This window comes from Mycoplana ramosa (assembly GCF_041930185.1).
GTDB classification, from domain to species: domain Bacteria; phylum Pseudomonadota; class Alphaproteobacteria; order Rhizobiales; family Rhizobiaceae; genus Mycoplana; species Mycoplana ramosa.
In genome coordinates, this window is record NZ_JBHEEW010000001.1 from 337698 (window position 1) to 447387 (window position 109690).

Here is a 109690-nt window from a genome sequence, read left to right on the forward strand (position 1 = left end):
AGCCGGAAGCGGGCAAGTCCGGCGAAAGCGAAATCGCCGTCGTCCCCGTTCCTTCGGAGCGCCCGATCGAGCAGGGGCTGCTGCCGAACAGCGGCGGGCCGAGCGACGTGCTGTTGCAGGGCGAGTGGCGTTCGCTGTTGTTCGGCTTCCGTTTCGACGTGTTGATCCGCTTGCGGGAGGAGGAGGAGACGGCGCTTGTCGATATGCGCGTTGCCTCGCGCTACGGTCCGCATGACCTTGGCCTGGGCGCCGCTTTCGTGGAGCGCTATCTGAAGGCGCTGGACGCCGAACTTCTGGGGATCGCCGGCGACTGAGGTCCATCGCCACAATCGGTTAGCGACGGCCCTCGCAGGCGTACCTTAGCCGCGTCGACGGCGTCTTTGCTTGACGCCTTTACAAGGCGCGCTATCCTGAGTTGATCTTCAACCGAGGGCCGTGCACATGGAAAACGCAGGCGTGGGCTGGATCGCCGCCATCATCATCGGCGGCATTGCTGGATGGTTGGCCGAGATGTTCATGAAGTCGCAAATGGGCGTCGTCATGAACATCGTGCTCGGCATCGTTGGCGCGTTTGTCGCCAACCTGATCTTGAGCCTGATCGGCGTGAACCTCGGGGGATGGGTCGGCTACCTGATCGCCGGCTTCATCGGCGCGTGCATTCTGATCGCGGTCGCGCGCGCGATCAGGCGCTAGCAACGGCTGCGGCCGCGGCCGCTTCGCCCGGCCGCTGCTGGTTCATCGGTTCGGGCTGGAGCTTGAGCTATGACGAGTCGGGGCGCTGAGGCGCCCGCCATCGCCCGATGTGATCGATCGCATTCGGCACCTTGATTATCGCCGGGCGGCAATCGATGGCCATCAAGGCGTCCGGGCCGCTTCGACCGGCGGCGGGGAGACCGACATGCGCACATATGCTTTTGAGACCGTCGACGTCTTTACGCAGACCCGCTTCGGCGGCAACCAGCTTGCGGTCTTCACCGATGCGCGGGGCCTCAGCGATGCGGAGATGCAGTCTCTCGCCGCCGAGATGAACTACAGCGAGACGACCTTCGTGCTGCCGCCAGACGACCCGGCCGATACGGCGCGCGTGCGTATCTTCACCCGCTCGCACGAGATGCCCTTCGCTGGCCACCCCAATGTCGGCACCGCCTTCGTGCTCGCCCGCCATGGCCGCGATCGCGACGGCCTGCTGCGTTTCGAGGAGATCGCCGGGCTGGTCGAGGTCAAGGTCGCCCGCGACGCCTCGGGCGAGGTTACGGGAGCGACCATCGCCGCGCCTCAGCCGCTTTCAACCGGGATCGAGCTGCCGGCCGAGGCGATCGCCGCTGCCGCCGGCCTCGCTCCTGCCGACGTCGTCGTGGCGAACCACAAGCCGGTACGGGCCTCGGTCGGCGTGCATTTCGTGCTGGCCGAGGTGACGGCCGAGGCGCTCGGCCGGGCCACGCCGGACCTCAGCCATTTCCGGGTGGTTAGGAACGCGCATCCCGGGCTGGAGGGCCGGTTCTCGCTGTTCGTCTATGCCCGTGACGGCGCCAATATCCGGGCGCGGATGTTTGCGCCGATCGGCGGCACCTGGGAGGATCCGGCGACCGGCAGCGCCAGCGCGACGGTCGCGGCGCTGCTGCTCTCGCTCGACGGTGGCGACCATGCCGCCTTCACGCTGACGCAGGGCGTCGAGATGGGCCGCCCGAGCCTGCTGCAGCTCACGGCGCAGCGCAGTGCCGACGGCATCCGCGCGACGGTCGGCGGCTCCTGCGTGCCGGTGTTCCAGGGCGAGGCGCTGCTTTAGTCGTCCAACCCCAGCTCTGCCCTCATTCGCTTCCTCAGGCCCGGCCGCCACCAGCCGGTGGCTCTCGCGCAGATAGTCCTGCAGGGCCTTGTCGGGCATCCCCTCGTCGGTCAAGCGCTGGATCCAGCTCATGCCGCGCGAGGCGAGATAGCAACCACATCAACCGGGCAGGTAGACGCCCTTCAGCGATGGCGGGCCATCGCTGAGGATCTCGCCGCGCTCGACGAGGTCCTCCAGGTGCGCCAGCACGGAAAGGGCTGCAGCGCCGTGCAGGCGCGGGTCGGTGTCCTTGTAGATCGCCCTCACCATGTCGGGGATCCGCCGGTCGCCCTTGCGGATCCGTTCCTTCACCGCCCGCTCGCGCATCTTGCGGTGTGTGCGCAGGCCGCGGAGGAACGCGGCGGGCTCCAGCACCGGCCCGCCATGCCCCGGCAGGTAGAGCCGGTCGTCGCGCTCGAGCAGCATCTCCAGCGAGGCCATGTAGTCGGCCATGGCGCCGTCCGGCGGCGCCACGATCGACGTGGCCCAGGCCATGACGTGATCGGCGCTAAAGAGGATGCCGGTGTCGTCGAGTGCGAATGCGGCATGATTGGCGGTGTGGCCGGGCGTCAGAAGCGCCGTCAGCGACCAGCCGTCGCCGATGACGCGCTCGCCATGGGAAAGCGCAAGGTCGGGTGAAAAGTCGCTGTCGGAGCTTTCGGCGAACGGGTTGGTCTCGCCGGCATGGAGCGGGCGCGCCGCCCGATGTGGTCCTTCGGCGACGATCATGGCACCCGTCTCCGCTTTCAGCCGGCGGGCAAGCGGCGAGTGGTCGCGATGGGTGTGGCTGACGGCGATATGGGTGACCTCGCGGCCTTTCAGCGCCGTCATCAGCGCCTGGAAATGCGCCTCGTTCTCCGGCCCCGGATCGATCACCGCGACCGAGCGGTCGCCGACGATATAGCTGTTCGTGCCGTGGAAGGTGAAGGGCGAGGGGTTGTTGACGGTGATGCGCTGCACATGCTCCGCCACCGGCACGGCCTCGCCGTGGGCCGGCTGGAACTCGAGATTGAAGGCGGGTGCGGTGGGCTTTCTCACTTGTACTCGATCTCGATGAAGCTCATCGGCGCGTCGCCGCCATTGACCACATTGTGGGCCACGCCCGCCTCGCGGCGGTAGACGAGGCCGGCCGGCCGATGCACGCGGTTGGTGCCGCTCTCGTCCTCGATCAAGAGGTGGCAATCGGTCATCGGCACGACCACGTAGCCGAGCCCATGCACGTGATGGCCGGTGTCGGCGCCGGGTTCGAAATCCCAGCGGGTGACACGCACGACCGCGTCGTCGAGCAGCAGGGTGGGCATGGCGGGCGGGCGGGCGCGGAACTGGCTCATGGTCTCTCCGTTGCAATTGGCGCCACGCCCACGAGGCGGCGCGCGCGGCGGCGACCTTAGCGCATAACCCCGACGACCGGAATCGATTTCCGAGGAAGAAGCGGGCGCAGATTCAAACCGTTATCGCCCTCATGGCGGTCCGGCCATCCCCCGCCGGATCGCGCTGCCGCAAGGTGATTGGCGAACGACGAAGCCGGTGCGGCGCATCCACAGCGGACACGGCCGGGCACCCGGACAAGAAGCAGGGCGCGCCGGAAAGAAACTTGGGCAGATGGCAACTTAAGGATTGTCCGCCGGGGTGAGCTTTGCTATCAGGCTCCCGCTTGGCGGGCACATGCCCGCGCGTTGGGGCGTAGCCAAGCGGTAAGGCAGCGGTTTTTGGTACCGCCATCCCCTGGTTCGAATCCAGGCGCCCCAGCCACTCTGCTTCTTCGGCAGCATCAGCCGATCGCCCACCCAGCCTGGACTTTCTGATGGCGTTGCTCCACGGGTGGCTTCGTTGCTGGTCTGGGTTACGCGCCTTCGTCCGCCACCGCGCAGCCACGCGAGAGGGGCGGCCGAAGCGGCTGTTCGCGCATGCGCTGCCCGAATGGCGTTCCGCGTTCAAACGCGGGCGCCGCCAGGGCATGCATCGCCCTGCCACCGATCCGGGCGCCCCTCCACTCAGAACCTGTGCCGGTCGAAAACCTCGGCCATCCGGTCGATGCCGGCGATCTGGTAGGCGGTGAAATCCGGGTTGGGCTGCTGGAAGTCGATGCGGACCGCCAGCGGGTCGGCCGCGACGATGTCGGAGCCGGAAAGCGTGGCGATCACCGCGTGGCCGCAGAAGGGCACATGCGCCTCCGAATAGCCGCCCTCGTGCACGAGCAGCAGCCGGCCGCCGCAGAGCTCATTGGCGGCCTCCATGGTCAGGCGGGTCATCTCGGCAAAGGTTTGCGAAGACGCCAGCATCCGCGACAGCGGGTCGACGCCGGAGGCGTCGAAGCCGCAGGCGACGACGATCGCATCCGGCCGGTAGCGCTCGAGCGCCGGCAGCACGATCCGCCGGAAGGCGTGCAGGTAGCCGAGGTGGCCGGTTCCCGGCAGCATCGGGATATTGATATTATAGCCTTCGCCCTTGCCCTGTCCGCGGTCGGCCACCCGGCCGGAATCGCGGGGATAGCAGTTCTCCTGGTGCAGCGAGATCGTCAGCACGTCGGGCCGGTCGTAGAAGATCGCCTCGGTGCCGTTGCCGTGATGGACGTCCCAGTCGATGACGGCGATCCGCTCGGCCCGCTTCTCGGCGAAGGCCGCCTCGACGGCGATGGCGATGTTGGCAAGCAGGCAGAAGCCCATCGGCCTGTCCGGCAGGCAATGGTGGCCCGGCGGGCGCGACAGCGCATAGGCATTGCGCTGCCGGCCCGACAGCACGCTGCGCAGCGCACCGGTGGCGAGCCCCGCCGAGAGGGCCGCGATCTCGTAGCCGCCCGGTCCAAACGGCGTCCGCTCGCCGAGCTCGCCGCCCTTGCCGTCCGACAGCCGCTTGAAGGCGTCGAGATAGGACGCGGGGTGCACGCGCCGCAGTTCCTCCTCGCTCGCCGCCGGTGCGGACGACACCGAAAGCGCGTCGATCAGCCCCGTGACGCTCATAAGGTTCTTCAGCCGGCGCTTGGTTTCGGGATTTTCAGGCAGTCCGCCGGCTGCGAGCGGCTGGACGAGGCCGCCGACGGGCGCCATGAAGGCATAACTGCCGCCCGCGTGCCAAAAGCATTTCTCATCCCACCAGAAACCGGTCTTGTTTGCTGAGTTCACCTGTCTGTCCCCCGCTTTGGTTGTGCGTCGCGCCCGTTTGCATAGCATGGTCCGCACAACCGGTCAGGCGGCTATTTTCGGCAATCCCGCCACGTCCGGCCGCTGGCAATTCCGGCCGTGCATCGCCGCCTCGGCTGGCGAGCATCTGCGGGGCGTACGCTTGAGAGCGTTTCCACGCCGCAGCATTCCGCGATCGATGCCGAAATGACGCCCCCGGCATTTGCCGGGAAACGTCTTCAATCATGCGCCCGAGCGCATTATTCCTCGATCGTGTATTCGCCGAGTTCGCAGAGGTTCTGGGTGTCGGTCGTGGTGTCGAGGTCGTCACCCTGGAACTCGAAGCGCATGTCGTATTCGCAGACGGTGCGGCCGTCGGCGATGGTGATCTCCATCGATTCGCCCGGACCCAGCGCCTGGCGACCGAAGATGTCGTCTTCCCAGTTGTCGACGCCGACCGGCGAGGCGTAGAAATTGTTGAGGACGGAGTTCGTGCCGTTCTTCAGGGTGAAGACCAGGTCCTCGGCCTGGGCTGCGCCAGCGGTCAGAGAAAGTGCCGCAGCGAACGCCGCAAATTTGAACTTATTCATATTATACAACCCTTTAAAGCCCCCAAATATTTGGGTGAAGGCGTTAAAGCAGGTTGTATCTGAATGGGAAATGAACCTCAGCTGGTCCGCGCACAATTCCTGCATCCACCGATTGATTTTCGACGTCTTCGACCAGTGCGGCATGGCGTCCGCGGAGGCAGGGCGATGGCACGCGGGCCGTCCTCGCCGACCGTCCTGCCCGGCGCTCAGTTGCGCGCCTTGTGCCAGCCCGCGGCCAGCGCCTCTTCCTCGCTGCAGAACCAGCGTTCGCCACCGGCGGGCTGGACGCGGATGGCCGCATACCGGTCCTGCCCCGGCAGATAATAGGCCCTGGTGCCATCGACCTGGTCGATATTGCCCTTGATCTGGCAGTTCTGGAGCGCGGCGCGGAAGGCGGTGACCAGTCCCGCGCCGCTCACATTGTCGAAAATGACGAACAACAGCCCGACACAGATCAGGCCGGGAATGGCTGACACAAGCGGCAGGTTGCGACGGCGCTCCTGCCTATGCTCGGCGAATTTCGGGTGCATCATACTCCCTCCAGCATCCCGAGATGATCGCCGCATGGTGTTGCCGGGCGCTTAAGAAACGCGCTTATCGGCGAATAAAAGAAAATGCTAAAATTTTAACAATTGGTTACGTCGGGATGCGCGTGCCAGAGGTAGAGGTGCCGCCGGTCGCGGATGTCAGGATACGGAAAACCGGCCGATCGGGATGATTTCCGCCGCGTCCTCGTGCCAGGCGCCGCCCTGCCAGTCGCCAGCCCAGCGCTCGACCGAAAGACCGCTCGCGGCAAGCATCGCCTCGATCCTCGGCTTCGGGGTGAACAGGATTTTCGATGCCGCCGTAAGGTGTGGACCGCCCTTTTCGACGAGATAGTGGGTTTCGTAGGTGACGATGCCCGTGGCAGGATCGTGCAGCATGTCGTTCCAGGCCTTCACCCGTCCGACTTGCGGATGCATGATCAGACGCTCGGAGTTCTCCGGCACCCATTCCAGCCATTCGCGGACGAGCGGGTTGCGCGTGTCGAAGACGAAGCGGCCGCCGGGCGCCAGATGGGCGGCGATGGTGGCAAGGACGGCGCGCTGGTCATGCTCGTTCAGAAACACCTGGAAGGCGTGCCCGGTCATCACCACGAGGTCGAAGGTCTCGCCCAGCCGGATCGCCCGTGCGTCGCCTTCGATGAACCGCACACGGTCGGCGCCGGGCTTGGCGCGGGCGATCTCGAGCATTGCCGTGGCCGGATCGACGCCGACGACGCGGCGCCCTTCGCCAAGCGCGATCGCAAGCTCGCCCGTGCCGCAGCCGAGGTCGAGCACCGAGCGGGCATCGGCTGCGAGCGCAACGCAATAGTCGAGGTCAGCACCCCAACCGTTTTCGAGGTCATAGAAGCCCGCGAACGCTGCATCATCGAAGAGGCGGTCGAAGGCGGGCATGCAGGGTCTCCTCGCAGTGGCGACAATGAGCAGAAGAACAACAAAGGCCGGAGCAGGGCTCCGGCCAAGGCTTCCGGTCAGGCGCTCGGGGCCGGCTTTGCCGCGTCCAGCACCTTTTCGCAGTGCGACGGGCCGCCCTTCGGATCCTTGCGGTCGACAACCGGGCGGATCTTGCGGATCTTGTAGTCGCCGCTGACGGTCAGTTCGACCTGGCAGGCCTTGCGGTTGATGAAGCCGCCGCGCCAGGTGTAGAGCGTCTGGCCGTCCGTGCCTTCGATGTCGCGGACCGGCGGGCCGTAGGCGGCGAAGAAGGCGCCGGCCGACTGGCCGATCCAGCGGGTTTCGAGCGCGGTGGTCGGAACGGTGGGGGCAACGGTGGTGCAACCGGCGACGGCAAGCAGCAGGCCTGCCAGTGTGGCAATGCGAAGGATCATGCGAACCAATTCCTTGGGCGTAGTGCGGGGCGGATTTCGGCTCATGGGAGCGTGCAGTTCGCTCTAGCGCAACCCGGCCAAAAGGAAAGCCGCTTCTGCGGCAACGGGTGATTGTCCAACGAATCGATTCGCGGAGTTTGACTGAATTGCAACACTTCGCGGCGCCATGCGGCGAGGGCGGCGACGATGCTGCGGAACCACGGGCTTGGCGATCGGCTTGCCGGAGGGCGCACTCCCCGGTATGCATTCGCCACCATGAGTCTCGAATCCGTCCGCAAGTTCTTTGAGGCGCACGCGCCCGACATCGAAATCCTCCAGACCGAGGAGAGCTCGGCCACCGTCGCGCTGGCAGCCGCCGCCCACGGCGTGGCCCCCGAGCAGATCGCCAAGACGATCTGCCTTCGCGTCGGCGAGGAGACGATGCTAATCGTCGCCAGCGGCACCGCCCGCCTCGACAATCGCAAGTTCAAGGACCGCTTCGGCGGCAAGGCCCGCATGCTCGATGCCGAGCAGGTCGTCGCCGTGACGAGCCATCCCGTCGGTGGCGTCTGCCCCTTCGGGCTGCCCTCCGAGATTCCGGTTTATTGCGACGTATCGCTCAGGGCCTTCGAAGAAATCGTTCCCGCAGCCGGTGCCACCAACGCTGCGGTGCGCATTCCGACGCAGCGGATGATCGAACTCGTCAGCGGCACCTGGGTCGACGTCTGCCAGTAGCTTCGGCTCGCGAACCTTTCCGCGCAGGATTCGCCACTCCGTTCCGATGCAACATCGACACCGGGTTGTGGTAGGCTGACGCCATGGACGTTTGTGCTGACGACGACTACTTCCGCGGGCTGGCGGCTTTCAGCGATTTCGAGGGCGTGGCCGAGGCCGGCAACTACCATCCGCTGCCGGACGGCTGGGCGCTGGTGCTCGCCGATATCGTCGACTCGACCGGCGCCATCGAGGCCGGCCGCTACAAGGCCGTCAACATGGCTGGCGCCAGCGTCATCTCCGGCGTGCTGAACGCGATTGGCCAGCACGATCTCCCCTATGTTTTCGGTGGCGACGGGGCGCTCGTTGCAGTTCCGGGCTCGCAGATTAGCACAGCGCGTGCCGCCCTTTCGGCGGTGCAGCGCTGGTCGATGGAAGAACTCGGGCTGGAGATGCGCGGTGCCGTCGTTCCCGTCTCCGCCATCCGCGCCGCGGGGCAGGAGGTGCTTGTGGCGCGTTATCAGGCGAGCGAGTTCGTCGCCTATGCGATGTTTGCCGGCGGCGGTGCGGCCTGGGCCGAGCAACGCATGAAGGAGGGCCTGGAAAGCAACCGGATCGCGCCGCCGGGCACGCGGCCGAATCTGGCAGGCCTGTCCTGCCGGTGGAACCCGATTTCGGCGCGCCACGGCGAGATCGTTTCCATTATCGCCGTGCCGGCGCCGGGCAGCAGCGAAGCGGAGTTCCGCGCGCTGATCGCCGATATCGTCGCGCTTGCCGGCCGCGAGGAGCAGGCCGGCCATCCGCTCGACGTGAAGGCGATGCGGCTGGGCCTCAACCGGTTCTCGTTGGACGCCGAGGCGCGGGCGGCGGTGCCGAAGGGAAGGCGGCTCAGGCACAAGGCCTTTATCGTCTTGCAATACATTCTGATGCAGGTGCTTTCGCGGTTCGGGCTCACCCTCGGCCGCTTCGACCCGGAACGCTACCGCCGCGACATCGTCGCCAATTCCGACTTCCGCAAGTTCGACGACGGGTTGAAGATGACGCTCGACATCGAGCCCGGCCGGCTGGCGGGGATCGAGGCGCGGCTGGAGGAGGCGAGGGCGGCCGGCGTCTGCCGCTACGGCCTGCACCGGCAGGATTCGGCGCTGATGACCTGCGTGGTGCCGACGCCGCTTGCCCGCGACCATGTGCATTTTATCGACGGCGCCGCCGGCGGGTATGCGATTGCTGCGGCCAAGCTGAAGGCGACGCTGAAAGGCGAGGCACAAGCGTCCGCGCCGTTCTGATTGCGGCGCTGGCTCGAAAGGTGCGAACCGTCGCCGCTCGTTGGCCGGAGCGACTCGTTGCCTTTCCGGGCCGTCACTCGCCGACAAGCGTGCGCGTCAGCGGGTGGTCCGGATCTGCCAGCCCGTCGATGATGTCGAAATGGTGCCGGTCGGGCTCCTCGACCGACGCCGTCGTGGCGCCAAGACCGGTCCAGATATTGGCGAGCAGCGCATTCTGGCGGCGGAACTCGGCGCGTTCCGCCCCGCCGACCCAGCAGGTGATGCGCGCATCCGCCATCGGCCGCAAGAGGGCCGGGCTCTCCGCCTGCGCCTCGGCCTCGTCGATCGCAAGCGTCGCGTTCATCGCGGTGCGCATCAGCGGGCGCAGATCATGCACGCCGGAGATCGAGACGACGTGGCGGATCCGGGCGCGAACGGCCGGAGCAAGCGGCGAGGTCTCGCACACCATGCGGCTGACGAGATGTCCGCCGGCCGAGTGCCCGGTCAGCAGGATCGGCCCGTCGATTTCGGCGGCAGCCGCGGCGATCGCCATGCCGATCTCGGCGGTGATATCGGCGATGCGATTTTCGGGGCAGAGCGTGTAGCTTGGAATTGCGACCGCGTAGCCTCGGCTGACCGAGCCGGCTGCGAACTGCGACCAGGTGTTCTTGTCGAAGGCCATCCAGTAGCCGCCGTGGACGAAGACGACGAGCCCCTTCGGCGTGCCCTCGGGCAAAAACAGGTCGAAGCGTTGGCGCTCGCCGTCGCCATAGGCGAGATCGATCTTCGCCCGCCCGGCTGCCGACAGGGCCAGCCGGAACGCGTGCGCCGGCTCCACCCAGGCCGCCGGCCAGCGGTCGCCGCCGGCGATGTGGGCCCCGTTGGTATAGGCGTCGCTCCAGTCCTCGATCCGGTATCCGAACATTTTTTGCCTCCCTCGCTCAGCCTGTCTATACGGCGGTGATCGGGGCGAGGGTAGCCGGGCGGCGGAAAATTTCGCCGGGAGGGTTCAGGTCGGCCCAAAACTGTGGTCAATGCAGAAGAGAGCGGGGCGCGTTTGCATTGCCCCTCATTCGGCCTGCCGGCCACCTTCTCCCCGCAAGCGGGGCGAAGGAGATACGCGGTGCGGTCGCGCTCCCTCTCCCCGCTTGCGGGGAGAGGGTCGGGGTGAGGGGCAATTTCCAGTTTGGCCGCGCCAGGGAGGAACATCATGACCGAGCCATACGATCCCGCCCCATACGATCCCGCCAAGGAAGGCGCGCAGATGTCGTTCAAGGACCGCATGTCCTACAGCGACTATCTCGATCTCGAAAAGGTGCTGAACGCGCAATCGCCGCTGTCCTCCGCCCATGACGAGATGCTGTTCATCATCCAGCATCAGACGTCCGAACTTTGGATGAAGCTGGCGTTGCACGAGATGCGCGCGGCGATCAGAGCGATCCGCGCCGACCGGCTTGATCTTTCCTTCAAGATGCTGTCGCGCGTCGCCCGGATTTTCGAGCAGCTGAACAGCGCCTGGGACGTGCTGCGGACGATGACGCCGAGCGAATATACCGAGTTTCGCGACGCGCTCGGCCAGTCCTCCGGTTTCCAGTCGTGGCAGTATCGGGCGATCGAGTTCCTCGCCGGCAACCGCAACCTCGCCATGCTCGGCCCGCACCGGCACCGCCCCGACCTGATGGAGAAACTCGAAGCGATCCTCGCCGAACCCTCGCTCTACGACGAGGCGATCCTGCTGCTGGCACGCAACGGTTTCGACATCGGCGCGGATGCCGCTCGCGCCGACTGGCGCGAGACGCGCAGCGAGAACGATGCGGTGGTCGCTGCCTGGCAGGCGGTCTATCGCGACCCGCAACGTTACTGGATGCTCTACGAGCTTGCGGAAAAACTGGTCGATTTCGAGGACTACTTCCGCCGCTGGCGCTTCAATCACGTCACCACCGTCGAGCGCGTCATCGGCATGAAGCGCGGCACCGGCGGCACCGGCGGCGCCTCCTACCTGAAGAAGATGCTGGAGGTCGTGCTGTTTCCGGAACTGTGGAAGGTCCGCACCCTCCTTTGAGCGCAGCTTGAAGTTCCGGAATCGGCCTCTAAGCTTGGCCGTCCAGAGGCTTGAAAAGAATCCGTTTTTCGGCCGCGCCGGCGGTCAGGTGGTGAGTTCGGCTGTCCGGTTTTCTGGTCCGTCTTCCGAATGGGCATAGACGTCCATCGTGTAGCCGATGTGCTCCTCCATCAGCTTCCGGGCGCGGTCCGTGTCCCGGTCGAGCGCCGCCTCCATCAAGGCGGTGTGATGGGAAAGCCCCATCGCCTCGCGCAGGGCGGCCATCGCAGCCTCGTGTCCGTCCGTCCGGCCGGCGGCGGCGCGCAGCGTCGGCGCCAGCCCGAGAAAGCGGTGATGCCGGCGGAGCTGGTCGGAGATCGTGCCCCGGAAGCGCAGCAGCCAGCTGGAGGTGGCCGCCCCGATGAGCGCGGAGTGAAAGGCCTCGTGCTTGTCGTCCCAGTCGTCGACGGCCGCTTCCGAGGGATCGTCGGCGACCGTCTTGCAGCGGGACAGCCGAAAGTGGGCTGTGACGAGGGCTTCTTCCCAGTTGCTGTCGCCGCACTCGATCGATTCGAGCAGGAGCGGCACTTCGACAACCATGCGCGCACGCACCAGGTCTTCCAGCTCCTGTCGTGACACCGGGGCAACGGCAAAGCCGCGATTGCTGACCGCCGTCACCAGCCGTTCCGCTTCCAGACGCGACAGCGCCTCGCGCAGTGGCGTCCAGCCGAGGGCATAGCTCTCGCGCAAGAGGCTGAGCTTGAGCGATGCTCCGGGGGGCAGGCGAGTGGAAAGGATATCGCGCCGAAGGCGCCGGTACGCCTCCTCCGTCTTTGTCCCGCCAGTCTCGTTCCGCATGGTTTCTCCCGTCGGAGCCGTCCAGTCCTGCACGCAATATATAGGGCAAGTTTCGGCAAAATATATATCATCTGGGAATATGCCGAAGATTATATATCGGCGTTTGACAGCGCCGGTTCCACCGCTATGATCGCCTCAGACTGCGGGCTTACCGTGGCTTTCATGTGGGAGGAAAAGATGTTGAAGTCGAAGTTTGGCTGGCTGTCCGGGATCGTTCTCGCCGGTGCCCTGATGGCGGCAGGTTCCGCTGCCGCGGATCCGATCCGCATCGGTATTGCCAATTTTGGCGAGCATCCGCAGCTGAACGCCTCGATTGCCGGCTTCAAGAAGGCGCTGGCCGACAACGGCTTCGTTGAAGGCACCGACGTCGTCTACACCGAGAGTCACACCAATTTCGACGCCTCGTTGGTGCCGCAGATGATCCAGAAGCTGCAGTCCGAGCAGCCGAAGCTGATCTACACCATCACGACCCCGGTCTCGCAGATCGCCAAGAAGGCGCTTGCCGGCTCCGGCATTCCGGTCGTCTTCGCCGCAGTGACCGATCCGGTCGCCGCCAAGCTCGTCCCCTCCTGGGAGGCCGGCGACGAGGGCATGACCGGTGCCACCGACCTGCAGGACGTCGGCGCGGTGATGGAGTTCGCCAAGAAGCTGTTGCCGAACGCCAAGCGCATCGGCGTGCCCTACAATCCGGGTGAGGCCAACGACGTGGCCCTCCTGGAAAAGATGAAGGAAGCCGCGCCGGCTGCCGGCTTCGAAGTCGTCGAAGTCGGCGTCGACAACGTCAACGACATCCAGCAGCGCATCGCCTCGCTGGCCGGCAAGGCCGACGTGATCTACACCCCGGCATCGAACCTGCTGCAGCCGGCGATCGCCGCCGTTGCCGCTGCCGCCCGCCAGGCCGGCATCCCGATCGTCAACTCCGACGACGCAGCCGTCCGCAACGGCGTCGTGCCGGCAAGCTTCGCCGTGAACTACGACCAGGTCGGTGTTGCCGCCGGCAAGATCGCCGCCGAGATCCTGAAGGGCAAGGACCCGAAGGAAATCCCGGCCTGGCGCCCGGCCTATGAGGACCACGCACCGCTGGTGAACCGCGACGTACTGAAGGAGTTCGGCGCCGAGGTTCCGGCCGCCTTCGATGGCTGCGAGTGCTTCACCAACTAATCGCCTAAAAGAAAGCAGACAGTTCGACGGCGCCCCTCGGGCGCCGTCGTCATACAGGGAGAGGCGGATGCTAGAAATCCGATCGGCGCGAAAGACCTTCTACAGGGGGCAGCCGGATGAAAAGGTCGCGCTCGACGGCCTGGACCTGAAGCTCGCCAATGGCGAGTTCGCCGTCGTCATCGGCTCGAACGGCGCCGGCAAGAGCAGTATGCTCAACGCCATTTCCGGGGCATTGGTCCTCGATTCCGGCCAGATCCTCATCAATGGCGACGATGTCACCGACATGCCCGTCTACAAGCGGGCGGCACGTCTGGCTCGCGTCTTCCAGGACCCGATGAAGGGCACCGCCGCCAGCATGACGGTGGCCGAGAACATGCTGCTGGCGGAGCTTCGCTCCTCCAGGCGCACGCTGAAGCAGGGCCTGAATGCCGCCCGGCTGGCCGCCTACAAGGAGCGGCTGTCCGTGCTCGGTCTCGGCCTCGAGAACCGGCTCGATACGCGCGTCGACCTGCTTTCCGGCGGCCAGCGCCAGTCCTTGTCGCTGATCATGGCCGTCGGCGGCAAGCCGGAGGTCCTGCTGCTGGACGAGCACACCGCCGCACTCGACCCGCGCACGGCCGACATCGTCATGCAGGCGACAGTGCGCGCCGTCGAGGCGTTGAAGCTGACGACGCTGATGGTGACGCACAACATGCAGCACGCCATCGATTTCGGCGATAGCGTCATCATGCTCGATGCCGGCAAGGTGCGCCTGGAGATCACCGGCGAAGAAAAGAAGAACGCCACGGTTGCCGATCTGGTGAGCCACTTCACCGTAAAAACCGACCGCATGATTTTGGCGAGCTGACGACCATGGATTTCCTTCAGACCACGCTCACCAGTTTCCTCGGGCTGATCCCGGTCACGCTGGCTCAGAGCCTCATCCTCGCCTTCGTGGTGCTCGGCATCATGATCCCGTTCCGCATGCTGAACTTCCCGGACCTGACGAGCGAGGGCGCGTTTCCGCTTGGCGGCTGCGTCTGCGGGGTGCTGCTGGCGGCCGGCGTCGCGCCGTTCCCGGCGGTGCTGGCGGCGCTGTTTGTGGGCTTCCTGGCCGGCTGCTGCACCGCCTTCATCCACCTGCGCTTCCGCATCCACACGCTGCTCGCCGGTATTCTCATGATGACGATGCTCTACAGCATCAACCTGCGCATCATGGGCAAATCCAACCTTTCGGTGTTCGGTTCGCCGACGCTGTTCGACAACGTGCCGTTCACGCAGGCCGGCTTCCCGGTAGCGAAGATCGTCGTTGCCGGCCTGTTCGGTCTCGTTGTCTTCCTGCTGCTCGACCGCTTCTTCAAGACGGAGAAGGGCACGGCGGTCCGCGCCGTCGGCGCCAATCCGGACATGGCCGAGGCGCAGGGCATCAATGTCTGGGCCGCGACGATCGGCGGCGTCGGCATGGCCAGCGCGTTTTCGGCCACCGGCGGTGCACTGATGGTGCAATCGCAGGGCTTTGCCGACGTCAACATGGGCATCGGCATCCTGATCAACGGCCTGGCGGCGCTGATGATCGGCGAGGCAATCGTCGGCAAGAAGACGGTGCTGCGCCAGCTGCTCGCGCCCTTTGTCGGCGCGGTCGTCTATTACCAGCTTGTCTCGCTCTGCCTTGCCGCCGGCATGCCGCCGCCAGATCTCAAGCTCGCCACCGGCCTCTTCGTGCTCGCCATGCTGGCGCTGCCGAGCCTCAAGCGCTCGCGCGGCTCGGCGCCTGCACGCGAGCACATGCGCGAATAGAAGGAAGACACGCGTCCGACGATCGCCGCCGGGCGTGCGCTCGAATTGTTGCCGCGCTGTGCCCGACCACGCGGCCGGGCACGGCGGCCAGACGAAACAGGATTGCTCGATCATGACCGGAACCCTTGATGTCGCTGCCGTCGATGCCATGGACGCCGCCGATCCGCTGCGTGCCTGCCGCAAGCATTTTGCCCTTGCCGACGGCGTGATCTATCTGGACGGAAACTCCCTTGGCGCGGCGTCTCTTGCGGCCTTTGCCGAACTGGAGACGGCGGCAAGGCAGGAGTGGGGCCGGGACCTGATCAAGAGCTGGAACACCGCCGGCTGGTTCCAGCTGCCGCTGCAGCTCGGCGACCGCGTCGGCCGCCTGATCGGCGCGGCACCCGGTCAGACCGTGGTCTGTGACACCACCTCGCTCAACATCTACAAGACGTTGCATGCGGCCATTGCGCTGCGCCCGGGCCGCAGGGTCATCGTCTCCGAAGCGGGCAGCTTCCCGACCGACCTCTACGTCGCCGAGGGGGTGATCTCGACGCTGCCGGGGATGGAACTGCGCCTGGAGGGCACCCACGCGCCGCAGATCGAGGATCTGATCGACGAAACCGTCGCCGTCGTTCTGGTCAACCACGTCAACTACAAGAGCGGCGAGTTGCGTGACATGGCCGCGCTGACGAAGAAGGCGCACGAGGCCGGGACGCTCGTCGTCTGGGACCTCTGCCATTCCGCCGGCGCGCTGCCGGTCGATCTCGATGGCGCAAACGTCGATTTTGCCGTCGGCTGTACCTACAAGTACCTGAACGGCGGCCCCGGCGCGCCGGCTTTCATCTACGCCGCCCGCCGCCACCACGAAAACGTGGTCCAGCCGCTCAGCGGCTGGTGGGGCCATGCGCGTCCCTTCGCCTTCGAGCATCGCTATGCCGCCGGTGACGGCATGGTGCGCTTTCTTTGCGGCACGCAGCCGATCCTGTCGCTGCGCGCGCTCAAGGGTGCGCTCGACGTATGGGATGCGGTGGACATGGCGGTGGTGCGGGAAAAAAGCATCGCGCTGACGGATATCTTCATCCGCCTCGTCGAGGAGAAATGCGGCCAGTACGGTGTGGCGCTGGAGACGCCGCGTGATGCCGCCAGGCGCGGCAGCCAGGTGTCGTTCGCCCATGAGGGCGCTTACGAGATCATGCAGGCGCTGATCGAACGCGGGGTGATCGGCGATTTCCGTGCGCCCTCCACGATGCGCTTTGGCTTCACCCCGCTCTATGTCGGCTATCGCGACGTATTCCAGGCCGTCAATGTGCTCGAGGAGATCCTGCGCACGGAAGTCTGGCGGGACGTCCGTTATGCGGTTCGCGGCGCCGTGACATAGAAGGCGCGTCTTTTTCTTGTCATTTTAGTATCCTCTAACTGATGGCGCGGGGCGGTGGAGGAGGCAAGAATGCGATACTGGTGCGTTGTACTGGGAATCCTCGCTTTGGCCGTCGTCTTTGCGCGGCCGGTCTCGGCCCACAGTTTCTACGATCTGGAGTGCTGCGCCGGCCGCGATTGCATGCCTGTCCCGGAAGGGGAGGTGACCGCGACCAAGGAAGGGTGGCTGGTCAAGACGACCGGCGAGGTCATCAAGTACAACAGCTGGCCGGTGAAGCACTCCCCCGACGGACGCTTCCACCGCTGCGCCGGTCTGGGCGACTTCAGTCCGAAAGGACGCACGCAGTGCCTCTACGTGCCCGATTTCGGCGAGTAGGGACGCAGCCGGTATGCCGTCAATCGCTGTCTGCGTCATCGACGATGACGATCCGGTTCATCAGAAGCAGCGACCGGTCGGGCTGGATGACGTAGGTCTCCTGGACCAGATTGCCGAACTGATCGGTGAAGCGATGGTTGAAGAAGCTGCCGACGGGGGCCTTGGCAAGTTTCGTGCGCGGCTGTCCGCCATAGGTGATGCTTCCCGGAATTGGCTCCGGATAGGTCACGCCCGCGGTTGGTGAGCAGCCCGAAAGGCACAAGGCGAGGAGGAACGGCTTGACGGCAGTTGCCGCCTTCAAGGCGCCTACGCGAGGTTTCGCGGCACGCCTGGGCCAACTTGCAAGCGCGACGATGTCCCTGACAGCACCAAGGCATGTCATGGTCCAACGATAGCATGGGCCTTCGGTGTCGGTCATCGCAGCCAGTCCGACATTGAAACGGTCCGCAATTGGTCCGTGGCATTTCTGAGGAGGAACACTCTCGGGAAGCGTACGGTATCGGCTGGTCGGAGTGGAGTGATTCGAACACTCGACCCCCTCGTCCCGAACGAGGTGCGCTACCAGGCTGCGCTACACTCCGTGACCAGCGGCGTCCGTATAGAACAGGGTTTTCGTTTCCACAAGCGGCAAACTCAAAAAAAATCGCATGGCTGGGCAAGTTCCACAATCCGGCGCCACCGCCGGCCCGGCGCGCTGGAACGCCTGCCGCCGCCGTGCGTTTCATCCACCATGGAATCGGTCGTCAACGATATGCTTCAGCCAACCGAACTGGCCTTCGCGGTCATCGCCGCAAGGCTTGCCGGCGCGGTCGTGCTCGGTGCCCTGATCGGGTTTGAACGCGAATACCGCAATCATCCCGCAGGCTTGCGAACCCACATCCTTGTCAGCCTCGCTGCGGCTGTCTTCTCCATCATCTCCATCGAGATGGTTCATATGGGGCACTTCGGCGATGCGCAGGTTCGCATTGATCCACTGCGTGTCGTCGAGGCGGTCACCTCCGGCGTTGCGTTCCTGGCGGCGGGCATGATCATCTTTTCGCGCGGCAAGGTGCGAAACCTGACCACCGGCGCCGGCATGTGGCTGTCGGGAGGGGTAGGCCTGTCGGTTGGGCTCGGCTACTGGAGCATCGCCGCGTTGGCGGCAATTGCCTGCGTCGTCGTGCTCAATCTGCTCGGCCGGCTCGCGGCGCAGGCGGGGGGAGGCGAGGTTTCGCCGGACACGAATACGGGCAAGGGGGCGGATGGGAATTTCGCCGGCAACGCCTCGGAGGTTCGACCGAATCTCGAACGTTGACAAAGGTTTAGTCCCGTAGGATTAATCCCTATGGTAGCAGCATTGAATTAGATGTCACTAAAATGTCCTGTTGCTGCCATTTTGTGCGATTGATTTGTGAATAAAACGGCACGCATATCGTCTTTACCTTGAGACGACTTCCTGCCTTGTCCGCCCGCTATTTTGTCGGGCCCGGCGCGGCGGGTTTTTGTGTTTTATTTCGATACCGATTTCTCGGTGGAAAGAGGGCAAAACGTGGCATTTTCTGCAGGTAAGCTCGGCGCGGACGAGTTGCGCGCCGCACTGAAGGATAGCGCGAATGCGTTTCTGGCAATGGGGCTGTTCAGCTTCTTCGTGAACCTTCTGGTGCTGACCGGACCGCTCTTCATGCTCCAGATCTACGATCGCGTGCTCGCGTCCCGGTCCGAGGCGACGCTGGTGGCGCTGACGGGTCTGATCGTCGGTCTGTTCGCCATCATGGGCGTGCTGGACCATATCCGCAGCCGGCTGGCGGCGCGCGTCGGTGCGCGCTTTCAGGCGCGCTTCGACAAGCGCGTGTTCAACGCGGTGCTCGACCGCACCGGCCTGAACGCGCGAGGCATCTCGACCTTGACGGGCATGCGTGATCTCGACGCCATCCAGAAGGCATTGTCCTCGCCGGCGGTGTTCACCGTCTTCGACATCCCCTGGACGCCGTTCTTCCTCTTTATCATTTTCATGTTCCATCCGGCGATGGGTGCACTCGGTGTCGCCGGCGGCCTCGTCCTCGTCACGCTCACCTGGTTGAACCAGAACGGCACCAAGGGTGATCAGGAACGGGCGATGATGGCCGGTCGCATGAGCGACGAGATGACCCAGACCCTGCAGCGCGAAAGCGATACCGTGCGCGCGCTCGGCATGCGCCGTTCCGTATCCGCGCGCTGGCAGCAGTTGCGCGACAAGGCGCTCGAGGCCAACATCCGTTACAGCGACAGCAACGGCTTCTATGCCATCTCGTCGAAGACCTTCCGCGTCTTCCTGCAGTCGGCCATTCTGGCGCTTGGCGCCTGGCTTGTGCTGCAGAACTCGATTTCGGCCGGCGCGATGATCGCAAGCTCGATCATCATCGGCCGTGCGCTCGCCCCGATCGAGGGCGCGATCGGCCAGTGGGCCCTGGTGCAGCGCGCGATTCAAGGCTGGTGGCAGCTGTCCGACCTGCTCGGCAAGGTCCCTGAAGAAGAAGCGCGCACCGCGCTGCCGAAGCCACGCGCGATCCTGGAGGTCAACCAGGTCACGGCGATCCCGCCCGGCGAGAAGGTCGCGACGCTGCGCATGCTGTCCTTCGAGTTCGGTCCGGGCCAGGCGCTCGGCGTGATCGGCCAGAGCGCCTCTGGCAAGTCGACCTTGGCGCGGATCCTGACCGGAATCTGGCCGCCGGCCGCCGGCAACGCCCGCCTCGATGGCGCCTCGCTGGAGCAGTACGGCTTCGACGGCCTTGCCGAACACGTCGGCTACCTGCCGCAGGACGTGGTGCTGTTCGAGGGAACGGTTGCGGAAAACATCGCCCGCATGCAGATCAACCCGGATGCGGCAAAGGTCGTCGCGGCTGCGAAGAAGGCCGGCGCGCACGACATGATCCTGCGGCTGCCCGATGGTTATGACACGCACCTGCCGGCAACCGGTGCCAAGCTCTCCGGTGGCCAGAAGCAGCGCATCGGCCTTGCCCGTGCCCTCTTTGGCGATCCGGTTCTGGTGGTTCTCGACGAGCCGAACTCGAACCTCGATGCCGAAGGCTCGATGGCGCTCAACCTCGCCATCCGCAATCTCAAGGCCGAGGGCAAATCTGTCGTGATCATGGCGCACCGGCCGGCCGCAATCGAGGAGTGTGATCTCATTCTCATTCTCGAAAACGGCCAGCGCCTCGCCTTCGGTCCGCGTGACGACGTGCTTCGCGCCCACCTGCGCAATCATGCCCAGGTTGTGGCAGGCACCGGCACCGGCAGCAACAAGTAAGACGCCTCGAGGCACAGACAGAGTAGGAATTCGATACGATGGACAAGAAATGGAGCGGTCGGAGCTACGCGCTCATTGGCTACTGCACGGTGTTCCTGCTGCTTGGCGGCATGGCGTCCTGGGCAGCCTTGACCCGGATCAACGGCGCGGTGGTCGCAGCCGGCATCATCGAAGTCGCCAGCAACCGTCAGGTCGTGCAGCATCTCACCGGCGGCGTCGTCGGCAAGATCCTGGTGCAGGAGGGCGACAAGGTCGCTGCCGGCGACGTCCTGATGCGTCTTGACGACACCTTTGACCGGTCGGAACTGGCGGTCATCGAGAACCAGCTTTTCAGCCTGATGGGCACGGCCTCGCGTCTGATGGCCGAACAGGACGAAAAGCAGGAAATTCGCTTCGATCCGGAAATGGTCGAGCGCGCCAAGTCCGATCCCGAGGTCCAGGAGATCATCGACGGGCAGACGCGGCTGCTGCAGGCGCGGCTGGAAACGCGCGACAAGCAGATCGGCCAGTTGACCGAGAAGAAGAAGCAGATCGCCAAGCAGAACGAGGGGCTTGAGAGCCGCATCGCAGCGCTGGAAACCCAGCTGAAGCTGATCAGCGAGGAACTGGACGCGCAGAACAAGCTGCTCAAGCAGTCGCTGACCAATGCCAGCCGCGTGCTCCAGCTCCAGCGCGAGGAGGCGGAAATTTCCGGCACGATCAGCCAGGCCAAGTCGAGCATCGCCGAGAACGCCGGCAAGGTCGCCGAGATCGAACTGGCGATCCTCAACATCGATTCCAGCATGCGCGAGGAGGCGACGACGTCGCTGCGCGACATCGAGGCCAAGATTGCCGAGCTGAAGGAAAACCGCACCGCCAAGCTGGAAACGCTGAGCCGCATGGATATCACTGCACCGGTGTCGGGGGTCGTGCTTGGCATGCAGGTGCACGCGCTGAAGTCGGTGATCAAGCCGGCCGATCCGCTGCTCTTCATCATCCCGCAGGAGAATGACCTCGTCATCAAGACCCAGATCTCGCCGACCCAGATCGACCAGGTCCATGTCGGGCAGGTCGCCCATATCCGCTTTGGTGCGTTCGATCACCGGACGACGCCGGAAATCTTCGGCCATGTGACGAAGGTCGCAGCCGACGTCCTGCAGGACCAGCGGACCGGTGCCACCTACTACCAGGCGGAAATCAAGCCGGATGCCGGCGAGATGAAGAAGCTCGGCGACAAGCAGGTGATCCCCGGCATGCCGGTCGAGACCTTCATCCAGACCTCCGAGCGTTCGCCGCTGGAGTACCTGACCAAGCCGCTGGCCGACTATTTCAACAAGGCCTTCCGCGAGCGGTAGGTCCCGGTCCGGCAAACATGCCGGATTACACAAACGTCCGCCCGCGATCATTTCGGGCGGACGGTCACGGAAAAGGGGCTCACGCCCCTTTTTTCACGCATGCATGCGGCGTCCCCGACCGCATGGCGGGCGGGCATTCGCGCCAGATTGTCGGGGCCACGCCTGAAGCCCCCGGCCCGATTCGCCACGATATCGACGACGGCCAATCGGCTGTGGCGCTTGCGGAGCCTCGAAACCGGCTGCCGCCTTCGGAAGGCGTGCTGCAGTACATTTTCCATACTGGACACCCCGGGAGTTGGATCGCATAGTTCGGCCTCGGAAATCGTCCGATGGCAAGCGACGGCTACAGGCATTGCCCGGAGGAATGCGAGCGCGGTGCTGGAGCTGCGTGGACACTGCTGTTCTCTACGAAAATCCGGTCGGATCGGCCCGTTTCAACGAGGTTGACCGCAGCGTCCCCGTGTCACCAACACGTGCAACACGGCCCGGGAAGGGCAGCCGCCGCACCAATCCGACCACGACGGAGGTCACGTTATGAGCGATGTCCAGTTCACGCGGCTGGAGGGCGGATCGATTGCGCTTTCCAACGATGCTTTGAGTGCATTTCAGGCCCTGCTTCGCGGGCGTCTCTGCCTGCCGAACGAAGCCGGTTACGACGAGGCGCGGACAATCTGGAACGCCATGATCGACCGGCGACCGGGGGCGGTCGTGCGCTGCCACGGCGCAAGCGACGTCATGCGGGCCGTGCACCTCGCCCGCGACAACGGTTTGCTGCTGTCGGTGCGCGGGGGCGGTCACAACATTGCCGGCAACGCGGTCTGCGAAGGTGGCCTGCTGATCGACCTGTCACCGATGCGTTCCGTCCATGTTGATCCGGCACGGCGGACCGCGCGGGTGGAACCCGGTGCGACGCTGGCCGATTTCGACAGGGAGGCGCAGGCGTTCGGCCTCGCGACGCCGCTTGGGATCAACTCGACCACCGGTGTGGCCGGCCTGACGCTCGGCGGCGGCTTCGGCTGGCTCAGCCGCAAATTCGGGTTCACGATCGACAATCTGATCGCGGCCGATGTGATCACGGCGGACGGCCGGCTCGTTCAGACGAGCGCGACGGAGAACCCGGACCTGTTCTGGGCGATCCGTGGTGGCGGTGGCAACTTCGGCGTCGTCACGTCGTTCGAGTTCAAGTTGCACCCCGTCGGTCCCGACGTGGTTTCCGGGCTGATCGTTCATCCGTTCGCCCAGGCCCGCGAACTCCTGTCCCGCTATCGCGAGGTGGCTGCCGCCGCGTCCGACGATCTGACCGTCTGGGTGGTGTTGCGCCGGGCGCCGCCCCTGCCGTTCCTGCCGGAGGAAATGCACGGCAAGGAGATCCTGGTCTTTGCGGTCTGCTATGTCGGTGAGCCCGGCCAAGCCGACGAAGCGCTGGCCCCGCTTCGCGCGATCGGCGAACCGATCGCCGACGTCATCGGCCTGCAACCCTTTGTCTCGTGGCAGACGGCATTCGATCCGCTGCTCACACCGGGCGCTTTCAACTATTGGAAATCACATAATTTCGAGTCCCTGAGCGACGGGCTGCTCGACATCGTGATCGGCCATGTCGACACGCTGCCAACCGCGGAATGTGAGATCTTCATCGGCCAGCTCGGCGGCGCCAGCGGTCGTATCGCCTCCGGTGAAACCGCGTTCCCGCATCGCGATGCAAAGTTTACGATGAATGTGCATACGCGGTGGCGCGACCGCGCCGACGAGCGGGCCTCGATCGAGTGGGCGCGTGGCCTCTTTGCTGCGGCCGCGCCGCACGCCACCGGCGGCGTCTACGTCAATTTCATGCCGGAAGACGAGACCGATCGGGTGGCGCAAGCCTATGGCGGCAACTTTGCAAGGCTGGCCATGCTCAAGGCGAAATACGATCCGGACAACATGTTCCGGCTGAACCAGAACGTCCGGCCGAACAGCGAGGCGGGGCAAGGAGGGCGCTGACGGCGGGATGGTCCTTGCAGAGGTAGCTCGGACATCGGGGCATGGCCGCCGGGCGGTTCATGCCCTTCCGAGCCTGTTCAGCCAGTGGCCGAGACGTTCGCCGCCGTCGATGGGTTCATCCAGGCGCACAGGCCAGCCTTTTCCGGCCTCTGCCAGCATCCGCACTTCACGCGGTGTTACGCCATAGTGGGTCTTGAAGGCGCGGGTGAAGGCCGGGATGTTGGAAAAGCCGGTGTCGAAGGCAATTTCCGCCAGCTTTCGGTTGCTGGTCTGCCCGCCTGCGAGCTGCCGGAAAACGCGGCGCAGGCGCCGATCGCGAATGTAGCTTGCGACGCCTCCAAGCGGCTCGAACAGCCGGTAGAGGGAGGAGCGCGAGAAGCCCAGTCGGCTGCAAATCATATCCGGCCCGAGTTCCGGATCCATGAGGGTGCAATCGATGAAGTGCTGCACGCGGGCAATTTCGGCGCGCGCGGCATGGGCCTGCCGAACGTCGTCGTCGATGCTGTTGGCCGTGAGGCTGGCGATCAGCCCGGCCGTGCTTTGGGCAAACATCGCCGCGTCCGGCAACGCGATCCGGTCGCGCTCTGTCCAAAGCATCCGGATATGCGCCATAAGTAGCTTCGCCTGCGTTGAGCTGGCTGGCAGATGGATGTCGTGCAGTGCGTCCAGTTCGAACTCTGGCAGTCCAAGCAGGCTTCGGGGAAAGACGAAGGTGAAGTTTTGGCAGTCCGTCGCCTTGGTCGAGATCGTTCTGGTGAGATCACAGATGAACACGTCGCCCGGACCCGAGGTGACGGCCTCGCCCTTGACCACCCGCACGTCGCTGCCGGCGAGAATCATCTGCACGAGCACGGCGTCTGCACCGACTTGCGCCACCTTCCTCATGCTGCGTTCGTAGCGATAGGCGCCATTGGACATGCTTGCCTGGCTCAACAGCATCGGACCGAGCTGGACGCAGTCCACATGCACCCGAAAGTCCGGCTGCTGCTGCCAGTCGTCGAGCGTCGCGTCGAAAATCATTGAGACCGCTTGCCTGTAGGTCTCGAAACTTTCGGGGTCTGAAAGGCCGCTGGCGCTCAAGGTCAGGTGCGGGAGTCTCTGCAGCACAGACGCCATGCGGTTCTCGAATGGGATGATTCAACGGTAAATATTCACGACGAGATTGATGCGGCGTCAACCCCCCGTCGCGGCGATTGCGTCGGCGTCGCCGCGCGCTTTGCAAATCATCCCAATGTTTTGACCAGATATCCCAAAGCGGCGTTCCGGCCGGACCGACCGGTTGATCTTGCCCTTTCCCTGTTGTCCAAGCTCGCAGGTTTCAAGCGATGAAGAGGCGGCAATGAGCTATAGGTATGTTGTGGAGATCGACACGGACCAGATCACCCGCATCAACGCTCCGGCCGACACCCTGATTGTGGTCAAGGCGGGGGTCACGGTCGATGTCACGGTGTCTCCCTCTTCGCCCTTTGCCGCGATTTCGGCCAACACGACCCAGTGGGACAGCAGCGGCTTCGATGTCGCAGGCACGGTCAAGACGGACTACGGCACCGCGATTTCCATGAAGGGAGACGAAGCGGAAAGCGCTTCGGTCATTGTCCGGCAGACCGGGCAAATTCTCGGTCTCAATGGCATCTACACATCCGTCTACGGAACCGAGATCCGGAACGAGGGAAACATCAATACCAACCAGTACGCCGTCTTCATCAGCGGCGAGGGCAGCTCGTTCACGAACAAAGGCGTGGCTCACGCCTCGCATTCTGCCCTGGTCGCCGACCAGGAGGATGTCGTCATCCGGAACGACGGGACGATTAGCGTCACAGGGGGCGTCGCCCTTAGAGTGACTGGAGCGCTGGCCGACATCGAAAACAGGGGGGATATCACCGCCTATACGGATGCGGTCGTCCTTGGCGGCTCCTACGCCTCGATGAAAAACTGGGGGACGATCACGGCCTTCAGGGCCGTCGTAATCGACGACCGGTTCGCCTCCTTCACCAATCACGGCGAGGGTGTGATTACCAACACCATGGCTCACGACGCTACCTTCCACCTGACGTCGCGCGCAGTCGATGCGGAGATCATCAACAATGGAATCATACGCGGCTTTGACAGCGGGATGGCCATCTGGTCGGGCGCGGACGGTCTCACGATCCGGAATGCCGGAACCATCGATGGCACCATCGTGCTCGATGGCACCATGCAGGTCGATAACGATTACCCCGACCTGTTCCTGACGAACACGGGAACGATCACTGGCGGGATCACGCTGAGGCACGATGCCGACAGGATCATCAATTCGGGTTCGCTCGCGAGCGTCGATCTCAGCGGCGGCGACGATTTCTTTGACAGCACCGGTGGCACTGTCAGCGGCATCGTCAAGGGCGGTTGGGGGGACGATGTCTTCATCGTCTCCTCGGGAATCGCCCTTTCGGAGGAATTCGATGAGGGAACCGATCTCGTCAAGTCGTCGATCTCCTGGGGGCTCGGCAGCAACTTCGAAAACCTGACATTGCTCGGCACGGGCAACATCAACGCGACCGGCAACGGCCTGAGCAACCTTCTCATCGGCAATACCGGCGACAATCAGATCAACGGCGGAGCCGGTGTCGACACGCTGATCGGCGGGCTCGGGGACGACGTCTACATTGTCGAGGCTGGCGACGAAGCCGACGTGATCCACGAGAATGCGGGAGAAGGCAACGACACCATCCGCTCGGCCATCAACTTCTCCCTTGCGACGCTGACCGCCATCGAGAACATCACGCTCACCGGCTCGACCGCCATTAACGCGACCGGCAACGCGCTTGACAATGTTCTGACCGGCAATACGGCGGCAAACAGGATTGCGGGCAGTGACGGCAACGACACACTGACGGGCGGCGAGGGCGTCGACCGGTTGATCGGCGGGCGGGGGAATGACATTTTTATCATCGAAGCGGTCGGCGACGAAGCGGACATAATCGAGGAGAATGCCTCGGAAGGCAACGACACGGTCCGCTCCGCAATCAGCTTCTCGCTCGCCGCGCTTGCGGCCGTCGAGAACGTCACGCTCACAGGCGCGTCCGCCGTCGGTGCCACCGGCAATGCACTCAACAACGTTCTCACCGGCAACGCGGCGGCCAATATCCTTTCGGGCGGCGATGGCCATGACACTCTCATCGGAGGCGAAGGCGGCGACACCTTGCTCGGCGGGCACGGCGACGACAGGTACTATGTGGACAGCAACTCCGACATCGTGATGGAATTGTCCAACGCCGGCAACGATACCGTTTACACGACCGTGTCGCTGACGCTTGCCGACAACGTCGAGAACCTCGTCCTGCAGGGCTCGGCGGTTAAGGGAACCGGGAACGCGCTGGCCAATACGCTGACGGGCAACGGGAACGCCAATACACTCGACGGCGGCGCGGGCGCCGACCTGATGCGGGGCGGCGCCGGCAACGACGTCTATCTCGTCGACAACGGTCGCGATGCGATCAGTGAACTGAAGGGCGAGGGGGTAGACCTCGTCCGGTCGACCGTGACCTCCACGCTGGTCGACAACATCGAGAACCTGACATTGGCGGGAACGAATGCCAATTCCGGGACCGGGAACGCACTCGCCAACAGCATCGCCGGGAATGCCGGCGCCAATGTCCTCAAGGGCGCGGGCGGAGCGGACCGGTTGAACGGCGGCAGCGGAGCAGACGTGCTTTATGGCGGCAGCGGCAACGACGTGCTGATCGGCGGCACCGGCGCTGATACGCTTTCAGGAAACTCCGGCGCCGACACTTTCGTCTTCAGCCCCGCCAGCGGCCACGACACGATTACCGATTTCAGCACCATCCACGATGTCATCGACCTGTCGGCGATTTCGGAGATCACCGGTTTCGGCGACCTGACGCGCCAGCATCTCACCGACAAGGGTAGCTACCTGCTTCTGAGCTGGAATCACGGTGGCAGCACCGTGAAGCTGATGGGAATCGACGCCGTCAGCGAGCTAAATGCAGACGACTTCATCTTTGCCTGACCGGAAAGCGCCCGGACGATCAATCTGACCGATGTTCTGTTGGTTCGAACCGGACCGTCCCCGCGCTGAGATCCGGCGTGGCGGCGCCACCGAGGGCGGCCGAACTGCAACGAAAAAGGGGGCCGCTCGCGCAGCCCCTTTTTCCCATGTCAGAACGGCAGGTTCTACCGATCCAGATCGGCCAGCAGTTCGCTGGCCTTGCCGGCGCTGGTGTGGCGCACGTCGGCGTCGTGGCGGCGGCTGGAGAAGATCTCCGTCGCCATCAGCTTTTCGGCGAGATCGGCCGGCAGCGATAGAATCACCCGCTCGTCGCCGGTGTGGATGCCGCCGAGCTCGGCGTGCCGGCCGGTGACCATGCCGCCGGCGACCGTGTTGTGCGTGTCCGGATCGATCAGGATGAAGGCGCCGGTGGTGCGGTTCTGCTCGTAGGTGTCGAAGATCGCCTGCTCGTCGAAGGTCAGCGCCACCTTGCCGATCGCATTCATCGAAAGCTTATCGGCGGCGTTCCACTTGCCGCTCTTCAGGTCGAGCTGGCTTGTCGGGGCGACGGTGACGCGCTGGCGGCGGCTGCCGCTCTTCAGCCAGTAGCGCTTGCCGGGCTCGATGCCATCGGGTTGCAGGGCGACGAGCTGGGCGTCGAACCGGCGGCCGGTCATCGGCTGGCTGTCGATCGAGACGATCATGTCGCCGCGGGCGACGTCGACCTGGCGGTCGAGCACCAGGGTGATCGCGTCGCCGGCGACGGCGGCGTTGCGCACGAGGTCGAAGGTGACGATCTGCTTGACGTTGGCGACGATGCCCGACGGCAGCACCACGACGCTGTCGCCCGGCTTCACTGCGCCGCCGGCAACCGTGCCCTGATAGCCGCGGAAGCTTTCGCCCGGCCGGGAGACGCGCTGCACGGGCAGGCGGAAGCCGACCGTCTGGTTGGAGCGGACGGTGGCCTTTTCCAGCGTCTCGACCAGCGTCGGACCCTCGTACCAGGGCATCGCGGCGCGGCCGTCATAGACGACGTTCTCGCCCTTCAGCGCCGAGACCGGGATCGCCGTGACCTGCTTGACGCCGAGCGACAAGGCGAGCTCCTTGAACTCGTGGCTGATCGCCTCGAAGCGGGCGCGATCATAGCCGGTCAGGTCGATCTTGTTGACGGCGAGCACGAACTGGCGGATGCCCATCAGCGTGGCGATGGTGGCGTGCCGGCGCGTCTGCTCGAGCAGGCCAACGCGGGCGTCGACCAGCAGCACCGCGAGGTCGGCGGTCGACGCACCGGTCGCCATGTTGCGGGTGTACTGTTCGTGGCCGGGCGTGTCGGCGACGATGAACGAGCGGCGGTCCGTCGAGAAGTAGCGGTAGGCCACGTCGATGGTGATGCCCTGCTCGCGCTCGGCCTGCAGGCCGTCGAGCAGGAGCGCGAAGTCGGGCAGGCCGAGGTCGTTCTGCTGGCCGGACGAATCGCGCTTCAGCGTCGCCGCCTGGTCTTCCTTGACCGCCTTGGTGTCCCAGAGCAGGCGGCCGATCAGCGTCGACTTGCCGTCGTCGACGCTGCCGCAGGTGATGAGCCGTAAGGGGCGCGAGTCGCGGGCGACGCGTTCTGTTTCGACGGCCGGAAGGGCGGCGATGGTTGCGGTTGCCGATGCGGTCATCTCAGAAATACCCTTCGCGCTTCTTCTTTTCCATCGAGCCGGACTGGTCGCGGTCGATCGCGCGGCCCTGCCGTTCGGAGACGGTTGCGGTTTCCAGCTCTGAAATGATGTCGTCGAGCGTGGTGGCGGTGGAGCGGATGGCGCCGGTCAGCGGGAAGCAGCCGAGCGTGCGAAAGCGGATGACGCCTTCCTGCTTCGTCTCGCCCGGCAACAGCTCCAGCCGTGGATCCTCGGCGAGGATCATCATGCCGTCGCGCTCGACGTACGGGCGCTTCCTGGCGAAGTATAGCGGCACGATCGGAATGTCCTCGGCCTGGATGTAGCGCCAGATGTCGACCTCGGTCCAGTTCGACAGCGGGAAGGCGCGCACGCTTTCGCCGCGGTTGATCATGCCGTTGTAGAGGTTCCACAGTTCGGGGCGCTGGTTGCGCGGGTCCCAGCGGTGGTCGGGGGTGCGGAACGAGTAGATGCGCTCCTTGGCGCGGCTGGCCTCCTCGTCGCGGCGCGCGCCACCGAAAGCAGCGTCGTACCTGCCGGCGTCGAGCGCCTGGCGTAGCGCTTCGGTCTTCATGATGTCGGTGTAGCGGGCCGAGCCGTGCGTGAACGGGGTGACGTTCTCGGCCGCACCCCGCGGGTTGACGTGCTCGATCAGGTCGAGGTCGTAGCGCTTCACGATCTCGTCGCGGAAGGCGATCATCTCGGAAAATTTCCAGCCGGTGTTGACGTGCAGCAGCGGGAAGGGAACGCGACCGGGATGAAAGGCCTTGCGGGCGAGGTGCAGCAGGACGGAGGAATCCTTGCCGATAGAATAGAGCATCACCGGCCGTTCGAATTCGGCGGCGACCTCGCGGAAGATGTGGATGGCCTCGTTCTCGAGCGCCTTGAGATGCGGATCGAGCGGCGGCTTGGCGGCCTGTGCGCCCTTTGCCTCCGCCATGTTACGGATATCGGACATTTCCTTGTCGTCTCCAGAAGTCTGATCGGCCGGTCGGCCTCAGAGGGAACTCGAATTCAGCGAGGGGATGGCGGCTTCGGGCACGTGCAGGCCACATTCGCGCTTCTCGTCGTTCTCCCACCACCAGCGGCCGGCCCGCTCCGGCTCGCCGGGCTTGATCGCCCGGGTGCACGGCTCGCAGCCGATCGAGGGATAGCCGCGCGCATGCAGCGGGTTCACCGGCACGGCGTTATCGGCCACATAGGCCCGGAGCGCTCTGATGTCCCAGTCGGCAAGCGGGTTGACCTTGATCAGATTGCGCTCGGCGTCGTACTCGGCAAATGGCGTTTCGGCGCGGCTGCCGGACTGGCCGCGGCGCAGGCCGGTGATCCAGAAGGACGCCCCTTCGAGCGCGCGCGCCAGCGGCTTCAGCTTGCGCACGCCGCAACAGGCATGCCGGGCTTCGACGCTCTCGTAGAAGCCGTTCAGCCCGTAGCGTGCGGCATATTCGTCGACCTCGTCCTTTAGCGGATGAAAGCGGACGATCTCGATGCCGAAGCGGTCTTCCGTCTCGCCGATCAGCTCGGCCGTCTCCTTGAACAGGCGACCGGTGTCGAGCGTTGCGACCTCGATCGGCAGCCGGTTCAGGCCGATTGCCGCCGTGATCACCTGGTCCTCGATGCCGAGGCTGGTGGTGAACACCGCCCGCCCGTCCGCCCCGGCAACCAGCGCGAGACGGCCGCCAAGGTCAAGGGTGCCGAGCTCCCGGCTCAGTGATATTGCGGTGGTTTCAAGATGCGATGCCATCGATACAAAATCCTGCTGTCGTCCGCGGAAATATCGCAGCCGACCCGGCGAATGGACAGGAATACGGATTTCTATTGTCGTTTCGCGAGAGCAAATATCGCCTCAAAAGCGGCCGATGGAAGAATATGGTCGGCGCAGTGCAACCTCATAACCACATGGAATGAGCGGAAAATCGACCTGGATCCGCGGGTCCATGTGTGAGGAACGCTCACAAGCGCGGTTTCCGTCAGCGAAAAAAAAGGTCGGGCGCTGAGCCCGCATTTTGCGTCTCAGTCGCGGTCCGGCTTTTTCGATGCTCGTTCTTGCCGTAGAGTTTCCAGCCAATGCCCCGCCGAACATTGCCGCAGCGCATGCTTCCCCGGGGGCATCGGCAGCCTCTGCAGGCGACCTTGAGGTGCCTGTCGCATTTCCTGCTGCCGGGTTTTCCCGGCAGATTCATCGCGCCGAAGCCGGAGTTTGGGGGAACCGTTTTGCCCCCGCGAGCGTAGCGGGGAACGAGTTTTGCGGAATTCGATTTCATTGTTGACTAACTCTACTAACTTAATAGACTTTGTGCATCAAATGAGAGGGAGTAGAAAATGTCTATTTATTCCAAGGGTTTGAGTGTTGCCCTGCTGGGCGTCGGCCTCGCGCTTGGCAGCTTTTCAGCCGCCTCGGCGCAGAGCACGCTGCTGAACGTCTCCTATGATCCGACCCGCGAGTTCTACAAGCAATACAACGCGGCCTTCGCGGCCCACTGGAAGGCGGAGACCGGCGAGGACGTGACGATCCAGCAGTCGCATGGCGGTTCCGGCAAGCAGGCCCGCGCCGTCATCGACGGTCTCGAGGCTGACGTCGTCACGCTGGCGCTCGAGGCCGATATCGATGCGATCGCCGAGAAGACGAAGAAGATCCCGCCAAACTGGCGCGAACTGCTGCCGAACAAGTCGACGCCCTATTCTTCCACGATCGTCTTCCTCGTGCGCAAGGGCAATCCCAAGGCGATCAAGAACTGGGACGACCTGATCAAGGACGACGTGCAGGTGATCACGCCGAACCCGAAGACCTCGGGCGGTGCACGCTGGAACTTCCTGGCCGCCTGGGCCTGGGCCGAGAAGGAATTTGGCGGCGACAGGGCAAAGGTGACCGACTACATCACCACGCTGTTCAAGCACGTTCCGGTGCTCGACACCGGTGCCCGCGGCTCCACCACCACCTTCGTCGAGCGCGGAATCGGCGACGTGCTGCTCGCCTGGGAGAACGAGGCCTGGCTGGCGCTCGAGGAACTCGGACCCGACCAGTTCGACGTGGTCGCGCCGTCGCTGTCGATCTATGCCGAGCCGCCCGTTGCGCTGGTCAAGGGCAACGCCGAAGCCAAGGGCACGGAAAAGCTTGCAAACGCCTACCTCGAGTATCTTTATAGCAAGGAAGGCCAGAATCTCGCGGCCAGGAACTTCTACCGTCCGTCGGATCCCTCCGGCGTCGATGCGAAGCTCCTGGAGAAGTTCCCGAAGCTGGAACTCGTGACGATCGAGGCCTTTGGCGGGTGGAAGAAGGCGCAGCCGGAGTTCTTCGGTGATGGCGGCATCTTCGACCAGGTCTACAAGCCGGGGAACTGACAAAATATGGCATCCGCCCGCAGCGCTGCGCGGTGGCATTGGAAAACCCCGAGCGTCATTCCGGGCTTCGGACTGACGCTCGGGTTTACTCTCGCCTACCTGACGCTCATCATCCTCATTCCGCTGGCTGGCCTGGCCTGGCGATCCGCTTCCCTTGGCTGGTCAGACTTCGTTCGCCTCATCATGGACGCGCGGACGCTCGGGGCACTGAAGGTCTCCTTCTCCACTGCCTTGATCGCCGCCGTCGTCAACGTGATCTTCGGTGTCATCACCGCCTGGGTGCTGGTGCGGTACCATTTTCCCGGCCGCCGCATCGTCGATGCGATCGTAGACCTGCCGTTCGCCATCCCGACTGCAGTTGCCGGCATCGCGCTCACCTCGATCTATGCGCCGAACGGGTTAATCGGCAGCCTGCTGACCCCGCTCGGGATCAAGGTTGCCTACACGCCGCTCGGCATCATCGTGGCGCTGATCGCGATCGGTCTGCCGTTCGTGGTGCGGACCGTGCAGCCGGTCATGCAGGAGATCAGCCAGGAGCTGGAGGAGGCGGCTGCCTCGCTCGGGGCCAACCGTTTCCAGACCATCTTCCGCGTCATCCTGCCCGGATTGACGCCGGCGATCCTCACCGGCTTCGCCCTGGCGCTGGCGCGCGGCATCGGGGAGTACGGTTCGGTGATCTTCATCGCCGGCAATATCCCGTTCGTCTCGGAAATCGCGCCGCTTCTGATCGTCATCCGGCTGGAAGAGTTCGACTACGGGGCGGCGACCGCGATTGCCACCGTCATGCTGATCATCTCGTTCCTGATGCTCTTCCTCATCAATTTCATCCAGGCCTGGAGCAGGCGGAGGTTCGGCCATGAGCAATGAACGCTTCCGGAACCCGATCAGCGAGACCGCGCCGGTCCGTTGGGGGTTGATCCTTGCGGTCCTCGCCTTCCTTGCGCTGTTTGTTCTTTTGCCTCTCGTGGTCGTGTTCATCCAGGCCTTCCGGGAAGGATGGAGCGCCTACCTCAGCGCACTCGGCGAGCCCGACGCGGTCTCCGCCATCAGGCTCACCTTGCTGGTGGCGGCGATCGCCGTTCCTGCCAACCTGATCTTCGGCCTCGCAGCTTCCTGGGCGATCGCCAAGTTCGACTTCAAGGGCAAGGCCTTCCTGATCACCCTGATCGATCTGCCGTTCTCGGTTTCGCCGGTCATTTCCGGCCTTGTCTACGTCTTGCTGTTCGGCGCAAATTCGGTGCTCGGGCCGGTCCTGAAATCCTACGGCCTGCAGGTCGTGTTCGCCGTGCCGGGCATCGTGCTCGCCACGATCTTCGTCACCTTCCCCTTCGTCGCCCGCGAACTGATCCCGCTGATGCAGGAACAGGGCACCGGCGACGAGGAAGCGGCGATCTCGCTCGGCGCCAGTGGCTGGCAGGCGTTCTGGTACGTGACGCTGCCGAACATCAAGTGGGGCCTGCTCTACGGCGTGCTGCTCTGCAACGCCCGCGCCATGGGCGAGTTCGGCGCCGTTTCGGTCGTCTCCGGCCACATCCGCGGCCTGACCAACACGATGCCGCTGCATGTCGAGATCCTCTACAACGACTACAACATCGTCGGCGCCTTTGCCGTCGCCTCGCTTCTGGCGCTGCTGGCGCTCCTGACGCTCGTGCTGCGCACGATCCTTGAAACCCGCTACGGCTCCGAGCTGTCGGCCAGCCAGAAACACTGAGAAGAGCAGACGCACATGGAAATTCGCGTTGAAAAAATCCGCAAGGAATTCGACCTCTACCCGGCGCTGCACGATGTATCGCTGAAGATCGAATCCGGCGAACTGATCGCTCTGCTCGGCCCCTCTGGATCCGGCAAGACGACGCTGCTGCGCCTGATCGCCGGCCTCGAGCAGCCCACCCTGGGACGCATCTTCTTCGGCGACGAGGACGCCTCCTATCGATCCGTGCAGGAGCGCAATGTCGGCTTCGTGTTCCAGCACTATGCGCTGTTCCGGCACATGACAGTGGCGGAGAACGTCGCCTTCGGCCTGACGGTGCGTCCGCGCCACGAGCGCCCGCCCAAGGCCGAGATCCGCCGCCGCGCGCTCGAACTGCTCGACATGGTGCAACTCAGCGGCCTGGAGAAGCGCTTCCCCAATCAGCTCTCCGGCGGCCAGCGCCAGCGCGTGGCGCTCGCCCGCGCGATGGCGATCGAGCCGAAGGTGCTGCTGCTCGACGAGCCGTTCGGCGCGCTCGACGCCAAGGTGCGCAAGGAGCTGCGCCGCTGGCTGCGCGAGTTCCACGACCGCACTGGTCATACGACCGTGTTCGTGACGCACGACCAGGAGGAGGCGCTCGAGCTTGCCGACCGCGTCGTGGTGATGAGCCAGGGCAAGATCGAGCAGGTCGGCTCCTCGGACGACGTCTACGATCGCCCGAACTCGCCCTTCGTCTTCTCCTTCATCGGCGAGAGCGCCAACCTGCCGGTGACGGTCATCGACGGAACCGTGCACTTCCACGGCCAGTCGATCGGGCTTGCCGCCCAGCGCGACGGCGAGGCGCGGCTGTTCTTCCGCCCGCAGGATGTTTCGCTGGTGGAGGAGGGGCCCGGACTGTCAGGTCCCGTCACCTCGAGCCGCCGCCTGGCGGGCACCCGCATCGCCGAGGTGGAACTGGGTTCGGCAAAGAGCCCGTGCCACGTCGAGATCGAGGTGCCGCTGGATGCGTCCGTCTCCAATGGCACCACGCTGGCCTTTCGCCCGACGCGCTGGAAGCTGTTCTACTGAGGCAACAAGCTGGCCGCGGCAGGCGCCGGTGGGGACCGCCGCTTCAGCGGTCGCTCGTCTCCCAGCGCGGATTGATCCACGGCTCCTGGTTGGAGCGGGGCAGCGGCTGCTTGCCGAGGATATGGTCGGCGGCCTTCTCGCCGGTCATGATCGAGGGACCGTTGAGGTTGCCGTAGGTGACGTGCGGGAAGATCGACGAATCCGCCACCCGCAACCCATCGACGCCGATGACGCGGGTTTCCGGATCGACGACGGCCATCGGATCGTTCTTGTCGCCCATCCTGCAGGTGCCGCAGGGGTGGTAGGCGCTTTCCAGATGCTCGCGCAGGAACGCGTCGATCTCCTCGTCCGTCTGCACCTTCGCACCCGGCTGGATTTCCGGCCCTCGATAGGGATCGAACGCCTTCTGGCCAAAAATCTCGCGGGTCAGCCGCACGCAATGGCGGAACTTTTCCCAATCTTCGGGATGGCTCATGTAGTTGAAGCGGATGACGGGGTCGGCCATCGCATCGGCGGACCGCAGCGTCACGCTGCCGCGCGACTTCGACAGATTGTAGCCGACATGGGCCTGGAAGCCGTGCGTGTTGGCCGCCGCCTTGCCGTCGTAGGAAATCGCCACGGGCAGGAAGTGATACTGGATGTCCGGCTGCTTGACGCCGGGCGCGGAGCGCAGGAAGGCGCAGGCCTCGAACTGGTTGGAGATGCCGAGCCCCTGCTTGAAGAACAGCCACTGCGCGCCCGCCACCCCCTGCCAGAACCAGGGAAGCCAGGAATAGAGCGACACCGGCTTGGTCGAGACCTGCTGGAAATAGAACTCCATGTGATCCTGCAGGTTGGCGCCGACGCCCGGCCGGTCGACCTTCACCTCGATCCCCATGTCCTTGAGGTGCTGCGCCGGCCCGATGCCGGACAGCATCAAGAGCTTCGGCGAGTTGAACGTGGAGGCCGAGACGATCACCTCGCGGTTGGCGCGCACCACCTCGATCCTGCCCTTGCGCTCGATCTCGACGCCGACGGCGCGGCCGTTCTCGATCACGATCCTGCGGGCAAAGCAGCGGACCAGCTCGACATTCGGCCGCTTCAGCGCCGGCTTGAGGTAGGCGTTGGCCGCCGACCAGCGCCGGCCCTGCCAGACGGTCTGCTCCATCAGGCCGAAGCCTTCCTGCTTGGAGCCGTTATAGTCCTCGGTCAGCTCGAAGCCGGCCTGCTTGCCAGCCTCGATGAAGGCGTGAAACAGCGGGTTCTTCACCGGCCCGCGCTTGACGTGCAGCGGCCCGTCCGTGCCGCGCCAGCCGTCCTCGCCGCCATGGCTGTGCTCCATCCGCTTGAAGTAGGGCAGCACGTCCGCATAGGCCCAGCCGCGCGCGCCGAGCTCCTCCCAACGATTGAAGTCCTCGGCATGGCCGCGCACGTAGACGAGCCCGTTGATCGACGACGACCCGCCGATCACCTTGCCGCGCGGGGCGGTGATCCGCCGGTTGTTGAGGTTCGGCTCCGGCTCGGAGAGATAGCCCCAGTTGTAGCGCTTCATGCTCATCGGCCAGGCAAGTGCGGCCGGCATCTGGATGAACGGCCCGATGTCCGAGCCGCCATATTCCAGCACCATCACGGTGTTCCTGCCGTCCTCGGAGAGACGATAGGCGAGGGCGGAGCCTGCCGAGCCCGATCCGACGATGATGTAGTCTGCGTTTTGCATGGCGGTCCCCAGCCAATCTTTCTTCTTCATGCGCCCATCGTCAGAATGGGGCTTAACCTCAATACGGCGCCTCGACCGTGCCCATCGACACGTACACCGTCTTCAGCTCCGAATAGTGCTCCAGCGCGGCCAGCGAATTCTCCCGCCCGAAGCCGGATTGCTTGGAGCCGCCGAAGGGGATTTCCACCGGGCAGAGATTGTAGGTGTTGATCCACAGCGTGCCGGCCTCGAGGCGATCGACGACGCGGTGCGCGCGGGCGATGTCGCGGGTGAAGACGCCGCCGGAGAGGCCGAATTCGGTGGCGTTGCCGCGCGCGATCACTTCCTCTTCGTTGTCGAAGTCGAGCACGCACATCACCGGCCCGAAAATCTCTTCGCGGGCGATCGTCATTTGGTCGGTGACGTCGGCAAAGACGGTCGGCTGGATGTAATAACCCTCGCCGGGAACGTGGTTCGGGATGCCGCCGCCGGTGAGAAGCGTCGCACCCTCCGCCTTGCCCTTGCCGATATAGTCGAGCACCTTGTCGCGCTGCGCCTTGGAGACCATCGGCCCGAGCTGCGTCGCCTCGTCCATCGGTTCGCCGATGACGATCTTTTCCGTCCGCTCCTTCAGCCGCGACAGGAATTTTTCCTTGATGCCCTTCTGCACGAAGACGCGGGTGCCGTTCGAGCAGACCTGGCCGGTCGAGTAGAAATTGCCGAGCATGGCGCCGCCGATGGCGCTTTCGAGATCGGCATCGTCGAAGACGATCAGCGGCGACTTGCCGCCGAGTTCCATCGTCACGTGCTTCAGCTCGGAGGCAGCGGCGCCCGCGACCTTCTTGCCGGTCGGCACCGAGCCGGTCAGCGACACCTTGGCGACGTCGGGATGGTTGACGAGCAGCGGACCGGTTGTCCGGTCGCCCTGGATGACGTTGTAGAGCCCCTTCGGCAGGCCGGCCTCCATCAGGATCTCGGCGATCTTCAGCGCGCCGAGCGGGGTGTTCTCCGATGGCTTGAACACCATGGCATTGCCGCAGACCAGCGCCGGCGCGCCCTTCCAGCAGGCGATCTGCTGGGGATAGTTCCAGGCGCCGATGCCGACGCAGACACCGAGCGGCACGCGTTTGGTGAAGGCGAAGTCCTGGCCGAGCGGGATGTAATCGCCATTCAGCCCGGCCGCGGCAATGCCGCCGAAGAACTCGAAACTGTCGGCGCCGGAGGTCGGGTCGGCGACGATCGTCTCCTGGATCGGCTTGCCGGTGTCGAGCGTCTCCAGTTCGGAAAGCTCGCGGTTGCGCTCGCGCATGATCTCGGCGGCCCGTTTCAGGATACGGCCACGTGCGGTGGGGCTCATCGCCGCCCATTCCGGCTGGGCGCGCTTGGCGGCGGCGATTGCCTTCTCGACGATCGCAGGCGTCGCCGCATGCAGGCGCGCGATCACCTCGCCGGTGGCGGGGTAGAGGCTCTCGAACGGCGTGCCGGCAGTGTCCTCGACATATTCGCCGTCGATGAAGTGCGAGGCTTTCGGTTGGGCTCTCATCTCATTCTCCCCGCGGGTAGCGTTTGGATTCCTCGAGATTGTCGAGGTTCATGTGGTTGCGCATGTAGCGCTCGGAGGCCTTCTGCAGCGGCTGGTGGTCCCATGGGTAATAGGCGCCGTTGCGCAGCGCCTCGTAGACCACCCAGCGCCGCGCCTGGCTCTCGCGCACGGCGGCATCGAAGGCTTCCATGTCCCAGCGCGCCTCGCGCATGGCGCGGAACGCCTCCAGCGTCGCCTTGACGACCGGGTCGGAGGAGGTCGCCAGGTTGGTCAGTTCCAGCGGATCGGCCTCGACGTCGTAGAGCTGTTCCGGATCGAGCTCGCAATGGATGTATTTCCACTTGCCCTCGCGGATGCCGACCAGCGGCGCGTAGGAGGCTTCCGCCGCGTACTCCATCAGCACCGGCGTGGTGCGCTCGGCACCGTCGATCACCGGCACAAGGCTCTCGCCATCCGTCCAGGGCATTACCTCTTCCATGGAGATGCCGGCAAGCTCGCAGAGCGTCGGCGTCACGTCGAGGTTGGAGACGGGCGCGGTGTGCAGGCCCGCCGTCACGCCCGGGCCGGCGACCATCAGCGGCACGCGCGCCGAGCCCTCGAAGAAGTTCATCTTGAACCACAGGCCGCGCTCGCCGAGCATGTCGCCGTGGTCGGAGCAGAACAGGATCAGCGTGTCGTCCAGCATCCGGGTCCGGGTGAGCGTGTCGACCAGTTCGCCGACCTTTTCATCCAGGTAGGAGATGTTGGCGAAATAGGCGCGGCGGGAACGGCGGACGTTCTCGTCGGTGATGTTGAAGCTGGCATAGTCGCAGGAGTGCAGGATGCGCGCGGAATGCGGATCCTGCTTCTCGAGCATGCCGACCTCCGGCTCGAGGTGCTCGCAGTCCTCGTAGAGGTCCCAGAACTTCCTGCGCGCCACATAGGGGTCGTGTGGATGGGTGAAGGAAACGGTGACGCACCAGGGGCGCCGGTCCTTGTCGTCGTTCTCGCGCGACAGCTGATAGAGCTTCTGGTTGGCGAGGAAGGCGACCTCGTCGTCATACTCCATCTGGTTGGTGATTTCGGCGACGCCGGCGCCGGTCACCGAGCCCATATTGTGATACCACCAGTCGATCCGTTCGCCGGGCTTGCGGTAGTCCGGCGTCCAGCCGAAGTCGGCCGGATAGATGTCGGTCGTCAGCCGCTCCTCGAAGCCGTGCAGTTGGTCCGGGCCGACGAAGTGCATCTTCCCGGATAGTGCCGTGTAATAGCCGGCGCGGCGCAGGTGATGGGCGAAGGTCGGGATCGAGGAGACGTATTCGGCGGCGTTGTCGTAGACCCGCGTGCGGCTCGGCAACTGCCCGGCCATGAACGAGGCGCGGGCGGGGGCGCAGAGCGGTGAGGATGTGTAATTGTTGCGGAACCGCGCCGAGCGCTTCGCCAGCGCCTTCATGTGCGGCGCATGCAGCCAGTCCGCCGGGCCGTCCGGAAACAGCTTTCCGTTCAGCTGGTCGACCATGATGATCAGGATGTTCGGTTTTCTGGCGGTCACGCTCGTGCTCCGGGCGCCATGAAGGGGCGCAGATGTGCAGTCAGGTAATCCTCCGTCAGCGCGATCGAGGAATCGATGCTGATCGGGGCGGACCTCAGACTCTGTCGGATATAGAGGCCGTCGATCATCGCGGCGGCGCCTTCGGCGATGCGAACTGCGTCATCGGCCGGGCAAAGCCGCTTCAGGTTGGCCACGAGGTTCGAGCGTAGCCGCCGGGCATAGAGAACCAGCAGCCGGCGTGTCTCCTCCGAACGCTGCGCATCGGCGTAGAAGGCGAGCCAGGCGGCGATCGTCTCCGGCCTGAACTGGTCCGAGTGGAAGCTGACGCGGATGATTGCCGAAAGTTTCTCACGCGGTGCCTGAACGGATTGTATCGCTTTGACCACGTCTGCGCGCAACTGTTGGAGAAGACTCCGGATTGTGGCGATGAGAAGCTGTTCCTTCGAGCCGAAATAGTGATGCGCCAACGCCGGCGAGACGCCCGCGTGCCGCGCGATCTCCGACATGGTGACGGCCAACGAGCCGTGATCGCCGACTGCCTTGAGCGTCGCATCCACCAGCGCCTTGCGGCGCACCGGCTCCATTCCAACCTTCGGCATCGTCCATCCTCCTCATGCGGCAGGTTAATTTTAATTGATCGGCCAATCAACAAAAAACTTGACCTGGCCCACGCCCGCAGCCGGCGACGATGACAACCGGCGATTTCGTGGTACCATCAATGCTTCTCGTTCGACTGTCTGGGGGTAAGTCATGGCTGTTAGTTCGGGAATACCTCGTCTCTCCGAAGTGCGCGGCAAATGGGGCTGGTTCGTCGCTCTCGGCGTTGCCCTCCTTGCCTTTGGCCTGCTCGCCGCCGGCAACCTTCTTTGGGCAACGGTGGCCACGGTCTATTACGTCGGTATCTTGATGATCATCGGCGGATGCGTGTATCTGGCGCACGCCTTTCAGGTGAAGGGCTGGAAAGATACGATCTACTGGGTGCTGAGCGCGTTGCTCTATCTGGCCGCCGGCGTGCTTGCCTTCACCAACCCGGTCCTCACCTCGAAAGTTCTGACGCTGTTCATGGCCTGTGCCCTGCTTGTCTCGGGGCTCTTTCGCATCTGGGTGGCAATGCGTTCGCGCGACGAAAGCGGCTGGGGCTGGCTGCTGGCGGGCGGCATCGTCACCGCGCTGGCCGGCATCGTGTTTCTGATCGGCTGGCCGGTCAACAGCCTGTGGCTGCTCGGCCTGTTCCTCGCCTTCGACCTGGCGATGCAGGGGTGGGCGCTCATCTTCTTCGGTCTGGCACTGCGCAAGGTTTAGTCTTTCGCGCGCGGCCTTGTGTCGGTTTGACAGCGTCGCGCCGTTCGCGTTACGAAGAGCGCGTGGGATGGGGATGGAGCTCCCCGACAACCGCCGCATCGGCTGATAGCTCCTGCCAGGGGTGGACCGGAAGGTCGCCCGGCAGGGACGTGCAAAAGGCAGCCGTTGCCGGGTGGTTTCCGTTGCCGCCACATTGTGGAAAGGTAGCGATATGAATTATCTCATTGTTTTTCTAGGCGCGGGGATCGGCGGTGCCGGTCGGCACGGCATCAACGTGCTGGCCGCTCGAATTTCCAGCAACGGCTTTCCGCTCGGTACGCTTGCCATAAACGTCACGGGCTGTCTGACGATGGGCCTGCTGGCCGGCTTCTTTGCGTTTCGCGGCCACCTGCCGCAGGAGTTGCGCCTGCTTCTCACGACCGGCGTGCTCGGCGGCTTTACCACCTTTTCCGCGTTCGCCCTCGATTCCGCGCTCTTGTGGGAGCGGGGGAACCTGGGGCTGGCGCTCGCCTACGTGCTTGCGAGCGTCATCCTGTCACTGTGCGCCATCGCAGCCGGACTGTTCCTCGCGCGGGTCGCCTGGGTCAGCCTGCCGTGAAGCCGGTGCTGGCATCCTGGCAGTTCTGGGCGCTCGGCTCGGCCGTTTTCGCCGCGCTGACCGCCATCTTCGCCAAGATCGGTATCGAGGGTGTCAATTCCGATTTCGCCACCTTCGTCCGCACTGTCGTCATCCTCGCCGCACTTGCGTTCATCCTTTCGATCAACGGAAGCTGGCAGGAGCCCGCATCGGTCTCGGGCAGGAGCTGGTTGTTCCTCGTCCTGTCCGGGCTTGCGACCGGGGCGTCGTGGGTCTGCTATTTCCACGCCCTGAAGCTTGGCAACGCCTCGCAGGTGGCACCGGTCGACAAGCTGAGCGTGGTGCTGGTCGTCGCATTCGCGGCCTTCTTCCTCGGGGAACGGCTGTCGCCAATACACTGGCTGGCGGTCCTGATGATCGCGACGGGTGCTGTCCTTCTGACCGTGCGCATTTGATGACAGTTTGATGTAAGTCTCTGCTATTATTGAAGTTTCATCAAAGTGTCATCTTGGCGAAACGGATTGTTGAGATTTCGCTGGAAAAGACTGGGGCACATTCAAGACCCCGGAGTCTCCCGATGTCCGCCGCTGAAATGCTTGCCCGTTACCGTTTTGGTGATGATCAGATCGTCACGTTCGCCAAGCTCGTCATCGAAACGGCGTTCCAGCCGATCGTCGAGGCGGCGTCAGGTGCGGTGTTCGGCTACGAAACGCTGATGCGCGGCCAAGACAAGCTCGGTTTCAAATCGCCGCTCGACCTTCTCGACCGCGCTCACGAAGCCGGCGAGCTCCTGGCGTTTGAGCACATGATCAACAGCCGTGCGCTCGCAGCCTTCGTGGCGCTGCCGGACTTCGCCAGCCGGACGCTGTTCATCAACCTCGATTCCCGCCTCGTTGCCGAGGCTGCCGGCGTGGTCGAGCGCCTGTCGAGCCACCTCCAGCGCGCCGGCATTCCCGCCTCCTCGATCTGCTTCGAGATCTCGGAACGCTTCGACAATGGCGACGTGCCGGAGTTCGGCGCCTTCCTCGGCCGGCTGCGGCAGGAGGGGTTCAAGCTGGCGATCGACGATTTCGGAACCGGCCACAGCGGCATGAAGGCGTTGTGCGACCACGCGGTCGACTACCTCAAGATCGACCGGCACTTCGTCTCCGGCATCGATACGGACGCGCGAAAGCGCCACCTTGTGAAGAACATGGTCAAAGCGGCCCATGTGCTCGGCATCCGGGTGATCGCCGAAGGCGTGGAGACGGAGGCTGAATTCATCGCCTGCCGGGATGCCGGCTGCGATCTGGCGCAGGGTTGGCACATTTGCCACCCGCAGACGGACATGACCGTCCTCAAGCCGGTCTATGCGGCGGCGGTCGGGGCCGGCACGGCCCGCCGCAGCGAGCGCTCGCTCGACAGCATCCTGATCCGCCGGCAGATCGAGCACCTGCCGGCCGTGCGGGAGAATGCCAGCCTGGAGTCGGTGTTCGACCTGTTCCGCAAGGACCCCAAGCGGACCTTCTTTCCCGTCCTCAACGCCAATGACGAGCCGCGCGGGATCCTCTATGAATATCATGTCAGGGAACTGAGCTATCATCCGTTCGGCCGGGACCTCCTGAAAAACAAGCTCTACCAGCGGAGCCTGGCGCACTTCACCACGATGGCGCCGGTGGCCGATCTCGATACGCCGGCCGAGCAACTGCTCGCCAAATTCGCCCACATGGGCGGCAGCGAATGCGTAATCCTGACCGAGAACATGCGCTATGCCGGCATCCTCAGCGCCTCTTCGCTTCTGCGGATCATCAGCGAGAAGCAACTCAAGACCGCCGAAGACCAGAACCCGCTGACCGGTCTTCCGGGCAACCGTTCCATTCACGATTACCTGCAGGAGCGGGTGCTAGACACCGACCAGGTCCGGACCTTCTGCTACTTCGATTTCGACAACTTCAAGCCGTTCAACGATCACTACGGCTTCCAGATGGGCGACCGCGCGATCCTGCTGTTCGCCTCGCTGATGCGCCGCCATTTCATCGGTGAAGATGTCTTCATCGGACATCTGGGCGGCGATGATTTCTTCGTGGGCATTTCGGGACGTGATGCCGCCGCCGTCGAAAGCCTGCTCGAGCAGCTGCTGCAGGACTTCAGCCGTGAAGCCCGCCACCTCTACTCTGCCGAGGATCTCCTGGCCGGCGGGATTCGCGGCAGGGATCGTGACGGCGCCCCGCGCGACTTTCCCCTGATGCGTTGCTCGGCCGTGGTCCTATCGGTCCCGAAGGGAGAACTGGTTGCCGACCCGCAGCAGATCAGCGCCCGCATTGCGTCGCTGAAGGGGCAGGCGAAGGGGAGCGAGCGGGGCATCGTGTTCTGCAGCGACTGCGTACCGCACGCCTGAAGCGCGTCGCGATCGTTCCGATTTACGGGCGACGCCTTGGGTCGTTGTTCTTCGCAAGCCTGCCGAGACCGGTTCCTCGCGGCGATCGGGCGCAGCCGATCCCGCGCAAGGGAAGGGCGGACCCGCCGGATCCGCCCTCTTTCGGCCTGACAGCTTCCCACACACACACACAACCGCATGCCCGGCCTATCCTGAGCGGTCCCTTGTCGTGTCGGGGCGAGACCGCTCAAGCCTCTGCAATTACTTCAGGATCTTCACGGTATGGGCCTCATGCTTTTTCCCGACCATGTCCCACGTCACGGAGACCTTCTCACCGGCCTTCAGGCCGGGGTCCTTGAAGCCCTTCGGCAGCATGTAGGTCGTGCCGTCGGAGAGCGTCAGGGTCATGTCATGGGCACTGAAAGACTTCACGGTTCCGGTCGCGGTCTGGGCTGCAAGAGCTGCGGCCGGCGTGGCCAGGAGTGCGACGATTGCAAGGTTGGAAAGAAGAGCACGCATGAGAGTTGTCCTGGTTAGGCCCTGCAAGGGCTCTTACCGAAGCCGTCCGGAAGGCGTCGCGTCGCGACCGACGGGCCCCGGCGATTCCCGGCTCCGCGTGAAAATTAGGATGATCTAATGGTAACTTCAAATTAAAGATAGGTAATCTGGCAAGTCGATGAAATTACGCAAATTCAACGGTTTGTGACGAATTGTGGCGGCTGCAGGATGACCGAAATTTAATGTTCGCAGGTCTCGCAGGCTGACTTTCGCCGACACTTTCCGCTATGTTTCCGATAGCACGAAGGTGCACTTGCGCCGACAGTCCGGAGAACATGCCATGCCCCTGCCCGAAACCATGAATTTTGTCGATGTCAGCGAGCCTGGCGGTATCGATAACCTGATGATGGCGCAGGGACCGCTTCCCGACATGCGAGCCGGCGAAATCCTTGTCCGCGTTGGTGCCGCGGGCATCAACCGGCCCGACATCATGCAACGCAAGGGCGAGTATCCGCCGCCGCCGGGCGCGAGCCCCATCCTTGGCCTGGAGATTGCCGGCGAGGTGGTTGCCTGCGCCCCGGGGGTGACAGAATTCGCGGTGGGGGACAAGGTCTGTGCGCTCGCCAACGGCGGTGGCTATGCCCAGTACTGCGCGGTGCCGGCCAGCCAGGCCTTGCGGTTTCCGAAGGGCTACGACGCCGTCAAGGCTGCGGCGTTGCCGGAAACTTTCTTCACCGTCTGGGCCAACCTCTTCATGATGGCCGCGCTGAAACCCGGCGAGACGGTGCTGGTTCACGGCGGCACCAGCGGCATCGGCACGACCGCAATCCAGCTTGCGATCGCCTTCGGCGCCAGGGTCTACGCCACGGCCGGCTCGGTGGAAAAATGCGAGGCCTGCGTCGGCCTTGGCGCCCATCGGGCGATCAACTACCGGACGGAGGACTTTGCCGCCGTCATCGCCGAGGAGACTAGCAAGCGCGGCGTCGACGTGATCCTCGACATGATCGGGGCCGCCTATTTCGACCGGAACCTGAAGTCGCTCGGGTTGGACGGGCGGCTTTCGATCATCGCCTTCCTGGGCGGGGCCGTCGCCGAGAAGGTCAGCCTTGGACCGATCCTCGCCAAGCGCCTGCGCGTCATGGGGTCAGCCATGCGGCCGCGGACGGTGGCGGAGAAGAAGGCGATCCGTGACGAGCTCCTGGAAAAGGTCTGGCCGCACCTGGATTCCGGCCGCGTGGCGCCGGTGATCCAGTCGGTCCTGCCCTTCACCGAGGTCGCAGCCGCCCACCGGACGCTGGAGCAGGGGGACCATATCGGCAAGGTGGTGATCACCTTCGACTGAGACGGCGCGCGTCAGCGCTGTCGCAGCAGCGAGACCGCCAGCGCGAAGGCGATGAGGCCGGGAAGGGCGAACAGGCCGTAGAGCCAGCTCGCCGCCGAAATGTTGCCGGCGACGCCGCCCGGATCGAGGAGCCCGGTGCTGTTTGCCACCACCCCCGCAAGGGCGGCGCCGAAGGCGCTGCCGAGCGACTGCATGGTGGTGATCGCCGCCGACGCCTTGTCCTTTTCGTCCTCGGGCGCGCGCTTGAGCACCAGCGTCACCAGATGCGCCCAGCCCATGCCGACGCCGAAGCCCATGCCGAAGATCGCAACCGTGGCCGGGACGAGCGTCGCAACACTCGAGCCCGGATTGTCGCGCGCCAGCAGCACGAGCAGCGCGCCGGTTGAGACTGCCTCGACCAGCGTACCTACCGCGATCGAGACGACGGCCCGCCTTCCGGAAAGGCCCGCCGTCAGGAAGGCCGCAGCGGTCCAGCCGAGCGCCAGCAATGCGACCAGGTAGCCGGACACCAGCGGCGTCACGCCGTGCAAGCCTTGCAGGAAGTACGGGATGTAGATGTCGGAGGCGAGCGCCACCAGCATCAGCAGCATGATCAGGTAGATGCGGGCAAGCATCGACGAAAGCCGCACTGCGCCGGCCGGCAGCAGGCGGGCCCGCGCGCGCCGCTCGATCGCCACCATGGCGAAGATGGCGACGGTCGCCAGAGCGACAAGGGCGGCGCGCAGCGGCACGGTCTCGACGGAGCCGGCGAAGGAAACGAGCAGGACGGAGGCGAGCAGCAGCGCGATCTGCGCGTAAGGCGCCGGGGCGACCTCGTGCCGGTCCTCGCCGCGCGGCAGCCGACGGGGGGCCAGAAGCGCCATTGCCAGCGCGATCGGGACGAGCATGGCAAAGGCCTCGCGCCAGGCGCTGCCATTGGCAAAGACGCCGCCGATGCTCGGCCCGAGGAAGGTCGCAACACCCCAGATCGCCGCATAGAGCGTCGAGGCCTTGCGCCAGAGCGCTTCGGGATAGACGAAGCGGATGAAGGAATAGCCGAGCGTGACCAACAGCCCGGCGCCAAGGCCCTGGACCGTCCGGCCGAGGAGCACGATTTCGATGATCGGCGCGACCGCGCAGATAAAGCTGCCGACACCGAACAGCGCCGCGCCGGCCACGTAGCAGCGGTTGAGCGAGACGCCGGCCGGCCGCACGGCAACGAAGATCGAACCGACGACGGAGGCGGCCACGTAGAGCGTCGTCGCCCAGGCAAAGAGCGACAGCCCGCCGATGTCGCGCACGATCGAGGGCATCAGGGTGGCGGTGATATAGGTCTCGATCGCGTGCATCGAGATCCCGCCGCCGAGCATGAGCGTCGGAAACAGGTTTGCCCCGGAAAAAAGGTCTAAGAGACGCGACGGCGCGGAGACTGGCGGTGCTTCTGTCATTGTTCATGCGAAGAAAGAGGGAATCGCTCGGAACCTACAGGTTTTGCGTTTCAAGGATAGAGCCAAATGTCACGACGGGTGGAAGGACGACAGCCGGTAATGGGGCTGGAAACCTCTTGGCCCGGGATGCCATGGCGCGGGATTTCGGCTAAGAGAGCAACCGTATCGCAATTCCTTGAGGGCAGGCAGCATGGAAAATCCGGTTCTGGTCGAGGTCACGCGCGGAAATCGCGTCGAAAGCCGTCATCGCGGCATGGTGGTGGCGGTCGATGGCGATGGCAAGGTGGTGTTTGCCCTCGGCGACATTGACGCGGCGGTCTTCCCGCGCTCGGCCTGCAAGGCGATGCAGGCGCTGCCGCTGGTCGAGAGCGGCGCGGCCGACGCCTACGGCTTCGGCGCGAAGGAACTGGCGCTTGCCTGCGCCTCGCACAACGGCGAGCCCGAGCATGTGGCGCTGGCCGCCCGGATGCTGGCGGCGGCGGGCCGGGACGTCTCGGCATTGGAATGCGGCGCCCATTGGTCTTCCGACCAGGCCGTGCTGATCGACCAGGCCCGCACGCTCGAGCGCCCGACCGCACTGCACAACAATTGCTCCGGAAAGCACGCGGGTTTCGTCTGCGCCGCCTGCCACACCGGCACCGACCCGAAGGGTTATGTCGGCTACGACCACCCGATCCAGGCGGAGATCCGCGGCGCCATGGAAAGCCTGACGGGGGCCGCACTGGCGCACGACAATTGCGGCACCGACGGCTGCTCGATCCCGACCTATGCCGTGCCGCTGAAGGCGCTGGCGCATGGCTTTGCCAGGATGGCGACGGGAACCGGCCTTGCGCCCGGGCGCGCCCGCGCCTCGAAGCGGCTGATCGACGCCTGCATGGCCGAGCCCTTCTTTGTCGCCGGCAGCCGCCGGTCCTGCACGAAGCTGATGCAGATTGCGCCGGGCCGCATCTTCGCCAAGATCGGCGCCGAGGGCGTGTTCTGTGCCGCTTTGCCGGACAAGGGGATTGCGATCGCGCTTAAATGCGCGGACGGCGCGTCGCGCGCGGCCGATGCGATGGTGGCGGCGACGCTTGCGCGCTTCTTCGATGATACCCCCGAGATCAAGGCCTCGCTGATGGCGCATGCCAACCACGCCATGCGCAACTGGAACGGCATCCATGTCGGCGATGTGCGGGTGACCGGGGCGCTGGCAGCCTGACGGGCCCGAAGCGCGCCACGCCGAAAGAGTCCCGACGGTTTCCAGAGCTTTGAGCGAACCGGGATGACAAAGGGGGAACACATGGCACTCGCTGTGGGCGAGCCGGCCTTTGGGCTCGTCCACTTGCGATGTTTGCGTGAAAATCGTTCACATGCCGCGTCGGAACCGGCGCAGCCGGTGCGTCCTTGAGACATTCGATGGTCGCGCCACGGGCGCGCCACCCGAGCAAACCGGAAAAGGGAGCAGCCGCATGCGCATGATCTTCGTCAACCTGCCCGTCAAGGACCTGCCGGCCACGCGCCGTTTCTTCGCCGCCCTTGGCTTTACGTTCAACGAACAGTTCAGCGACGAGCAGGCGGCCTGCATGGTCGTTGCCGACAACATCTTCGTCATGCTTTTGGTCGAAAGCCGGTTTCAGGATTTCGTCACCGGCGCCGTCGGCGACCCGGAGAAAGACACCCAGGTCCTGACCTGCCTGTCCGCGGCGACCCGTGACGAGGTCGACGCGTTCAAGGCGAAGGCTCTCGCTGCCGGCGCCCGCGAATGGAAGCCGAACATCGAGTTCGGCCCGATGTATGGCTGCAGCTTCCAGGATATCAACGGCCATGTCTGGGAAATGATGCACATGGCGCAGGGTTGAGCCGGCAGCGGGCGTGCGTCGGTGATGAGGGCGGCCCGACACTTTTCGCCTTCGCCGACGGTCGGCCACTGGCGGCAGCCGGCGGGCGCTGGCACAGTGGCTCCGGGATTCGCTGACACGGACCGGAGGACAACATGCTGACCCTGCACTACGCACCGCGCACCTGCGCACTCGCCTCACTCATCGCGCTCGAGGAAAGCGGGCTTGGGTTCGAGGTGAAGAAGGTGGACCTCGCCGGCGGTGCGCAACGCTCGCCCGAATATCTGGCGATCAATCCCAAGGGGCGGGTGCCTGTGCTCGTCGCCGATCGCGGCACCCTGACCGAGACGCCGGCGATCCTCGCCTATATCGCCCAGGTGACACCGCGCGGCAGGCTCGCGCCGCTCGACGACGCCTTCGCCTTCGCCCGCATGCAGGGCTTCAATTCTTATCTCTGCTCCACCGTTCACGTCGCGCATGCCCATGGCCGTCGCGGCAGCCGCTGGTCGGACGACGCGGCGGCGATCGAGACGATGAAGGCGAAGGTGCCGGAGAACATGGCCGAGTGCTTCCGCCTGATCGAGGAGACGATGTTCACCGGCCCATGGGTGATGGGCAGCGCCTATTCGGTCGCCGATGCCTATCTGTTCACGATCGGCGGCTGGCTGAAGGGTGACGGGGTCGATCCGGCCCGCTTTCCCAGAGTGGCGGAGCACCGCGCCCGCATGCTGCAGCGCCCGGCGGTCCAGCGCGCCCTCGCTCGGGAAGAGGCCTGAGGGCGGCCTTCAACCCGGGCGGCACGGCACGGCGTTGCCGTCATGACGACCACTGTCCGGAAAGCTCCGAAACGGCAGGTCGGCGCGCTGGCGCTCGTCCATCGCCTCGATCTGCGGATGCTTGAGCGGGTCGCGGATCCACTCGGCCGGATCGCCGTTGTCGGCGGAGAGCAGGGCGGCGACCCGCCGGCTGCGGCTAAAGAAATACTTGAGCATCGTTTCGCTCCTGCAGGTTCCCGGGCCATCGGTTGTGGCGGCAGATCAGGTCTTGGGAGGATTGATCCGGCGAAAGGATCGCTGTTCGCGCGGTCGATTTCAATTGAGGAGTTCAGGGCCATCATATAGAAAATCTATATGAAGAACTTGAACAGCACCCATCTGAACGGGCTGCGCGCGATCGAGGCGGTCGGGCGTCTCGGCTCGCTGCAGGCAGCGGCGGATGAACTCGGCGTCACCGTCGGCGCGGTGAGCCAGCAGGTGATCAAGGCCGAGGGCCAGCTTGGACGGACTGTCTTCGACCGCACAACGCGCGGCATGGTCCCGACCGCGTTCGGCGAATCCTTCCTGAAGAAGCTGAACGCGGGATTTCGCGAACTGTCGGAGGCGGTCGGCAGCGCCAGACACCGCGACGATGCTATCCTCGTCATTTCCGTGGCGCCGATCTTCGCCTCGCGCTGGCTGATCCACCGCATCCATCACTTCAGCGCCGCCCATCCCGAGATCAGCCTGCGCATCGAATCGACGACGGCACTGGTGGATCTGTCCGGCTCCGACGTGGACCTCGCCATTCGCATCGGACCGGGAAACTGGCCGGGGGTGAAGGCGGAGTTCGTCCTGCCGCAGGAGATGTTTCCGGTCTGCACGCCGGCATTGGCCGAGCGGCTGCGCACGCCCGAAGACCTGGTCGACATGCCGGCGGTGATCGACGCCAACGATCCGTTCACCTGGGACGTGTGGCTGAAGGCGGCCGGGCTGGAGCAGCCGGCGCCGAAGACGCGTCACGTGTTCAGCGACGCCTCGCTCTGCCTCGATGCGGCCCTGGCGGGGCAGGGGGTGCTGCTCGCCTGGCCGGTCCTGGCGTCCTGGGCGTTGAAGGAGGGCAGGCTGGTGGCGCCCTTCGACATCCGCGTCAGGACGGGGATGGGCTATTACTTCGTCACGGCCCCGGATATCCGGGAGCCGCGCAAGGTCACCCTGTTCAAGGCGTGGATGAGGCAGGCGATCTCCGAAAGCGTCGGTGAGAACGCGGACTGGGCGTCTATTCCGGTTCCTTGAGACGCGCCTCGAACATGGTCTTGAAGGCCGGGCGCGCCTGGCAGGCTGCAAGCCAGGCCTTCACGTTCGCGGCGACGTCGAACAGCTCCTTCTGGCTCATTGTATAGCGGAACACCTCGGCGAGGTTGAGGTCGGCGACGGTGAAGCGGTCGCCGACGACATGGCCGGTTGCGGCAAGTCGTTTGTCGAGCAGCGCAAACGCCTTCCTCAGCGCCTTGGTGGCGGCGCGAATCGTCAGCCGGCCCTGTTCGCTTTCGGCGGCGCTCTTGTCCAGCAGGATGATCTTGACGGCGTGCGGTTCCACTTCGGTCGCCGCCCACATCGTCCATTGCAGCATCTCCGCCTCTTCGGTGACGGTCCGGCCTGAGAGCGGGCCGCCGTGCTTGCGGGCGAGATAGAGGTTGATCGCCAAGGATTCCTTCATGACGAAGCCGCCGTCGTCGATGCAGGGGATCAAACCGGTCGGATTGACCGCCAGGAACTCCGGCGAGAGCGTGTTGAGCGGCGCATCGGCGGCGGTCGGATCATCGAGCCGGTACCCCTGAATCACCGGGACCGAGACGAAGGGAATCCCGAGTTCGCCGGCCATCCAGTAGTTGCGCGAGGCGCGCGAGCGATAGACGCCGTAGATCGTGAGCATGTGCGATTCTCCCTGGTTTGTGCGGCTCAGCTTAGGGGGTCGCATCGCAAGGTGACAGGTTGCGGGCGTGATCGTTCGATGAAATGTCGTGATGGCTCACGCCGGACGGCAACGCATAATGCCGCATTGACCGCCGCGCGGAAGAAGCGATATTGGGGGCAACCGCAATCGGGCGGGCGAGGCAAGCCATGAACCTGAAGGGCAGCAAAACGGCCGTTCTTGTGCGCATGCTCTGCATGCTCGCGCTGGTGTTTCTGTCCTTCGCCCACAAACCGGTTGTGGCGGCGTCGCTGTCGCCGTCCGAACTGGCGGCCATAACGCTGCCGGACGGCACCATTGCCGACCTGTGCATCAACGGCGGCGTCGAGCATGGCAAGCCCAAGCAGGGCCTGGGTCCGGGCTGTGAAGCCTGCCGCATCAGTGCCGCCATCCTCCTCCCGAGCCCGAGCGACATCGCCGGACGGATGATCGCCTTCCGCGTTGTCGGCGACCGCCCACTTGTCGAAGCGGTGTTCACCGGCCAGCGCTACGAGCCGGGCGCGCCGCCCACGGCTCCACCCCACCTGTCGATCTGATCGCGAACCATACGCATGCGCAATGCGCATGCGGTCCGCAGTTCACTTCGACGGAATTCCGCATGACCAAGTCATCCGACGCACCGGCAACGGCCGCTGCGGGTATCCCCGCCTTCTCCCGGCAGCGTCAGGCGCCGAATGGGCTCCTCGGGCTCGTCGGATGCGCGATCCATGTCGACCGGGTTCTCGCGAAAAGTGTGTCTGATGTTGCGCTTGCACAAGCTCCGTCGAGCGGAAAGATGCTCGACTATCGGCGAGCATCAGGGCTGCGAACAACGCCTGTTCAACAAGTTCGGCCCCGTGGCGAGACGCCCGCGCCGTCCAATATCACCCAACGAAAGGGAATTGACATGAAACTCCTTCCTAAGCTCGTCGCAGCCGCGATGCTGTTTGCCGTCCCCGCCTTCGGTGCGTTTGCGCATGACTACAAGGTGGGCAACCTCGAGATCCATCATCCGGCGTCGCGGGCGACGCTGGCCGGCCAGCCGGTCGGCGGCGGGTTCATGACGATCACCAATCACGGCCAGGAAGCCGACCGGCTTGTCTCCATCACTTCGCCGGTTTCCGACGATGTGCAGATCCATGAAATGGCGGTGGAGAACGACGTGATGAAGATGCGCCAGCTGAAGGACGGCATCGAGATTCCGGCCGGCGCCAAGGTCGAGCTGAAGCCCGGCGGGCTGCATGTGATGTTCATGGCGATCAAGCAGCCCTTCAAGGAGGGCGAGACGGTTGCCGCCACGCTCAATTTCGAGAAGGCCGGCCCGCTTGCGGTCGAATTCAAGGTCGGACCGTCCAAGGCCAAGGAAGAGCAGCAGCACGGCCACACGGAAGGCGAAGCTCACAAGATGTGAGGCAGGGCAGAGATGGGGAAGGCACGCAGAGGGCCTTCCCCATCCGCCCCATCGCCCCTCCGGCGTTCGGGCAACGGAGGGGCGAGCGTCGCGGCCGCCATGCATGCGGTGGCGGCCGTTTGCAAGTTGACCGCGGACGCGTCGCAGGTGCGCGTGCCGCGGGAGCGCCTGTCCGCCTTATCCCGTACGGTTGCGCTCGATCGTGATATGGGCGAACCGCTCCGGCTCGTCCGAAAGTTCTCCGGTGGTCCGCTCGTTCCAGCGGTAGCCGGCGATGGCGCCCTGCGGCGTCTCCTCGAAGATGTTGCCCGAAATCAGCGCCGAACCGGCGCCTTCGACGACGGTCACCGCACAGCCGACCGGGGTGCCGCGCACGAGGTTTCCGTTGACGACGAGCCCGCGCATAAACGGCCCCCAGCCGAGCATCAGGCCGTATTTCGGTGCGTTCTCGACCGTATTGCCGCTGACGACGGTGTCCGCCTCCACCGCGATGCCGAAGCCGAAGCCCGCGCCGTCGTGCACGTAGGGCCCTTCGAGGCGGAGATTGCGCACCACGTTGCCGGTCACCGCGGCAAGCCTGCCGCCTTCGTTGAAGTTGACGATCAGAATGCCGTTGGCCGCCCCGTCGATCAGGTTGCCGTTGACGATCGCGCCCTGGAAGCCGAACTCCGAATAGATCGCCGTCTCCCCGCAGTCGAGGCATGTGTTGCCGGCGATCTGCACGTTCGATCCGGCGTTTGCGCGGATGGCGGAGAAGGCGCAGTCGGAGAGGTGGTTGTTCGTCACCATCACGCCGTCGGCGCGGAAGATGTTGATGCAGTTGCCATACTCGCCGGTGCCGCCCTTCGCCGCCGCGATCCGTGCGATGCGGTTGCCCGAAACCATCGTACCGTCCGGTCCCTGGGTCCAGCGATGCACGAGGATACCGCCGTTGGCGCACTCGACGACGGTGTTGGCCGAAATCGAAAGGCCGCTGCTCTCGATCGCGTAGACGGCGAAGTCCGCGGCACCGGAAATGCGGTTCCGCTCGATGCGCCCGCCGCAGCGCTCGAGATACAGCGCGGACTTGGCCGAGCCCTTGATCTCGCAGTTGTCGATCCGCACCTCGCGCGCGCCGCCGAGGTGAACCAGGCCCTGCACCGTGTCGTCGAGCCAGCGGTTGCCGCCGTCGATGACGAGGTTTTCGAGAACGACGCTGTTGAGGTCCTGCCCGGCGAACAGATGGCCGCCGCCGCCATAGAGGATGCGGGTTGCGCCCGGAACACCGGTTAGCCGGGTGTTGGCGGGCAGCTCGATGTTGGAAACGTGGTAGTCACCGGGTGGCAGGAAGACCGGCAGGTTCTTCGCCGCCGCCTCGCGCAGCAGTTTTGCAAACGCCTTGCTCTTGCGGTCGTCGCCGCCCGGCCGCACGCCATGCGCGGACGCGTCGATCGCGCCGCGCAGGTCGACGTTCAGGACCGGCGTGCCGGCGCCCAGCGCCGGCCCGGCGGCCGCGCCCAGGCCGATGGATGCGAGAAATAACCGTCTGCTAACCATGTCTGCTCCTCGCAGACAGGGATGCAGGAAGCGTGCCACGGGAATTCGTGCCGAAACGGCACAGTTTGCGGCCTCCGGCGGCGCGGCGGCGCGTGCTGCCAAGGCCGTGTCGGCACATCGAACGGAATTGGGACAGGTGGTTTCCGCTACCCGCCTATGTCTCGGTATCGGGAGCTCTCGTCCGGTCGCCGCCTGGCGCTAGCAGCGCCAGCCAGTTCAGTCAGCAAGAGGAATTGCCGCCGAGCCGTCCTGACTGCTCAAGTCCGCCGCCAGTAGTGCATCTCCATCATCTTCTCCCAGCTGCCGTCGTTCTTGTGCACCAGGGCGGTCAGCGTGCGATGCCGGTCGTCGATGAAGGTGATGATATCCTGGTAGGGCACCCGCTTGCCTTCGGTCTTGAAGTCGGGTCCCTCGCTGTGGAGCGTCAGCAGGTTTCCGGTCGGCTCGAGCACGCCGTCATAGTGCCAGAGATAGTTCATCATCGAGCCGATCCAGGTGCCGATGTAGCGGTCACGCGCCGGATCGTAGCCGAGCGTCATCAGCGTTTCGCCCTCCTGGCCGTCCGGCATCAGGCCACGGCCTTCGCACAAGACCCAGTAACCGCCGAGCGGGCGCACGTGTTCGGTCCAGGTGCTGTTCTTGGGCGGCGCGGCGATCGCATCGGCAGAACAGTCCCAGTCGCCGAGGAGACGGTGCAACCAATGATGCTGTGTGGTTATATCTGTCTGCATGGGTCACCCTCCAATGAGTGCCTGTCCGTGCCCGCCGCCGGGTCGGTCGCAACTTCCTACGAAGTTAGGAAGGATTGGGCCGTTTCAAGTGGTCGCCTGCTGGCGATGCCCGGATGCGGCTGGCGCAGGGGCGGGGAGCGCCCTGCCGCCATGATGCAAGGACTTGAGGGGGCGATGCGGAGGCATTGCAGGCGGGCAATATTCCTCAAGCGGCTCCGATCGAATTTCGACACGCTCTGGCAGCCGGCGCAAATGTTCCTATCTTGTCAGGCATGAAGCCAGACCGTCTGCTCTATCCTGCGCCCGCCGGCCTCTATTGTCCGGCCGGCGATTTTTATGTCGATCCGGTGCGTCCGGTTCAGCGGGCGCTGATCACGCACGGCCATTCCGACCACGCCCGGGCCGGTCATGGGGCGGTGCTGGCGACGCGCGAAACGCTCGACATCATGGCCATTCGCCATGGTCCGGACTTCTGCGGCGCGGCGCAGCCGGCGGCCTATGGCGAAACAATCGATCTTGGCGGGGCTGGGGTTTCCTTTCACCCGGCCGGGCACGTGCTCGGCTCGGCGCAGATCGCGATCGCCGTCAACGGCACCCGCTTTTGCGTCTCCGGCGACTACAAGCGCGGCGCCGATCCGACCTGCGCTCCCTATGAGCCGGTCGCCTGCGACGTCTTCATCACCGAGGCGACGTTCGGCCTGCCGGTGTTCCATCATCCGGATCCGAAGGGCGAAATCGACAAGCTTTTCACCTCGCTGAAACAGTTCCCCGAGCGCACCCACCTCGTCGGCGCCTATTCGCTCGGAAAGGCGCAGCGGGTGATCCGGCTGCTACGCGACTGCGGCTACGACAAGCCGATCTACATCCACGGCTCGCTCGCAAGGCTCTGCGACTATTATGTCAGCCGTGGCGTCGATCTTGGTGATCTGCGCCCGGCGACGCTGGAGAAGGACGATCCGACCGATCTGTCCGGGGCGATCGTCGTCGGCCCGCCGTCCGCCTTTGCCGAGCGCTGGGCGCGCCGGTTCAACGAGCCGCTCGTCGCCTTTGCCTCCGGCTGGATGATGGTGCGCCAGCGCGCCAAACAGGGCGGTGTCGAGCTGCCGCTGGTCATTTCCGACCATTGCGACTGGCCGGAGCTGACGGAGACGATCCGGGAGCTTTCGCCCGCCGAGGTCTGGGTGACGCACGGCCGCGAGGAGGCGCTGGTGCGCTGGTGCGAGTTGAACGGCTTCCCGGCCCGGCCGTTGCACCTCGTCGGCTACGAGGACGAGGGGGATTGATGGATATCGGCCAGCCTTGCCCCTCATCCGCCTGCCGGCACCTTCTCCCCGCCTGCGGGGAGAAGGAAGAGCGCCGCAGCGCTTGCGCCTCAATGGTGACAATCAGGACAACGACCGCCGCGCTTTCCGTAGTTGGCGATGTGGCGCGAAGCACGTCCCCTCTCCCCGCCTGCGGGGAGAGGGTTAGGGTGAGGGGCTATGGCGATGGTGCCTTTGGAGGGAGCGTCCGCCGATGAAAGCCTTCGCCGACCTCCTCGACCGTCTCGTGCTGACGCCCTCGCGCAACGGCAAGCTGAAGCTGCTGGCCGACTATTTCCGCAACACGCCAGACCCCGACCGCGGCTACGGCCTGGCCGCGATCGCCGGCACGCTGGAGCTGAAGAGCGTCAAGCCGGCGATGCTGCGCGAGCTCGTGCTGGAGCGGATGGACGAGGTTCTGTTTCGCTACTCCTACGACTATGTCGGCGATCTCGCCGAGACGATCTCGCTCGTCTGGGATCAGGAGCGAAAGGAGCGGATCGACGACGAGCACCAGCCCCGGCTCGGCGCGGTCGTGGCGCGGATGAACGCGCTCGGCCGCACCGAGGCCCGCTCCGTCGTGCGCGACCTGCTCGACCGGCTCGACCCTTCCGCCCGCTTCGCCTTCATCAAGCTCGTCACCGGCGGCTTGCGCATCGGTGTCTCGGCCCGGCTCGCCAAGCAGGCACTGGCGGACTTTTCCGGCAAGGAGATAACCGAGATCGAGACGCTCTGGCACGGTCTGCAGCCGCCGTATGAGCCGCTGTTCTCCTGGCTGGAAGGACGCGCCGAGCGCCCGGTGCTGGCGACGCCTGCGATCTTCCATTCGGTGATGCTGGCCAACCCGGTCGGCGAAGGCGATCTCGACAGTCTCGATCCGGCCGATTTCGCCGCCGAGTGGAAATGGGACGGCATCCGCGTGCAGCTTTCGGCAACGGGAGCGACGCGCCGGCTCTATTCCCGCTCCGGCGACGACATTTCTGCAGCCTTCCCCGACATCGTCGAGGCGATGACGTTTGAGGGGGTGATCGACGGCGAACTGCTGGTCGGCGGGACGATGCGGTCGAACAGCCCGACACGGACCTTCTCCGACCTGCAGCAGCGGCTGAACCGCAAGACCGTGAATGCACGGATGCTGGAGGACTATCCCGCCTTCGTCCGCGCCTACGATGTTCTGTTCGCCGGCGAGACGGATGTCCGTCCTGAGAATTTCGCCACCCGCCGGGCGCGGCTGGAAGACCTGATCGGCACGGCGCCGCACGACCGCTTTGACCTGTCGCCGCTCGTGCCGTTCGCGGGCTGGGACGAACTCGACCGCCTTCGCACTGCACCGCCGGAGCCGGTGATCGAGGGCGTGATGCTCAAGCGGCTCGACAGTTCCTACCAGGCCGGCCGCCTGAAGGGGCCGTGGTTCAAGTGGAAGCGCGATCCCTACAACGTCGACGCCGTGCTGATGTATGCGCAGCGCGGCCACGGCAAGCGGTCGAGCTACTATTCCGACTTCACCTTCGGCGTCTGGGCGAGGGGGGCGGAGGACACCGACATGCTGGTGCCGGTCGGCAAGGCCTATTTCGGCTTCACCGATGCCGAACTTGAGGTGCTGGACCGGTTCGTGCGCAACAACACCGTCGATCGTTTCGGCCCGGTTCGCGCCGTGCGCGCCGAGCCGGATTTCGGCTTCGTGATCGAGGTCGCCTTCGAAGGGATCAATCGCTCGACCCGCCACAAGTCCGGGGTCGCCATGCGGTTTCCCCGGATCGCCCGCCTGCGCGACGACAAGCTGCCGCGCGACGCCGACCGGCTGGAGACGCTGATGGCGCTGGTGGAGGCGAGCGAAGGGATGGCGCCGTAATCACAGGTTGCTTCCCGTTCCTGCCCGAATTGTGAAAGAAAGTGATCGTGGCAAGCCACGCGCCAGCCGGCGATGCCACACTTGCGGCACGGTGACGACCTTATCTTGCAGGCAGAGGTAGGTGCGTGTCCGGTTGCTGCTTGCGTTTCTCGGTTTCACGGATTGCGTCGCTAGATCATGACCCCAGAATTTCTTCTCTCCCGCCGCCGGTTGTTGCGGTTTTCCGGTCTGGCGGCGGCCACGGCACTTGCGGGCTGCACGTCATCGATGAACACCGACCGCTTCCGTTGGCAGACCGAGCCGGTCTACCGCAACCCGGCGCTCGAGGGCGTGCCGGGCCCCTATCTCGAAGGCCGCGATCCCGACCAGGGGCCTTACGACGAGGCAATGCTGCCGACCGGCATACCGGATCTGGACCCGAGATATGCCGGGATCTATGCCGCGCGCATCGATGGCGGCTTCACCATTCCGCAGGTTCCCTATCAAAAGATCGATGCCCGTTATCTGCGCCACGAGGTGGAGGATCCCTTCGGCGAGGCACCCGGCACGATCATCGTCGACACGGCGAATCGCTATCTCTATCTGACCCAGCCGGGCGGTCGCGCCATCCGCTATGGCGTCGGCATCGGTCGCGAGGGTTTCGCCTGGTCCGGCCGCGGCGTCATCCAGTGGAAGCAGGCCTGGCCGCGCTGGACCCCGCCGGATACGATGGTGGCGCGCCAGCCCGAACTCCACCCCTATTCCGCCCGCAACGGCGGCATGTCGCCGGGCCTGTCGAACCCGCTCGGTGCGCGCGCCCTCTACATCTTCCAGAACGGCCAGGACACGCTCTACCGGCTGCACGGTACGCCGGAATGGAAGTCGATCGGCCGCGCCGCGTCCTCGGGCTGCGTCCGTCTGTTGAACCAGGACGTGATCGACCTCTATGATCGCGTTCCGAACCGGTCTCCGATCATCGTGATCTGAGCTTTCCAGCGGCGGATCGGCTTCCTCGCTGGATGCGTCAGTCCTCTTCACGAGGATGCTGCTGGCTTCCTGTTTCCTTTTTTGCGTCGGGGTGATCCGCGTCGCCGCTTGTGGCTGCGTTCGCGGTTGCGCGCGGTATGGTGCTTGCTTCCGGTCGCGTCTTGCCAGAGCGGCGGTAGCACCAGATACTGCCGGCACAATCGAATTGGGCGCTATTTGTTTTCATCCGAAGAAGGAGAACTGACATGCCGATTCTCTACACCACCCGGGCATCCGCCACCGGCGGCCGTGCCGGCCATGGCGCTTCCGAAGACGGCGTGCTCGATGTCACGCTGACCGTGCCGAAGGAACTCGGCGGCGATGGCGCCCGCGGCACCAATCCCGAGCAACTCTTCGCCACCGGCTATTCCGCCTGCTACCTCGGCGCGCTGAAGTTCGTCGCCGGCAAGGAGAAGGTCAAGATCCCGGACGAGGCGAAGGTGACGGCGACCGTTGGCATCGGCCCGCGCGAGGACGGCGGCGGGTTTGGCATCGAGGCGGCTCTCGAGGTCTCCGTTCCCGGCGTCGACAAGGCGATCGTCGAGGACCTCGCCAGAAAGGCCCATGTCGTCTGCCCCTACAGCCACGCCACCCGCGGCAACCTGAACGTCAAGACGACGGTCGTCTGATCGACTGATCCGGCCGCGAGCCGCCGCTTCGGCTCGCGGCGTCTTTGCCGAACGTCCTTTCCTTTGAAATCATCCATGCTATATTTTTCCAAGGAAAGGAGATTGCCATGTTCGCTCGCGAGGTCATGCAGGCTTCCGCTCCGGCTAGGGAAGCGGCGGTGATCACCAAGGCGGCGGTGCGCGCCGCCGAGCGGCTCGGGCTTTCCGCCCGCATGCTGGCTGGCGTGCTCGGTCTTTCCGAGGCCAGCGTGTCGCGCATGCGCAGGGGGGATTTTGCGTTGGAGCGCGGCAGCAAGCCGTTCGAGCTCGCGGTCCTTCTCGTCCGTCTGTTTCGGTCGCTCGATGCGATCACCGGCGGCGACGAGACGGTCGCGCAGACCTGGATGGCCACCGACAATCGCGCTCTCGGCGGTCGTCCCGTTGAGCGTATCACCTCCATTTCCGGCCTGACCGATGTCCTTGCCTATCTGGACGCCCGACGCGCTCTCGTCTGAGGCGCGCGCCTTCGCCAGGCCGGTCTGGCGGCTGGTGGAGGCGCAGCATCGCGTCTCGACGCTGAAGCTCGTCGATTCGCTGGAGGAACAAACGCTGCTCGAGGGGCTGCTCGAGGAAAGCAAGCCCGTGCTGCCGCCTGAGTGTGAAGGCCTCGACTACTTGCTGGCGACGCCCTTTCGCTACGGGGCGATCTATCCGCATGGCTCGCGGTTTCGCCGGGCCGGGCGCACGAAGGGCGTCTTCTATGCCGCCGAAGCGGTGACGACCGCTCTCGCCGAAATGGCGTTCTACCGGCTGTTGTTCTACGCAGAATCGCCTGAAACGCCATTTCCCGCGAATGCCGCCGACTATACCGCGTTTGCGGCGGCGGTCAGCACCAGGGCGGCCCTCGACCTGACGATCCCGCCGCTTGTGCGGGATCAACCGCACTGGAGCGATCCGACCGACTATGCCGCCTGCCAGGCGCTCGCCGAGGCCGCCCGGCTCGCACAGATCGACGCGATCCGATACCGCTCGGTGCGCGATCCCGACGGCGGCGCAAATGTCGCGCTCCTTTCGGCCCACGCCTTTGCCGAGCCGAAGCCGCTGGAGCGCCAGACCTGGCGCATCCGGCTTTCGCCCCACGGCGTGCAGGCGATCTGCGACTTTCCCAATGTGCGGATCGAATTCTCGCGCGCCCAGTTCGGCAACGATCCGCGTCTCGAACGCCCCGGTTGAAGGTGGATCGGTAGCCAAGCCCCGGTCGCTCCGCCCTTTTCCGCAGCGCGCATAGAACGTCCTTATCGCAGCAGGAAACGGACAGACCAGCGCCGGGGGATGAGAATCGAGGCGGCGGTGACGAGGGCGGCGACGGTGAAGGGCGCCCATAGGGCCGAGCTCGCGGCGTATTGCTGCAGCGTGGCGCCGGCAACCGCGCCGGCCAGCATACCGCACCACGGCACGAGCTGGACGAACCACTGGCTGCTGCGCCCGCCCAGAATCCAGCGCCCGAGACCGCGGCCGAAGCGCGACAGGCCGCCGGTGACATAGGTGAGGCCGATCGGCAGTCCTTCAATCTGCTCGACGGCCGCGTTGATCGTTCCCATGGCGAAAATCAAGAGCAGGAACCGGGCCTCGCGGAAATCAGGAACGGCGGCGGATCCCGCAAGCAGCAGGGTGACGCACAGAAGCACCCCTTGCGATCTGAAGCGGCTGGCGATGATCACCCCGACCCCGTTGCCAAGCACGAAGGCAGTGAGCCCTGCAAACAGCAGGAGCGCTCTGGCAGTGTCGCCTTGCCCGATCGCGACGGCGGCGCGGGTGGTGTTGCCGCTCATGAACGAGACGAACTCGCCGACGGCCATCAGCCCGATCGCGTCGGTCATGCCGGCGAGAAACGAGATGGCCGCGACGAGCGCGAGCCCGACAGAACTTCGTTGGCGCCGGATCAGGCGCCGTCGCCGCGCGACGGTCATGCGGGAATCGGTCCGGTTTTTTAGTTTACCCGAACTAACCAGAGCCAACGGGTCGTTGCAAGTCGTCGGCCGCTACTTGGTCGCCGGCGGCCTCTGCGTCGCAACGATGGGTTCCGGCAGCCTGCCGGCCTTGCGCGCAGTCGCCTGGCGCCTAGCCCATCTTGCCGCCCGTCTCTGTTGTCGGGCCGATAATGGCCGTTACCTCCGTCACCCTGTCGGCCGGAAAGCCGCCGAGCCTGGCGTGCTCGCGAATGACATCGGCACTCTCCGCCTCGTGCACGCAGTAGAATTTGTCACCGGCGACGTAGCTCGTAATCCACTTGTAGGGTTTGGAGAGATCCCGCACCGCCTTGTTCGAGGTGGCGGAGATGTTGCACAGCTGGTCTGAGGTCAGCTTGTCCGCACCGGGTATCTCTCGTTCGATGATGAAGGTAGGCATGCTACGACCTCCTCTCGGTTCGATGAAGAACAACAACGCTCCTCATCGCCCCGCGAGTCAACCGCCTCGCACCGGCCTCTTCGGCGGCGAGGAGAATGGAGGTCCAAGACCGGTCCCTGGCGGAAGACAGGCTCAGTCAAACGGGCAAGGCCAGTCCGACGGCGCGGTGAAGCCGGGAGGCAGCTTGGTCTGGGCGTCGCCGCAGGCGAGATCGACCTGTTCCTGTTCCAGGCCCGTCGAGGTCGACAGGTCCAGTCCCTCGATCCGTGTGAGGAACAGAAAGGCGTGCGAGAAATCGAGCCCGCCGTCGAACGAGGCCTTGCTCAGGTCGGCGCGGGAGAGGTTGGCATAGGGGAACCGCGCGCCGGTCAGGACCGCCCCGGTAAAGTCGGCACGTCCCAACTCGGCCTTCTCGAAATTCGCCCCGGTGAGAACCGCACCCTTGAAACTGGCGCGCTGCAACTCCGCCGAAGCAAAGGTCGCGCCTGGCGCCGAAACCCGGTCGAACCCCGTGCGAAACCCCTCGATGCGGTTGAAATTGGTCTTCTCCGCGGTGGCGCCGGTCAACCACGCCCGTGCCAGGGCCGCCTTCTCCAGATTGGCCGCGCTCATGTTCGTCCGGCTGAGGTCGGTGAGCATCAGATCGGCACCCGAAAGATTGGCGCCCTGAAAATCCGCCCCTTGCAGCATGATCGCCCTCTTGGTGCATTCGCTCCAATCAATGCCGGGGCGGGGCGTAGCGGAGCAGTCGGCGGCGCGTGCCCCGGCCGGCGTCAGGGTCGCAAGCGCCAGGGCGATGCCCAGGCGGTGGCCGAAAGCGCCCCGCAAGACCTTTCCTGTTGCGCTTCCATACGGTCCGTACATTACAGTCGCTCCGATTGCGCACCAAAGCGCGTCGCAGTCGTGGATATCCGATCGCCGCGGCTTCCGCTTTTCGCCTGTTTTGTCCTCCGGCTTCTGCTTCCGGGAGACGTGGCAATGCATTTCCGACGGCCCAGAACCACTGTAGCCATAGCGCGTTGCAAAATTAAAGCGGAGTCTTTCGCGAATCGGCAGCCGGCCGATCCAGCCATTTCCCTGCGCCCTTCCCGGCTTCTTCCCTCCACGAGGACGCATCCGAAACGTGAAATTTCTACGACCATTGCGGCGAGGGCTTTTCTTGTGCAACCGTCCTCGGGTATTGCTTCTCGCCGCCACGATGGTGGTCCAGGGAGTTCTCATGCAGTCCGAACAGGCCGTTAAGGCCCATGCCATGCCCGACTGGCCGGCGATCGTCGCCGTGGTCCTGGGCGTCACCGCCTTTTCCGTGGCACAGGGCGTCACCTATCCGCTGATCTCGCTGGTGCTGGAGGCGCGCGGCGTCTCGTCGACGATGATCGGCGTCAATGCCGTCGGCTTCGCCATGGGGCTGGGCGCGGCGACGCTGATGCTGGCCCGCCTGACGCAGCGCTTCCGCGCCAACCAACTGATCATCGCCGGTCTGATCGGCTGCTCGCTCTGCCTCGCCACCTTCGCCACCTTCTCCTCGATGTTCGTCTGGTTCCTCGCCCGCTTCCTGCTGGGCTTCTGCGCCAGCCTGATCTTCATGCTCAGCGAGGCGTGGCTGAACGTCGCCTGCCCCGACCGGATGCGGGGGCGCGTCTCGGGCATCTACGGGGCCTCGATCTGCGCCGGCTTTGCCGCCGGTCCGCTCGCCATTCCGCTGTTCGGCACGGATGGCGGCTTCGGGTTTGCGTTGACGGCGGTCTATCTTGCGCTCGTCGCCTTTGCCACGGCGATGCTGATGTATTCGACCCGAACGGTGCCCGAACCGTCCTCGACCCGCGATCTCTTCCGCTTCTTCCGCCATGCGCCGATGCTGATTGCGATGGTCTTTGCCTTTGGTTTCGCTGACATCGCCGCGATCTCGGCCATGCCGGTCTACTTCGTCCGCACCGGCCATTCCGAGGCGTTTGCGGCGATCAGCGTCACGGTGCTGGCACTGCCGACCGCGCTCGCGCAACCGCTCATCGGCTATGCGCTGGACCGGCTGCCACGCCATTCGGTCGCCGTCGGCACCGCCTTCGTCGCCGCCTCAAGCTATCTCGCCATCCCCTTCCTCGATACGCCCGCGCTGATCCTTTGCGCCTTTGCGATGATGGGAACGGCCAGCTTTTCGCTCTACACCTGCGCGCTCACCATGCTCGGCGAGAACTTCCGCGGCGGCATGCTCCTTGCCGGCAGCGCCGCCTATGCACTGATCTACGCGGTTGGCAGCGGTGCCGGTTCGAGCCTCACCGGCCTCATCATGGAAATCGGCGGGCCGGATGCCGCGCCGCTGTCTGTCGGTGCGGCGCTCGCCGTCTTCGCGTTTGCGTTCCTGCTGGGCAGGCGACGGTAGCTGCTGAACCGCGCCCGCCTCCAATCCCTCCATCCAGTACAGCAAATGCAGCAATCAGGAGTTGATCATGGTTCGAGCCGTCTTGTGGCAGCGCGTCGAGGGGGGCATCATCCTTGCGGTCAGCCTCGCATTCCTCTGGCAGATGAACGACACGGTGCCGTGGTGGGGCGCCGTTCTGATCTTCTTCGCGCCGGATCTGAGCTTCTTCGGCTATCTGCTCGGGCCGAGGGTAGGGGCGTTCTGCTATAACGCCGTCCACATCTATGCCTTTGGGGCAGCCTTGCTGGCGATCGGCTTGATGATGCCGGTGCCGCTTCTTGCCGTGCTCGGCACTCTCTGGCTGGCGCATTCCGGTTTCGACCGCATGCTCGGCTATGGCCTGAAATCGCCGGAAGGCTTTGTCTTCACGCACCTTGGCCGGATCGGGAAGCCCTCGTAGGGCTTGGTAGGGCGTGCCGCGATCTTTGGTTCCATCCACGTCACGCGCCCGAAGACCCGAGCGCGTGGATGCCTGGTGCCGCCTTGACGGATCGCAGGGAATTCGGTGGGACGGACCACAGGCCCGCCCCTGAACGCAGCGGGGAAGTTCTCAGACGAACTGGCTGAGACCCGGCACGGATCCGACGACCTCGTCGACCACATCGTTGCCCGCATACTCGCGCGCAATGGCGAGCGTTTCCTTGGCAAGGCCGGTGATCTCGCCCATGCCGAGGCCCTGGCTCATCAGCTGCTGGCCGAGCGCCATCACCCCGCCGCCCATGGCGTTCATCAGCCCGCCCAGCAGGCCGCCCGAGCCTTCGCCATTGTATTTTGCGACCAGCTCGGAGGCGCCGGGAATGGCCTCGATCATCTGCGCCACCGGGCCCTCGGCGGCTTCGCGCTGCAGGAAGCCCAGCATCATGCCGATGGCCTTTTCGGCGGTCGCGGGCTCGATGCCGACATTTTCGGCAACGCGGTTGACGAGATCGTTCATGGAAAATTCTCCGATTCATGTTTGACGTTAACGTCAACGGTAAAGATGAAACGCTCAACCAGCTTCAGCGGCGGGTATCGTCGTCTGGCCCCTGGCTCGCATGACAGGTGTTGAAGTTCCGCAACCACCTTATAAAGTTCCACAGACGATTCAAATGACGATTGGCAGGCGGCTTCTGTGCGGCTTGCCCGCGCCGTGCAGACAAGGAGAGACTTCAGTGAGCGAATCGATGCTTCAGGACGGCAAGCTCTACGTCGGCACCAGCCGCAAGCCGGACAACTCCATCAACAAGCCGGAATATCTCGAACTGAAGTTCGGCAACCGGCACGGCCTGGTGACCGGAGCCACCGGCACCGGCAAGACCATCACCCTGCAGATCCTCGCCGAAGGCTTTTCCAACGCTGGCGTGCCCGTCTTCTGCGCCGACGTGAAGGGCGACCTTTCCGGCATCGGCGCGATCGGCGAGCCCAAGGATTTTCTCCTCAAGCGCGCCGAGGAGATCGGGCTTCAGCCCTACGATTTCCAGGAGTTTCCGGTGATCTTCTGGGACCTCTATGGCGAGAAGGGGCATCGGGTCCGCACGACCATGACCGAGATGGGGCCGCTGCTCCTGTCGCGGCTGATGAATGCGTCCGACGCGCAGGAAGGGGTGCTCAACATCGCCTTCAAGATCGCCGACCAGGGCGGGCTGCCGCTGCTCGACCTGAAGGACCTGCAGGCGCTTTTGAAATATATGGGCGAGAACGCCACCGAGCTTTCCAACCAGTTCGGCTTCATCTCCAAGGCCTCCGTCGGCTCGATCCAGCGCGAACTGCTGATCCTGGAGCAACAGGGTGCGCAGCACTTCTTCGGCGAGCCGGCGCTGAAGATCTCCGACATCATGCGCACCACCAATGACGGTCGCGGCGCGATCTCTGTGCTGGCCGCCGACAAGCTGATGATGAACCCGCGGCTCTACGGCACCTTCCTGCTCTGGCTGCTCTCCGAGCTGTTCGAGGAACTGCCGGAAGTGGGCGATCCGGAGAAGCCGCGCCTCGTCTTCTTCTTCGACGAGGCGCACCTGCTCTTCACCGACGCGCCGAAGGTGCTGATCGAGCGCGTCGAACAGGTCGTGCGCCTGATCCGCTCGAAGGGCGTCGGCGTCTATTTCGTCACGCAGAACCCGCTCGACGTGCCCGAGACCGTGCTCGCCCAGCTCGGCAACCGCGTGCAGCACGCACTGCGCGCCTATTCGCCGCGCGAGCAGAAGGCGGTGAAGACCGCCGCCGACACCTTCCGCCCCAACCCGGATTTCGACTGCGCCACCGTCATCACCCAGCTCGGCACCGGCGAGGCGCTGGTGTCGACGCTGGAGGGCAAGGGTGCGCCGTCGATGGTGGAGCGCACGCTGATCCGCCCGCCTGCCTCCCGCGTCGGTCCGCTAACCGATGCCGAGCGCGCCAACGTGATGAAGGTCAGCCCGGTCACCGGCCTCTACGACGAGGACTTCGACCGGGAATCGGCCTACGAAATCCTGGCAGCGCGGGCGAAGAAGATCGAGGCGCAGCAACAGGCCGAACAGGACGCGCCGCAACCGCAACAGAACGGCGGCAGTCGATGGACGCTGCCGGGTTTTGGCGACGACGAGCCGACGACGCCTTCGGGCACGGCAAAGCCGCGGGGCCGGTCGGGCTATCAGCGGGAGACGGTGGTGGAAGCGGCGATGAAATCCGCCGCCCGCAGCGTCGCCAACTCGCTTGGCCGCGCCATCGTCCGCGGGATTTTGGGAAGCCTGAGGCGGTAGCGCCGCGAATGTCACGGTTCGTGCAGCCGATAACGGTTCGTGTTGGCTCGGGCAATGGCGGCCTTGGCGGGCTGCGCGTGATTACTCCAGGGCTTCCAGCGTCGGCAGGATCAGCGACGGGCCGAGGTCGGCATATTCGTCGGGCATGTCGGTGCGGTTGATCCAGACCGTGCGGAAGCCGAATTTCGTCGCACCGGCCACGTCCCAGCGGTTCGACGACTGGAACGACACGGCATTCGGATAAAGCCGGTAGCTCGTCGTCACGATGTCGTAGACGGCAGGCGCCGTCTTGTACGTCCTTAGCGCATCAACCGAGAAGACGTCGTCGATGACGGTGTCGAGCGCCGCATTGGCAACAGCCGATTTCAGCATCGCCGGCGAGCCGTTGGAGAGGATCGCGATGCGCGCCCCGCGGGCCTTCAGGCTGCGCAGCACGGCGGGCACTTCCGGATAGCAATCGAGCTTCCAGTAGGCCTCGAGCAGCTTCGGCCTCAGCGTCGGATCGACGCCCGGCAGGCGCCGGAAGGTGTAATCCAGGGCCTCTTCCGTCAGTTGCCAGAAATCCCGGTAGGCGCCCATCAGCGCGCGGGTCCAGGAATATTCGAGCTGCTTGGCCCGCCACATCTCGGAAAAACGCTGGTATTCCGGCCCAACGTCGCCCGCATGGCGACGCACCGCCGCATGCACGTCGAACAGCGTGCCATAGGCATCGAACACATAGGCTGCGTGAGACACGCCAACTCCTCCAAAAACGCTTTCATTCCAGATCATTAGCGCTCGATCATGTCAATATTGGGTGCAATGCACAATATGACGGGGTCGAGGGGCAAGTCCGGGGCGCAGGGAGGTCCCTGCCGGCTCTTTCAGGCAAGGCGACCCGGAAAAACACGCGCTCCATTGCCAAAATAGAAATTGAGCCCTATAGTTTCGTTATCGACCATTGCTTGTGACGTCGTTCCAGAGCGAATACGCTCCCGATGGATTTCCTCTCAAAAATCGATCCACCCCCGCAACGTAACGCGGGAATCCACAACGATTGCAACGAAAGGAAATCGTATGAACACGGGAACCGTAAAGTGGTTCAATGCAACCAAGGGTTTCGGCTTCATTCAGCCCGATGACGGCAGCACGGATGTGTTCGTTCATATCTCCGCCGTCGAGCGCGCAGGTATGCGTTCGCTCAATGATGGCCAGAAGGTCCGCTATGACATCGTGCAGGACCGGAAGTCGGGCAAAAGTTCCGCTGACAACCTTCAGGCGGCGTGAATTTGTCGTTCGCTCGCGCTGACCACGGATGTACTGGCAGCCGAGATGAATGACAGGAGAGAGGTCGGGTTCACGCCCGGCCTTTTTGACCCATGGCCATGGGAGTTCTCATGGCTGAAACTTCGACGCGTTGACGGTGCGGCTGCGTGGAAGCGTCCTGCCGCCCGGACGAGCCGAAAGACGAGCCGGAACCGCTACGGACGGATTGTGTCCTACCCGCTCGGAACGCCCAGAGACCGCGATACGCTACGCCGATAGAGAGCGTGATTTTACAACGCGAATTCGAACGAAGCATTCGCCGGGATGAAATCCGCTTCGGATAGCTGGATCAATCCGGAGGTGGTCGGGATCCGTCACCAGCCAGTTGCTGCTGCGAAAGGAGATATTTGTGCAGGTTATCGTCAGGGACAACAACATCGAACAGGCCATTCGCGTCTTGAAGAAGAGAATGCAGCGAGAAGGTCTGTTCCGGGAAATGCGTGCGCGCACCGCCTATGAAAAGCCGTCCGAGAAGCGTGCGCGTGAAAAGGCGGAGGGGATTCGGCGCTCCCGCAAGCTCGCGCGCAAGAAGGCGCAGCGCGAAGGTTTGTTGCCGGCCCCCAAACGGAAGGTAGCAGCGAGACCTCGCTGATATGGAGGAGAGCATGGCAGCAACCAAAGAGCAGTTCTTCAAGCCGGCCAAGCCGTCGGCACATGGCAAGGGCGCACAGACACACTCGGTCGCCCAGAGCATCGTTGCCGCCGAAGCCGCCGCGCGCGAAAAGAAGACCGAAAGGCTTCGCGCGCTTCGCCTCGCCCAACCGGCCAAGCCCGCGAGCCCGCCCGGCTCCAAGAAGCGGGTGTAGAGCGGGCAAGCGGTTCGGGACAACCGGCCCGATGATCGTGCTCGGCTAGAACCGCGTGATCACGCTGATGCCGAGGTCGGTCGCCGTGTCCATCGCCATCAGCGCCGGCACGGCCTCCTCGAGGCCGATCTCACGCCCGATCACCCTGTCCGGCTGCAGCCTGCCGGCCGCCATCATCGACAGCATCGCGTCGTAGCGCCAGGCCTGCATGCCGTGGCTGCCGTAGATCTCCAGTTCGTGGCCGATCACCTGCGCCATCGGGATCTGCGGCGTGGCCTGCTCGCCGAGCATCAGCCCGACCTGCACGTGACGGCCGCGGCGGCGCAGGTTTTTGATCGAGTTGAAGCAGGTGGCCGGCGAGCCGAGCGCGTCGATCGAGGCATGCGCGCCGCCACCGGTGATCTCGCGCACCGCTTCCGCCACGTCGGCCACCGCGCGCGCGTTGATCGCCGCGACCGCCCCCATCTTCCGGGCGAAGGCGAGCTTCTCTTCGGAAATGTCGATCGCGATCGGGTTGGCGCCGAGCGCTGCCGCGATCATGATCGCCGACAGTCCGACGCCGCCGCAGCCGTGCACCGCCACCCATTCGCCGCCCTTGACCTTCGCCTGGTCGCAGACGGCGCGGAACGAGGTGGCGAACCGGCAGCCGAGGCTTGCGGCGGTGGCGAAGCTGACGCTTTCGGGCAGGTGCACGAGATTCTGGTCGGCATGATCGAGGGCGACATATTCGGCAAACGAGCCCCAGTGGGTGAAGCCCGGCTGGAACTGTTCCTCGCACACCTGCTGGTTGCCCGAGCGGCATTCGTGGCAATGGCCGCAGCCGGACACGAAGGGCACCGTCACCCGGTCGCCGGCCTTGAAGCGCGTCACCGCCTTGCCCGCTGCCAGCACCGTGCCGGCCAGCTCGTGGCCGGGCACGTGCGGCAGCCGGATGTCGGGGTCGTGGCCCATCCAGCCGTGCCAGTCGCTGCGGCAAAGCCCGGTCGCCTCGACCTTGACCACCACGCCATTGGCGGTCGGGGTCGGTTCGGGCAGAGTGCGGATCTCCGGTGCGGCGCCGAAGGCTTCGTAGTACATCGCTCTCATGGATCACCCCTCTTGTTCGCGTTAAGCCATCTATGCCAGGCGGCCATCCCCCGTCCACCGGCGCGTCCATGACAATGGCTGATGCATCCATTCAAGATCGTGAGTGGACAGCGTCCGCCAATTGAGTCAGGCCATGTCCAGCTCGACCCGCATCGCGGGTCGGCCCTGATCGGCCAGAAGGAGACCTGAACATGGCAGTCGATACATCCCCGCGCACCCCGACCTGGACCTATGTCGACGGCGAATGGATTGCCGGCAATCCACCCCTGATCGGACCGACCTCGCATGCGATGTGGCTGGCCTCCACGGTGTTCGACGGCGCGCGCTGGTTCGACGGCATCGCCCCCGACCTCGACCTGCACTGCCAGCGCGTCAACCGCTCGGCCGAAAACCTCGGCATGAAGGCGACGATGCGCGCCGAGGAGATTGAAGGTCTTGCCTGGGAGGGCGTCAAGAAGTTCGACGGCAAGACGGCGATCTACATCAAGCCGATGTACTGGGCCGAACACGGCTCGTCGTTCAGCGTCGTGGCCGCCGATCCGGAATCGACCCGCTTTGCCCTCTGCCTGTTCGAGGCGCCACTGGGCAACGAGCACGGCGGCAACTCGCTGACCGTTTCGCCCTACCGCCGCCCGACCAACGAATGCATGCCGACGGATGCCAAGGCCGGCTGCCTCTATCCGAACAACGCCCGCATCCTCGCCGAGGCGAACAAGCGCGGTTTCCAGAATGCGCTTGTGCGCGACATGCTGGGCAACGTCGCCGAGACCGGCTCGTCCAACGTCTTCATGGTCAAGGACGGCGTCGTCTTCACGCCCGCCGCCAACCACACCTTCCTCGCCGGCATCACCCGCTTCCGCACCATGACGCTGTTGCGCCAGGCCGGCTTCGAGGTTCGGGAAGCGACGCTGTCGGTTGCCGACTTCCAGGCGGCCGACGAGATCTTCACGACCGGCAACTACTCCAAGGTCGTACCCGTCAACCGCCTCGACGACCGCAACCTGCAGCCGGGCCCGGTGACGGCGAAGGCACGCGAGCTCTATTTCGACTGGGCGCGCTCGACCCCGAGGGGCTGACCTTCCACCCGTCATCCCGGCCCGACTCCCCTTCATCCCGGCCTTGAGCCGGGATCCAGCGCGCGCAGGTCCGTGCGCGCGAAAGACTCTTTCGCTTGTAACGGATGTGATACTTACGCGCCGACGCGCGGTGGCTGGATGCCGGATCGGGTCCGGCATGACGGGATAAATTGGACGTGCGAGCGCTGCTCCGACTGGGCGCGTTCGACCCCGAGGTGCTGAGCTTGCACTCGTCATCCCGGCTCAAGGCCGCGATGACGGATGCGGCACGTCGCGACGCGCAAGGACGGATCACCACGCGCCATGCGCGCCCAGGTGGGCCTCCACCTCCACCCCCACACGAAATTGCTGGCAAAGCGCAAATTTTGACCTGCCACCGGTTGTCTGCGACAGGTCAGCCCCCTATGTTCCATTCCACGGATTTCATTGAAAAAAATTCCGTGATTTAGAGGAGATACGCCATGGCCTTCGAACTTCCGCCGCTGCCCTACGACTATGACGCGCTTGTCCCGTTCATGTCGCGCGAGACGCTGGAGTACCACCACGACAAGCACCACAAGGCCTATGTCGACAACGGCAACAAGCTCGCCGAGGAAGCCGGTCTTGCCAACCTGACGCTCGAAGAGATCGTCAAGAAGTCCTACGGCACCAACCAGGGCCTGTTCAACAATGCCGGCCAGCACTACAACCACATCCATTTCTGGAAGTGGATGAAGAAGGGCGGCGGCGGCAAGAGCCTGCCGGGCGTGCTGCAGAAGGCGATCGACAGCGATCTCGGCGGCTATGACAAGTTCCGCACCGACTTCATCGCCGCTGGCACGACCCAGTTCGGCTCCGGCTGGGCCTGGCTGTCGGTCAAGGACGGCAAGCTCGTCATCTCCAAGACCCCGAACGGCGAGAACCCGCTCGTCCACGGCGCCGCGCCGATCCTCGGCGTCGACGTCTGGGAGCACTCCTATTACATCGACTACCGCAACGCCCGCCCGAAGTACCTTGAGGCTTTCGTCGACAGCCTGATCAACTGGGATTACGTGCTGGAGATGTACGAGGCGGCGACCAAGTAAGATCGGTCGACTGTCCTGGTTTCGATGGAGCCCCGGGCGCAAGCCCGGGGCTTTGCCGTCTGACGATCTTCGCCACGTGATCAGGGGGGCCATGACCTTGAGCGGCACGTCAAGGCGATGACGCAGCGTGTGCGGTTCGCCTGGCGTCGTCACGCTGGGCGGCGATCGGGCCCGGGGTGAGGGAGGCTGTTCGCGGCCTCGGCGTCAGCAGGCGCTTGATCCCTGCATAAACGGCGAGCGCCACAACGATCGAGACGTAGCCGTCGATGGCATAATGCCACCCGAGACAGACCGAACTGATGACGATGATGGCGACATATACAAAGCCCGCATGCCCGGCCAGCCGGCTGTATTCCCGCAGGAACAACGCCTGCATCATGGCGAGGCCCACATGCATGCTTGGGAAGGCCGATATGCCGGTACCGAGGCTGGCCGTGCCGGCAAGATAGTTGTTCCAGAGATAGGCCTGGAATGCGGCGACCGTACTATCGCCCGTCGTGTCGCTGATTGCGGCGAGCAACGCCGCGAAACGGTCCCGGTCCCCCGTCACCTCCCCATAAAATGCCGGCCCGGCGGACAGGAAAAGGCAGGCAAGGACGTTGCCTATGACAACCCACGTCAAGGCCCAGGTTAGGAAGTAGCGCAGTCTCAGCTTGTCGGCGCGGACTGACGTGGCGATGAAGTAGATCGGCAGAAAACCGGCCATCGACCACAGGATCGAGTAATTCCATTCGATGGCCGCGCGCAATATCGGCCAATCCATGATCCGGATGAGGACCAGGCCTGGATCGCGGCCGAGATGCAGGAGCGCGTCCATCTCCGCATGCGTGCGGTCGTACGGAAATCCGCCCATCAGATCCGGCATCAGGGTCTTGAATGTCGTGAAGGAGCCCATGAATACGATGAGGGCGGCCAGCGTGATCATGGCGGAAAGAAAGCGTCCTACGACATCAGGGGCGAGACGTGTCGCGAGCGTGCTGCGCCGGGTCGTCCAATCGTTGGTCCTTACCAACACAACGATGGTTAGCCAGACGACCGTTATGAAGGGCAGTACAACAAGATAAAGCCGTCCAAAGTTGCTGAAATACTGCGGATGGGCAGTCGTTTTCAGCGGGTCGAGCGACCAGTTGAACGCCAGCACGATAACGGTGTAGATCGCGACGAAACCGTGAAAGGGCAGCATCCGGCTTATCGACTTGATCGTCTGATCAGCGCTTTGGCGCAGATATCCGGCTACAGTTGTCAACTCAAACGCCAATGGTTGTGACTGCTGCGATCGTCATACTGCAGGTGTGTCAAGAATCGGTGAACTCAGTCATGAAGATTGACGCGTACACTGACCATTCGCTGTGTCCATCAAAAAAACGTTACTTTTCTTCCGGCCGCGTCGTGCAATCTTGCGGCCGCAATTCGCAACATGCCATCGTCATGGCAAATCAGGAGTGATCGATGAAGCTTAAGACAATTGCGGTTGCGGCCGCTGTTCTCGCCGCCCTCGGCGCCAGCGCGGTGGTCGCGGCCGAGGAGCCGCAGGTTGCCCGCCAGCAGATGATGAAGAAGGTCGGCGGGGCGATGGGGGCGCTTGCCGGAATCGCCAAGGGCGAGAAGCCTTACGACGCGGAGATCGTCAAAGCCTCGCTGGCGACGATGAGCGACGTTTCCAAGACCTTTGCCGACCAGTTCCCCGCCGGTACCGAAACGGGCGCGGAGACGGAAGCGAGCCCGAAGATCTGGGAAAGCATGGACGATTTCAAGGCCAAGACGGCGCAGTTGGGCAAGGAAGCGGAAACAGTCCTTGCCTCGTTGCCCGGTGACCAGGCGGGTGTCGCCGCGGCGCTCGGACCGATCGGCAAGAACTGCGCGAGCTGTCATGAGACCTACCGGCTGAAAAAGTAGCCCAGACGGGCAGTACATCAGACTCTCCCGGGGATTGCCTCTTCGGGAGAGTTTGCGTTTCGGCGCCTCCGTGCGACGATGGCCGAGGTGCTGGCGGACGGCCTGGTCCGTGCCCATGGCACCGGAGGGCTCTGTCGAACAGGTTAGGGGTGGGCGTCATGCCCCGGGGACGATTGCCATGAGATTTCGCGCGTTGGCGGTGGCCGCTCTGGTTGTTGCGGTGGCTGGAGTGGGGTCGTATCTGTCGATTACCGCGCCGGCGCGGATCCCGCAGAGCACCTGGGCGGGGCTGGGCGAGCCGAACCTGGAAAACGGCGAACGGGTGTTTTGGGAAGGCGGCTGCTCCAGCTGTCACGCCGCGCCGGGAGCGACGGACGAGAACCGGCTGGTGCTTGCCGGCGGCGCACCGATCAAGAGCCCGTTCGGAACGTTCCATCCGCCGAACATTTCCCCCGATGAAACCGCCGGAATCGGCGGCTGGACGCTGGCGGAGTTCGGGGATGCGATGCTGCGCGGGGTCGGAAAGGCAGGCGAGCACCTCTACCCGTCCTTTCCCTACGCATCCTATGCGCGCATGACGCCGCGCGATATCAACGATCTCTTCGGCTACCTGAAAACCCTGCCGGCCAGCAGCGCGACCACGCCGGCGCACGATCTTCCGTTTCCCTTCAATCAGCGTGTCCTGCTCGGTGGCTGGAAGTTCCTGTATCTCGACGACAAGCCGCGGGTGACGCTGGCCAAGGCGGATGCCAAGGTCGAGCGCGGGCAGTACCTCGTGGAGGGGCCGGGGCATTGCGGCGAATGCCACACGCCGCGCGACAGTCTGGGCGGAATGAAGACCGATGCCTGGCTCGCCGGCGCCCCGAACCCGGAAGGCGGGCCGGGGCGGGTGCCGAACATCACGCCGGGTGAGAAGGGCCTGGGCGGGTGGAGCGAGAGCGACATCGTCTACTATCTGGAGACCGGCTTCACGCCGACTTTCGATTCGGTCGGCGGCTCGATGGTGTCGGTGCAAAAGAACATGGCCCGGCTGCCGGCGGAAGACCGCGAGGCGATCGCGGCCTATCTGAAGGCGATTCCTCCCCTTTGACGCGGCCTCTGGTCAGCCTCTTGCGGCCGGCCCGCGTGCCGCCGCGCTGGCTCGGTGCGCAGCCATCTTGCGCAAGCAATCGTCAACCGTGCTCGCGGCCGTAGAGCTTGACGTAATGCTCGAGGTCCGGACTGTGGAAGCCGAGCGCCCGGTAGATCTCGGCCGCAAAGGTCACGGGAGCGGTTCCAGGCGCCGTGACGATGTTGCCGTCTCGGACCGCCTGCGGTTGGTCACGATAGAGCGCCTGTCCGCGATAGTCCGGCGCCGTCCTCAGGAACGCGGCATCGTTGCTGGTGTGGCCGCTGTGGTCGAGCACACCGGCACGCGCCAGCGCCAGCGTCGCGCCGCAGATGGCGCCGACCACGCGCCCCGCCTCGTGGAATGCGCGGATCTGGCCGGCCGTATCGGGGGCGGCGTCCGTCTCCCAGATCGAGCCACCGCAGAGCACCAGCGCGTCGTGGTCGGTCGGGGCGACCGTCTCGAGCGCCGCCGCGGGGGTCACCGTCAGTCCGCCCATCGAGGTCACCGCGTTGCCGCCGGGCGAGGCGGTGACGACCTCGAAGCCGAAATAGCTGCGCGCTGATGCCATCAGCAGAGCACATTCCCAGTCTGCGAAGCCTTCGGTGAGACCGATCGCAATGCGTTTCGTCATGATCCTCTCCTTCGTCGTCGCTGCGGTTGTTTCCGGGCATCGGATAGGGGGCAGTCCAGCGCGAAACGCGAAACCGACGGCGGGCGATGAGGGTCGTGCGGGAGCCGCGCGCGGCCCGATCACGAGCCCTGGTCAGGCCAGTGCCTGGATGTAGCGCATGCCGGTGACGGGACCCGCCCTGAAGTTCAATTCCTCATAGAAGCGGTGCGCCTGAAAGTTTCCGGTGGCGGCGCTGACCGACAGGTAGCTGCATCCGGCCGCCCGGGCCTGTTCGCGGGCGCGGGCAACCAGGTGCCGCCCGATGCCGGTGCCGCGATGGTCCTTTCGGACGAAGATCTGGTGAAGCTCCATACCGCGCCGGCCCTCCACGGCACGGTACAGCGGCACGAGGATGGCGTAGCCGATCAGCCGCCCGCCGGCTTCCGCCACCAGCGCGCTGATCCATGGCGACGGCCCGAACAGGTCGCGGTCGAGATCGCTTGCGGTCAACCGTGCGCAATCGCCGTGGCACTCGGCGTGCAGGGCCACCATGTCGAGGATCTGCTGCAGGTCGCCGGGGCGGGCGGACCGGATGTTCAGCACCGGCGGACGTTCGAGCGGTGCGGTTTCAAGCTTCAGGACGGCAGTCATTTCGAGGCTCCTTCGGTTCTTTTGCCACCAGGTGCCTGAAAACAACAAAGCCGCCTGATGGCGGCTTGTTGAATATGATCGAACAGCCGCTCCTTATCGGAACAGCCAAAAATACGTCGCGGCGATGGGTGCGTGCGTGATCATGGCGGCGATATTCTCCGATTCCGCCTCGATGTCAACGTGAAAAGCGGCGCCTTGGACGAATTTGAGGGGCTGCTGCTGCTTCGGCGATCGGTTTCCGCTTCGCGCGGCTTAGCCGGTTCCGGCGCCGCGGCGGTTGTGGTCCTCAGCCCAAGATCGCGTCACATAAAGTGAGGCTTCGACAATCTGATCTTGGGTTAGTATGTGCTGAAATACATGGGCGCCACATCATGCTGTCGAAGCGTCGTCGAGACGACGTCTTCCGTGGGGGAGATCAACCATGCGCTACAGACTGCTCGGACATGTCGCATGTGCATTGGGACTGGCCAGCCTGGTTTCGTTGGCTGGCCCGGCAAGGGCCGCCGAAATCCAGACAACCGGCACGCCAGGCGCACCGGACGCCACGACGACGATCGATGGCAGGCAACTGCCAGCCCCCGATCCTCAATTCGGTGGCGAGATCAAGGACGACGCCCTGAGTTCAAAGCCGTGGTGGGCACCACGGATCGTCCCGCCGAAGAGCGCTCCCAATATCCTCCTCATCATCACTGACGATGCCGGATTCGGCGTGCCCAGCACCTTTGGCGGCGTTATCCCGACGCCAACCATGGATCGCATCGCCAATGACGGGCTTCGCTACAACAACATCCATTCCACGGCCCTGTGTTCGCCATCGCGGGCAGCACTCATTACCGGGCGGAATCATCACTCGGTCGGCTTCGGGGTGATTTCCGAGCAGTCGACAGGATTTCCCGGCTACAACAGCATCATCTCCAAGGACAAGGCGACCATCGGCCGGATCCTGCGCGACAATGGCTATGCGACCTCCTGGTTCGGCAAGGACCACAACACGCCGGCCTTTGCAGCGAGTTCGGTCGGGCCGTTCGACCCGTGGCCGATCGGCATGGGCTTCGAGTACTTCTACGGCTTCGTCGGCGGTGACGCCAACCAGTGGCAGCCGAACCTGTTCCGCAACACCACGCAGATCTATCCGTTCGAGGGCAAGCCGGGCTGGAACCTGGTCACCGGAATGGCCGATGACGCCATCGACTATCTGAACCGCCTGAACCAGACGCTGCCGGACAAGCCGTTCTTCGTGAAGTACGCGCCGGGAGCGACGCATGCGCCGCACCATCCGACCAAGGAATGGGTGGACAAGATCAGCGCGATGCACCTGTTCGACGACGGCTGGAACAAACTTCGTGAAAAAATCTTCGAGAACCAGAAGAGGCTCGGGGTCATTCCCGAAAGCACCCAGCTGGAGCCTTGGCCGACCGAGATCCTGCCCAATTGGGACGATGTGCCCGCTGAGGACAAGAAGCTCTTCATCCGGCAGGCCGACGTCTTCGCTGCCTACGCCGCCTACAACGACCACGAGATCGGCCGTGTCGTGCAGGCGATCGAGGATATGGGCAAGCTCGACAACACGCTGATCATCTATATCAATGGCGACAACGGGACGAGTGCCGAGGGCGGTCCGCTGGGCACTCCCAACGAGGTGGCGTTCTTCAACGGCATCAACAAGATGCCGACCGACGTGCAGATGAAGTGGTATGACGTTTGGGGAACCGAGCAGACCTACAACCACATGTCTGCCGGCTGGTCCTGGGCCTTCGATACGCCGTTTACCTGGTTCAAGCAGAACGCCTCGCGGCTCGGCGGCATCGGCCAGAACATGGTCGTCTCCTGGCCGGCCCGCATCACCGACAAGGGCGGGCTGCGCCAGCAGTTCACCCATTTCATCGATGTCGTGCCGACCATCCTCGAAGTGACGGGGATTCCGGCACCCGACATGGTGGACGGGATCAAGCAGTCGCCAATGGAGGGCACGAGTTTCGCCTATACCTTCGATGCCAACAACGCCAAGGCACCGTCGCAGCACAAGATCCAGTATTTCGAGATGATGGGCCAATGGGCCCTGTATGATGACGGATGGCTGCTCAGCACGAAGGTCAACCGCGCGCCGTGGGAGGCCTTTGGTGCGGCCAACCCCGACCCGCTGAACAACCAGGTGCTGGAGCTCTACGACCTCAACACCGATTTCAGCCAGTCGCAGAACGTCGCAGACAAGCACCCTGACAAGGTCAAGCAGTTGAAGGAGGCGTTCATTGCCGAAGCCAGGAAGTACCAGGCCTTCCCGATGGATGCGTCGGTGGCCGCGCGCATCGTGGCGCCGCGCCCGAACATAACGGCCGGGCGAACCGAGTTCACCTACACGATGCCGATGGTCGGCCTGCCGCAGGGAGATTCCCCCTTCATCCTCAACAGCTCGTACACGATCACGGCTGACATCGATGTTCCCGAAGGTGGCGCGGAGGGGATGATCCTCACCTCGGGCGGGCGCTTTGGCGGTTACGGCCTTTATCTGCTGAAAGGCAAGCCGGTATTTCTCTGGAACCTCGTCGATCTGAAACGCGTGAAATGGGAGGGGGCCGACGCGCTCACGCCCGGGCGGCACACTATCGAATTCGATTTCAAGTATGACGGGCTGGGTGTCGGGACCCTGGCGTTCAACAACATGAGCGGGCTGGGGAGGCCGGGCACCGGCACCCTGAAAGTGGACGGAAACACCGTGGCGACGGAAGAGATGCAGCGCACGCTGCCGATGATCCTGCAGTGGGACGAGAGCTTCGACATCGGCTCCGATACGCTGACGGGCGTCAATGACGCGGACTATCAGCCTCCGTTCGCTCTGACCGCCAAGCTCATCAAGTTGACCCTGAAGGTGAACCGGCCGACGCTTTCACAGCAGGACATCAAGAACCTCCAGAACACGGAAGCCATCGCTGTCGACGGCAATCCGATCCACCACATGCAGCCTGGGCCGCAATAGGCCAGCCTTGAACCAGGGCGAGGCGCTCTGAGCAGTGGAGGCCGTTCCCTTTGGAGCGGCCTCATGTTTGGCAACTCCGACTGGCGATCGCTTATGGCGGCGCAAGGCGGTTGCCGCGTGGCGTCCCGCGCGGATGAGGGGGCCGCACGTGGCGACCTCGGCTTCACGTCCCGCAGAAGGTCTGCAAAACCTCTTCGCCCGGCTTCGGCGGTTCGGCATAAGCGGCGAAGGCCGGCTGGTCCTGGTAGGGGCGGGCCAGCACGTCGCAGATGGCCTCGAACAGCGACAGGTCGCCATCCTCGCTCGCCGCCTTCAGCGCCTCCTCGACCTTGTGGTTGCGGGGAATGAAGGCCGGGTTGACGGCGCGCATGGCCGCGGCACGGGCCTCGGCCGGACGGCCGTTGCGCGAAAGCCGCTGCCGCCAGTGCGAAAGCCAGGGCGCGGCGGCCTGCGGGTCGGCGAGCAATGCGGCGAAGTCCGAGTCGGCGGCCCCGTCGGCTGCGGCAGCCGAAAGCCTGCGGAAGGAGAGCGTGAAGTCCGCCTTCTGTGCGTGCATCAGCGCCAGGAAGCCGCGGATCAGGTCGGTGTCCTCGTCCTCCTCGTCTTCGCCGAGCCCGAGCTTGGCGCGGATCACCGCCTTCCATTGCACCTGGAAGCGCTCCATGAAGCGCGTCACCGCGTCGTTTGCCAGGTCCACCGCCTCGCCGGGCGTCTCGTGGATCAGCGGCAGCAGCGTCTCGGCGAGGCGGGCGATGTTCCACTGGCCGATCATCGGCTGGTTGCCGTAGGCGTAGCGGCCCATCTGGTCGATCGAGGAGAAGACGGTGCGCGGGTCGTAGGTGCCCATGAAGGCGCAGGGACCGAAGTCGATCGTTTCGCCGGAGACCGCCATGTTGTCGGTGTTCATCACGCCGTGGATGAAGCCGACGCCGAGCCAGCGGGCGATCAGCCCGGCCTGCCGCTCCGCCACCGCATCGACCAGCTTCAGATAGCGGCCGTCCGTGCCGGCAAGCTCGGGATAGTGGCGGTCGATCACATGGTCGGCGAGCAGGCGGATGCTCTCGGTGTCGCCGCGCGCGGCAAAGTACTGGAAGGTGCCGACGCGGATGTGGCTCGCGGCGACGCGGGCAAAGATCGCCCCGGGCAGGATCGTCTCCCGATAGACCGGCTGGCCGGTGGTCACCGCGGCAAGCGCCCGGGTCGTCGGAATGCCGAGCGCATGCATCGCCTCGCTGACGATGTATTCGCGCAGCACCGGTCCGAGCGCGGCGCGCCCGTCGCCGCGCCGCGACCACGGGGTCTGGCCCGAGCCCTTGAGCTGGATGTCGCGGCGGGCGCCGTCCGGCCGCACCACCTCGCCGAGCAGGATCGCCCGCCCGTCGCCCAGTTGCGGCACGAACTGCCCGAACTGGTGGCCGGCATAGGCGATGGCGATGGGCTCGGAGCCGGCAAGCAGCCGGTTGCCGGAGAAGATCGCCGCGCCGTCGCGCTCCAGCGCATCGGCGTCAAGGCCCATTTCGAGCGCCAGCGGCCGGTTGAACTTGACGAGCCGGGGGGCGGCAACCGGCGTGGGGTCGGTGCGGGTGAAGAACTTCGCCGGCAGTCGCGCATAGCTGTTGTCGAAGGCGATGGGCGCCAGGTCCTGCTTAGTGAGATTGGGCGCGGCTTCGGTCATGGAGGGGCTCGCAGGCGTTGGTAGGTGCGGTTTTGTCACCCTATTAGATAGGAACGCGCGGCGCGAGCAAAAGTGCGGAGGCTGGGAAGGGCGGCCCGTCCATGCCGGGCCGCCCTGAGGTCATGAGCGGGCTAGTGGGCGCCGGTTGGGCGGCGGCGTGCCGGTCTGCGCGGCAGACTTGGCAGGTCGCCCTCGCAAACGAGGTGCTCCTTGAACACGTCGGTTTCCGGCAGGTCGATCGGGCCGCAGCCCCAATCGTAGTTCGCTCGCTCGAGCCATCCGCCGAACAGGCGTCCCAATAACCCGCGGGGTCGATGGTCTGTCGTCGTCATCAGTTTCTTCTCCTCACGCGCTCATCGCCGGCTGTGGCATGCACGCCGCGCAGATAGCGCCTATGTGTCGATGATCCGTTCCGCAGCAGCCGCCGAGGACACGCAACTGCGGCATGCGGCGGACGAGGTCCTGGTAGCGACAGCCGAAATCGATCGGGTCGCCTGCATCCAGCGTCTCGCTCTCGTCGAGCTCCTGGTGGCTTTTCGTCGAGGCATTGGCACGGATGCCGCCAAGGCGCTTGATCCAGGTGCTGTTCTCATCGAGGGCGTCCTCGAAATGGGTGGGATGCGCACAGTTGACCATATAGAACAGAGGATAGGCACCGGTCGCCGCATCCACCGCCTCGATCGCCTCCTGCAGTGTCCTGCCGGTGATGATCCTGCCGTCCGTCTCGACGGTGAATGCGATCGCGCAGGGGATTGCGGCCGTCCGGGCCGCCCGCGCAACGCCGATCGCTTCGTCGATGTTGGTCAGCGTCACCGCGCTGATCATGTCGGCGTCGGTGGCGGCGAAGGCTTCGACCTGCGGCCGATGGTAGGCCTCAGCTTCCTCGGCATCCATGGTGCCGGCCTTGTAGCCGTCGCCACGCGGGCCGATGGCGCCGTTGATGATGATCGGTGCGCCCGGGCGCTCATACGCGCCACGCAACTGGACCAGGAGCCCTACGGCTTCCTCGTTGACGGCCCGCAGCGCATCGGCGTCGTAGCCGAGCTTTGCCGCCCAGTCCGGGTTGGCACGCCAGGTCGCCGTGTCGAGCACGAAGCCGGTGCCGGCGCTGCGGGCGATGTCGAGGTAGCGGACGTAGTATTCCTTGAGCTTCCGCCGACCTTCCGGCGTCGCCAGCAGCACGAACGAGGCGAAATGCGGCAGGTCAAGTCCTTCATGAAAGATCAGCGTCGTCTCCATGCCGCCATCGGTGAGGAAACGTCCGCCTTTCGTCAGCGGCAGGCCATGTCTGTATCTTGCCATAACTGTCTCCACTCGTTCCATTCTCGCTTCGGAAAAATGCAGAGTCGCCCGTTCTTCCGAACGGCGCCAACGAGACCCATGTCATGATTTTTGTTCTGTCGCTTTCGGTGCTTCGTCCGGGCCCAAACCCACACATTCCGAAACGCGCGCGAATTTTTGCCTGTTTTCCGCCTGTAAAACTAGGCGACTTGTGGTCCAGCGCACCAGAGAAAATGCTATATTAGCAAGAGATCAATTGCTTATGGGTCGCATTCACGCCAATGTTTACGCTGCTGGGCCGGCGTGAAGAGGAAAAACCGTACCGCTGGTACTGGAGGCAACGATGCGCAAGGGTGAGGAGACGCGTGCGAGGATCCTCGACGTGGCGGAAGCGGCCGTGCTGTCCAAGGGGTTCGGCGCGACCTCGATCGAGGAACTGATCGCCGAGACCGGCATCACGAAAAGCGGTTTCTTCTATCATTTCCACGACAAGAACGAGCTGGCGAAGGCCCTTCTGGAGCGCTACGTCGAAAACGATACGAAGATCTATGACGAGATCTTCGGCCGCGCCCGCGAGCTGATGGATGATCCGCTGCAGGCCCTGCTGCTCGGCCTGAAACTGCTGTCGGAACTACTCGCCGACCTGCCCAACGGTCATCCCGGCTGCCTGGTCGCCAGCATGTGCGTCTACGAGCGCTCCTTCAACCGCGACATCCAGCATATCAACCGCGAGGCCGCGCTGATGTGGCGGCGGCGCTTTCGCCGCTATTTCGAGGAGATCGTCGAGCTCTACGAGCCGCGCGAGCCGGTCGATCTCGATCAGCTCGCCGACATGATCTCGACCGTCCTGGAAGGCGGTATCGTCATGTCGAAGGCGCTGAAGGAGCCGAAGAGCCTGCCGGCGCAACTGCTGCTGCTGCGAACCTTCGTGAAGCTGCTGTTCAGGGGCGGGCGTGAAAGGCGAATGGACGGCAGCGCTTCGCAGTTCGACATCTGATGTGCGCCTCCGGAGAGTGGCCGCCAGATGTGGCGCCGGCGGCGCGGGCGCCAAGGCGCCCGTGTCTAGGCCTGTCGACAGCGCCCCTCACATCTTCCCCGCCACCTTGATCGCGAACGCGTATTCGAAGGCGATCTCCTCCAGCCGCTGGAAGCGGCCGGAGGCGCCGCCGTGACCGGCGCCCATGTTCGTGCGCAGCAGGATCGGCGCGTCGACGGTCGCCTTCTCGCGCAGCTTCGCCACCCACTTCGTCGGCTCCCAGTAGGTGACGCGCGGATCGGTCAGGCCGGAAAGCGCCAGGATCGGCGGGTAGGCCTGCGCCTTGACGTTGTCATAGGGCGAGTAGGAGGCGAGCAGCCTGTAGAAGTCCGCGCTCTCGATCGGGTTGCCCCATTCGGCCCATTCCGGCGGCGTCAGCGGCAGCGTATCGTCGAGCATGGTGTTGAGCACGTCGACGAAGGGCACCGCGGCGATGATGCCGCCGAATTTCTCCGGCGCCATGTTGGCGACGGCGCCCATCAGCATGCCGCCGGCCGAGCCGCCCTCGGCGATGATCTTCGCGTAAGAGGTGAACTTCTCCTCATTCAGATAGTCCGCCGCCGCGAGGAAGTCCTTGAAGGTGTTGGGCTTCTTCTCCATCTTGCCGTCTTCGTACCAGGAAAAGCCCTTCTCCTTGCCGCCGCGGATATGGGCGATGGCATAGACGAAGCCGCGGTCGACCAGCGACAGGCAGTTGGTGTTGAAGCCGGCGGGAATCGAGATGCCGTAGGCGCCGTAGCCATAAAGCAGGCAGGGGGCTGTGCCGTCGAGCGGGGTATCCTTGCGATAGAGCAGGGTGACCGGCACGCGCTCGCCGTCATGGGCGGGGGCGAAGACGCGGCGGGTGACGTAGTCGTCGATGTTGTGGCCGGAGGGCACTTCCTGCGTCTTCAACAGCGTCCGCTCGCGCGTCACCATGTTGTAGTCGTAGAGTTGCGACGGCGTGGTCATCGACGAATAGGAGAAGCGGATCACGTCGGTATCGTATTCGGCCGCTCCCGAAAGCCCGAGCGAATAGGCTTCTTCGGCAAAGGCGATCTCGTGCTGTTCTCCGCTCTTGCGGTCGCGCACGATGATGCGCGGCAGACCCTCGTGGCGCTCGAGCCAGACGAGATGGCGGGCGAAGGCGAGATGATTGAGGATCAGCGTGCCGGGCCGGTGCGGCACGACTTCCGACCAGTCCTCGCGGCCCGGCGCGTTGACCGGCGCCTCCATGATCTTGAAGTCCTTGGCGCCGTCGGCATTGGTCAGGATGTAGAAGACGTCGCCGCCCTCGGTCATCGAATATTCAAGGCCGGTCTGGCGCGGTGCGACGATCGCCGGTTCCGCCAAAAGGTCGTTGGTCGAGAGCAGCCGGTATTCGCTGGTCTCGTGGTCGTGGATGTCGATGTAGATGAAGTCGTCGAGCAGCGAGCCGCCGACCGACATGAAGAAGCCGGGGTCCTTCTCCTCGTAGACGAGCCGGTCCTGCGACTGCGGCTGGCCGAGGATGTGGTGGTAGATCTTCGAGGGCCGGTGGTTCTCGTCCTGCAGCGTATAGAAGAAGCTCTTGCCGTCCGGCGCCCAGGCGCCGCCGCCGGCGGTGTTTTCGATGGTGTCGTGGCGGTCCTCGAGCGTCGTCAGATCGCGCACCTTCAGGGTGAAGTACTCCGAGCCCTTGTCGTCATAGCCCCAGATGCCGAGCGAATGGTCGGTGCAGTGGTCGAGGCCGGACAGCCGGAAGTAGCCCTTGCCCTCGGCCTCCTTGTCGCCGTCGAGCAGGAGCGTCTGCTCGCCGCCGTCGCGGGGCTGGCGGAAATAGCGCGGCTGCTCGCCGCCGGTGACGAAGGACGTGCCGTAGGCGTAGGGGCCGTCCTTGACCGGCACCGAAGCGTCGTCCTCCTTGATCCGGCCACGCATCTCGGCAAACAGCGTCTTCTGCAGGCCCTCGGTGTCGGCCATCGCTGCTTGCATGTAGGCGTTCTCGGCCTCGAGGTGGGCGCGGATCTCCGGGTCGAGGATGGAGGTGTCCTTGAACATCGCCTGCCAGTTGTCGGCGCGGAACCAGGCATAGTCGTCGGTGCGGGTGATGCCGTGGCGCGTGTCCTCGACCGGCTTCTTCGTGGCGATCGGGGCTGTGGGCAGGTTCTTGAATGCGGGCAAGGCGGGTACTCCGGCAAATCAGGCGGGAACGGAATGACAGAGATAGAGAGAGGTTCGCCCCGCATCAAGACACTTTACATCGAACCGCCGGAGGACGAGGCGGCTTCCTATAGCCGTCATGCCGGACCTGATCCGGCATCCGGTGCGCGCAAGTCCTTGCGCGCGGGAAAAGCACATTTCGCGCCGCGGACGCGGCGCGGCTGGGTGCCGGCTCGAGGCCGGCATGACGGGGGATAGGTGGATAGGTGCTGCGGTCCGACGATTCGCCCTGTCACCGCCGGTCGCCGCGGATGTCCATGTCGAACTTGACGACGTTGAGGTAGATCGGCGTGCCGACATCCATCTTGTAGCGAGACCGATAGACGTCGCCGGTCACGTTGAAGGCAATCGTCTTGCCCTTGAGGCCCTGCAGCCGCACGGCGAACTGTTCGCGATGGGTTATGCCGCGGGCGGTCAGCATGCCGTCGACGATGGCGGTGTTGTCGCCGGTCTGGCGCACCGCGGTCGAGCGAAAGGTCACGGTCGGATAGGTGTCGGCGTCGAAGACGGCGCTGGAGCGCAGAAAGTCTGCCATGCGCTGTTCGGGCGTGGCCACGCTCTGCGGATAGAGCGTGAAGGACACGGTGGAGGCGCCGACGCTGTTGCCGTCGATGCGCAGGCGCCCGGCGAACCTGGTGAACTTGCCGTTGATGCCGCCGCCGCCGACCTGGTCGACGGTGAAGCGGATCTGCGAGGCGCCGCTGATGTCATAGGTGCCGGCCGCCTGCGCCAGATCGGGCGCGGCTGCCTGGGGGGCGGAAGCGCAAAGAAGCGCGGGGAGAAGGACAAACGTCATGGCGGCAATTCTCATTGCTTTCTTCCTCTTGTTGGCCTCGGCTGCGCGGCAGGGGAAATCGAGCCCTCCCGCCCCAGCATGCGCGACAGCACCTCGTCGTGGCGGATGAAGTGGTGGTAGAGCGCGGCTGCGGCATGGAGTGCGGCGAGCGCCAGCAGCAGATAGGCCGTGCCCGCATGGATGAGCGACCAGAAATCTTCGCCCGCCTCGCTGCGCCCGAGCGGCAGCGGCGGGATCACCACCAGGTTGAAGAAGAAGGTCGGAATGTTCAGCGGCGTGGTCGAGGCGACCGCCCAGCCGGCAACGGGTACGACCAGGCAGAGCAGGGCGAGGACGACATGCGTCGCCAGCGACGCCCGCCGCTCGATCGGGCCCAGGCTCGCCACCGGTTCGGGATGGCGGGCGACGAACCAGATGAGACCGCGCAGGACCGCCAGCCCGAGCACGACGAGTCCGATCGACTTGTGCCACTGGTAGAGCGAGAACTGCAGGGCGGGGTCGATCGCCGTCCGGCGCATGACGAAGCCGAGGCCGATGAGGCCGAGGATCAGCAGCGCGATGAGCCAGTGCAGGCCGATCGCCCAGAACCCGTAGCCGTTCACCTGATGACGCCGCATGATTCCGGCCTCCATAGTCCCATACAGACACTTCAGGGCTGCCGATTATTCCCCGCGCTGTAGCGCCGGCCTTCTCCGTGACGCCCTTCGGGCGTAATGCCACAGTCTCGGCGCTTTCGCGTCCGATGGAAAGCATAAACCCCTACGACCGCCAAAGGCGTCGCGTCATGTATCGTTTCCTGGTTCCCCTCGCTTGTGCGTTGTCCATCGCTGCTTCGGCCACGGCTGCCCCCAGGCTGGTCGAGCCCAGGCTGCATATTGACAAGGAACATATCGGTCCCGCCCGCATAGCGCTGACCTTCGATGCCTGCATGGGCCGGGTCGACATGCGCATTCTCGACGTGCTGCTGCGCGAAAGAATTCCGGCGACGATCTTCGTCACGGCACGCTGGCTGCAGCACAATCGGCAGGCAGCCGCTACCCTGCTCGCCCATCCCGACCTGTTCGAGATTGAGAACCACGGCGCCATGCACGTGCCGGCGGTCGACTATCCCACCTCGATTTACGGCATCACCGCGGCGGGCTCGCCGCAAGCGGTCGCCAGGGAAGTCGAGGGCGGCGCTGCGGCAATCGTGGCGGCGGGCGCGCCGCAGCCGCGTTGGTTCCGTGGCGCCACGGCCAGGTATACCGCCTCCTCGATCACCGAGATATCAAGGCTCGGCTACAAGGTCGCCGGTTATTCCATCAATGGTGACGACGGTTCGCTGCTTGGCGCACGGGCCGCCGAACAGCGGGTGGCTGCGGCTCGCGACGGAGACGTGGTAATCGCGCACATCAACCAGCCGAGCCATGCGGCCGGCGCCGGCGTCGCCAAGGGTATCCTGGCATTGAAGAAAAGCGGCGTTCACTTCGTACGGCTGGCCGATACCGTCGCCCCGCATCCGACACCGGTGCTCTAAGGCCGAACCATCCGCGGGGCTTGATCGGGTCAGCCCGGCAGATCCGGCTGGATCTTGTTGGACGGGCGCAATTCGTCCGCGATGGTCATGCCGATGATCGACAGCGGCAGCGCCAGCATCGCACCGGCGGCGCCCCACATCCAGCTCCAGAAGATGATGGCGGTGAAGATGATGAAGGCGTTGACCTCCAGCCGGCGGCCCATGATCGAGGGCACCACGAAGTTCTCGATCACCAGATGGACGCAGACGAAGGCAAAGGCCGGCGTCAGCCCCGCAAGGGTCGTCTCGTGCGCCAAAAGCCCGCCGGTCACGAGCGCCAAAAGCATCACCGTCACCCCGAGGAAGGGCACGAAGGAGGTGACGAAGGCGAACAGCCCCCACATCCACGGCAGGCCGAGATTGCCGGCAAAGGCGATCAGCGTGGTGATGATGCCGAGCGCGCCATAGGCCAGGGCGGCGGTTGCGAAATAGTAGCCGAGCGAGCGGTCGATCGCGTTCATCACGCGGATGGCGGTCAGCCTCTGCTTCCGGAGCGGGAAGGACAGGATCAGCATCCGGCGCAGCTTCAGCCGGCCGGAGAGGAACAGGATGAGGGCGGCGAAGAAGATCAGCAACTGGATCAGTGCCGGCGTCACGCCGGCCGTGACGATGGTGAGCACGCTGCCGGTCTTTTCGAGCAGGCTGTCGATCGTCATGCCGCCGGCAAGGCTTTGGGTGCGCACGTGCAGCCATTCGAAATGGCTCAGCATCGGCGTGATCCTCTCCATCGTCGCATTGACGATGTTGGGTGCTTCCCCGACCAGCCGCAGCAGCGGTTCGGACAGGGTGACGACGGCGAAGAAGCCGCCGGTCGCCAGCGCGGCCGCCAGCAGCAGCGCCGTCGGCAAGGGCGGAATGCCGAGATCGTTGAGCTTTTCCGCCGCCACGGCGAGGGTCAGCCCCGTGACGACGGCGAGGGTCAACGGAATCAGGATCGGCGCCATCAGGTAGATGGCGCCAAGCGCCATGATGACGAAGATGCCGATCAGCGCCCAGCGCGACGCCAGCGTCAGCCCGTCGGGCATGGGGAATGCGTCATCGTCATTGTCCGCGGCTACGACCGGAAGCCCGGACGACTCCTCGTTCAGCAGGTTGTGCATGGCGCAATCCCCCTCTATGCGCAGGTAACGCGCGAGGGGGGATCCGGTTCCCAGCCGTCATCGGAAGCCTGCAGCGGCCACGCCGGCCGCCGATCTTCAGGCCGACAGCTTCAGGCCGATCCCCCAGGGGTCGATGAGCGAAACGACACCGGCCTCCCGCGCAGTCGCAATTTCCAGTTCGTCGAGCTTCTGCACGGCCTTCTGCAGGCCGGCGGCATCGCTGAAGCGGATCGTGTAGTCGGCAAGCCCGGTCATGTGGGGCTCGCGCTTGGCCGCGCCGCGCGAGTTCCAGACGTTGGCGCCAATATGGTGGTGGTACTTGCCGGAGGCGAAGAAGCTGGCGCCCGGATAGCGCGCCATCAGGTCGAGGCCGAGCACGTCGCGGAAGAAGGCGTCGGCCTGCGGAATGTCGGACACCTGCAGGTGGATGTGGCCCATGGCCGAATCCTCGGAAAGCCCCGTCCAGGCATCCTTCGGCGCTTCGTCATAGAGCTTCTGCAGGTCCAGCGGGAGCGTCGCCATCTCGACCATCCCGTCGTCCAGGTAGTGCCATTCATCACGCCCGCGGTCGCGATAGATCTCGATGCCGTTTCCTTCCGGGTCGTCCAGGTAGATCGCCTCGCTGACGAGGTGGTCCGACGCACCGGTCAGCCGCACGCCGCTATGGGCGGCGTGGGCCACCCAGCGCGACAATTCCTTGCGGCTCGGCACCAGGAACGCGTTGTGAAACAGGCCCGGCGTACGCCTTGAGGCGCGCGCGGCGTTGCCCTCCGTCGTCAGCGTCAGCAGCGGCCGCCCACCAACCCCGAGCGTCTGCCCCGAGGCGCTTTTGTCGAGGACGGACAGCCCCATCACCTTCTGATACCAGTCCGATGTCAGAGGCAGGTCGGTGACGACAAGATGCGAATGATCGACATGGGCCGGCATGTTGACGGCGTGATCGGGCGAGGAAAGCGCCGTGGCTGCGGTCATTTGAATTCTCCAGTTCGAAGCAGGGGTGCGCCCCTTGGATCGGCGGCAACGAACGGTTTCAACGAAACCGTTCGTTGCCTTGCAATATGGCCGCCTGTGATCGTTCGGAGAAGATGACGAATTGGTGAAATATCGTCAATGCGGCGTTGACGGCCCTTGCATTTGGTTCCTGCCACCTCACGCTTGTCCGATGGATGCAACCATTTGTTTTGCGCTTCCGCTGCCACCACACAGATTTGTCTTGATCCTTGTCAATGCAGCGCGCAGGCTTCACGAACAAACCTACTGCATCGAATGCAACTGGATAGGGAGCCAGGCATGTACCAGAAGATAATCGTTCCCGTGGCCATGGACCAGCTGGAACGCGGTGAGCAGATCCTGCGCCGGGCAGCAGATTTGCTGGCTGACGGCGGTGAAATCGTTCTCGTCCATGTCATCGAAGCGGCGACCGGCTATCTTTCGATCGAGTTCCCGGCCGCCATGGTCGAGATGGAGATCAAGCAGGCAGAGGAGCGTCTGGGGCGCATGCGCCAGAACCTCGGCATTTCCGCCCTCATCGACATCCGCTATGGCGGCAGCGCGCGCCAGATCATTGCAGCAGCGCAGGAACACAAAGCCGATCTGATCATTATCGCATCGCACCGGCCCGGGTTGACCAACTATCTCTTGGGCGCAACGGCGGATCGGGTTGTACGTCACGCGCCGATGTCCGTTCTCGTCGATCGCTAGGGGTCCCCATGTGAGGATCGCGTTTGACCGTCTCACGGCGAGCGTGCGCAGGCTCAAGGCAGCGGCTCCAGTGCAGGGGGATCCCGTGGACGCACCGCCGGACAGGTATACTTAGAAAGGAAAGCCCATGTTGGATACCGCACTATTCAAGGACAGGCTTCTAGGCCGCAAGCACGAACTCTACCGCCGCCTGCACAAGATCGAGGGCGATCTGGAGGCTACCCCGAATCCCGACGCCGAAGAGCGGGCGACAGAACGCGAAAACGACGAGGTTCTCGAGGAACTCGGCAACACGGGGCTGGATGAACTGGTGGCAATCGATGCCGCCCTCGATCGCATCGAGGCCGGGACGTTCGGCATCTGCCCCAAGTGCGGAAATCCGATCTCGCCCAAGCGGCTCGAGGCCGTTCCCCAGGCGGCGCTCTGCGAGGAATGCATCAAGAGGTAGGCGAGCCGTCATCGCTCGATCGTCGCAGGGGACCGCCCCAAGGTCGTGGAGCGGCGACGGCGGCGCACCGGACCGTTACAGCCGTTACCAAAAGTGAAGCGAGTTCCGGCACTTGGCCTGCGATCGGCCTTGATGATGACACGCGTAATCGTCACCATGACATTTTTCATCCGGTCCCTGATCCCGAGCGGGAGGGAGGGCATGCATGGCGGCTTTGGTCCTGACTGCGGACCCGCCGTGGTGACGTTTGAACAGGCGGCATGTAAGCGCGTGGAACGGTTCGCATGGAACCCGAAGGTTTCAGATGGCAGTATGATCGCCATGAACTGATCGCCGATGGCATCGTTCACGGCGTCGGCGTTGCGCTTGCCCTGGTCGGGGTCACGGCGCTTCTCTTCTATGCGACGGTGTGGGCCACGAGCGGCCAGCTTGCTGCGGCCTGGATCTATGGCGTCGGCCTGGTCCTCTCGCTGGGAATTTCCTTTGCCTACAACCTGTGGCCGGCATCGAACGTCAAATGGTACCTGCGGCGGTGCGACCACGCGGCGATTTTCGTTCTGATCGCCGCGACCTACACGCCCTTCCTGCAGCGCGGCTGGGACGATCCGATGCTGGCGGGCATGCTGGTTGCCGTCTGGCTCGTTGCGGCGGCCGGGACCGCGCTGAAGTTCTTGCGCCCGGGGCGCTATGACCGGATGGCGATCGTCCTCTATCTCGCTACGGGCTGGAGCGGCATCATTGCCGCCGATTCCCTCCTGGAGACCCTACCGGAGACGACGCTCGTGCTGATCCTGATCGGCGGGCTGCTCTATTCGGTGGGGGTGATCTTCTTTGTCTGGCAGAGCCTGCGGTTCCAGAACGCGATCTGGCACGGCTTTGTCGTTACCGCGGCGGCCGTCCACTATTCTGCCGTTGTCACGTGCGTCAGTACCTGAGGGCATCGCGGTTCTCAGCGGTGCACACCGATCCGGTCAACCGACCGACCCAACCGAAGCCGTGAGGTCAAGTGTAATGGAGCAAGCGACGCTGATCCGTGACGCGCGCGAAGAGGACATGGCCGCGGTGATGGCGATCTACAACGACGCCGTCGCCAACACGACCGCGATCTGGAACGACGCGCTCGTCGATCTCGACAACCGCCTGGAGTGGTTTCGCAGCCGGCGTGAACGCGGCTTCCCCGTCATCGTGGCGGAACTGGACGGCAAGGTGGTCGGCTATGCGACCTATGGCGACTGGCGCGCCTTCGACGGCTACCGCCATACCGCGGAGCATTCGATCTATGTGCACAAGGACGCGCGCGGGCAGGGGATCGGCCGGCAACTGCTCGCACACCTGATCGACCGTGCCCGGTCCACCGGCATCCATGTTTTGATTGCCGGCATCGAGGCGGAAAACGAAGCCTCGATCCGCCTGCACGAGGGTTTTGGCTTTCATGTCGTCGGCCGCTTCAAGGAGGTGGGGACGAAGTTCGGCCGGTGGCTGGACCTGACCTGCATGGAACTGTGCCTGCAACCGCCAAACGCTCCGTCCGGTGGCTAAGCCCGGCATGGCTCGCCCGGTGCACGGGACGTCAGGCGGCGGAATCAGTTTTCGAACCCCATTGCGCAAGCCGCGGATAGGAGACGCATTTATCGGCCGTCATTCTTCCGTGAAGGTCAGCGCCACGCCGTTCATGCAGTAGCGCAAACCTGTCGGCGGCGGGCCGTCCGGGAAGACGTGGCCGAGATGGGCATCGCAATCGGCACAACGGATTTCGGTCCGGTCCATTCCATAGGACAGGTCGCGGTGGCTCGTGACCGCGCCCGGTTCGATCGGCTGGGTGAAGCTCGGCCAGCCGGTTCCGGAGTTGAACTTCGCCTGCGAACTGTAAAGCGGACGCTCGCAGCAGACACAATGGTAGGTGCCCTTTTTCGAGCTGTCGAAGTCGGGGCTGGAAAAGGCCCGTTCGGTGCCGTGCTGGCGGGTGATCCGGTATTGCTCCGGTGTCAGCAACTGGCGCCATTCCTCGTCCGTCTTGACGACTTTCGGCGTGGGGTTGTCAGTCATCGGAGCCTCCTTTGCGCAGGGCGCATGTAGGGACCGGGCAGGGCAAATGCAACCGGGCGGCATCGGAGATTGCCATCCTCGCGCGGAAAAAACCGCGGCCTTGCTTTTCAAGGGTGGCGATTTCGGCCATACCGACATAGAAGCAGCACATTGTTCGCACAGGGGATTCGGCGCCGGGAGAAGGCATGCAACCAGACATCATGGCTTGGACGTTTGTCGCCTTCTGTCTGCCGCTTCTCGGCGCGCTCGTCGCGCCCTTGCTCACCCGCGTGCTGGGGCATCGCGCCGCCTGGCCGCTCGCCCTCTTTCCGGCGACGATTTTCTGGCACTTCGCCCGCTTCCTGCCCGAGGTCTCGCGCGGGGAGATCGTCACCGGCGGCTATGACTGGGTGCCGTCCTACAATGTCAGCTTCTCCTGGCTGATCGACGGCCTGTCGCTCACCTTCCTGCTGCTCATCTCGGGTATTGGCACGCTGATCGTCCTCTATTCCGGCGGCTATCTGAGGGGGCATCCGCATCAGGGGCGCTTCTTCTCCTTCATCCTGATGTTCATGGGTGCGATGCTCGGGCTGGTGGCCTCCGACAGCTTCCTGATGCTGTTCGTGTTCTGGGAACTGACCTCGATCACGTCCTTCCTGCTGATCGGCTTCGACCATGCGCGCGAGGCCTCGCGCCGCGCCGCGCTGCAGGCGCTGGTGGTGACGGGCGGCGGCGGCCTGTTGCTGCTCGCCGGCCTGCTCGTCATCTGGAACGTCACCGGCGTCACGCAGCTTTCGCTGCTGTTGGCCTTTGGCGAGGAAGTGCGCGCCAGCCCGTTCTACCTGGCGATTCTTCTGCTTATGCTCGGCGGCGCCTTTACCAAGTCCGCGCAGTTCCCCTTCCATTTCTGGCTGCCCAACGCGATGGAAGCGCCGACGCCGGTGTCGGCCTACCTGCACTCGGCGACGATGGTGAAGGCCGGCGTCTACCTGCTGATGCGCCTCAATCCCGTCCTCGGCGGCACCGCGCCCTGGGAGACGATTCTGCCGGCCTTCGGCGGCCTGACGCTGCTCGTCGGCGCGGTGCTTTCGATCCGGCAGACCGACCTGAAGCTGATGCTCGCCTATACGACCGTCGCCTCGCTCGGCCTGCTCGTGCTGCTGACCGGGTTCGGCTCCGAGCACGCGGCGGCGGCGGCCGCCCTCTACCTGGTGGCGCACTCGCTCTTCAAGGGTGCGCTCTTCATGGTCGCCGGCCTCCTCGACCACGAGACCGGCACGCGGCACATCACCCGCCTCGGCGGGCTGGCCCGCGCCATGCCGGTCACCTTTGCCGCGGCGGTGCTCGCGGCCCTGTCGATGGGCGGCCTGCCGCCGTTCTTCGGCTTCCTCGGCAAGGAGGAGGTCTATACCGCCCTTGGCGGCGGCAGCCTTCGCGCGATCACCTTCACGCTCGCCGCCGTGATCGGCAATGCGCTGATGGTCGCCGTCGCCGTCGCCATCGCGCTGAAGCCGTTCCTTGGCGCAAGGATCGCAACACCGAAGACGCCGCATGAGGGGCCGGTGCTGCTCTGGCTTGGCCCGGTCGTCCTCTCCGCCTGCGGGCTTGCCGCCGGCATCTTCAGCCCCTTCGTCCATTCGTTGTTCTCCTCGCCGCTCGCCTCTGCGATCGCCGGCCGCCCCGAGACGGTGACGATCTCGGCCGCGCCGCATGCCAGCCTTGCCCTTCTGCTGTCGGCGGTGACGGTTGCGGCCGGCATTGCCGTGTTTGCCGGCCTCGACCGGGCGCGCGCGGCCGCCGACAGGCTGGTCAACGACATCGGCTGGGGACCCGATCGTGGCTTCGACCAGGCCATGACCGGGCTCGTTCGCTTTGCCCACCGCCTGTCACGGCTGCTGCAGCCGGGCCTGATGGAAGCCTACCTGACCACCACATTCGTCGTGGTGGCATTGGCGCTGCTGGTGCCGCTCGCCTGGTACGGTGAGTGGCCGCGCCTGCCGATCTGGCCGGCGGACGCGCAGTTCCACGAGCTTGCCGTGATGGCGCTGGCCCTGCTCGGCGTCGGCGGCGTGCTGACGGCGCAGAACCGTCTGAACGCGATCCTCGCGCTGGGGATCCAGGGGTTTTCGGTGGCGCTGCTGTTCCTGCTCTTCGGCGCCCCCGACCTGTCCTTCACCCAGTTCATGGTCGAGACGCTGTCGGTCGTGATCCTGACGCTCGTCATGACCCGCCTGCACCTGCAGCCGCGCGATGCCCGGCCGCTGTCGCAAAAGATCCCCGACGCCGCCATTGCCATCGCCTGCGGGTTTGGGTTCTGCCTCTATCTGCTGCGGGTGACGCAGGGGCGGTTCGATCCGGTGCTGAGTGAATTCTTCAATCTCTACTCCAAGGCGATCGCCCATGGCGCCAACGTCGTCAACGTGATCATCGTCGATTTCCGCGGCACGGACACGCTCGGCGAAATCGCCGTCGTCATGACGACCGGGCTTGCGATCCTGTCGCTGATCCGCATCCGCAAGCCGGCGCCAGACCCCGGCAAGGAGACGCGCCGTTGAACACCGTCATCTTCCGCACCCTGGCCCCGTTTCTGACCGCGCTGATGCTATTGTTTTCGGTATTCGTGCTGTTGCGCGGCCACAACGAGCCGGGCGGCGGCTTCATCGGCGGATTGATCGCCGCTTCGGGGCTTGCGATCTACGGCATCGGCCGCGGCATCCAGCCGGTGCGCCAGGCGCTGTGGTTCCATCCGATGACGATCGCCGCCATCGGCCTCTTCCTCGCCTGCATCGCCGGCCTGATCTCGATGTTTGCCGCCGTGCCGTTCATGACCGGCCTGTGGATCACGCCGTCGCTGTTCGGCGTCGAGATCCCGCTGTCGACCGTCATGCTGTTCGATTTCGGTGTCTATCTCGTCGTCGTCGGCGCGATCACCTCGATCGCGCTCGCGCTCGAAAGGGAAGACATCTGATGGAAGCGTTGTTTTCGATCCTGATCGGCATCTTCTTCGCCGCGGCGGTCTATCTGATGCTGTCGAAGTTCCTCGTGCGCATCCTTCTCGGCGTCGCGATCCTCGGCAATGCAGTCAACCTGCTGCTGTTCACCACCGGGCGCATCATCCGCGAGGTGCCGCCGATCATTCCGGCCGGTCTCGACCGGCAGGTGGCGGTGACCGCCAACCCTCTGCCGCAGGCACTGATCCTGACGGCGATCGTCATCTCGTTTTCGTTCTTCGCCTTCCTGCTGGTGCTCTCCTATCGCGCCTTCCAGGATCTTTCGACGGACAATGCCAATGAAATGCGCGTGGCCGAGCCAAAGGCCGACAGCGCGCCCCCGACCGGATATTAGGACTGCCGATGGCCGCCTCCTCAGGTTCTGCGCTCGATCTTTCCCAGGCGCTCGTCATGGCGCCCGCGGCCCCGCGTGAATGGCTCGTCGTGCTTCCCGTCGTCTGGTGCCTGGCGAGCGGTGCTGTTCTGCTCATGCTGCGCAAGCAAGTGCGCCTCCAGCCCTTGATTGCCATCCCCGCGCTGCTCGTTCTCCTCGCCCTTGACGGACTGCTGCTCTGGCAGGTGGCGGCGGGCGGCCCGATCACCATGGTCATGGGACGCTGGCTGCCGCCGTTCGGAATCGCCTTCACCGTGGATCTGCTGGGCGCGCTCTTTGCCTTCGTATCCGCCCTTGTCGCCCTTGCCGGCGGCGTCTATGCCGCAGGCGGCATCGATGCCTCCGGTCGCCGCTATGGCTTCTACCCGTTCCTGATGCTGCTGATGGCCGGCGTGTCGGGCGCGTTCCTGACCGGCGACATCTTCAATCTCTACGTCTGGTTCGAGGTTCTGCTGATCTCCTCCTTCGGCCTGCTCGTGCTCGGCTCCGAGCCCCGGCAGATCGATGGCGCGGTGAAGTACGCCTTCCTCAATCTCGTTGCCACGACGCTGTTCCTCATCGCCGTCGGCTATCTCTACGGCCTGTTCGGCACACTCAACATGGCCGATATCGCGGTCAAGGCGGCTGCCCGGCGCGGCGATCTGCCCTTGATGACGCTCGCCAGCCTCTTCGTGCTCGCCTTCGGCATGAAGGCTGCGGCCTTTCCGGTCAATTTCTGGTTGCCCGCCTCCTATCACACGCCGCGCGTCGTCGTCTCGGCGCTGTTTGCCGGCTTGCTCACCAAGGTGGGAGTCTATGCGCTGATCCGCGTCATCGTGATGCTGTTCCCGGTGGAGGGCGAGGAACTGAGCTTCGTCGTCGCCACGGCGGCCGCAGCGACGATGATCCTCGGTGCGCTCGGCGCCATTGGCCAGAGCGACATCCGTCGCCTGCTCGGCTACCTGGTGATCTCGGGCATCGGCGTGATGCTCGCCGGTGTCGCCGTCGGCGGCCCCGGCGGGGTCGGCGGCGCGCTGTTCTATGCGCTGCATTCCATGGTGGTGATGACGGCGCTTTACATGACGGCGGGCATCGCCGGCCGCCTCGCGGGCGGCTTCGACCTGCATGCGAGTGGCGGCCTCTATGGCCGCGCTGCCTTCTTCTCAGCCGTGTCGCTCGTGCTGTTCCTGTCCGTCTCCGGCATGCCGCCGTTCTCCGGTTTCTGGCCGAAGGTGATGGTGGCGAAGGCCGCGCTCGACATCGGCGCCTGGTGGCTGGCAGGGGCGGTGCTGTTGAGCGGCTTCCTCACGATGATCGCCGTCGGCCGCGTCTGGACGCTGGCCTACTGGCGGCCGGCCGTCACGGGAACGCCCGGCGCCGATCCGGCGCCGCGAAACGACGCCCTCGTGCCGCTGTCGATGCTCGCGCTGGTGTCGGTGCTGGTCGGACTCTTTCCGGATCTGCTTCTGTCGCAGATCCAGTCGGCCGCAGCGTTGCTTGCAGAGCCCTCGGCCTACGTCGATTCCGTCTTTCCGCAAGGAGCGCGCTGATGAAGCTGTTTCTGATCGCGGTGGTCTTTGCCATGGTCTGGGCGGCGGTGACCGGCAGCCTGTCATTGCCGAACCTCGTCCTCGGCTTTCTGCTCGGCCTTCTCGTGCTCTGGATCGTCCGGCGTGATTTCGCCGGCGGCCTTACCGTGCTGCGACCGCTGAAGCTCCTGTCGCTGGCCGTCCTCTTCATCAAGGAACTGGCGCTGTCGGCCTGGCGTGTCGCGGTGCTCGTCGCAAGTCCGAAAATGGAGCTCAAGCCCGGGATCTTTGCTTTCCCGCTGACGGTGGACCGTGACATCGAGATCACGCTGTTGGCGAACCTCATCACGCTGACGCCAGGCACGCTGTCGGTGGATGTGTCCGAGGACCGGCGCGTCCTTTACGTCCACGCGCTCGACTGCTCCGACCCGGTGGCCGTCAAGCGCGACATCGCCAACGGCTTCGAGCGCAAGATACTGGAGGCGCTTCGCTGATGGCCGCGCAATCGATTGTCTCTGCCGCCGCGAGCGTCGCGCTGTTTCTGATGTGCGTCGCGTTCTTTCTCACCGCCTATCGGGTGATCCGCGGGCCGACGCTGCCGGACCGGATCGTCGCGCTCGACATGCTGGTTGCGATCGCGATCGGATTCCTCGCCGTCGTGGCGATCAAGACCGGCTTCAACCTCTATGTCGACATCGCCATCGCGCTCGGCCTCGTCGGTTTCCTCGCCACCGTCGCGCTTGCGCGTTTCGTGCTGACGCAGGGCATGCCCGTCGACGAAGCGGACCCGATGGCAGGCCGGGCCGGCGGGGCGCCCCGGGCGGCCCATGCAGGATCGAAGACGACGAAGCGGAAAAAGAAGGGGCGGGGACGGTGATGGAGGTTTTCCTGGCGCTCGTCGTGTCCGTCATGCTGGTCTCCGGCGGCATCTTCACCTTTCTTGCCGCGATCGGCGTCGTGCGGCTGCCGGACGTCTATACCCGCATGCATGCGGCCTCCAAGGCCGGCACGGTCGGTTCCGGCCTCATGCTGATCGCCGCCGGCCTGCAGGCCGGCGATTTTGCCACCTTTGCCCGCGCCTTTGCCGGCTTTGTCTTCTTCATCCTCACGGCCCCGGTCGCGGCGCACCTCGTCGCCAAGGCCGCCCACCAGGCCGGATACCGTCTGTCGCGCCGGGCGGTTTGCGACGACATGCGCGACCGGGCCAAGAAGTGAGGCGCGGATCGGTTCGTAACCAAACCGGCCGATGCGCCGCTTTTTGTCCGCAACTCCCCCAAATGGGGGATGTACAAGACACACATTCTGATCTCCAAAATATTATTGGACTTTCTTGAAAACGATGTTATTCCACTTCAAGTAAAGCGTGTGTGTTGATTTTGCTTGCGCGATGAACTCCAGTCTAAGTTGCGGCCATTCTGAAGTGCTCCTTTCCTAACGCGGATCTGGCCAAGTTTTGGAGAGGTGAGGGGCGCCCCGATGTCGGAAGTAATATTAGCGCAGTGTGAATCTGTTGCCGCGGCGGCATGCTTTCCGGGATGCGGGCAGATTTACCCGGAAAACACAAGGTATGCTTTGCACATTACGCAGTTTGATTCCGCTGTTGCCCAGGCGTGACAGCCGGATCGTCCGACAGGAGATGAAAATGACTGAGACTTCCGACGGCAACGGCTCAAATCTGCTGGTCGAACTGACAGCGGATATCGTTGCCGCCTATGTCAGCAACCACGTCGTGCCGGTGTCCGAATTGTCGACTCTGATTGCCGACGTGCACGCCGCGCTCAACAACACGTCGCGCCCCAGCGTGGTCGTCGAGGAGCCGGTGCAGGCTGAAAAGCCGAAGCCGCCGGTGCCGATCCGCAAGTCGGTGCAGAACGACTATATCATCTGCCTGGAAGACGGGCAGAAGTTCAAGTCGCTCAAGCGGCATCTGATGACCCACTACGGCATGACGCCGGAGCAGTACCGCGAGAAGTGGGACCTGCCGGCGGACTATCCGATGGTCGCGCCGTCCTATGCCGAAGCACGTTCGCGGCTGGCGAAGGAAATGGGCCTCGGCCAGCGGCGCAAGACGACAAAGCGCTGACAGCGCGGAGAAAAGCCGATCGAACACGCCGGGTCGCGTTTGTGGCCCGGCATTTTTGTGTTGGGATAAAGGAAAAAATACCTATTGTGGGATAGATTCTGGTAATTATCCTGTGATTTCAACTGAAATGTGCATTGACACGCTCCGTTCATCCCCGCTTCCTGTATGGGTGATATGAATAAATTCCTATCAACGGAGTGCGTGCAATGCCCGATACCCTGCCTTCGCCCGACATCCCCGACACTCCCGCCTGTTCTCAAGCGGCGCGCCGCGATGGAAAGCGCCGCCTCCGGCTCAGGCGTGCCCGGCTGCTGGCCCTTGCCTTCGGCGGCGCAGGTGTCTTCCAGCGGTGCGAACCCACCGTGCGTTCGGTCTGTCGTATCGTTCGCCAGCTCGTCGCCGAACTGCTGTCGCTGTCGAACGAAAGGGTTCTGCGTCGGCGCCACAGTCGCCGTGCCGCGGCCCATACCCGCCAGATCGCCATGTATGTCTGCCACGTCGCGCTGCAGATTTCACTCGCCGACATCGGTGCGGCGTTCGGGCGCGACCGGACGACCGTCGGCCACGCGTGCAATGTGGTGGAGGACCGCCGCGACGACCGTGCGTTCGACGACTTCGTCGCAACGGTCGAGCGGATCACCCTGACGGTCTTCGGCACGATGGGGGCGATCGATCATGAGTGAAAGCAAGAGCGAACCCACCACAGCCGGGCGGCCGCTTGTGGCCTTGCTGCGCTTCCTCGTCGACGCCGGCGGCGGCGTGACGATGTCGGACACCGAGCCGGTTCGGCTGCAAAAGCCCTGCGGCCGGGAGCTGACGGTGACACGCGCCGTGCTCGAACACGCGATGCGGGTGGGGCTGGCGGTACGGCGCGGCGCGGCCGTGGCGGCCTCGCCTGAAACCCGCGGTTACATCAAGCGCTTGCGTTGCGGTGGCGACGGCTTTCAGAACCAGCATCGTGACCTTGAGCAGCGAACGGTTCAGGTATCGGCCACCCGCCAGCCGGTCAGCGTCAACCTGCTCGAGTCGCCGCTCTCGGCGCTGGCGCGCTTGAAGGACAAGGCGGGAACGCCGTTTCTGTCCGAGGAGGCGATCGCGGCGGCCGAGCAGTTGGCCCGTGACTTCCATCGTGCCGGCCTTCAACCGCGAATGACGATGGCCTGGCAGCCGCGCTTGTCCGTGCGCACCGCCGGCGAGATGGGGCAGGCGCGCGAGATCTCCGACACGGCGCTCGCCGCCCGCCAGCGTCTGCAACGGGCGATCGATGCGATGGGGCCTGAACTTTGCGGCGTCGCCCTCGACGTCTGCTGCTTCCTGAAGGGGTTGGAAACGGTGGAGCGCGAGCGACAGTGGCCGGTCCGGTCGGCCAAGCTGATGCTGCGAACCGCGCTCATGGCGCTGTCACGCCACTACGCGCCGCAGTTGTCTCTGCCGCGGCCGCATCGTTGGGGGGCGGAAGGTTATCGGCCGGATATCGCCTCCCGCCTCGGCGGCGGCGGCGGCGCCGGATCGGCATGAAGGGAGGATCGCGCAGGCGGGGACGCCCGTCTCCCGCCGGCCGGCGAGCCGGTTTTCCCGTCAAGGGCATGTGGGTACCCGGGACCCACAGCGCCGCGCGCGGATGCGAGCAATCGCGGCGCGCCTGCGTTCACGCGGCGACGCGTATGGAGGCTTCGTCGCGGATGCGCCGCACCATAGAGCGCAGTCCGTTGGCGCGCTGGGAGGAGAGGTGTTCGACCAGGCCGATCCTGTTGAACACGTCGAGCGCGTCGGTGCTGGCGATTTCGGAGGCGCGCTTGCCGGAATAGATGGCGAGCACGATCGCCACCAACCCGCGCACGATATGCGCGTCAGAATCGCCTTCGAACGTCAGCACCGGGTCGCCGCCACCGTCCGCATGCGTCACGAGCCAGACCTGGCTGGCGCAGCCCTGCACCTTGTTTTGCGCGGTCCGCTTGTCTTCGCTCAACTCCGGCAACGCCTTGCCGAGTTCGATGACATAGCGGTAGCGGTCCTCCCACTCGTCGAGAAAGGCAAAGTCATCGATGATCTGGGCAAGGTCTGTCATGTCGGGTCCAATTCCATGTCTGGCAGACATATAATGCAGAATGCCGCCGATTTGAACCGGACGGCTGCAACGCTGTTCATCATAACAAGAAACGCCGCGAGGCAGGGACGATCCTCGCGGCGGCTGCAGGAGCAAACAGGCAGGCGGAGAGATGCGACCGGCTCTTACCGGACCGCGTCCGGCCGGCGCGAAGGAACGGCAATCGTGCCGGTAACGACGGTGTCGGCCTCGGCTGCCTCCGGTTCGGCTGCGGCGAGCGGCGGCATCGGCTGTGCCAGCGCGGCGCTGGCATCTGCAGGATTGTCGGCCGGATCGGCAAACTGCGCATCGAGCAGCTTGTAGGCGACGCGCGCGCCCTCCCGTGCCCGGTGGCCGAGCGCCACGAAGGTTTCCGCACCCTTCTCGCAGACGTCGGGCTTTTGCAGGCACAGGGCGGAAAGATAGGAGAGCGCTTCACTGGCGGCGCTGACGGTGTCGCCGATTTCGACGGAGGGACCGTGCTGCAGCTTCGTCGCCGCCTCGTTGTCGAACAGCGGCAGCAGCACCAGCACCAATGAGAACCAGAACGCTCCCTTGATCAGAAACCACATCGCCTTGCCCATCCTTTTCCGGCGCGGCTCTTGCCGACCGCTGCCTCGTCGCCGTCCCGGTCTACCCGTTCCAAGCTATTGATGGGAGCATAGCGATGGCAGGAAAATGGCCCTTTGCCGGAATCGTTCGGGTTTTCCTCAAATTTGCATAAAACTTGAACGATCGGCATTTGACCGGCATTTCTCTCAAATTTTAGGGGCCGGCGTTAAGCATGATGGCAGGGCGGGTCGGCCGGAGCGCCTTGAAGTCCGGCGTTCCGGCCTGGGAGGGGGCGCCAAAGAAGTTAACGCAGACGAAAAAATGCCGCATTTTGAAACGCTTACGCCCTATTAACCACACGACGCGAATGCCGGCTGTATTGCTTTGAAACAGGCTTTTTCGGCGCTTTCGGCCCCTTTCCGGCGGGGTGTGTTTAATCTTTTCTAAGCCGCCGGTGCGATTCTGGTCGCAGATAAAAGAACGACTGACGGCAGGGTATTGCGTGCGTTTCCTGAGTGACATCGCTGACAGAATGGCGGCCACCGCGGCATCTGTTACGGGTGACGTGCGCACCTCTGGCGCAGCTGGCGAGGCGAGTGTTGGCCTGCGGGCGATCTTCCTGACGGCGCTGGTCGCCGTTCCGGTGCTGCCGCTGGCGCTCTCCACGGTGATGCCGCTTTCCTCCGCTCTTCCGGCGGGCGCAGCGCTTGCCGCTGCCGGCGGGCTGCTTGCGACGGCCATGTCGTCGGCCCTCGGTCGGCATCAAGCCGGCGGCCGCGCAGGCGCGATGGCCAAGTCGGGCCCCGTCGCCTCCGAGAGCGCGTGCTACGATCTTTTTGCCGGCCTCGTCACGCTGCACGACCCGCGCGGCTACGTCACGGCCGTGCATGGTCGCGAGCGCAAGGCGATGCTGGCTGCGATGCGCGATCCGTTCGCGCGCGGTTTCATCGATCAGATCCATGTTTCCGACCGGCTCGGCTTCCTGCAGGCGATCGATCGCCTTCGCCAGGGCGAAGATCATGTGAGCGTCGATATCCGGCTCGAGCAGCGCCGCAACACCATGGACGGCGAGCAGTTCCTGTACGTGCGCACCGATATGACGGCGGTCCGCGACGCGGCCGGCCTGCTCGCCTCGATCGTTGCCCAGTCGCGCGACATTTCCGCCGAGGCCGAACTGCGCAGCGACAGCGCGCGCAAGGCGGCGCAAGCGGAATCGGCCAACGATGCCAAGACGCGGTTCCTCGCGGCGGTCAGCCACGAGTTGCGCACCCCGCTCAATGCGATCCTCGGCTTCTCCGACATTCTTGCCGGCGAGTATTTCGGCAAGCTGGAAAACGATCGCCAGCGCGAATACGTCGCGCTGATCCATCAGTCGGGCGGTCACCTGCTCTCCGTCGTCAACACGATGCTCGATGTCAGCAAGATCGAAGCCGGCCGCTACGAGCTGGTGCTCGAGCCGTTCGCCGTCGCCGAAAGCGTGCGCACCTGCGAGCAGATGCTGGCCCTGCAGGCCCGCCAGAAGGGCGTGCAACTCACCAGTCGCGTGGCGCATGACGTCGGCGAGGCGGTCGCCGACCAGCGCGCCCTGCAGCAGATCCTGATCAATCTGGTCGGCAACGCCGTGAAGTTCACCGACAGGGGCGGCCTCGTCACCATCGATGCGACCCGCGCAGGGGCCGATCTCGTGCTTTGCGTCAGTGATACGGGCATCGGCATTCCGGTGGAGCAGCTCGAAGTGATCGGCCAGCCGTTCGTGCAGGTCCAGAACGAGTATACCCGCAAGTACGAGGGAACCGGCCTCGGACTGTCCCTGGTCAAGGGGCTGGTGACGCTGCACGGCGGCAGCGTTGCCATTCGCAGCAGGGCAGGCGAGGGAACGCAGGTCACCGTGACGATACCGGCGGACGGGTCGCGCGCGGTTGGCATCGCCGTGGGCCAGGGTGCTGAAGACAATGCTGAGGAATTTCCGCCGCGCCTGTATTCCCGCGAGCGCAACCATGCGATACCGATGCGCATGACCGAGGGAGGCATCCCGGACGGCGACAAGGACAGGGGCCATGACGGCACGCGCGCGAAAACAGCCTGAACGGGGTGGTCGCAGCCGCAAGGCGGCCAAGCGGAAGGCCGCGGGCCCCGGCCTTCTCCAACGCGCCGTGCTCGCGCTCGGCGCCTTCGCGGCCCGTCATCCGTCCGTGATCGGCGGAGGCGCGTCCTTTGCCGTCGTCTTTTCCTTCGTCGCCGCCAACGCGCTCTGGTATCAGCCGGGTGGTCATCCGTCGCCGATCCTGAAGACGCGATCGGCGCAAAATGCGCTCGGGTTCTCGGCGTTGCGCAAGCCGCCCACAGACGTCACCACCTTCCTGATCGAGCGCGAGGGCGAGCAGGCCGCCGAGGCGACCGCCGCATCCGGGGCGCAACCGTCGAAACTCGTTCTGGAGATCCAGACCGAACTGGCGCGGCAGGGATTCCATGCGGGCGATCCGGATGGGCGCATGGACGAAGGGACGATGGCGGCGATCCGGCGCTTCCAGCAGGCGCGCGGGCTTGCGGTGACGGGCGCGCCGAACGAGGACCTGCTGGCAGCGCTGCATGGCGACCTGCCGGCGCAGGTGGCCGTCCTGCCGGCACAGCGGCCGCTGCCGGATGGCAGCGCCTCCGATATGGAAGCCGGCATCGACCCGATCGCTGCCGCCATCCGCGCCGCCGAGGCCGAACCGGCCATGGCACCGACGCCGAAACCGGCGGAATCGAGCGCGCTTGTGATGAAGATCCAGAAGGGACTGAGCAACATCGCCTATGCCGACATTGCCGTCGACGGCGTGGCCGGTTCAAAGACCCGCGAGGCCATCCGTGCCTTCGAGAAGCATTATCGGCTGCCGACCACAGGTGAGCCGAACGAGCTCGTGCTCAACAAGCTGAAGGAAATCGGCGCGCTCTGACGCGAAGCGGAGCCGCCTTTGGGGGCAGGCGGCGAGGATGCACCCCGTTGCGCGCCGTCATCGCGAGGCTTGCGGGCGGCCGGCGCAACACCGGCGGATCGCCTGGCAATCCGCACCAGAGCGGGTAAGGGCGTCGCAGGTCGCGCGCGGGCCGGTTGCGTCGCGGCCAGCCTGCCGCTATTGAACCTGATGCGCCTGAAATCCGAGATCTTCGCCGCCGCCCTGGTCCGCAACGCCTTCGCCCGCGGCGATTTCGCCGCAATCGAGCGCAAGGGCGCGGCGGAAGGCGGTGCCGTTTTTGTCCGCCAGTCCTTCCGAGACGGCACGGAATCGCTCTACGCGCCCGCGCCGCAGAGCTTTTTCGACGACGAGACCACCGGCAGGCGCCTGTTCGAGCTTCGGCTCGACCGCCAGCCGCGCGAGGCGGTTTCCGAGGCGCTCGATCGCGAAATCCGCTTCGATCCGGACCTGTGGATCGTGGCGTTGGAGACCGACGAAATCGGCGCTCTTGTCGAACAGGCAGCGGCCGAACGGGACGATCTCCTGTTCCGGCGGTAACAGCGCCGGCGGCGTGGCCGTGGCACAACGGTTCCGGAATTGCTGAACCGGAGTCCCGCGATGTTGATCGCCCTTCCTGCCCTCGTACTGCTTGTCGCCGGCATGTTCGTCGCCACCATGCTTGCGGCGGTTCGGGCCGACCTGCGCGAGCAGGCGACCGGCCGCTGAGGCCGGGTTGTTACACCGCAGGCAGAGTGCGATCACGAATTCCGGAAATGAGCGTGGCGTCGCGCGCCGCTGGCGTTCAGCTTGCCGCCCGCCGCCACGTCTCGACGGAAAAATCGGCGGCCTCGCCAGGGGTCTCGGTCCCATTGGCAGCCGGTTGCGGCCGGTCGCGATAGGTGTAGGCGTCCGCCCGGCGCCAGCTTTCGACCCGCGCGACGCAGGCCGTCCGTTCGAGCCCGGCCAGCACCATGTCGGCGTGGCTTCCCGCCCGCCCGGACTTCGCAAGGTGCGGATAGAGACGGGTGAGGACAAAGGTGCAATCGGCCCTCGGTGCGGAAAGGGCAACCAGCACCGTTGCGAGCTGCTGGCCGGAAATGTCGAGCAGGACGCGCTCGGTGAGCCACTGGCTGGAGCCGAGCGCATCGGCAAGGGTCACCGACAGCATGCCCGTCTCGCCGGAGCGCGCAAAACGGACGAGCAGGGCCAGATGCATCTCGGCGATTGCGGCCAGCGGTGCCAGGTCCGCCTCTGCCGATACCTGCGCGCGCGCCAGCGCCTTGATCTCGTCGCGCAACTCTTCTTCCCGCGCCAGGCGACGCGCCTCGGCCAGGGCGGCCGCGTGGTCGGCGGCGGCACGGCTGCGGTGTTCCTGATGCAGCCCCACCAGCCTCTCGATCAGTCGCGGTGAGAGACTGTGGCGTCGCTCGATCGCGCGGGCGTGCGCGGGTGAGGCGCCGGACAGGATCGCAAGCAGGGTGGCCTCGCTGATGGCGCTGGAGCCGGTGAGGAAGATAGCGGCGATCGCAATCGGCTGGCGGGCGATGAACAGCGCCGTCTCCTGCGGCACGACGGGGCATTGCGACAGCGCGGCGACCGCCTGCCGGCGGGCCTCGTCGCTGGAGGCGAGGTAGGTGGCGACAAACAGTTCGTGGAATTGTCGGAGGTCAGAGCGCGTCGGCCGGGAGAGGCTTTCGAAGCCGGAGACCGTCGCCATCAGGACGATATCCTTCGGCCGTCCCGACTGCGGTCGTTCCAGTTCGCGAAATCTGTCCCCCACGACGTACCACTCTGACGCGATTGCAGCGATTGACCGACGCGGTCCGACCGATCCTACGGCTTTCGGATACGGCAGGAGTGCGACAGGTCAGCGGTTCGCATGGAACCACAGCCGCTTGAAACCCATGATTGCCAACAATTAGACGAAAAGAATTAGCAAGATGTTAACCGTAACCGCACTACGATTCGATGGTGGGAAGGGGCATGGGCAAACGAAAACCACGTGCTATGCTTCCCGACATGCGCAGGCTGCTTCGCGCGGATGCCGAGCAGCGGCGAGTACCGGGTGCCTTGGACGAAGGCGGCAGGCAATTTCTTTCCCGCGTCGGGAAACCATCGGTGCCTTTCATCCGTTCAAGGTTGGCTGTGGTGGAATTGTTCGACGTTCGAACGCCACCGTCGGCAGCGGATACGGTAGCACCGGCCCGTACCGGGTGAGTTATGTGCGGTCCTTCATCCGTCTCAATTCTTGTTAAGGAGGCGAGAATGGCAGACGTGGTACGATTGCAGGAACGACTATCGCGCACGCCCAGACGCGATAAGGTCTGGCACGAGGCGCCGGCAGCCGTGCTGCTGTTTACCGGTGTGCGTTACGAGCGACTGACCCCGGCCATGATCGCTGCGAAGCGCGCCAGAAAAGCGAGCGAAACCGGCAACGACGCTCGCCGCTAGTCCATCTCGCGCTCGCTGAGGTCTGTCTGCGGCGCGCCGACCGCGCACATCCACAAATGCCTCCTTGAGGCAGCGCACGTCTACAGGTCCCTGTCCGCTTTCAAGCGCAAGCACCCAACCAACACCAAGCCAAGGCGATACTGTACGCTGCGAAATCGTCGGCTTGCGCGTCTTGCGGCCTCATTCCGTCTGGTCTTCGATCGCCTCGCATCCGGCGTTGCCAAGAAAGAAATGGGCAGCCTCGTCCATCGTCGCGGTCGGCACGAAGGTGCGCAGCACCGCATAG

At 64.8% G+C, this 109690-nt stretch carries 114 protein-coding genes, 2 tRNA genes, 1 pseudogene and 1 riboswitch (2 of these 118 only partly in view); of the genes and pseudogenes, 69 read left to right on the plus strand and 48 right to left on the minus strand.

The genetic code is table 11. The annotated features are described in order from the left end of the window. The 3 genes from JNC62_RS01515 to JNC62_RS01525 form a co-directional block, all read left to right on the plus strand. On the plus strand, positions 1-314 hold the 3' end of the coding sequence (locus tag JNC62_RS01515; protein ID WP_374835655.1) for a DUF1499 domain-containing protein. It extends 589 nt beyond the left edge of the window; the window shows 314 of its 903 coding nt (coding positions 590-903); the start codon falls outside the window, past its left edge; its stop codon occupies positions 312-314. A gap of 127 nt (positions 315-441) precedes the next feature. Continuing rightward, positions 442-693, plus strand: a complete 252-nt coding sequence (locus tag JNC62_RS01520; RefSeq protein ID WP_374835270.1) for a GlsB/YeaQ/YmgE family stress response membrane protein — start codon at positions 442-444, stop codon at positions 691-693. Between the two features lie 205 nt (positions 694-898). Beyond that, positions 899-1786 carry a PhzF family protein gene (locus JNC62_RS01525; RefSeq protein WP_374835272.1) on the plus strand — a complete coding sequence of 296 codons (888 nt, stop codon included), beginning with the start codon at positions 899-901 and terminating at the stop codon, positions 1784-1786. On the opposite strand, the pseudogene JNC62_RS01530 reads toward JNC62_RS01525, so the two are convergent. From JNC62_RS01530 to JNC62_RS01540, 3 genes and pseudogenes are all read right to left on the minus strand, one after another. Further along, a pseudogene (locus JNC62_RS01530) lies at positions 1783-1936 on the minus strand (MmcQ/YjbR family DNA-binding protein); the annotation flags it as partial. The gene JNC62_RS01525 and the pseudogene JNC62_RS01530 sit on opposite strands and share 4 nt — an antisense overlap. 9 nt (positions 1937-1945) lie before the next feature. Further along, on the minus strand, positions 1946-2863 hold the full coding sequence (locus JNC62_RS01535) for an MBL fold metallo-hydrolase (RefSeq protein WP_374835274.1): 918 nt from the start codon (positions 2861-2863) through the stop codon (positions 1946-1948). Next, entirely contained in the window at positions 2860-3156 is a 297-nt protein-coding gene (locus JNC62_RS01540) for a cupin domain-containing protein (protein WP_374835276.1), read from the minus strand. The genes JNC62_RS01535 and JNC62_RS01540 overlap by 4 nt, the downstream gene beginning before the upstream one ends. A gap of 346 nt (positions 3157-3502) precedes the next feature. Here JNC62_RS01540 and JNC62_RS01545 point away from each other — a divergent pair. Then, positions 3503-3577: transfer RNA gene (locus tag JNC62_RS01545), tRNA-Gln, on the plus strand. 242 nt (positions 3578-3819) lie between these two features. On the opposite strand, the gene JNC62_RS01550 is transcribed toward JNC62_RS01545, so the two are convergent. From JNC62_RS01550 to JNC62_RS01570, 5 genes are all read right to left on the minus strand, one after another. Further along, the gene (locus JNC62_RS01550; protein ID WP_374835278.1) at positions 3820-4947 is read right to left on the minus strand and encodes a histone deacetylase-like amidohydrolase; all 1128 of its coding nucleotides are present in this window, start codon (positions 4945-4947) and stop codon (positions 3820-3822) included. Positions 4948-5204: 257 nt separating this feature from the next. Continuing rightward, the gene (locus JNC62_RS01555; RefSeq protein WP_374835280.1) at positions 5205-5534 is read right to left on the minus strand and encodes a hypothetical protein; all 330 of its coding nucleotides are present in this window, start codon (positions 5532-5534) and stop codon (positions 5205-5207) included. A gap of 206 nt (positions 5535-5740) precedes the next feature. Then, positions 5741-6064: a sunset domain-containing protein gene (locus tag JNC62_RS01560; RefSeq protein ID WP_374835282.1), complete on the minus strand. Its 324-nt coding sequence runs from the start codon at positions 6062-6064 to the stop codon at positions 5741-5743. A 156-nt stretch (positions 6065-6220) separates the two neighbouring features. Beyond that, positions 6221-6970, minus strand: a complete 750-nt coding sequence (locus tag JNC62_RS01565) for a class I SAM-dependent DNA methyltransferase (RefSeq protein ID WP_374835284.1) — start codon at positions 6968-6970, stop codon at positions 6221-6223. Between the two features lie 77 nt (positions 6971-7047). After that, positions 7048-7404 (minus strand): hypothetical protein, encoded by a 357-nt coding sequence (locus tag JNC62_RS01570; RefSeq protein ID WP_374835286.1) that lies wholly within the window; start codon positions 7402-7404, stop codon positions 7048-7050. Between the two features lie 255 nt (positions 7405-7659). Between JNC62_RS01570 and JNC62_RS01575 the strand changes: the two genes are divergently transcribed. Both JNC62_RS01575 and JNC62_RS01580 read left to right on the plus strand, forming a co-directional pair. Next, the gene (locus JNC62_RS01575; RefSeq protein WP_374835288.1) at positions 7660-8118 is read left to right on the plus strand and encodes a YbaK/EbsC family protein; all 459 of its coding nucleotides are present in this window, start codon (positions 7660-7662) and stop codon (positions 8116-8118) included. Between the two features lie 83 nt (positions 8119-8201). Continuing rightward, positions 8202-9383, plus strand: a complete 1182-nt coding sequence (locus JNC62_RS01580) for a DUF3095 domain-containing protein (RefSeq protein ID WP_374835290.1) — start codon at positions 8202-8204, stop codon at positions 9381-9383. Between the two features lie 73 nt (positions 9384-9456). On the opposite strand, the gene JNC62_RS01585 is transcribed toward JNC62_RS01580, so the two are convergent. Beyond that, positions 9457-10287: a hormone-sensitive lipase gene (locus JNC62_RS01585; protein ID WP_374835292.1), complete on the minus strand. Its 831-nt coding sequence runs from the start codon at positions 10285-10287 to the stop codon at positions 9457-9459. Between the two features lie 285 nt (positions 10288-10572). On the opposite strand from JNC62_RS01585, the gene kynA reads away from it, so the two are divergent. Next, a complete protein-coding gene (gene kynA / locus JNC62_RS01590) occupies positions 10573-11424 on the plus strand; it encodes a tryptophan 2,3-dioxygenase (RefSeq protein WP_374835294.1) in 852 nt (283 codons plus the stop codon). Positions 11425-11508: 84 nt separating this feature from the next. On the opposite strand, the gene JNC62_RS01595 is transcribed toward kynA, so the two are convergent. Beyond that, positions 11509-12261 carry a GntR family transcriptional regulator gene (locus tag JNC62_RS01595; protein ID WP_374835296.1) on the minus strand — a complete coding sequence of 251 codons (753 nt, stop codon included), beginning with the start codon at positions 12259-12261 and terminating at the stop codon, positions 11509-11511. A 177-nt stretch (positions 12262-12438) separates the two neighbouring features. On the opposite strand from JNC62_RS01595, the gene JNC62_RS01600 reads away from it, so the two are divergent. The 5 genes from JNC62_RS01600 to JNC62_RS01620 all read left to right on the plus strand — a co-directional run bounded on the left by JNC62_RS01600 (position 12439) and on the right by JNC62_RS01620 (position 16933). After that, a complete protein-coding gene (locus JNC62_RS01600; protein ID WP_374835298.1) occupies positions 12439-13422 on the plus strand; it encodes an ABC transporter substrate-binding protein in 984 nt (327 codons plus the stop codon). A gap of 67 nt (positions 13423-13489) precedes the next feature. Next, positions 13490-14269 (plus strand): ABC transporter ATP-binding protein, encoded by a 780-nt coding sequence (locus JNC62_RS01605; protein WP_374835300.1) that lies wholly within the window; start codon positions 13490-13492, stop codon positions 14267-14269. A gap of 5 nt (positions 14270-14274) precedes the next feature. Continuing rightward, the gene (locus JNC62_RS01610) at positions 14275-15198 is read left to right on the plus strand and encodes an ABC transporter permease (protein ID WP_374835302.1); all 924 of its coding nucleotides are present in this window, start codon (positions 14275-14277) and stop codon (positions 15196-15198) included. Positions 15199-15310: 112 nt separating this feature from the next. Continuing rightward, complete coding sequence (gene kynU / locus JNC62_RS01615; protein ID WP_374835304.1) at positions 15311-16558, plus strand: kynureninase; 1248 nt, start codon at positions 15311-15313, stop codon at positions 16556-16558. Between the two features lie 69 nt (positions 16559-16627). Then, on the plus strand, positions 16628-16933 hold the full coding sequence (locus tag JNC62_RS01620) for a hypothetical protein (RefSeq protein ID WP_374835306.1): 306 nt from the start codon (positions 16628-16630) through the stop codon (positions 16931-16933). Positions 16934-16952: 19 nt separating this feature from the next. On the opposite strand, the gene JNC62_RS01625 is transcribed toward JNC62_RS01620, so the two are convergent. Together JNC62_RS01625 and JNC62_RS01630 are read right to left on the minus strand one after the other, a co-directional pair. Next, positions 16953-17234 (minus strand): hypothetical protein, encoded by a 282-nt coding sequence (locus JNC62_RS01625; protein WP_374835308.1) that lies wholly within the window; start codon positions 17232-17234, stop codon positions 16953-16955. A gap of 203 nt (positions 17235-17437) precedes the next feature. Further along, a tRNA-Pro gene (locus JNC62_RS01630) sits at positions 17438-17514 on the minus strand. A gap of 149 nt (positions 17515-17663) precedes the next feature. Here JNC62_RS01630 and JNC62_RS01635 point away from each other — a divergent pair. The 4 genes from JNC62_RS01635 to JNC62_RS01650 all read left to right on the plus strand — a co-directional run bounded on the left by JNC62_RS01635 (position 17664) and on the right by JNC62_RS01650 (position 23512). Next, complete coding sequence (locus JNC62_RS01635) at positions 17664-18227, plus strand: MgtC/SapB family protein (RefSeq protein ID WP_374835310.1); 564 nt, start codon at positions 17664-17666, stop codon at positions 18225-18227. 234 nt (positions 18228-18461) lie between these two features. Further along, on the plus strand, positions 18462-20198 hold the full coding sequence (locus JNC62_RS01640) for a type I secretion system permease/ATPase (protein ID WP_374835312.1): 1737 nt from the start codon (positions 18462-18464) through the stop codon (positions 20196-20198). Between the two features lie 38 nt (positions 20199-20236). Continuing rightward, on the plus strand, positions 20237-21532 hold the full coding sequence (locus JNC62_RS01645) for an HlyD family type I secretion periplasmic adaptor subunit (protein WP_374835314.1): 1296 nt from the start codon (positions 20237-20239) through the stop codon (positions 21530-21532). A gap of 534 nt (positions 21533-22066) precedes the next feature. Then, positions 22067-23512 (plus strand): FAD-binding oxidoreductase, encoded by a 1446-nt coding sequence (locus tag JNC62_RS01650; protein WP_374835316.1) that lies wholly within the window; start codon positions 22067-22069, stop codon positions 23510-23512. 57 nt (positions 23513-23569) lie between these two features. Here the strand turns inward: JNC62_RS01650 and JNC62_RS01655 are convergent, their stop codons facing one another. Then, on the minus strand, positions 23570-24628 hold the full coding sequence (locus tag JNC62_RS01655; RefSeq protein WP_374835318.1) for a helix-turn-helix domain-containing protein: 1059 nt from the start codon (positions 24626-24628) through the stop codon (positions 23570-23572). Between the two features lie 223 nt (positions 24629-24851). On the opposite strand from JNC62_RS01655, the gene JNC62_RS01660 reads away from it, so the two are divergent. Further along, the gene (locus JNC62_RS01660; protein WP_374835320.1) at positions 24852-27518 is read left to right on the plus strand and encodes a hypothetical protein; all 2667 of its coding nucleotides are present in this window, start codon (positions 24852-24854) and stop codon (positions 27516-27518) included. 164 nt (positions 27519-27682) lie between these two features. Here the strand turns inward: JNC62_RS01660 and cysN are convergent, their stop codons facing one another. The 3 genes from cysN to JNC62_RS01675 are packed head-to-tail and all read right to left on the minus strand — an operon-like array spanning position 27683 to position 30902. Further along, on the minus strand, positions 27683-29161 hold the full coding sequence (gene cysN / locus JNC62_RS01665; protein WP_374835322.1) for a sulfate adenylyltransferase subunit CysN: 1479 nt from the start codon (positions 29159-29161) through the stop codon (positions 27683-27685). A 1-nt stretch (position 29162) separates the two neighbouring features. Then, positions 29163-30116: a sulfate adenylyltransferase subunit CysD gene (gene cysD / locus JNC62_RS01670; protein ID WP_374835324.1), complete on the minus strand. Its 954-nt coding sequence runs from the start codon at positions 30114-30116 to the stop codon at positions 29163-29165. A gap of 39 nt (positions 30117-30155) precedes the next feature. Continuing rightward, positions 30156-30902, minus strand: coding sequence for a phosphoadenylyl-sulfate reductase (locus JNC62_RS01675; protein ID WP_374835326.1), 747 nt, complete (start codon positions 30900-30902; stop codon positions 30156-30158). A gap of 578 nt (positions 30903-31480) precedes the next feature. Here JNC62_RS01675 and JNC62_RS01680 point away from each other — a divergent pair. The 4 genes from JNC62_RS01680 to JNC62_RS01695 are packed head-to-tail and all read left to right on the plus strand — an operon-like array spanning position 31481 to position 35258. Further along, positions 31481-32500 (plus strand): sulfate ABC transporter substrate-binding protein, encoded by a 1020-nt coding sequence (locus JNC62_RS01680; protein WP_374835328.1) that lies wholly within the window; start codon positions 31481-31483, stop codon positions 32498-32500. 6 nt (positions 32501-32506) lie between these two features. Beyond that, positions 32507-33367: a sulfate ABC transporter permease subunit CysT gene (cysT, locus tag JNC62_RS01685; RefSeq protein WP_374835330.1), complete on the plus strand. Its 861-nt coding sequence runs from the start codon at positions 32507-32509 to the stop codon at positions 33365-33367. Beyond that, entirely contained in the window at positions 33357-34211 is an 855-nt protein-coding gene (cysW, locus tag JNC62_RS01690; protein WP_374835332.1) for a sulfate ABC transporter permease subunit CysW, read from the plus strand. Before cysT ends, cysW begins: the two co-directional genes overlap by 11 nt. 15 nt (positions 34212-34226) lie before the next feature. Continuing rightward, entirely contained in the window at positions 34227-35258 is a 1032-nt protein-coding gene (locus tag JNC62_RS01695) for a sulfate/molybdate ABC transporter ATP-binding protein (protein ID WP_374835334.1), read from the plus strand. A 43-nt stretch (positions 35259-35301) separates the two neighbouring features. Here the strand turns inward: JNC62_RS01695 and betA are convergent, their stop codons facing one another. From betA to betI, 4 genes are read right to left on the minus strand one after another with little or no spacing between them, the layout of a single operon-like run. Continuing rightward, a complete protein-coding gene (gene betA / locus JNC62_RS01700; protein WP_374835657.1) occupies positions 35302-36954 on the minus strand; it encodes a choline dehydrogenase in 1653 nt (550 codons plus the stop codon). Positions 36955-37012: 58 nt separating this feature from the next. Further along, positions 37013-38476, minus strand: coding sequence for a betaine-aldehyde dehydrogenase (gene betB, locus JNC62_RS01705; RefSeq protein WP_374835336.1), 1464 nt, complete (start codon positions 38474-38476; stop codon positions 37013-37015). A gap of 1 nt (position 38477) precedes the next feature. Next, positions 38478-40007, minus strand: coding sequence for a choline-sulfatase (betC, locus tag JNC62_RS01710; protein ID WP_374835338.1), 1530 nt, complete (start codon positions 40005-40007; stop codon positions 38478-38480). After that, positions 40004-40606 carry a transcriptional regulator BetI gene (gene betI, locus JNC62_RS01715; RefSeq protein WP_374835340.1) on the minus strand — a complete coding sequence of 201 codons (603 nt, stop codon included), beginning with the start codon at positions 40604-40606 and terminating at the stop codon, positions 40004-40006. Before betI ends, betC begins: the two co-directional genes overlap by 4 nt. A 151-nt stretch (positions 40607-40757) precedes the next feature. Here betI and JNC62_RS01720 point away from each other — a divergent pair, with 151 nt between their 5' ends. The 4 genes from JNC62_RS01720 to JNC62_RS01735 all read left to right on the plus strand — a co-directional run bounded on the left by JNC62_RS01720 (position 40758) and on the right by JNC62_RS01735 (position 44263). Continuing rightward, positions 40758-41309 (plus strand): HdeD family acid-resistance protein, encoded by a 552-nt coding sequence (locus tag JNC62_RS01720; protein WP_374835342.1) that lies wholly within the window; start codon positions 40758-40760, stop codon positions 41307-41309. Between the two features lie 60 nt (positions 41310-41369). After that, a riboswitch (Fluoride riboswitch) is annotated at positions 41370-41431 on the plus strand. 89 nt (positions 41432-41520) lie between these two features. Continuing rightward, complete coding sequence (gene crcB / locus JNC62_RS01725; protein ID WP_374835344.1) at positions 41521-41907, plus strand: fluoride efflux transporter CrcB; 387 nt, start codon at positions 41521-41523, stop codon at positions 41905-41907. Between the two features lie 5 nt (positions 41908-41912). Beyond that, positions 41913-42341, plus strand: a complete 429-nt coding sequence (locus JNC62_RS01730; RefSeq protein WP_374835659.1) for an EamA family transporter — start codon at positions 41913-41915, stop codon at positions 42339-42341. A gap of 122 nt (positions 42342-42463) precedes the next feature. Continuing rightward, positions 42464-44263 carry an EAL domain-containing protein gene (locus JNC62_RS01735; protein ID WP_374835346.1) on the plus strand — a complete coding sequence of 600 codons (1800 nt, stop codon included), beginning with the start codon at positions 42464-42466 and terminating at the stop codon, positions 44261-44263. 240 nt (positions 44264-44503) lie between these two features. Here JNC62_RS01735 and JNC62_RS01740 read toward each other — a convergent pair whose 3' ends face one another. Further along, on the minus strand, positions 44504-44761 hold the full coding sequence (locus JNC62_RS01740) for a DUF1344 domain-containing protein (RefSeq protein ID WP_374835348.1): 258 nt from the start codon (positions 44759-44761) through the stop codon (positions 44504-44506). A 319-nt stretch (positions 44762-45080) separates the two neighbouring features. Here JNC62_RS01740 and JNC62_RS01745 point away from each other — a divergent pair, with 319 nt between their 5' ends. After that, positions 45081-46082: an NAD(P)H-quinone oxidoreductase gene (locus tag JNC62_RS01745; RefSeq protein ID WP_374835350.1), complete on the plus strand. Its 1002-nt coding sequence runs from the start codon at positions 45081-45083 to the stop codon at positions 46080-46082. Between the two features lie 11 nt (positions 46083-46093). Here the strand turns inward: JNC62_RS01745 and JNC62_RS01750 are convergent, their stop codons facing one another. Continuing rightward, entirely contained in the window at positions 46094-47509 is a 1416-nt protein-coding gene (locus tag JNC62_RS01750; RefSeq protein ID WP_374835352.1) for an MFS transporter, read from the minus strand. A gap of 190 nt (positions 47510-47699) precedes the next feature. Here JNC62_RS01750 and JNC62_RS01755 point away from each other — a divergent pair, with 190 nt between their 5' ends. The 3 genes from JNC62_RS01755 (at position 47700) to JNC62_RS01765 (ending at position 50102) form a co-directional block, all read left to right on the plus strand. Next, positions 47700-48707 (plus strand): asparaginase, encoded by a 1008-nt coding sequence (locus tag JNC62_RS01755; RefSeq protein ID WP_374835354.1) that lies wholly within the window; start codon positions 47700-47702, stop codon positions 48705-48707. A gap of 250 nt (positions 48708-48957) precedes the next feature. Beyond that, positions 48958-49347: a VOC family protein gene (locus JNC62_RS01760; RefSeq protein WP_374835356.1), complete on the plus strand. Its 390-nt coding sequence runs from the start codon at positions 48958-48960 to the stop codon at positions 49345-49347. A gap of 134 nt (positions 49348-49481) precedes the next feature. Continuing rightward, positions 49482-50102, plus strand: a complete 621-nt coding sequence (locus JNC62_RS01765) for a glutathione S-transferase family protein (RefSeq protein WP_374835358.1) — start codon at positions 49482-49484, stop codon at positions 50100-50102. Positions 50103-50111: 9 nt separating this feature from the next. Here the strand turns inward: JNC62_RS01765 and JNC62_RS01770 are convergent, their stop codons facing one another. Further along, positions 50112-50318, minus strand: coding sequence for a hypothetical protein (locus JNC62_RS01770; RefSeq protein WP_374835360.1), 207 nt, complete (start codon positions 50316-50318; stop codon positions 50112-50114). Positions 50319-50456: 138 nt separating this feature from the next. On the opposite strand from JNC62_RS01770, the gene JNC62_RS01775 reads away from it, so the two are divergent. After that, positions 50457-51377, plus strand: coding sequence for a LysR substrate-binding domain-containing protein (locus tag JNC62_RS01775; RefSeq protein WP_374835361.1), 921 nt, complete (start codon positions 50457-50459; stop codon positions 51375-51377). Here JNC62_RS01775 and JNC62_RS01780 read toward each other — a convergent pair. Then, positions 51361-52017: a glutathione S-transferase family protein gene (locus JNC62_RS01780; protein ID WP_374835363.1), complete on the minus strand. Its 657-nt coding sequence runs from the start codon at positions 52015-52017 to the stop codon at positions 51361-51363. The genes JNC62_RS01775 and JNC62_RS01780 overlap by 17 nt on opposite strands. Before the next feature lie 188 nt (positions 52018-52205). Between JNC62_RS01780 and JNC62_RS01785 the strand changes: the two genes are divergently transcribed. Both JNC62_RS01785 and JNC62_RS01790 read left to right on the plus strand, forming a co-directional pair. Next, positions 52206-52592 (plus strand): hypothetical protein, encoded by a 387-nt coding sequence (locus JNC62_RS01785; protein WP_374835365.1) that lies wholly within the window; start codon positions 52206-52208, stop codon positions 52590-52592. Between the two features lie 350 nt (positions 52593-52942). Next, positions 52943-53446 (plus strand): copper chaperone PCu(A)C, encoded by a 504-nt coding sequence (locus tag JNC62_RS01790; RefSeq protein ID WP_374835367.1) that lies wholly within the window; start codon positions 52943-52945, stop codon positions 53444-53446. A gap of 177 nt (positions 53447-53623) precedes the next feature. Here JNC62_RS01790 and JNC62_RS01795 read toward each other — a convergent pair whose 3' ends face one another. After that, a complete protein-coding gene (locus tag JNC62_RS01795; RefSeq protein ID WP_374835369.1) occupies positions 53624-54982 on the minus strand; it encodes a TIGR03808 family TAT-translocated repetitive protein in 1359 nt (452 codons plus the stop codon). A gap of 257 nt (positions 54983-55239) precedes the next feature. Then, the gene (locus tag JNC62_RS01800) at positions 55240-55713 is read right to left on the minus strand and encodes a DUF1579 domain-containing protein (protein WP_374835371.1); all 474 of its coding nucleotides are present in this window, start codon (positions 55711-55713) and stop codon (positions 55240-55242) included. Between the two features lie 272 nt (positions 55714-55985). Between JNC62_RS01800 and JNC62_RS01805 the strand changes: the two genes are divergently transcribed. The 6 genes from JNC62_RS01805 to JNC62_RS01830 all read left to right on the plus strand — a co-directional run bounded on the left by JNC62_RS01805 (position 55986) and on the right by JNC62_RS01830 (position 61712). Beyond that, entirely contained in the window at positions 55986-56996 is a 1011-nt protein-coding gene (locus JNC62_RS01805) for a ligase-associated DNA damage response exonuclease (protein WP_374835373.1), read from the plus strand. A gap of 232 nt (positions 56997-57228) precedes the next feature. Beyond that, positions 57229-58866 (plus strand): cisplatin damage response ATP-dependent DNA ligase, encoded by a 1638-nt coding sequence (locus tag JNC62_RS01810; protein ID WP_374835375.1) that lies wholly within the window; start codon positions 57229-57231, stop codon positions 58864-58866. Positions 58867-59043: 177 nt separating this feature from the next. After that, positions 59044-59832, plus strand: coding sequence for a L,D-transpeptidase (locus tag JNC62_RS01815; RefSeq protein WP_374835377.1), 789 nt, complete (start codon positions 59044-59046; stop codon positions 59830-59832). Positions 59833-60077: 245 nt separating this feature from the next. Next, on the plus strand, positions 60078-60500 hold the full coding sequence (locus JNC62_RS01820) for an organic hydroperoxide resistance protein (RefSeq protein WP_374835379.1): 423 nt from the start codon (positions 60078-60080) through the stop codon (positions 60498-60500). A 107-nt stretch (positions 60501-60607) separates the two neighbouring features. After that, the gene (locus JNC62_RS01825) at positions 60608-60994 is read left to right on the plus strand and encodes an antitoxin Xre/MbcA/ParS toxin-binding domain-containing protein (protein WP_374835380.1); all 387 of its coding nucleotides are present in this window, start codon (positions 60608-60610) and stop codon (positions 60992-60994) included. Beyond that, positions 60954-61712: an RES family NAD+ phosphorylase gene (locus JNC62_RS01830; RefSeq protein WP_374835382.1), complete on the plus strand. Its 759-nt coding sequence runs from the start codon at positions 60954-60956 to the stop codon at positions 61710-61712. Before JNC62_RS01825 ends, JNC62_RS01830 begins: the two co-directional genes overlap by 41 nt. Positions 61713-61774: 62 nt before the next feature. On the opposite strand, the gene JNC62_RS01835 is transcribed toward JNC62_RS01830, so the two are convergent. The 3 genes from JNC62_RS01835 to JNC62_RS01845 all read right to left on the minus strand — a co-directional run bounded on the left by JNC62_RS01835 (position 61775) and on the right by JNC62_RS01845 (position 63752). Further along, positions 61775-62449 carry a YoaK family protein gene (locus JNC62_RS01835; protein WP_374835383.1) on the minus strand — a complete coding sequence of 225 codons (675 nt, stop codon included), beginning with the start codon at positions 62447-62449 and terminating at the stop codon, positions 61775-61777. Between the two features lie 151 nt (positions 62450-62600). Further along, positions 62601-62888, minus strand: coding sequence for a DUF4242 domain-containing protein (locus JNC62_RS01840; protein WP_374835385.1), 288 nt, complete (start codon positions 62886-62888; stop codon positions 62601-62603). 132 nt (positions 62889-63020) lie between these two features. Continuing rightward, positions 63021-63752, minus strand: a complete 732-nt coding sequence (locus JNC62_RS01845; RefSeq protein WP_374835387.1) for a pentapeptide repeat-containing protein — start codon at positions 63750-63752, stop codon at positions 63021-63023. 355 nt (positions 63753-64107) lie between these two features. Between JNC62_RS01845 and JNC62_RS01850 the strand changes: the two genes are divergently transcribed. Both JNC62_RS01850 and JNC62_RS01855 read left to right on the plus strand, forming a co-directional pair. Continuing rightward, positions 64108-65268, plus strand: a complete 1161-nt coding sequence (locus tag JNC62_RS01850; protein ID WP_374835389.1) for an MFS transporter — start codon at positions 64108-64110, stop codon at positions 65266-65268. A 67-nt stretch (positions 65269-65335) separates the two neighbouring features. Further along, positions 65336-65707 carry a DUF4260 domain-containing protein gene (locus tag JNC62_RS01855; RefSeq protein WP_374835391.1) on the plus strand — a complete coding sequence of 124 codons (372 nt, stop codon included), beginning with the start codon at positions 65336-65338 and terminating at the stop codon, positions 65705-65707. Positions 65708-65857: 150 nt separating this feature from the next. On the opposite strand, the gene JNC62_RS01860 is transcribed toward JNC62_RS01855, so the two are convergent. Then, positions 65858-66241, minus strand: coding sequence for a hypothetical protein (locus JNC62_RS01860; RefSeq protein ID WP_374835392.1), 384 nt, complete (start codon positions 66239-66241; stop codon positions 65858-65860). Between the two features lie 229 nt (positions 66242-66470). Here JNC62_RS01860 and JNC62_RS01865 point away from each other — a divergent pair, with 229 nt between their 5' ends. Further along, entirely contained in the window at positions 66471-68024 is a 1554-nt protein-coding gene (locus JNC62_RS01865) for a helicase HerA-like C-terminal domain-containing protein (protein ID WP_374835661.1), read from the plus strand. Between the two features lie 81 nt (positions 68025-68105). Here JNC62_RS01865 and JNC62_RS01870 read toward each other — a convergent pair whose 3' ends face one another. Further along, positions 68106-68759: a haloacid dehalogenase type II gene (locus JNC62_RS01870; RefSeq protein ID WP_374835394.1), complete on the minus strand. Its 654-nt coding sequence runs from the start codon at positions 68757-68759 to the stop codon at positions 68106-68108. A gap of 321 nt (positions 68760-69080) precedes the next feature. Here JNC62_RS01870 and JNC62_RS01875 point away from each other — a divergent pair, with 321 nt between their 5' ends. The 3 genes from JNC62_RS01875 (at position 69081) to JNC62_RS01885 (ending at position 70135) form a co-directional block, all read left to right on the plus strand. Continuing rightward, positions 69081-69290: a cold-shock protein gene (locus JNC62_RS01875; RefSeq protein WP_374835396.1), complete on the plus strand. Its 210-nt coding sequence runs from the start codon at positions 69081-69083 to the stop codon at positions 69288-69290. Positions 69291-69678: 388 nt separating this feature from the next. Continuing rightward, positions 69679-69921: a 30S ribosomal protein S21 gene (gene rpsU, locus JNC62_RS01880; protein ID WP_374835398.1), complete on the plus strand. Its 243-nt coding sequence runs from the start codon at positions 69679-69681 to the stop codon at positions 69919-69921. A gap of 13 nt (positions 69922-69934) precedes the next feature. After that, the gene (locus JNC62_RS01885; protein WP_374835400.1) at positions 69935-70135 is read left to right on the plus strand and encodes a hypothetical protein; all 201 of its coding nucleotides are present in this window, start codon (positions 69935-69937) and stop codon (positions 70133-70135) included. A gap of 45 nt (positions 70136-70180) precedes the next feature. Here JNC62_RS01885 and JNC62_RS01890 read toward each other — a convergent pair whose 3' ends face one another. Continuing rightward, positions 70181-71221, minus strand: coding sequence for a zinc-dependent alcohol dehydrogenase family protein (locus JNC62_RS01890; protein ID WP_374835402.1), 1041 nt, complete (start codon positions 71219-71221; stop codon positions 70181-70183). 191 nt (positions 71222-71412) lie between these two features. Between JNC62_RS01890 and JNC62_RS01895 the strand changes: the two genes are divergently transcribed. Together JNC62_RS01895 and JNC62_RS01900 are read left to right on the plus strand one after the other, a co-directional pair. Further along, positions 71413-72297: a branched-chain amino acid aminotransferase gene (locus JNC62_RS01895; protein WP_374835404.1), complete on the plus strand. Its 885-nt coding sequence runs from the start codon at positions 71413-71415 to the stop codon at positions 72295-72297. A gap of 461 nt (positions 72298-72758) precedes the next feature. Next, positions 72759-73361 (plus strand): superoxide dismutase, encoded by a 603-nt coding sequence (locus tag JNC62_RS01900; protein ID WP_374835406.1) that lies wholly within the window; start codon positions 72759-72761, stop codon positions 73359-73361. A 109-nt stretch (positions 73362-73470) separates the two neighbouring features. Here the strand turns inward: JNC62_RS01900 and JNC62_RS01905 are convergent, their stop codons facing one another. Beyond that, positions 73471-74607: a phosphatase PAP2 family protein gene (locus JNC62_RS01905; RefSeq protein WP_374835408.1), complete on the minus strand. Its 1137-nt coding sequence runs from the start codon at positions 74605-74607 to the stop codon at positions 73471-73473. A 203-nt stretch (positions 74608-74810) separates the two neighbouring features. On the opposite strand from JNC62_RS01905, the gene JNC62_RS01910 reads away from it, so the two are divergent. Together JNC62_RS01910 and JNC62_RS01915 are read left to right on the plus strand one after the other, a co-directional pair. Next, positions 74811-75257, plus strand: coding sequence for a c-type cytochrome (locus tag JNC62_RS01910; RefSeq protein WP_374835410.1), 447 nt, complete (start codon positions 74811-74813; stop codon positions 75255-75257). A 172-nt stretch (positions 75258-75429) separates the two neighbouring features. After that, entirely contained in the window at positions 75430-76347 is a 918-nt protein-coding gene (locus JNC62_RS01915; RefSeq protein ID WP_374835663.1) for a c-type cytochrome, read from the plus strand. An 82-nt stretch (positions 76348-76429) separates the two neighbouring features. Here JNC62_RS01915 and JNC62_RS01920 read toward each other — a convergent pair whose 3' ends face one another. Further along, complete coding sequence (locus tag JNC62_RS01920) at positions 76430-76999, minus strand: type 1 glutamine amidotransferase family protein (protein ID WP_374835412.1); 570 nt, start codon at positions 76997-76999, stop codon at positions 76430-76432. A 132-nt stretch (positions 77000-77131) separates the two neighbouring features. Continuing rightward, complete coding sequence (locus JNC62_RS01925) at positions 77132-77629, minus strand: GNAT family N-acetyltransferase (protein WP_374835414.1); 498 nt, start codon at positions 77627-77629, stop codon at positions 77132-77134. Positions 77630-78050: 421 nt separating this feature from the next. On the opposite strand from JNC62_RS01925, the gene JNC62_RS01930 reads away from it, so the two are divergent. Then, positions 78051-80603, plus strand: coding sequence for an arylsulfatase (locus JNC62_RS01930; RefSeq protein WP_374835415.1), 2553 nt, complete (start codon positions 78051-78053; stop codon positions 80601-80603). Positions 80604-80766: 163 nt separating this feature from the next. On the opposite strand, the gene JNC62_RS01935 is transcribed toward JNC62_RS01930, so the two are convergent. The 3 genes from JNC62_RS01935 to JNC62_RS01945 all read right to left on the minus strand — a co-directional run bounded on the left by JNC62_RS01935 (position 80767) and on the right by JNC62_RS01945 (position 83580). After that, positions 80767-82242: a protein adenylyltransferase SelO gene (locus JNC62_RS01935; protein ID WP_374835665.1), complete on the minus strand. Its 1476-nt coding sequence runs from the start codon at positions 82240-82242 to the stop codon at positions 80767-80769. A 167-nt stretch (positions 82243-82409) separates the two neighbouring features. After that, positions 82410-82610 (minus strand): hypothetical protein, encoded by a 201-nt coding sequence (locus tag JNC62_RS01940; RefSeq protein WP_374835417.1) that lies wholly within the window; start codon positions 82608-82610, stop codon positions 82410-82412. 13 nt (positions 82611-82623) lie between these two features. Beyond that, a complete protein-coding gene (locus JNC62_RS01945) occupies positions 82624-83580 on the minus strand; it encodes a homocysteine S-methyltransferase family protein (protein WP_374835419.1) in 957 nt (318 codons plus the stop codon). A gap of 322 nt (positions 83581-83902) precedes the next feature. Between JNC62_RS01945 and JNC62_RS01950 the strand changes: the two genes are divergently transcribed. Beyond that, the gene (locus JNC62_RS01950; protein WP_374835421.1) at positions 83903-84556 is read left to right on the plus strand and encodes a TetR/AcrR family transcriptional regulator; all 654 of its coding nucleotides are present in this window, start codon (positions 83903-83905) and stop codon (positions 84554-84556) included. An 87-nt stretch (positions 84557-84643) separates the two neighbouring features. Here the strand turns inward: JNC62_RS01950 and JNC62_RS01955 are convergent, their stop codons facing one another. The 3 genes from JNC62_RS01955 to JNC62_RS01965 form a co-directional block, all read right to left on the minus strand. Beyond that, entirely contained in the window at positions 84644-86737 is a 2094-nt protein-coding gene (locus JNC62_RS01955) for a S9 family peptidase (protein ID WP_374835422.1), read from the minus strand. Between the two features lie 271 nt (positions 86738-87008). Continuing rightward, positions 87009-87587 carry a YceI family protein gene (locus tag JNC62_RS01960; RefSeq protein ID WP_374835424.1) on the minus strand — a complete coding sequence of 193 codons (579 nt, stop codon included), beginning with the start codon at positions 87585-87587 and terminating at the stop codon, positions 87009-87011. After that, positions 87584-88189, minus strand: coding sequence for a cytochrome b (locus tag JNC62_RS01965; protein ID WP_374835426.1), 606 nt, complete (start codon positions 88187-88189; stop codon positions 87584-87586). Before JNC62_RS01965 ends, JNC62_RS01960 begins: the two co-directional genes overlap by 4 nt. Before the next feature lie 167 nt (positions 88190-88356). On the opposite strand from JNC62_RS01965, the gene JNC62_RS01970 reads away from it, so the two are divergent. Then, positions 88357-89088 (plus strand): polysaccharide deacetylase family protein, encoded by a 732-nt coding sequence (locus JNC62_RS01970; RefSeq protein ID WP_374835428.1) that lies wholly within the window; start codon positions 88357-88359, stop codon positions 89086-89088. A 29-nt stretch (positions 89089-89117) separates the two neighbouring features. Here JNC62_RS01970 and JNC62_RS01975 read toward each other — a convergent pair whose 3' ends face one another. Beyond that, on the minus strand, positions 89118-90227 hold the full coding sequence (locus tag JNC62_RS01975) for an AI-2E family transporter (RefSeq protein ID WP_374835430.1): 1110 nt from the start codon (positions 90225-90227) through the stop codon (positions 89118-89120). Positions 90228-90323: 96 nt separating this feature from the next. After that, complete coding sequence (locus tag JNC62_RS01980) at positions 90324-91199, minus strand: VOC family protein (RefSeq protein ID WP_374835432.1); 876 nt, start codon at positions 91197-91199, stop codon at positions 90324-90326. 318 nt (positions 91200-91517) lie between these two features. Between JNC62_RS01980 and JNC62_RS01985 the strand changes: the two genes are divergently transcribed. The 4 genes from JNC62_RS01985 (at position 91518) to JNC62_RS02000 (ending at position 93915) form a co-directional block, all read left to right on the plus strand. Then, on the plus strand, positions 91518-91928 hold the full coding sequence (locus JNC62_RS01985) for a universal stress protein (protein WP_374835434.1): 411 nt from the start codon (positions 91518-91520) through the stop codon (positions 91926-91928). A gap of 127 nt (positions 91929-92055) precedes the next feature. Continuing rightward, positions 92056-92376 carry a TraR/DksA family transcriptional regulator gene (locus JNC62_RS01990; protein ID WP_374835436.1) on the plus strand — a complete coding sequence of 107 codons (321 nt, stop codon included), beginning with the start codon at positions 92056-92058 and terminating at the stop codon, positions 92374-92376. Between the two features lie 284 nt (positions 92377-92660). Then, a complete protein-coding gene (gene trhA / locus JNC62_RS01995; RefSeq protein WP_374835438.1) occupies positions 92661-93311 on the plus strand; it encodes a PAQR family membrane homeostasis protein TrhA in 651 nt (216 codons plus the stop codon). Positions 93312-93387: 76 nt separating this feature from the next. Then, positions 93388-93915, plus strand: a complete 528-nt coding sequence (locus JNC62_RS02000; protein ID WP_374835440.1) for a GNAT family N-acetyltransferase — start codon at positions 93388-93390, stop codon at positions 93913-93915. A 99-nt stretch (positions 93916-94014) separates the two neighbouring features. Here JNC62_RS02000 and msrB read toward each other — a convergent pair whose 3' ends face one another. Next, on the minus strand, positions 94015-94422 hold the full coding sequence (msrB, locus tag JNC62_RS02005) for a peptide-methionine (R)-S-oxide reductase MsrB (protein WP_374835442.1): 408 nt from the start codon (positions 94420-94422) through the stop codon (positions 94015-94017). Between the two features lie 185 nt (positions 94423-94607). On the opposite strand from msrB, the gene JNC62_RS02010 reads away from it, so the two are divergent. The 10 genes from JNC62_RS02010 to JNC62_RS02055 all read left to right on the plus strand — a co-directional run bounded on the left by JNC62_RS02010 (position 94608) and on the right by JNC62_RS02055 (position 102894). After that, the gene (locus tag JNC62_RS02010; RefSeq protein ID WP_374835444.1) at positions 94608-96956 is read left to right on the plus strand and encodes a putative monovalent cation/H+ antiporter subunit A; all 2349 of its coding nucleotides are present in this window, start codon (positions 94608-94610) and stop codon (positions 96954-96956) included. Next, positions 96953-97369, plus strand: a complete 417-nt coding sequence (locus JNC62_RS02015; RefSeq protein WP_374835446.1) for a Na(+)/H(+) antiporter subunit B — start codon at positions 96953-96955, stop codon at positions 97367-97369. Before JNC62_RS02010 ends, JNC62_RS02015 begins: the two co-directional genes overlap by 4 nt. Next, positions 97369-97746 (plus strand): Na+/H+ antiporter subunit C, encoded by a 378-nt coding sequence (locus JNC62_RS02020; protein ID WP_374835448.1) that lies wholly within the window; start codon positions 97369-97371, stop codon positions 97744-97746. The genes JNC62_RS02015 and JNC62_RS02020 overlap by 1 nt, the downstream gene beginning before the upstream one ends. An 8-nt stretch (positions 97747-97754) precedes the next feature. Beyond that, the gene (locus tag JNC62_RS02025) at positions 97755-99314 is read left to right on the plus strand and encodes a Na+/H+ antiporter subunit D (RefSeq protein WP_374835450.1); all 1560 of its coding nucleotides are present in this window, start codon (positions 97755-97757) and stop codon (positions 99312-99314) included. Continuing rightward, the gene (locus JNC62_RS02030) at positions 99314-99787 is read left to right on the plus strand and encodes a Na+/H+ antiporter subunit E (RefSeq protein ID WP_374835451.1); all 474 of its coding nucleotides are present in this window, start codon (positions 99314-99316) and stop codon (positions 99785-99787) included. Before JNC62_RS02025 ends, JNC62_RS02030 begins: the two co-directional genes overlap by 1 nt. Beyond that, positions 99787-100170, plus strand: a complete 384-nt coding sequence (locus JNC62_RS02035; protein WP_374835453.1) for a cation:proton antiporter — start codon at positions 99787-99789, stop codon at positions 100168-100170. The genes JNC62_RS02030 and JNC62_RS02035 overlap by 1 nt, the downstream gene beginning before the upstream one ends. Next, positions 100170-100508: a monovalent cation/H(+) antiporter subunit G gene (gene mnhG, locus JNC62_RS02040; protein ID WP_374835455.1), complete on the plus strand. Its 339-nt coding sequence runs from the start codon at positions 100170-100172 to the stop codon at positions 100506-100508. Before JNC62_RS02035 ends, mnhG begins: the two co-directional genes overlap by 1 nt. Before the next feature lie 427 nt (positions 100509-100935). Next, on the plus strand, positions 100936-101376 hold the full coding sequence (locus JNC62_RS02045; RefSeq protein WP_374835456.1) for a Ros/MucR family transcriptional regulator: 441 nt from the start codon (positions 100936-100938) through the stop codon (positions 101374-101376). Positions 101377-101582: 206 nt separating this feature from the next. Continuing rightward, on the plus strand, positions 101583-102059 hold the full coding sequence (locus tag JNC62_RS02050) for a helix-turn-helix domain-containing protein (RefSeq protein ID WP_374835458.1): 477 nt from the start codon (positions 101583-101585) through the stop codon (positions 102057-102059). Further along, a complete protein-coding gene (locus tag JNC62_RS02055) occupies positions 102052-102894 on the plus strand; it encodes a DUF6456 domain-containing protein (protein WP_374835460.1) in 843 nt (280 codons plus the stop codon). Before JNC62_RS02050 ends, JNC62_RS02055 begins: the two co-directional genes overlap by 8 nt. Positions 102895-103024: 130 nt before the next feature. On the opposite strand, the gene JNC62_RS02060 is transcribed toward JNC62_RS02055, so the two are convergent. Beyond that, a complete protein-coding gene (locus JNC62_RS02060; RefSeq protein ID WP_374835462.1) occupies positions 103025-103444 on the minus strand; it encodes a SufE family protein in 420 nt (139 codons plus the stop codon). Positions 103445-103608: 164 nt separating this feature from the next. Beyond that, a complete protein-coding gene (locus JNC62_RS02065) occupies positions 103609-104034 on the minus strand; it encodes a DUF5330 domain-containing protein (RefSeq protein ID WP_374835464.1) in 426 nt (141 codons plus the stop codon). A gap of 482 nt (positions 104035-104516) precedes the next feature. Here JNC62_RS02065 and JNC62_RS02070 point away from each other — a divergent pair, with 482 nt between their 5' ends. The 3 genes from JNC62_RS02070 (at position 104517) to JNC62_RS02080 (ending at position 107511) form a co-directional block, all read left to right on the plus strand. Further along, complete coding sequence (locus JNC62_RS02070) at positions 104517-106100, plus strand: sensor histidine kinase (RefSeq protein WP_374835466.1); 1584 nt, start codon at positions 104517-104519, stop codon at positions 106098-106100. Next, positions 106072-106953 carry a peptidoglycan-binding domain-containing protein gene (locus JNC62_RS02075; protein WP_374835468.1) on the plus strand — a complete coding sequence of 294 codons (882 nt, stop codon included), beginning with the start codon at positions 106072-106074 and terminating at the stop codon, positions 106951-106953. The genes JNC62_RS02070 and JNC62_RS02075 overlap by 29 nt, the downstream gene beginning before the upstream one ends. Positions 106954-107142: 189 nt before the next feature. After that, positions 107143-107511 (plus strand): DUF1491 family protein, encoded by a 369-nt coding sequence (locus tag JNC62_RS02080; RefSeq protein WP_374835470.1) that lies wholly within the window; start codon positions 107143-107145, stop codon positions 107509-107511. Positions 107512-107755: 244 nt separating this feature from the next. Here JNC62_RS02080 and JNC62_RS02085 read toward each other — a convergent pair whose 3' ends face one another. Continuing rightward, positions 107756-108733, minus strand: coding sequence for a hypothetical protein (locus JNC62_RS02085; RefSeq protein WP_374835471.1), 978 nt, complete (start codon positions 108731-108733; stop codon positions 107756-107758). Between the two features lie 485 nt (positions 108734-109218). Here JNC62_RS02085 and JNC62_RS02090 point away from each other — a divergent pair, with 485 nt between their 5' ends. Then, the gene (locus JNC62_RS02090) at positions 109219-109404 is read left to right on the plus strand and encodes a hypothetical protein (protein WP_374835473.1); all 186 of its coding nucleotides are present in this window, start codon (positions 109219-109221) and stop codon (positions 109402-109404) included. Positions 109405-109584: 180 nt separating this feature from the next. On the opposite strand, the gene JNC62_RS02095 is transcribed toward JNC62_RS02090, so the two are convergent. After that, positions 109585-109690 carry the end of a DUF1254 domain-containing protein gene (locus JNC62_RS02095; protein WP_374835475.1) on the minus strand. It continues 452 nt past the right edge of the window, so only the last 106 of its 558 coding nucleotides appear in the window; its start codon lies off the right edge, out of view — the gene reads right to left on this strand; it ends in the stop codon at positions 109585-109587.

Coding starts and splice junctions, on each gene's coding strand:
- cysN (WP_374835322.1), bottom strand. CDS start 29,161: ATGACCGCATCGGCAACCGCAACCATCGCCGCCCTTCCGGCCGTCGAA.
- JNC62_RS01790 (WP_374835367.1), top strand. CDS start 52,943: ATGAAACTCCTTCCTAAGCTCGTCGCAGCCGCGATGCTGTTTGCCGTC.
- JNC62_RS01985 (WP_374835434.1), top strand. CDS start 91,518: ATGTACCAGAAGATAATCGTTCCCGTGGCCATGGACCAGCTGGAACGC.
- JNC62_RS01740 (WP_374835348.1), bottom strand. CDS start 44,761: ATGCGTGCTCTTCTTTCCAACCTTGCAATCGTCGCACTCCTGGCCACG.
- JNC62_RS01965 (WP_374835426.1), bottom strand. CDS start 88,189: ATGCGGCGTCATCAGGTGAACGGCTACGGGTTCTGGGCGATCGGCCTG.
- JNC62_RS02090 (WP_374835473.1), top strand. CDS start 109,219: ATGGCAGACGTGGTACGATTGCAGGAACGACTATCGCGCACGCCCAGA.
- JNC62_RS01565 (WP_374835284.1), bottom strand. CDS start 6,970: ATGCCCGCCTTCGACCGCCTCTTCGATGATGCAGCGTTCGCGGGCTTC.
- kynU (WP_374835304.1), top strand. CDS start 15,311: ATGACCGGAACCCTTGATGTCGCTGCCGTCGATGCCATGGACGCCGCC.
- JNC62_RS01735 (WP_374835346.1), top strand. CDS start 42,464: ATGTCCGCCGCTGAAATGCTTGCCCGTTACCGTTTTGGTGATGATCAG.
- JNC62_RS02020 (WP_374835448.1), top strand. CDS start 97,369: ATGGAAGCGTTGTTTTCGATCCTGATCGGCATCTTCTTCGCCGCGGCG.
- JNC62_RS01950 (WP_374835421.1), top strand. CDS start 83,903: ATGCGCAAGGGTGAGGAGACGCGTGCGAGGATCCTCGACGTGGCGGAA.
- JNC62_RS01930 (WP_374835415.1), top strand. CDS start 78,051: ATGCGCTACAGACTGCTCGGACATGTCGCATGTGCATTGGGACTGGCC.
- JNC62_RS01650 (WP_374835316.1), top strand. CDS start 22,067: ATGAGCGATGTCCAGTTCACGCGGCTGGAGGGCGGATCGATTGCGCTT.
- JNC62_RS01770 (WP_374835360.1), bottom strand. CDS start 50,318: ATGCTCAAGTATTTCTTTAGCCGCAGCCGGCGGGTCGCCGCCCTGCTC.
- JNC62_RS01890 (WP_374835402.1), bottom strand. CDS start 71,221: ATGAGAGCGATGTACTACGAAGCCTTCGGCGCCGCACCGGAGATCCGC.
- JNC62_RS01810 (WP_374835375.1), top strand. CDS start 57,229: ATGAAAGCCTTCGCCGACCTCCTCGACCGTCTCGTGCTGACGCCCTCG.
- JNC62_RS01775 (WP_374835361.1), top strand. CDS start 50,457: ATGAAGAACTTGAACAGCACCCATCTGAACGGGCTGCGCGCGATCGAG.
- JNC62_RS01860 (WP_374835392.1), bottom strand. CDS start 66,241: ATGAACGATCTCGTCAACCGCGTTGCCGAAAATGTCGGCATCGAGCCC.
- JNC62_RS02045 (WP_374835456.1), top strand. CDS start 100,936: ATGACTGAGACTTCCGACGGCAACGGCTCAAATCTGCTGGTCGAACTG.
- JNC62_RS01820 (WP_374835379.1), top strand. CDS start 60,078: ATGCCGATTCTCTACACCACCCGGGCATCCGCCACCGGCGGCCGTGCC.
- JNC62_RS01600 (WP_374835298.1), top strand. CDS start 12,439: ATGTTGAAGTCGAAGTTTGGCTGGCTGTCCGGGATCGTTCTCGCCGGT.
- JNC62_RS01900 (WP_374835406.1), top strand. CDS start 72,759: ATGGCCTTCGAACTTCCGCCGCTGCCCTACGACTATGACGCGCTTGTC.
- JNC62_RS01940 (WP_374835417.1), bottom strand. CDS start 82,610: ATGACGACGACAGACCATCGACCCCGCGGGTTATTGGGACGCCTGTTC.
- JNC62_RS01765 (WP_374835358.1), top strand. CDS start 49,482: ATGCTGACCCTGCACTACGCACCGCGCACCTGCGCACTCGCCTCACTC.
- JNC62_RS01585 (WP_374835292.1), bottom strand. CDS start 10,287: ATGTTCGGATACCGGATCGAGGACTGGAGCGACGCCTATACCAACGGG.
- JNC62_RS01620 (WP_374835306.1), top strand. CDS start 16,628: ATGCGATACTGGTGCGTTGTACTGGGAATCCTCGCTTTGGCCGTCGTC.
- JNC62_RS02080 (WP_374835470.1), top strand. CDS start 107,143: ATGCGCCTGAAATCCGAGATCTTCGCCGCCGCCCTGGTCCGCAACGCC.
- JNC62_RS01845 (WP_374835387.1), bottom strand. CDS start 63,752: ATGTACGGACCGTATGGAAGCGCAACAGGAAAGGTCTTGCGGGGCGCT.
- JNC62_RS01645 (WP_374835314.1), top strand. CDS start 20,237: ATGGACAAGAAATGGAGCGGTCGGAGCTACGCGCTCATTGGCTACTGC.
- JNC62_RS01835 (WP_374835383.1), bottom strand. CDS start 62,449: ATGACCGTCGCGCGGCGACGGCGCCTGATCCGGCGCCAACGAAGTTCT.
- JNC62_RS01960 (WP_374835424.1), bottom strand. CDS start 87,587: ATGAGAATTGCCGCCATGACGTTTGTCCTTCTCCCCGCGCTTCTTTGC.
- JNC62_RS01815 (WP_374835377.1), top strand. CDS start 59,044: ATGACCCCAGAATTTCTTCTCTCCCGCCGCCGGTTGTTGCGGTTTTCC.
- JNC62_RS01855 (WP_374835391.1), top strand. CDS start 65,336: ATGGTTCGAGCCGTCTTGTGGCAGCGCGTCGAGGGGGGCATCATCCTT.
- JNC62_RS01595 (WP_374835296.1), bottom strand. CDS start 12,261: ATGCGGAACGAGACTGGCGGGACAAAGACGGAGGAGGCGTACCGGCGC.
- JNC62_RS02010 (WP_374835444.1), top strand. CDS start 94,608: ATGCAACCAGACATCATGGCTTGGACGTTTGTCGCCTTCTGTCTGCCG.
- betI (WP_374835340.1), bottom strand. CDS start 40,606: ATGCCGAAGGTTGGAATGGAGCCGGTGCGCCGCAAGGCGCTGGTGGAT.
- betA (WP_374835657.1), bottom strand. CDS start 36,954: ATGCAAAACGCAGACTACATCATCGTCGGATCGGGCTCGGCAGGCTCC.
- JNC62_RS01605 (WP_374835300.1), top strand. CDS start 13,490: ATGCTAGAAATCCGATCGGCGCGAAAGACCTTCTACAGGGGGCAGCCG.
- JNC62_RS01910 (WP_374835410.1), top strand. CDS start 74,811: ATGAAGCTTAAGACAATTGCGGTTGCGGCCGCTGTTCTCGCCGCCCTC.
- JNC62_RS01745 (WP_374835350.1), top strand. CDS start 45,081: ATGCCCCTGCCCGAAACCATGAATTTTGTCGATGTCAGCGAGCCTGGC.
- JNC62_RS01945 (WP_374835419.1), bottom strand. CDS start 83,580: ATGGCAAGATACAGACATGGCCTGCCGCTGACGAAAGGCGGACGTTTC.
- JNC62_RS01980 (WP_374835432.1), bottom strand. CDS start 91,199: ATGACCGCAGCCACGGCGCTTTCCTCGCCCGATCACGCCGTCAACATG.
- cysT (WP_374835330.1), top strand. CDS start 32,507: ATGGCATCCGCCCGCAGCGCTGCGCGGTGGCATTGGAAAACCCCGAGC.
- JNC62_RS01560 (WP_374835282.1), bottom strand. CDS start 6,064: ATGCACCCGAAATTCGCCGAGCATAGGCAGGAGCGCCGTCGCAACCTG.
- JNC62_RS01655 (WP_374835318.1), bottom strand. CDS start 24,628: ATGGCGTCTGTGCTGCAGAGACTCCCGCACCTGACCTTGAGCGCCAGC.
- JNC62_RS01865 (WP_374835661.1), top strand. CDS start 66,471: ATGCTTCAGGACGGCAAGCTCTACGTCGGCACCAGCCGCAAGCCGGAC.
- JNC62_RS01520 (WP_374835270.1), top strand. CDS start 442: ATGGAAAACGCAGGCGTGGGCTGGATCGCCGCCATCATCATCGGCGGC.
- JNC62_RS01885 (WP_374835400.1), top strand. CDS start 69,935: ATGGCAGCAACCAAAGAGCAGTTCTTCAAGCCGGCCAAGCCGTCGGCA.
- JNC62_RS01675 (WP_374835326.1), bottom strand. CDS start 30,902: ATGGCATCGCATCTTGAAACCACCGCAATATCACTGAGCCGGGAGCTC.
- JNC62_RS01570 (WP_374835286.1), bottom strand. CDS start 7,404: ATGATCCTTCGCATTGCCACACTGGCAGGCCTGCTGCTTGCCGTCGCC.
- JNC62_RS01575 (WP_374835288.1), top strand. CDS start 7,660: ATGAGTCTCGAATCCGTCCGCAAGTTCTTTGAGGCGCACGCGCCCGAC.
- trhA (WP_374835438.1), top strand. CDS start 92,661: ATGGAACCCGAAGGTTTCAGATGGCAGTATGATCGCCATGAACTGATC.
- JNC62_RS01720 (WP_374835342.1), top strand. CDS start 40,758: ATGGCTGTTAGTTCGGGAATACCTCGTCTCTCCGAAGTGCGCGGCAAA.
- msrB (WP_374835442.1), bottom strand. CDS start 94,422: ATGACTGACAACCCCACGCCGAAAGTCGTCAAGACGGACGAGGAATGG.
- JNC62_RS02055 (WP_374835460.1), top strand. CDS start 102,052: ATGAGTGAAAGCAAGAGCGAACCCACCACAGCCGGGCGGCCGCTTGTG.
- JNC62_RS02030 (WP_374835451.1), top strand. CDS start 99,314: ATGAAGCTGTTTCTGATCGCGGTGGTCTTTGCCATGGTCTGGGCGGCG.
- JNC62_RS01785 (WP_374835365.1), top strand. CDS start 52,206: ATGAACCTGAAGGGCAGCAAAACGGCCGTTCTTGTGCGCATGCTCTGC.
- JNC62_RS01695 (WP_374835334.1), top strand. CDS start 34,227: ATGGAAATTCGCGTTGAAAAAATCCGCAAGGAATTCGACCTCTACCCG.
- JNC62_RS01540 (WP_374835276.1), bottom strand. CDS start 3,156: ATGAGCCAGTTCCGCGCCCGCCCGCCCGCCATGCCCACCCTGCTGCTC.
- JNC62_RS02050 (WP_374835458.1), top strand. CDS start 101,583: ATGCCCGATACCCTGCCTTCGCCCGACATCCCCGACACTCCCGCCTGT.
- JNC62_RS01780 (WP_374835363.1), bottom strand. CDS start 52,017: ATGCTCACGATCTACGGCGTCTATCGCTCGCGCGCCTCGCGCAACTAC.
- JNC62_RS01825 (WP_374835380.1), top strand. CDS start 60,608: ATGTTCGCTCGCGAGGTCATGCAGGCTTCCGCTCCGGCTAGGGAAGCG.
- JNC62_RS01830 (WP_374835382.1), top strand. CDS start 60,954: ATGTCCTTGCCTATCTGGACGCCCGACGCGCTCTCGTCTGAGGCGCGC.
- JNC62_RS01555 (WP_374835280.1), bottom strand. CDS start 5,534: ATGAATAAGTTCAAATTTGCGGCGTTCGCTGCGGCACTTTCTCTGACC.
- JNC62_RS01610 (WP_374835302.1), top strand. CDS start 14,275: ATGGATTTCCTTCAGACCACGCTCACCAGTTTCCTCGGGCTGATCCCG.
- JNC62_RS01925 (WP_374835414.1), bottom strand. CDS start 77,629: ATGACTGCCGTCCTGAAGCTTGAAACCGCACCGCTCGAACGTCCGCCG.
- JNC62_RS02075 (WP_374835468.1), top strand. CDS start 106,072: ATGACGGCACGCGCGCGAAAACAGCCTGAACGGGGTGGTCGCAGCCGC.
- JNC62_RS01635 (WP_374835310.1), top strand. CDS start 17,664: ATGGAATCGGTCGTCAACGATATGCTTCAGCCAACCGAACTGGCCTTC.
- JNC62_RS01895 (WP_374835404.1), top strand. CDS start 71,413: ATGGCAGTCGATACATCCCCGCGCACCCCGACCTGGACCTATGTCGAC.
- cysD (WP_374835324.1), bottom strand. CDS start 30,116: ATGTCCGATATCCGTAACATGGCGGAGGCAAAGGGCGCACAGGCCGCC.
- JNC62_RS02000 (WP_374835440.1), top strand. CDS start 93,388: ATGGAGCAAGCGACGCTGATCCGTGACGCGCGCGAAGAGGACATGGCC.
- kynA (WP_374835294.1), top strand. CDS start 10,573: ATGACCGAGCCATACGATCCCGCCCCATACGATCCCGCCAAGGAAGGC.
- JNC62_RS01875 (WP_374835396.1), top strand. CDS start 69,081: ATGAACACGGGAACCGTAAAGTGGTTCAATGCAACCAAGGGTTTCGGC.
- JNC62_RS01755 (WP_374835354.1), top strand. CDS start 47,700: ATGGAAAATCCGGTTCTGGTCGAGGTCACGCGCGGAAATCGCGTCGAA.
- JNC62_RS01850 (WP_374835389.1), top strand. CDS start 64,108: ATGCAGTCCGAACAGGCCGTTAAGGCCCATGCCATGCCCGACTGGCCG.
- JNC62_RS01840 (WP_374835385.1), bottom strand. CDS start 62,888: ATGCCTACCTTCATCATCGAACGAGAGATACCCGGTGCGGACAAGCTG.
- JNC62_RS02025 (WP_374835450.1), top strand. CDS start 97,755: ATGGCCGCCTCCTCAGGTTCTGCGCTCGATCTTTCCCAGGCGCTCGTC.
- JNC62_RS01800 (WP_374835371.1), bottom strand. CDS start 55,713: ATGCAGACAGATATAACCACACAGCATCATTGGTTGCACCGTCTCCTC.
- cysW (WP_374835332.1), top strand. CDS start 33,357: ATGAGCAATGAACGCTTCCGGAACCCGATCAGCGAGACCGCGCCGGTC.
- JNC62_RS01525 (WP_374835272.1), top strand. CDS start 899: ATGCGCACATATGCTTTTGAGACCGTCGACGTCTTTACGCAGACCCGC.
- JNC62_RS01680 (WP_374835328.1), top strand. CDS start 31,481: ATGTCTATTTATTCCAAGGGTTTGAGTGTTGCCCTGCTGGGCGTCGGC.
- JNC62_RS01975 (WP_374835430.1), bottom strand. CDS start 90,227: ATGCACAACCTGCTGAACGAGGAGTCGTCCGGGCTTCCGGTCGTAGCC.
- crcB (WP_374835344.1), top strand. CDS start 41,521: ATGAATTATCTCATTGTTTTTCTAGGCGCGGGGATCGGCGGTGCCGGT.
- JNC62_RS01990 (WP_374835436.1), top strand. CDS start 92,056: ATGTTGGATACCGCACTATTCAAGGACAGGCTTCTAGGCCGCAAGCAC.
- JNC62_RS01920 (WP_374835412.1), bottom strand. CDS start 76,999: ATGACGAAACGCATTGCGATCGGTCTCACCGAAGGCTTCGCAGACTGG.
- JNC62_RS02065 (WP_374835464.1), bottom strand. CDS start 104,034: ATGTGGTTTCTGATCAAGGGAGCGTTCTGGTTCTCATTGGTGCTGGTG.
- JNC62_RS01580 (WP_374835290.1), top strand. CDS start 8,202: ATGGACGTTTGTGCTGACGACGACTACTTCCGCGGGCTGGCGGCTTTC.
- JNC62_RS01750 (WP_374835352.1), bottom strand. CDS start 47,509: ATGACAGAAGCACCGCCAGTCTCCGCGCCGTCGCGTCTCTTAGACCTT.
- JNC62_RS01760 (WP_374835356.1), top strand. CDS start 48,958: ATGCGCATGATCTTCGTCAACCTGCCCGTCAAGGACCTGCCGGCCACG.
- betB (WP_374835336.1), bottom strand. CDS start 38,476: ATGAGAGCCCAACCGAAAGCCTCGCACTTCATCGACGGCGAATATGTC.
- JNC62_RS02060 (WP_374835462.1), bottom strand. CDS start 103,444: ATGACAGACCTTGCCCAGATCATCGATGACTTTGCCTTTCTCGACGAG.
- JNC62_RS01970 (WP_374835428.1), top strand. CDS start 88,357: ATGTATCGTTTCCTGGTTCCCCTCGCTTGTGCGTTGTCCATCGCTGCT.
- mnhG (WP_374835455.1), top strand. CDS start 100,170: ATGGAGGTTTTCCTGGCGCTCGTCGTGTCCGTCATGCTGGTCTCCGGC.
- JNC62_RS01795 (WP_374835369.1), bottom strand. CDS start 54,982: ATGGTTAGCAGACGGTTATTTCTCGCATCCATCGGCCTGGGCGCGGCC.
- JNC62_RS01805 (WP_374835373.1), top strand. CDS start 55,986: ATGAAGCCAGACCGTCTGCTCTATCCTGCGCCCGCCGGCCTCTATTGT.
- JNC62_RS02035 (WP_374835453.1), top strand. CDS start 99,787: ATGGCCGCGCAATCGATTGTCTCTGCCGCCGCGAGCGTCGCGCTGTTT.
- JNC62_RS01660 (WP_374835320.1), top strand. CDS start 24,852: ATGAGCTATAGGTATGTTGTGGAGATCGACACGGACCAGATCACCCGC.